This window comes from Saccharopolyspora phatthalungensis (genome assembly GCF_014203395.1).
GTDB classification, from domain to species: domain Bacteria; phylum Actinomycetota; class Actinomycetes; order Mycobacteriales; family Pseudonocardiaceae; genus Saccharopolyspora; species Saccharopolyspora phatthalungensis.
Genome location: NZ_JACHIW010000001.1, coordinates 2,743,028 through 2,857,101, shown reverse-complemented (window position 1 = coordinate 2,857,101; position 114,074 = coordinate 2,743,028). Strand labels below are relative to the sequence as shown.

Annotated in this window: 113 protein-coding genes and 2 pseudogenes (2 of these 115 running past the window's edge); 52 read left to right on the top strand and 63 right to left on the bottom strand. The window is 68.5% G+C overall.

The genetic code is table 11. The annotated features are described in order from the left end of the window. Window positions 1–894, bottom strand: the 5' portion of a protein-coding gene (locus tag BJ970_RS13210) for a glycosyltransferase family 4 protein (RefSeq protein WP_312864234.1). It extends 201 nt beyond the left edge of the window; the window shows 894 of its 1,095 coding nt (coding positions 1–894); the start codon lies at window positions 892–894; the stop codon falls past the left edge of the window. A 154-nt stretch (window positions 895–1,048) separates the two neighbouring features. Between BJ970_RS13210 and BJ970_RS13205 the strand changes: the two genes are divergently transcribed. The 3 genes from BJ970_RS13205 (at window position 1,049) to BJ970_RS13195 (ending at window position 5,762) form a co-directional block, all read left to right on the top strand. After that, complete coding sequence (locus BJ970_RS13205) at window positions 1,049–2,035, top strand: glycosyltransferase family 2 protein (RefSeq protein ID WP_312864233.1); 987 nt, start codon at window positions 1,049–1,051, stop codon at window positions 2,033–2,035. Between the two features lie 177 nt (window positions 2,036–2,212). Then, window positions 2,213–4,714: a glycosyltransferase gene (locus tag BJ970_RS13200; protein WP_221467865.1), complete on the top strand. Its 2,502-nt coding sequence runs from the start codon at window positions 2,213–2,215 to the stop codon at window positions 4,712–4,714. Further along, complete coding sequence (locus tag BJ970_RS13195; protein ID WP_184726529.1) at window positions 4,704–5,762, top strand: glycosyltransferase family 4 protein; 1,059 nt, start codon at window positions 4,704–4,706, stop codon at window positions 5,760–5,762. The genes BJ970_RS13200 and BJ970_RS13195 overlap by 11 nt, the downstream gene beginning before the upstream one ends. Before the next feature lie 36 nt (window positions 5,763–5,798). Here the strand turns inward: BJ970_RS13195 and rfbD are convergent, their stop codons facing one another. Beyond that, window positions 5,799–6,734 carry a dTDP-4-dehydrorhamnose reductase gene (gene rfbD, locus BJ970_RS13190; protein WP_184726528.1) on the bottom strand — a complete coding sequence of 312 codons (936 nt, stop codon included), beginning with the start codon at window positions 6,732–6,734 and terminating at the stop codon, window positions 5,799–5,801. Then, window positions 6,731–7,720 (bottom strand): dTDP-glucose 4,6-dehydratase, encoded by a 990-nt coding sequence (rfbB, locus tag BJ970_RS13185; protein WP_184726527.1) that lies wholly within the window; start codon window positions 7,718–7,720, stop codon window positions 6,731–6,733. Before rfbB ends, rfbD begins: the two co-directional genes overlap by 4 nt. Before the next feature lie 256 nt (window positions 7,721–7,976). On the opposite strand from rfbB, the gene BJ970_RS13180 reads away from it, so the two are divergent. Both BJ970_RS13180 and BJ970_RS13175 read left to right on the top strand, forming a co-directional pair. Continuing rightward, complete coding sequence (locus tag BJ970_RS13180) at window positions 7,977–9,701, top strand: LCP family protein (protein ID WP_312864231.1); 1,725 nt, start codon at window positions 7,977–7,979, stop codon at window positions 9,699–9,701. A gap of 169 nt (window positions 9,702–9,870) precedes the next feature. Beyond that, window positions 9,871–11,061: an LCP family protein gene (locus tag BJ970_RS13175; RefSeq protein ID WP_184726526.1), complete on the top strand. Its 1,191-nt coding sequence runs from the start codon at window positions 9,871–9,873 to the stop codon at window positions 11,059–11,061. A gap of 53 nt (window positions 11,062–11,114) precedes the next feature. Here BJ970_RS13175 and BJ970_RS13170 read toward each other — a convergent pair whose 3' ends face one another. Continuing rightward, on the bottom strand, window positions 11,115–12,737 hold the full coding sequence (locus BJ970_RS13170) for an IS1634 family transposase (protein WP_246470839.1): 1,623 nt from the start codon (window positions 12,735–12,737) through the stop codon (window positions 11,115–11,117). A 191-nt stretch (window positions 12,738–12,928) separates the two neighbouring features. Here BJ970_RS13170 and BJ970_RS13165 point away from each other — a divergent pair, with 191 nt between their 5' ends. After that, window positions 12,929–13,642 (top strand): TIGR03089 family protein, encoded by a 714-nt coding sequence (locus BJ970_RS13165; protein ID WP_184726525.1) that lies wholly within the window; start codon window positions 12,929–12,931, stop codon window positions 13,640–13,642. Window positions 13,643–13,709: 67 nt separating this feature from the next. Here BJ970_RS13165 and purE read toward each other — a convergent pair whose 3' ends face one another. From purE to BJ970_RS13150, 3 genes are all read right to left on the bottom strand, one after another. Next, on the bottom strand, window positions 13,710–14,198 hold the full coding sequence (gene purE, locus BJ970_RS13160; protein ID WP_184729072.1) for a 5-(carboxyamino)imidazole ribonucleotide mutase: 489 nt from the start codon (window positions 14,196–14,198) through the stop codon (window positions 13,710–13,712). Between the two features lie 62 nt (window positions 14,199–14,260). Then, entirely contained in the window at window positions 14,261–15,445 is a 1,185-nt protein-coding gene (locus BJ970_RS13155) for a 5-(carboxyamino)imidazole ribonucleotide synthase (protein ID WP_184726524.1), read from the bottom strand. Window positions 15,446–15,559: 114 nt separating this feature from the next. Then, on the bottom strand, window positions 15,560–16,363 hold the full coding sequence (locus BJ970_RS13150; RefSeq protein WP_184729071.1) for a hypothetical protein: 804 nt from the start codon (window positions 16,361–16,363) through the stop codon (window positions 15,560–15,562). Between the two features lie 202 nt (window positions 16,364–16,565). Between BJ970_RS13150 and BJ970_RS13145 the strand changes: the two genes are divergently transcribed. Then, complete coding sequence (locus BJ970_RS13145) at window positions 16,566–18,995, top strand: sigma-70 family RNA polymerase sigma factor (RefSeq protein WP_184726523.1); 2,430 nt, start codon at window positions 16,566–16,568, stop codon at window positions 18,993–18,995. Window positions 18,996–19,044: 49 nt separating this feature from the next. After that, on the top strand, window positions 19,045–19,572 hold the full coding sequence (locus BJ970_RS13140; protein ID WP_184726522.1) for a GtrA family protein: 528 nt from the start codon (window positions 19,045–19,047) through the stop codon (window positions 19,570–19,572). Between the two features lie 48 nt (window positions 19,573–19,620). Here the strand turns inward: BJ970_RS13140 and BJ970_RS13135 are convergent, their stop codons facing one another. Further along, the gene (locus tag BJ970_RS13135) at window positions 19,621–20,895 is read right to left on the bottom strand and encodes a sensor histidine kinase (protein WP_184726521.1); all 1,275 of its coding nucleotides are present in this window, start codon (window positions 20,893–20,895) and stop codon (window positions 19,621–19,623) included. 6 nt (window positions 20,896–20,901) lie between these two features. Then, a complete protein-coding gene (locus tag BJ970_RS13130; RefSeq protein ID WP_184726520.1) occupies window positions 20,902–21,576 on the bottom strand; it encodes a response regulator transcription factor in 675 nt (224 codons plus the stop codon). Window positions 21,577–21,691: 115 nt separating this feature from the next. On the opposite strand from BJ970_RS13130, the gene hisN reads away from it, so the two are divergent. The 4 genes from hisN (at window position 21,692) to BJ970_RS13110 (ending at window position 24,327) form a co-directional block, all read left to right on the top strand. Further along, window positions 21,692–22,465 carry a histidinol-phosphatase gene (hisN, locus tag BJ970_RS13125; protein WP_376775030.1) on the top strand — a complete coding sequence of 258 codons (774 nt, stop codon included), beginning with the start codon at window positions 21,692–21,694 and terminating at the stop codon, window positions 22,463–22,465. A 592-nt stretch (window positions 22,466–23,057) separates the two neighbouring features. Further along, window positions 23,058–23,897, top strand: coding sequence for a helix-turn-helix domain-containing protein (locus BJ970_RS13120; protein WP_184726518.1), 840 nt, complete (start codon window positions 23,058–23,060; stop codon window positions 23,895–23,897). Beyond that, window positions 23,890–24,075 carry a DUF397 domain-containing protein gene (locus BJ970_RS13115; RefSeq protein ID WP_184729070.1) on the top strand — a complete coding sequence of 62 codons (186 nt, stop codon included), beginning with the start codon at window positions 23,890–23,892 and terminating at the stop codon, window positions 24,073–24,075. Before BJ970_RS13120 ends, BJ970_RS13115 begins: the two co-directional genes overlap by 8 nt. A 66-nt stretch (window positions 24,076–24,141) precedes the next feature. Beyond that, window positions 24,142–24,327, top strand: coding sequence for a DUF397 domain-containing protein (locus BJ970_RS13110; RefSeq protein ID WP_184726517.1), 186 nt, complete (start codon window positions 24,142–24,144; stop codon window positions 24,325–24,327). A gap of 46 nt (window positions 24,328–24,373) precedes the next feature. Here BJ970_RS13110 and BJ970_RS13105 read toward each other — a convergent pair whose 3' ends face one another. The 5 genes from BJ970_RS13105 to BJ970_RS13085 form a co-directional block, all read right to left on the bottom strand. Further along, on the bottom strand, window positions 24,374–26,230 hold the full coding sequence (locus tag BJ970_RS13105) for a DUF2339 domain-containing protein (protein WP_246470838.1): 1,857 nt from the start codon (window positions 26,228–26,230) through the stop codon (window positions 24,374–24,376). Window positions 26,231–26,311: 81 nt separating this feature from the next. Next, complete coding sequence (locus BJ970_RS13100) at window positions 26,312–26,617, bottom strand: hypothetical protein (protein ID WP_184726516.1); 306 nt, start codon at window positions 26,615–26,617, stop codon at window positions 26,312–26,314. Continuing rightward, on the bottom strand, window positions 26,614–29,010 hold the full coding sequence (locus BJ970_RS13095; protein ID WP_184726515.1) for a glycohydrolase toxin TNT-related protein: 2,397 nt from the start codon (window positions 29,008–29,010) through the stop codon (window positions 26,614–26,616). The genes BJ970_RS13100 and BJ970_RS13095 overlap by 4 nt, the downstream gene beginning before the upstream one ends. Before the next feature lie 7 nt (window positions 29,011–29,017). Continuing rightward, a complete protein-coding gene (locus BJ970_RS13090; protein ID WP_221467131.1) occupies window positions 29,018–29,338 on the bottom strand; it encodes a WXG100 family type VII secretion target in 321 nt (106 codons plus the stop codon). Window positions 29,339–29,340: 2 nt separating this feature from the next. Beyond that, a complete protein-coding gene (locus BJ970_RS13085; protein WP_184726513.1) occupies window positions 29,341–29,808 on the bottom strand; it encodes a YbaB/EbfC family nucleoid-associated protein in 468 nt (155 codons plus the stop codon). Between the two features lie 268 nt (window positions 29,809–30,076). Between BJ970_RS13085 and BJ970_RS13080 the strand changes: the two genes are divergently transcribed. After that, window positions 30,077–30,526, top strand: a complete 450-nt coding sequence (locus tag BJ970_RS13080; RefSeq protein WP_184726512.1) for a MaoC family dehydratase — start codon at window positions 30,077–30,079, stop codon at window positions 30,524–30,526. A 22-nt stretch (window positions 30,527–30,548) separates the two neighbouring features. Here the strand turns inward: BJ970_RS13080 and BJ970_RS13075 are convergent, their stop codons facing one another. From BJ970_RS13075 to BJ970_RS13060, 4 genes are all read right to left on the bottom strand, one after another. Next, window positions 30,549–31,205, bottom strand: coding sequence for an adenosylcobinamide amidohydrolase (locus BJ970_RS13075; protein ID WP_184726511.1), 657 nt, complete (start codon window positions 31,203–31,205; stop codon window positions 30,549–30,551). Beyond that, window positions 31,202–32,161, bottom strand: coding sequence for a hydroxymethylglutaryl-CoA lyase (locus BJ970_RS13070; protein WP_184726510.1), 960 nt, complete (start codon window positions 32,159–32,161; stop codon window positions 31,202–31,204). Before BJ970_RS13070 ends, BJ970_RS13075 begins: the two co-directional genes overlap by 4 nt. Beyond that, window positions 32,161–32,682 carry a PH domain-containing protein gene (locus BJ970_RS13065; RefSeq protein WP_184726509.1) on the bottom strand — a complete coding sequence of 174 codons (522 nt, stop codon included), beginning with the start codon at window positions 32,680–32,682 and terminating at the stop codon, window positions 32,161–32,163. The genes BJ970_RS13070 and BJ970_RS13065 overlap by 1 nt, the downstream gene beginning before the upstream one ends. 76 nt (window positions 32,683–32,758) lie before the next feature. Then, the gene (locus tag BJ970_RS13060) at window positions 32,759–33,589 is read right to left on the bottom strand and encodes a biotin--[acetyl-CoA-carboxylase] ligase (protein ID WP_184726508.1); all 831 of its coding nucleotides are present in this window, start codon (window positions 33,587–33,589) and stop codon (window positions 32,759–32,761) included. Window positions 33,590–33,635: 46 nt separating this feature from the next. On the opposite strand from BJ970_RS13060, the gene BJ970_RS13055 reads away from it, so the two are divergent. The 11 genes and pseudogenes from BJ970_RS13055 to BJ970_RS13010 all read left to right on the top strand — a co-directional run bounded on the left by BJ970_RS13055 (window position 33,636) and on the right by BJ970_RS13010 (window position 40,502). Next, window positions 33,636–34,004 (top strand): nucleotidyltransferase family protein, encoded by a 369-nt coding sequence (locus BJ970_RS13055; protein ID WP_246470836.1) that lies wholly within the window; start codon window positions 33,636–33,638, stop codon window positions 34,002–34,004. 29 nt (window positions 34,005–34,033) lie between these two features. Continuing rightward, window positions 34,034–34,246 (top strand): annotated as a pseudogene (locus tag BJ970_RS39970) (HepT-like ribonuclease domain-containing protein); the annotation flags it as partial. Window positions 34,247–34,350: 104 nt separating this feature from the next. After that, window positions 34,351–34,514 (top strand): annotated as a pseudogene (locus tag BJ970_RS38840) (CocE/NonD family hydrolase); the annotation flags it as partial. A gap of 164 nt (window positions 34,515–34,678) precedes the next feature. Continuing rightward, entirely contained in the window at window positions 34,679–35,314 is a 636-nt protein-coding gene (locus BJ970_RS13040; RefSeq protein WP_184726507.1) for a Maf family protein, read from the top strand. Window positions 35,315–35,413: 99 nt separating this feature from the next. After that, the gene (locus BJ970_RS39965; protein ID WP_376775118.1) at window positions 35,414–35,494 is read left to right on the top strand and encodes a putative leader peptide; all 81 of its coding nucleotides are present in this window, start codon (window positions 35,414–35,416) and stop codon (window positions 35,492–35,494) included. 103 nt (window positions 35,495–35,597) lie between these two features. Then, window positions 35,598–36,929, top strand: coding sequence for a dicarboxylate/amino acid:cation symporter (locus BJ970_RS13035; RefSeq protein ID WP_184726506.1), 1,332 nt, complete (start codon window positions 35,598–35,600; stop codon window positions 36,927–36,929). Between the two features lie 176 nt (window positions 36,930–37,105). Beyond that, entirely contained in the window at window positions 37,106–37,489 is a 384-nt protein-coding gene (locus BJ970_RS13030; protein WP_312864230.1) for a DUF1707 SHOCT-like domain-containing protein, read from the top strand. Between the two features lie 47 nt (window positions 37,490–37,536). Continuing rightward, window positions 37,537–38,199, top strand: coding sequence for a DUF3558 domain-containing protein (locus BJ970_RS13025; RefSeq protein ID WP_184726505.1), 663 nt, complete (start codon window positions 37,537–37,539; stop codon window positions 38,197–38,199). Window positions 38,200–38,470: 271 nt separating this feature from the next. Then, a complete protein-coding gene (locus tag BJ970_RS13020) occupies window positions 38,471–38,845 on the top strand; it encodes a hypothetical protein (protein ID WP_184726504.1) in 375 nt (124 codons plus the stop codon). A 5-nt stretch (window positions 38,846–38,850) separates the two neighbouring features. After that, on the top strand, window positions 38,851–39,708 hold the full coding sequence (locus BJ970_RS13015) for a PPE domain-containing protein (protein ID WP_184726503.1): 858 nt from the start codon (window positions 38,851–38,853) through the stop codon (window positions 39,706–39,708). After that, window positions 39,705–40,502, top strand: a complete 798-nt coding sequence (locus BJ970_RS13010) for an ESX secretion-associated protein EspG (protein ID WP_184726502.1) — start codon at window positions 39,705–39,707, stop codon at window positions 40,500–40,502. The genes BJ970_RS13015 and BJ970_RS13010 overlap by 4 nt, the downstream gene beginning before the upstream one ends. 58 nt (window positions 40,503–40,560) lie before the next feature. On the opposite strand, the gene BJ970_RS13005 is transcribed toward BJ970_RS13010, so the two are convergent. Continuing rightward, a complete protein-coding gene (locus BJ970_RS13005) occupies window positions 40,561–42,288 on the bottom strand; it encodes a glycerol-3-phosphate dehydrogenase/oxidase (protein WP_184729066.1) in 1,728 nt (575 codons plus the stop codon). Window positions 42,289–42,391: 103 nt separating this feature from the next. Then, entirely contained in the window at window positions 42,392–43,219 is an 828-nt protein-coding gene (locus BJ970_RS13000) for a DeoR/GlpR family DNA-binding transcription regulator (RefSeq protein WP_184726501.1), read from the bottom strand. Window positions 43,220–43,667: 448 nt separating this feature from the next. Between BJ970_RS13000 and BJ970_RS12995 the strand changes: the two genes are divergently transcribed. The 3 genes from BJ970_RS12995 (at window position 43,668) to BJ970_RS12985 (ending at window position 46,246) form a co-directional block, all read left to right on the top strand. Continuing rightward, window positions 43,668–44,414 carry an MIP/aquaporin family protein gene (locus BJ970_RS12995; protein ID WP_184726500.1) on the top strand — a complete coding sequence of 249 codons (747 nt, stop codon included), beginning with the start codon at window positions 43,668–43,670 and terminating at the stop codon, window positions 44,412–44,414. A 33-nt stretch (window positions 44,415–44,447) separates the two neighbouring features. Beyond that, window positions 44,448–45,953 carry a glycerol kinase GlpK gene (glpK, locus tag BJ970_RS12990; RefSeq protein ID WP_184726499.1) on the top strand — a complete coding sequence of 502 codons (1,506 nt, stop codon included), beginning with the start codon at window positions 44,448–44,450 and terminating at the stop codon, window positions 45,951–45,953. Between the two features lie 101 nt (window positions 45,954–46,054). Continuing rightward, complete coding sequence (locus BJ970_RS12985) at window positions 46,055–46,246, top strand: hypothetical protein (protein ID WP_246470835.1); 192 nt, start codon at window positions 46,055–46,057, stop codon at window positions 46,244–46,246. 52 nt (window positions 46,247–46,298) lie between these two features. On the opposite strand, the gene BJ970_RS12980 is transcribed toward BJ970_RS12985, so the two are convergent. The 8 genes from BJ970_RS12980 to BJ970_RS12945 all read right to left on the bottom strand — a co-directional run bounded on the left by BJ970_RS12980 (window position 46,299) and on the right by BJ970_RS12945 (window position 56,360). After that, window positions 46,299–46,754, bottom strand: a complete 456-nt coding sequence (locus BJ970_RS12980; protein WP_184726498.1) for an Imm1 family immunity protein — start codon at window positions 46,752–46,754, stop codon at window positions 46,299–46,301. Further along, on the bottom strand, window positions 46,751–47,491 hold the full coding sequence (locus BJ970_RS12975; protein ID WP_221467129.1) for a DddA-like double-stranded DNA deaminase toxin: 741 nt from the start codon (window positions 47,489–47,491) through the stop codon (window positions 46,751–46,753). The genes BJ970_RS12980 and BJ970_RS12975 overlap by 4 nt, the downstream gene beginning before the upstream one ends. Window positions 47,492–48,518: 1,027 nt before the next feature. Beyond that, on the bottom strand, window positions 48,519–49,697 hold the full coding sequence (locus tag BJ970_RS12970; protein ID WP_184726497.1) for a helix-turn-helix domain-containing protein: 1,179 nt from the start codon (window positions 49,695–49,697) through the stop codon (window positions 48,519–48,521). A 217-nt stretch (window positions 49,698–49,914) separates the two neighbouring features. Next, window positions 49,915–50,178, bottom strand: a complete 264-nt coding sequence (locus BJ970_RS12965) for a hypothetical protein (protein ID WP_184726496.1) — start codon at window positions 50,176–50,178, stop codon at window positions 49,915–49,917. A 339-nt stretch (window positions 50,179–50,517) separates the two neighbouring features. Continuing rightward, window positions 50,518–50,970, bottom strand: coding sequence for a L,D-transpeptidase (locus BJ970_RS12960; protein ID WP_184726495.1), 453 nt, complete (start codon window positions 50,968–50,970; stop codon window positions 50,518–50,520). Between the two features lie 1,288 nt (window positions 50,971–52,258). After that, window positions 52,259–53,092: an NAD(P)H-binding protein gene (locus tag BJ970_RS12955; RefSeq protein ID WP_184726494.1), complete on the bottom strand. Its 834-nt coding sequence runs from the start codon at window positions 53,090–53,092 to the stop codon at window positions 52,259–52,261. A 482-nt stretch (window positions 53,093–53,574) separates the two neighbouring features. Further along, a complete protein-coding gene (locus tag BJ970_RS12950) occupies window positions 53,575–54,897 on the bottom strand; it encodes an L-fuconate dehydratase (RefSeq protein ID WP_184726493.1) in 1,323 nt (440 codons plus the stop codon). A 278-nt stretch (window positions 54,898–55,175) separates the two neighbouring features. Next, window positions 55,176–56,360 (bottom strand): macrolide family glycosyltransferase, encoded by a 1,185-nt coding sequence (locus BJ970_RS12945; RefSeq protein WP_184726492.1) that lies wholly within the window; start codon window positions 56,358–56,360, stop codon window positions 55,176–55,178. A gap of 425 nt (window positions 56,361–56,785) precedes the next feature. Here BJ970_RS12945 and BJ970_RS12940 point away from each other — a divergent pair, with 425 nt between their 5' ends. Both BJ970_RS12940 and BJ970_RS12935 read left to right on the top strand, forming a co-directional pair. Beyond that, entirely contained in the window at window positions 56,786–57,469 is a 684-nt protein-coding gene (locus BJ970_RS12940) for an MBL fold metallo-hydrolase (protein WP_184726491.1), read from the top strand. 52 nt (window positions 57,470–57,521) lie between these two features. After that, complete coding sequence (locus BJ970_RS12935) at window positions 57,522–58,196, top strand: flavin reductase family protein (RefSeq protein ID WP_184726490.1); 675 nt, start codon at window positions 57,522–57,524, stop codon at window positions 58,194–58,196. 38 nt (window positions 58,197–58,234) lie between these two features. Here the strand turns inward: BJ970_RS12935 and BJ970_RS12930 are convergent, their stop codons facing one another. From BJ970_RS12930 to BJ970_RS12920, 3 genes are all read right to left on the bottom strand, one after another. After that, entirely contained in the window at window positions 58,235–59,263 is a 1,029-nt protein-coding gene (locus BJ970_RS12930) for a tetratricopeptide repeat protein (RefSeq protein WP_184726489.1), read from the bottom strand. 237 nt (window positions 59,264–59,500) lie between these two features. Then, window positions 59,501–59,899, bottom strand: coding sequence for a thiol-disulfide oxidoreductase DCC family protein (locus BJ970_RS12925; protein ID WP_184726488.1), 399 nt, complete (start codon window positions 59,897–59,899; stop codon window positions 59,501–59,503). A 194-nt stretch (window positions 59,900–60,093) separates the two neighbouring features. Continuing rightward, window positions 60,094–61,497: an NAD(P)H-quinone dehydrogenase gene (locus tag BJ970_RS12920; protein ID WP_184726487.1), complete on the bottom strand. Its 1,404-nt coding sequence runs from the start codon at window positions 61,495–61,497 to the stop codon at window positions 60,094–60,096. A 253-nt stretch (window positions 61,498–61,750) separates the two neighbouring features. Between BJ970_RS12920 and BJ970_RS12915 the strand changes: the two genes are divergently transcribed. Further along, window positions 61,751–62,203, top strand: a complete 453-nt coding sequence (locus BJ970_RS12915) for a gamma-glutamylcyclotransferase family protein (RefSeq protein ID WP_184726486.1) — start codon at window positions 61,751–61,753, stop codon at window positions 62,201–62,203. A 219-nt stretch (window positions 62,204–62,422) separates the two neighbouring features. Here BJ970_RS12915 and BJ970_RS12910 read toward each other — a convergent pair whose 3' ends face one another. The 14 genes from BJ970_RS12910 to mbhE all read right to left on the bottom strand — a co-directional run bounded on the left by BJ970_RS12910 (window position 62,423) and on the right by mbhE (window position 75,793). Then, window positions 62,423–63,868: an FGGY-family carbohydrate kinase gene (locus tag BJ970_RS12910; protein WP_184726485.1), complete on the bottom strand. Its 1,446-nt coding sequence runs from the start codon at window positions 63,866–63,868 to the stop codon at window positions 62,423–62,425. Then, a complete protein-coding gene (locus BJ970_RS12905) occupies window positions 63,865–64,857 on the bottom strand; it encodes an HAD family hydrolase (protein WP_246470834.1) in 993 nt (330 codons plus the stop codon). Before BJ970_RS12905 ends, BJ970_RS12910 begins: the two co-directional genes overlap by 4 nt. Next, a complete protein-coding gene (locus BJ970_RS12900; RefSeq protein WP_184726484.1) occupies window positions 64,854–65,426 on the bottom strand; it encodes a hypothetical protein in 573 nt (190 codons plus the stop codon). Before BJ970_RS12900 ends, BJ970_RS12905 begins: the two co-directional genes overlap by 4 nt. Window positions 65,427–65,827: 401 nt before the next feature. After that, a complete protein-coding gene (locus BJ970_RS12895) occupies window positions 65,828–67,222 on the bottom strand; it encodes an amidohydrolase (RefSeq protein ID WP_376775029.1) in 1,395 nt (464 codons plus the stop codon). Continuing rightward, window positions 67,219–68,475 carry a M20 family metallopeptidase gene (locus BJ970_RS12890; protein WP_246470833.1) on the bottom strand — a complete coding sequence of 419 codons (1,257 nt, stop codon included), beginning with the start codon at window positions 68,473–68,475 and terminating at the stop codon, window positions 67,219–67,221. The genes BJ970_RS12895 and BJ970_RS12890 overlap by 4 nt, the downstream gene beginning before the upstream one ends. A gap of 257 nt (window positions 68,476–68,732) precedes the next feature. Further along, on the bottom strand, window positions 68,733–68,981 hold the full coding sequence (locus BJ970_RS12885) for a hypothetical protein (RefSeq protein WP_184726483.1): 249 nt from the start codon (window positions 68,979–68,981) through the stop codon (window positions 68,733–68,735). A gap of 114 nt (window positions 68,982–69,095) precedes the next feature. After that, on the bottom strand, window positions 69,096–69,362 hold the full coding sequence (locus tag BJ970_RS12880; RefSeq protein WP_184726482.1) for a hypothetical protein: 267 nt from the start codon (window positions 69,360–69,362) through the stop codon (window positions 69,096–69,098). 177 nt (window positions 69,363–69,539) lie between these two features. Beyond that, entirely contained in the window at window positions 69,540–69,887 is a 348-nt protein-coding gene (gene mnhG, locus BJ970_RS12875) for a monovalent cation/H(+) antiporter subunit G (protein WP_184726481.1), read from the bottom strand. After that, window positions 69,884–70,156: an MrpF/PhaF family protein gene (locus tag BJ970_RS12870; protein ID WP_221467128.1), complete on the bottom strand. Its 273-nt coding sequence runs from the start codon at window positions 70,154–70,156 to the stop codon at window positions 69,884–69,886. The genes mnhG and BJ970_RS12870 overlap by 4 nt, the downstream gene beginning before the upstream one ends. After that, window positions 70,153–70,698 carry a Na+/H+ antiporter subunit E gene (locus BJ970_RS12865; protein ID WP_312864229.1) on the bottom strand — a complete coding sequence of 182 codons (546 nt, stop codon included), beginning with the start codon at window positions 70,696–70,698 and terminating at the stop codon, window positions 70,153–70,155. Before BJ970_RS12865 ends, BJ970_RS12870 begins: the two co-directional genes overlap by 4 nt. Then, window positions 70,691–72,229: a Na+/H+ antiporter subunit D gene (locus BJ970_RS12860; protein WP_184726479.1), complete on the bottom strand. Its 1,539-nt coding sequence runs from the start codon at window positions 72,227–72,229 to the stop codon at window positions 70,691–70,693. The genes BJ970_RS12865 and BJ970_RS12860 overlap by 8 nt, the downstream gene beginning before the upstream one ends. Before the next feature lie 221 nt (window positions 72,230–72,450). Continuing rightward, entirely contained in the window at window positions 72,451–72,882 is a 432-nt protein-coding gene (locus tag BJ970_RS12855; RefSeq protein ID WP_184726478.1) for a Na(+)/H(+) antiporter subunit C, read from the bottom strand. Further along, on the bottom strand, window positions 72,879–73,424 hold the full coding sequence (locus BJ970_RS12850; protein WP_184726477.1) for an MnhB domain-containing protein: 546 nt from the start codon (window positions 73,422–73,424) through the stop codon (window positions 72,879–72,881). The genes BJ970_RS12855 and BJ970_RS12850 overlap by 4 nt, the downstream gene beginning before the upstream one ends. Then, window positions 73,421–75,793 (bottom strand): hydrogen gas-evolving membrane-bound hydrogenase subunit E, encoded by a 2,373-nt coding sequence (mbhE, locus tag BJ970_RS12845; RefSeq protein WP_312864228.1) that lies wholly within the window; start codon window positions 75,791–75,793, stop codon window positions 73,421–73,423. Before mbhE ends, BJ970_RS12850 begins: the two co-directional genes overlap by 4 nt. A gap of 438 nt (window positions 75,794–76,231) precedes the next feature. Between mbhE and BJ970_RS12840 the strand changes: the two genes are divergently transcribed. From BJ970_RS12840 to BJ970_RS12820, 5 genes are all read left to right on the top strand, one after another. Next, window positions 76,232–77,911, top strand: coding sequence for a serine/threonine-protein kinase (locus BJ970_RS12840; RefSeq protein ID WP_184726475.1), 1,680 nt, complete (start codon window positions 76,232–76,234; stop codon window positions 77,909–77,911). Between the two features lie 223 nt (window positions 77,912–78,134). Continuing rightward, a complete protein-coding gene (locus BJ970_RS12835) occupies window positions 78,135–78,944 on the top strand; it encodes a purine-nucleoside phosphorylase (protein WP_184726474.1) in 810 nt (269 codons plus the stop codon). Continuing rightward, on the top strand, window positions 78,941–80,578 hold the full coding sequence (locus BJ970_RS12830) for a phospho-sugar mutase (RefSeq protein ID WP_184726473.1): 1,638 nt from the start codon (window positions 78,941–78,943) through the stop codon (window positions 80,576–80,578). Before BJ970_RS12835 ends, BJ970_RS12830 begins: the two co-directional genes overlap by 4 nt. 2 nt (window positions 80,579–80,580) lie before the next feature. Further along, window positions 80,581–81,033, top strand: a complete 453-nt coding sequence (locus BJ970_RS12825) for a flavodoxin family protein (protein ID WP_184726472.1) — start codon at window positions 80,581–80,583, stop codon at window positions 81,031–81,033. A gap of 340 nt (window positions 81,034–81,373) precedes the next feature. Beyond that, on the top strand, window positions 81,374–81,709 hold the full coding sequence (locus BJ970_RS12820; RefSeq protein ID WP_184726471.1) for a hypothetical protein: 336 nt from the start codon (window positions 81,374–81,376) through the stop codon (window positions 81,707–81,709). Between the two features lie 329 nt (window positions 81,710–82,038). On the opposite strand, the gene BJ970_RS12815 is transcribed toward BJ970_RS12820, so the two are convergent. Further along, complete coding sequence (locus BJ970_RS12815) at window positions 82,039–82,419, bottom strand: type II toxin-antitoxin system death-on-curing family toxin (RefSeq protein ID WP_184726470.1); 381 nt, start codon at window positions 82,417–82,419, stop codon at window positions 82,039–82,041. A gap of 14 nt (window positions 82,420–82,433) precedes the next feature. Then, window positions 82,434–82,640, bottom strand: coding sequence for a ribbon-helix-helix protein, CopG family (locus BJ970_RS12810; RefSeq protein WP_184726469.1), 207 nt, complete (start codon window positions 82,638–82,640; stop codon window positions 82,434–82,436). Window positions 82,641–82,693: 53 nt separating this feature from the next. Here BJ970_RS12810 and BJ970_RS12805 point away from each other — a divergent pair, with 53 nt between their 5' ends. Then, window positions 82,694–83,284, top strand: a complete 591-nt coding sequence (locus BJ970_RS12805; RefSeq protein WP_184726468.1) for a TetR/AcrR family transcriptional regulator — start codon at window positions 82,694–82,696, stop codon at window positions 83,282–83,284. 200 nt (window positions 83,285–83,484) lie between these two features. Here BJ970_RS12805 and upp read toward each other — a convergent pair whose 3' ends face one another. Together upp and BJ970_RS12795 are read right to left on the bottom strand one after the other, a co-directional pair. Further along, window positions 83,485–84,108, bottom strand: coding sequence for a uracil phosphoribosyltransferase (gene upp / locus BJ970_RS12800; protein ID WP_184726467.1), 624 nt, complete (start codon window positions 84,106–84,108; stop codon window positions 83,485–83,487). Between the two features lie 79 nt (window positions 84,109–84,187). Next, window positions 84,188–84,883 carry a TetR/AcrR family transcriptional regulator gene (locus BJ970_RS12795; protein WP_184726466.1) on the bottom strand — a complete coding sequence of 232 codons (696 nt, stop codon included), beginning with the start codon at window positions 84,881–84,883 and terminating at the stop codon, window positions 84,188–84,190. A gap of 148 nt (window positions 84,884–85,031) precedes the next feature. On the opposite strand from BJ970_RS12795, the gene BJ970_RS37785 reads away from it, so the two are divergent. Then, window positions 85,032–85,349, top strand: a complete 318-nt coding sequence (locus BJ970_RS37785) for an FAD-dependent monooxygenase (protein ID WP_246470831.1) — start codon at window positions 85,032–85,034, stop codon at window positions 85,347–85,349. Between the two features lie 321 nt (window positions 85,350–85,670). Further along, window positions 85,671–85,856 carry an aromatic-ring hydroxylase C-terminal domain-containing protein gene (locus BJ970_RS37780; protein WP_246470830.1) on the top strand — a complete coding sequence of 62 codons (186 nt, stop codon included), beginning with the start codon at window positions 85,671–85,673 and terminating at the stop codon, window positions 85,854–85,856. An 84-nt stretch (window positions 85,857–85,940) separates the two neighbouring features. On the opposite strand, the gene BJ970_RS12785 is transcribed toward BJ970_RS37780, so the two are convergent. Then, complete coding sequence (locus BJ970_RS12785; RefSeq protein ID WP_184726465.1) at window positions 85,941–87,074, bottom strand: glutathione-independent formaldehyde dehydrogenase; 1,134 nt, start codon at window positions 87,072–87,074, stop codon at window positions 85,941–85,943. Window positions 87,075–87,256: 182 nt separating this feature from the next. Between BJ970_RS12785 and BJ970_RS12780 the strand changes: the two genes are divergently transcribed. Further along, on the top strand, window positions 87,257–87,598 hold the full coding sequence (locus BJ970_RS12780) for a CU044_2847 family protein (protein WP_246470829.1): 342 nt from the start codon (window positions 87,257–87,259) through the stop codon (window positions 87,596–87,598). Between the two features lie 627 nt (window positions 87,599–88,225). Here BJ970_RS12780 and BJ970_RS12775 read toward each other — a convergent pair. Continuing rightward, window positions 88,226–89,557, bottom strand: coding sequence for a transposase (locus tag BJ970_RS12775; RefSeq protein WP_184726025.1), 1,332 nt, complete (start codon window positions 89,555–89,557; stop codon window positions 88,226–88,228). A gap of 94 nt (window positions 89,558–89,651) precedes the next feature. Next, the gene (locus BJ970_RS12770; RefSeq protein ID WP_184726464.1) at window positions 89,652–89,843 is read right to left on the bottom strand and encodes a hypothetical protein; all 192 of its coding nucleotides are present in this window, start codon (window positions 89,841–89,843) and stop codon (window positions 89,652–89,654) included. Window positions 89,844–90,534: 691 nt separating this feature from the next. On the opposite strand from BJ970_RS12770, the gene BJ970_RS39440 reads away from it, so the two are divergent. Beyond that, window positions 90,535–91,377 carry a transposase gene (locus BJ970_RS39440; RefSeq protein ID WP_184726463.1) on the top strand — a complete coding sequence of 281 codons (843 nt, stop codon included), beginning with the start codon at window positions 90,535–90,537 and terminating at the stop codon, window positions 91,375–91,377. 116 nt (window positions 91,378–91,493) lie between these two features. On the opposite strand, the gene BJ970_RS12760 is transcribed toward BJ970_RS39440, so the two are convergent. Continuing rightward, on the bottom strand, window positions 91,494–92,999 hold the full coding sequence (locus tag BJ970_RS12760) for an alpha/beta hydrolase (RefSeq protein WP_184726462.1): 1,506 nt from the start codon (window positions 92,997–92,999) through the stop codon (window positions 91,494–91,496). A gap of 108 nt (window positions 93,000–93,107) precedes the next feature. Continuing rightward, window positions 93,108–93,569: a helix-turn-helix transcriptional regulator gene (locus tag BJ970_RS12755; RefSeq protein WP_184726461.1), complete on the bottom strand. Its 462-nt coding sequence runs from the start codon at window positions 93,567–93,569 to the stop codon at window positions 93,108–93,110. Between the two features lie 300 nt (window positions 93,570–93,869). Here BJ970_RS12755 and BJ970_RS12750 point away from each other — a divergent pair, with 300 nt between their 5' ends. From BJ970_RS12750 to BJ970_RS12705, 10 genes are all read left to right on the top strand, one after another. Next, on the top strand, window positions 93,870–94,715 hold the full coding sequence (locus tag BJ970_RS12750) for a hypothetical protein (protein ID WP_184726460.1): 846 nt from the start codon (window positions 93,870–93,872) through the stop codon (window positions 94,713–94,715). Continuing rightward, window positions 94,699–96,021 (top strand): hypothetical protein, encoded by a 1,323-nt coding sequence (locus BJ970_RS12745; protein ID WP_184726459.1) that lies wholly within the window; start codon window positions 94,699–94,701, stop codon window positions 96,019–96,021. Before BJ970_RS12750 ends, BJ970_RS12745 begins: the two co-directional genes overlap by 17 nt. After that, window positions 96,018–96,494, top strand: a complete 477-nt coding sequence (locus BJ970_RS12740; protein ID WP_184726458.1) for a hypothetical protein — start codon at window positions 96,018–96,020, stop codon at window positions 96,492–96,494. Before BJ970_RS12745 ends, BJ970_RS12740 begins: the two co-directional genes overlap by 4 nt. Further along, window positions 96,491–97,936: a hypothetical protein gene (locus BJ970_RS12735; RefSeq protein ID WP_184726457.1), complete on the top strand. Its 1,446-nt coding sequence runs from the start codon at window positions 96,491–96,493 to the stop codon at window positions 97,934–97,936. The genes BJ970_RS12740 and BJ970_RS12735 overlap by 4 nt, the downstream gene beginning before the upstream one ends. Before the next feature lie 30 nt (window positions 97,937–97,966). Continuing rightward, on the top strand, window positions 97,967–99,127 hold the full coding sequence (locus BJ970_RS12730) for a hypothetical protein (RefSeq protein ID WP_184726456.1): 1,161 nt from the start codon (window positions 97,967–97,969) through the stop codon (window positions 99,125–99,127). Window positions 99,128–99,491: 364 nt separating this feature from the next. Next, the gene (locus tag BJ970_RS12725; protein WP_184726455.1) at window positions 99,492–100,112 is read left to right on the top strand and encodes a hypothetical protein; all 621 of its coding nucleotides are present in this window, start codon (window positions 99,492–99,494) and stop codon (window positions 100,110–100,112) included. Window positions 100,113–100,125: 13 nt separating this feature from the next. Then, window positions 100,126–100,938 carry a transporter substrate-binding domain-containing protein gene (locus BJ970_RS12720; protein ID WP_184726454.1) on the top strand — a complete coding sequence of 271 codons (813 nt, stop codon included), beginning with the start codon at window positions 100,126–100,128 and terminating at the stop codon, window positions 100,936–100,938. A 137-nt stretch (window positions 100,939–101,075) separates the two neighbouring features. Next, window positions 101,076–102,029, top strand: coding sequence for a deoxyribose-phosphate aldolase (gene deoC, locus BJ970_RS12715; RefSeq protein WP_184726453.1), 954 nt, complete (start codon window positions 101,076–101,078; stop codon window positions 102,027–102,029). Next, on the top strand, window positions 102,029–103,468 hold the full coding sequence (locus tag BJ970_RS12710) for an aldehyde dehydrogenase family protein (protein ID WP_184726452.1): 1,440 nt from the start codon (window positions 102,029–102,031) through the stop codon (window positions 103,466–103,468). Before deoC ends, BJ970_RS12710 begins: the two co-directional genes overlap by 1 nt. Next, window positions 103,461–104,339, top strand: coding sequence for an aldehyde dehydrogenase family protein (locus BJ970_RS12705; RefSeq protein WP_184726451.1), 879 nt, complete (start codon window positions 103,461–103,463; stop codon window positions 104,337–104,339). The genes BJ970_RS12710 and BJ970_RS12705 overlap by 8 nt, the downstream gene beginning before the upstream one ends. Window positions 104,340–104,422: 83 nt before the next feature. Here the strand turns inward: BJ970_RS12705 and BJ970_RS12700 are convergent, their stop codons facing one another. From BJ970_RS12700 to BJ970_RS12690, 3 genes are all read right to left on the bottom strand, one after another. After that, the gene (locus BJ970_RS12700) at window positions 104,423–105,040 is read right to left on the bottom strand and encodes a hypothetical protein (RefSeq protein WP_184726450.1); all 618 of its coding nucleotides are present in this window, start codon (window positions 105,038–105,040) and stop codon (window positions 104,423–104,425) included. Continuing rightward, window positions 105,040–105,393: a PadR family transcriptional regulator gene (locus BJ970_RS12695; protein WP_184726449.1), complete on the bottom strand. Its 354-nt coding sequence runs from the start codon at window positions 105,391–105,393 to the stop codon at window positions 105,040–105,042. Before BJ970_RS12695 ends, BJ970_RS12700 begins: the two co-directional genes overlap by 1 nt. 79 nt (window positions 105,394–105,472) lie before the next feature. Continuing rightward, window positions 105,473–106,051 (bottom strand): SMI1/KNR4 family protein, encoded by a 579-nt coding sequence (locus BJ970_RS12690; RefSeq protein WP_184726448.1) that lies wholly within the window; start codon window positions 106,049–106,051, stop codon window positions 105,473–105,475. Window positions 106,052–106,311: 260 nt separating this feature from the next. Between BJ970_RS12690 and BJ970_RS12685 the strand changes: the two genes are divergently transcribed. Then, complete coding sequence (locus BJ970_RS12685) at window positions 106,312–107,541, top strand: SatS C-terminal domain-containing protein (RefSeq protein ID WP_184726447.1); 1,230 nt, start codon at window positions 106,312–106,314, stop codon at window positions 107,539–107,541. 51 nt (window positions 107,542–107,592) lie between these two features. On the opposite strand, the gene BJ970_RS12680 is transcribed toward BJ970_RS12685, so the two are convergent. The 3 genes from BJ970_RS12680 to BJ970_RS12670 all read right to left on the bottom strand — a co-directional run bounded on the left by BJ970_RS12680 (window position 107,593) and on the right by BJ970_RS12670 (window position 110,345). Beyond that, window positions 107,593–108,201: an RNA polymerase sigma factor gene (locus BJ970_RS12680; protein WP_184726446.1), complete on the bottom strand. Its 609-nt coding sequence runs from the start codon at window positions 108,199–108,201 to the stop codon at window positions 107,593–107,595. A 179-nt stretch (window positions 108,202–108,380) separates the two neighbouring features. Beyond that, window positions 108,381–109,145, bottom strand: a complete 765-nt coding sequence (locus BJ970_RS12675) for an IclR family transcriptional regulator (protein ID WP_184726445.1) — start codon at window positions 109,143–109,145, stop codon at window positions 108,381–108,383. Between the two features lie 111 nt (window positions 109,146–109,256). Further along, window positions 109,257–110,345, bottom strand: coding sequence for an adenosine deaminase (locus tag BJ970_RS12670; RefSeq protein ID WP_184726444.1), 1,089 nt, complete (start codon window positions 110,343–110,345; stop codon window positions 109,257–109,259). Between the two features lie 323 nt (window positions 110,346–110,668). Between BJ970_RS12670 and BJ970_RS12665 the strand changes: the two genes are divergently transcribed. Further along, complete coding sequence (locus BJ970_RS12665; RefSeq protein WP_184726443.1) at window positions 110,669–111,862, top strand: hypothetical protein; 1,194 nt, start codon at window positions 110,669–110,671, stop codon at window positions 111,860–111,862. 79 nt (window positions 111,863–111,941) lie between these two features. On the opposite strand, the gene BJ970_RS12660 is transcribed toward BJ970_RS12665, so the two are convergent. From BJ970_RS12660 to BJ970_RS12650, 3 genes are all read right to left on the bottom strand, one after another. After that, window positions 111,942–113,243, bottom strand: coding sequence for a thymidine phosphorylase (locus tag BJ970_RS12660; RefSeq protein WP_184726442.1), 1,302 nt, complete (start codon window positions 113,241–113,243; stop codon window positions 111,942–111,944). 113 nt (window positions 113,244–113,356) lie between these two features. Beyond that, entirely contained in the window at window positions 113,357–113,737 is a 381-nt protein-coding gene (locus BJ970_RS12655; RefSeq protein WP_184726441.1) for a cytidine deaminase, read from the bottom strand. Further along, window positions 113,737–114,074, bottom strand: the 3' portion of a protein-coding gene (locus tag BJ970_RS12650) for an ABC transporter permease (protein ID WP_184726440.1). 925 nt of this gene lie beyond the right edge of the window; 338 of the gene's 1,263 nt are visible here — the last part of the coding sequence; the start codon falls outside the window, past its right edge; its stop codon occupies window positions 113,737–113,739. The genes BJ970_RS12655 and BJ970_RS12650 overlap by 1 nt, the downstream gene beginning before the upstream one ends.

Sequence of the window (114,074 nt, the reverse complement as noted above, 5' to 3'; positions counted from 1 at the left end):
GGCCGGCGCATCGGAATGCACGACCGGCACGCCGAGCGCCATCGCTTCCACGAGCGGGAGGCCGAAGCCTTCCGCGAGGCTGGGTGCGGCCAGCACCGTCGCGTTTCGCAACAGAGCGGCGAGTTCGGCGTCGGAGACCGAGTCCAGCAAGCGCAGGTGATCCACGCCGCATTCGGCGGCGATGCGCACCACGTCGACGTCGCCCCAGCCGCGGCGCCCGACGATCAGCAGCGCAACATCCGGGGCGGTGGACTCGGCCATCGCCCGCACCAGATGTTCGTAGCCCTTGCGCGGCTCGACCGTGCCGATCGCCAGCACGTACCGCTTCGGCAATTCCAGTCGGGCGGCGGTGGCCGGATCGGGTTCGGCCAGCAAGGAGGGGGTGACGCCCTCGCCGATGATTCGGAGCGCAGCGGTGATCGGGGTGCGCTTCGCGAGGTCGGTGGCCACCGCCGCAGTGGGCACGACCAGCGCGTCGGCACGTTGCGCGGCCCGGCGGATCGCCCGCCGGTGCCAGGAAACCCCGCGTGGTGTCAAGGTTTCCGGATGCGTCCACGGCACTGTGTCGTGCACGGTCACCACCAGACCCCGTCCGCGCTTGGCGGGCGGCGCCAGGGGCGTCATGGCATGCACCGAGTCGCCGCCAGGCCACAGCGGAAGCCCGCAATCCCAAGCCGCGATGAGAGCGCGACGCGCAAGGGGCAGCACCCGCGGCCCGTGCACGCCGGGAACCCTGGCGGCCTCGGGATCGCCGCCGCGGCTGATCACGCTGGTCAGCTCCCATCCACTCGGCGCGGTTTCGGCCATCGCGCGGAGCAGTTCCCGCGTGTAGCGGCCGGTTCCGCCGGGAACCGGAGCGAGCAACTGCTCGGCGATCGTGACGAGCTGGGGCACCCGTCCAGCTTCCCGCATAGACCGGCCGAGCCAGACACCGGCCGGGGCGGATGGTGCCGTTTCCACAGGTCAGCAAGGCCATGCGGCGATGGCGAGCGGCGGCGGCCGGGGACTGCGAGCGGTTCGGGCCCGCCGGGCCGTAACGTCTTCGAGCGTGACGGCGTCGGAACGCGTGCGCAGCACCGTGGTCGTGGTGACCTGGCGAGGGCGGGACCACATCGAAGCGTGTCTCGACGCGTTGGCCGCCCAGGATTGTCCACATAAGACCCTCGTCGTCGACAACGCCTCCGACGACGGCACGGCCGCCCTGCTCGCCGCCCATCCGGCGGCGCCGGAAGTGCTGCGGCTGCGGCGCAACCTTGGCTACGCCGGCGGAATCGCAGCTGCGCTCGACCGCGTTCACACCCCTTACGTCGCGTGGCTGAACGATGACGCTGCGCCAGCCCCGGGCTGGCTCGGCGCCTTGGAGGCTGCACTCGACGCCGACCACGGCGCCGCCGCAGCGTCGTCCGTGCTCCGCACGCCCGATGGCCGAGTGCAATCCGTCGGCGTGCGCCTCACTGCCGACGGCCACGGCGCTGACGCGCTTAAACCCGTCGACGCCGTGTTCGGTTTCTGTGGCGGCGCCGCGCTGCTGCGCGCCGGCCATCTCCGTTCCGTCGGCGGGGTTCCGGCACATTTCTTCTGTTACTACGAGGACACCGATACGTCGTGGCGGCTGCGGCTGGCCGGTCACCGCGTTATCCCGGTGATCAGCGCGAGCGCTTCGCATCTGCACGGTGCGACCACGTTGCCGGGCTCGACGCGGTTCCACCTCTGGAACGAGCGCAACCGGCTACTCACGTTGCTCCGCTGTGCACCGTTTTCCGTAGCGGCACGTGAACTCGCCCGCTTCGCGGCGATCACGTTCGCCCTGCCGCTGCGCCGTGCTGTGCAGGCCAGAAGCCGACCCGGCCAGGCAGCTCCGGGCGGGCTCGACCGGAAGGTGCCCGAAGCGGCGAACTTCCGCGTCGCCGTGCGGCTCCGCGTCCTCGCCGAGGTAGCGGTGGGTCTTCCGGCGGCACTGCACGCCCGACGCCGAATCGGTCAGGCGGCAAGGGTCTCCCGGCGCGAGGTCTGGCGAACCTGGGCCGGAGCATGACCATTGCGCCGGGTCCGAACGGGACACCGACCAGCCCGCGGCTGCTGCTCGTCCGCCGGAAGTGGCACCTGGAGCCGCCGGCCGAACGGACACCGGCCGGTGTCGGGAAGGACGCGATTTCTCCAACACCCCGGAGGCGGCGCCCGGTGATAGTGCACGCTTGAGGGCGTGGCTGAATTGTCCGACCGCAGCAACCTGCCCCTGGTGTCGGTGATCGTGGTCAACTACCGCGGCGCGGACGACACCATGACCTGCCTGCGCGCGCTGCGCGAAGAGCTCGACTACCCGTCCGACCGGCTGGAGGTGATCTGCGTCGACAACGCCTCCGGTGACGGCAGCGCCGAACAGATCCGGGCCGCCGCGCCAGAGGTTCGGCTGATCGAGTCGGACACCAACCTCGGCTTCGCCGGCGGATGCAACCTCGCGGCCCGCAACGCGGGCGGCCAGGTGCTGGCCTTCCTCAACAACGACGCCAAGCCGGACCGAGCCTGGGTGCGGGCAGCCGTCGCGGTGCTGCGATCGGAACCGACGGTGGGCGCGGTCGCCAGCAAGGTCCTGGACTGGGAAGGCCGGCACATCGACTTCGTCGACGGCGGGCTGACCTGGTTCGGCATGGGCTACAAGCGGCACGCGGGCGAAGTCGACGACGGCTCGCACGACGCGGCCCGCGACGTGTTGTTCGGAACGGGTTCGGCGCTGTTCGTGCGCGCCGAGCTGTTCGCCGCGCTCGACGGCTTCGACGAGCGCTTCTTCATGTTCTACGAGGACGTCGACCTCGGCTGGCGATTGAACCTGCGCGGCTGGCGGGTCCGCTACGAGCCGCGTTCGCTGACTTTCCACCGGCACCACGCATCGATGGCCGAGGTGTCCTCGGCCCGGGAGCACTACCTGCTAGAGCGCAACGCGCTAGCCGCCCTGTACAAGAACGTCTCCGACGAGACCCTGGCGAAGGCACTGCCCGCCGCGATGGCGCTGTCCGTGCGGCGAGCCACCGCGCGCGGCGAGATCGACCCGACGCAGCTGGAGATCACCAAGCGCGGCGACCGCGAGGACGACAACCCGGTTCCGATCGACCGTTCCGCGCTGGCCGGGATGCTGGCCATCGACCAGTTCGTCGAGCTGCTGCCATCGCTGAAGCAGTCCCGGGAAGAGGAGCAGCAGGCGCGCGTGCGCACCGACGCGGACCTGGTGCCGCTGATGCGCAAGGCGATGGAGCCCGCCTACCCGCTGCCGCGCTACCTGGCCGCGCACGACGCCCTGGTCGAGGCGTTCGAGCTGGACGCGGTCTTCGGCCGACCCCGCAAGGTCGTGGTGATCACCGGCGATGCGGTCACCGAGCGGATGGCCGGCCCGGCGATCCGCGCGTGGCACATGTCCGAGGTCCTCGCCGCCGAGCACGAGGTGCGGTTGGTCAGCGTCAACGCCCTGGTCAGCCCGCCGGAGTCGGACTTCGAGGTGGTCGCGGCGAAACCGCGCGAACTCGGCGCGCACGTCGACTGGGCGGACGTCGTGGTGCTGCAGGGCCACGTGCTGGAAATGGTGCCGGCCCTCAAGCACGTCGACTCCACCAAGATCGTGGTGTGCGACGTCTACGACCCGATGCACCTGGAGCTGCTGGAGCAGGGTCGCGACACCGACGACGAGCGCCGCGCGAAGGACCTGGTCGGGGTGACCAAGGTCCTCAACACCCAATTACGGCGCGGGGATTTCTTCCTCTGCGCCTCGGAACGGCAGCGGCACTTCTGGCTGGGCCACCTGGCCTCGCTGGGGCGACTGACGCCCGGGCTGTACGACAACGACCCGACGGTCCGCTCGCTGCTTTCGGTCGTGCCGTTCGGCCTGCCGTCGGTGCCGCCGCGCCGCACCGGCCCGGCGATCAAGGGCAACCGGTCGGGCATCGCGGCCGAAGACAAGGTCGTGCTGTGGGCCGGCGGTGTCTACAGCTGGTTCGACCCGCTGACGCTGCTGCACGCGATGCACCGGCTTTCCCAACAGCACAACGATGTCCGGCTGTTCTTCCTCGGCATGAAACACCCGAACCCGGACGTGCCGGAGATGGACATGGCCGAGCGGACGCGCGGTCTGGCCCGCCGGCTCGGGCTGACCGACAAGTTCGTGTTCTTCAACGAGACCTGGGTGCCCTATGGGGAACGGCAGAACTACCTGCTTGATGCGGACTGCGGTGTCACCACGCACTTCGAGCACGTGGAGACGACCTTCGCGTTCCGCACCCGCGTGCTGGACTACCTGTGGTCCGGGCTGCCGGTGGTGACCACCGACGGCGACTCGTTCGCCGATCTGGTGCGCGCGCAGGGCATCGGGGTCGTGGTGCCCGCCGAAGACCCGGACGCGCTGGCCGCAGCGCTGGAGAAAGCGCTCTACGACGAGGAATTCGCCGCCGAGTGCCGACGCCGGATCGCCCCGGTCCGCGAGCGGTTCGCCTGGGAATCGGTGCTGGCGCCGCTGACCGAGTTCTGCCGCGACCCGCGACCCGCCGCGGACCGGCTCGACGCGAGCGCGCCGCTCGTGCGCAGCCCGCGACTGAACCGCGCCGACACGGTGCGCCGGGACATCTCGCTGCTGCGCGAGTATCTCGACGCGGGCGGACCGCTGGAGGTCGCGAAGCGGGCGACCGGTCGGCTTCGGCGGCTCGCCGGTGAGCGGTTCCGTGGCCGCTGACCTGCGCGTCCTGCTGGACGGTACCCCGCTGCTCGGCCGACGCACCGGAATCGGGCGCTACACCGCGTCCCTGCTCGGCGAGCTCGCGTCTCTCGTGGACGCGCGGGTGTTCGGGCTCACTACCCGCGGCTGGCGCGACCTGCGCTCGCTGGTCCCGAACGGAACGCGCGCTGTAGGACCGCCGATCCCGGCACGAGTACTGCGCATGCTGTGGCGGCGCGGTGCTTTCGCGCCGGTTGAGCTGCTGGCCGGCCCGGCCCGCGTGGTTCACGGCACGAACTTCGTGCTGCCGCCGTCGATCCGCGCGGGCGGCGTGGTGACCGTGCACGATCTGGCGTTCCTGGACGACCCGTTGTTGGCCGATCGCGATTTGCCGCAGCTTGTGCGGAGTTCGGTGCGACGGGCGCGAGCGTTGTGCACGCCGACGGCAGCAGTGGCCGACGCGGTCAGTACGCGTCTCGACGTCCCGCGAGACAAGATCGTGGTGACCCCGCTCGGTGTCGATCCGGAATGGTTCTCGGCGACGCCGATGAGCTCCGAGCTCCGGTGCCGATATGGGCTGCCGGCCGAGTATTTGCTGTTCGTCGGCGCCGAAGGCCCCCGCAAGGGATTGCCGGGACTGCTGGAGGCCCACGGCGATGACCTGCCACCGCTGGTCATCGCGGGCCCTGGTGACGCGGGCAGCCACAATGGGGTGATCCGCACCGGTTACCTCCCCGACGAGCACTTGCGCCGCCTGGTCGCCGGGGCCGGCGCGCTCGTCTTGCCCTCCCGCGACGAGGGTTTCGGCCTACCCGCGCTGGAAGCCCTGGCCTGCGGCACGCCGGTGGTGTGCTCGGACATCCCAGCGCTGCGCGAAGTCACGGCCGAGCAGGCGATCCTGTTTCCCTACGGGGATCCAACGGCGCTGCGGGAAGCCCTTCACCGAGCCCTGACCAACCCACCAGATGCGGAAACCGCCCGCACCCTGGCGAAAACCTTCAGCTGGCGAACCTGCGCCGAAAGAACGATCGGCGCATACCAACGCGCGGCGTGGGGGGCGGGGTGATGTCACTGGAAATCAGCACGTTGATTTCCAGTGACATCACCCATTTTCGGGCCGGGCCCTCGCCCGGAAGGCTTCGCCGTCGGTGGTGAAAGCCGCGTTCAGGGCTTCCTGCCAGGAACGAAGCGGCGTTAGGCCGGCCCGCCGCCAAGCCGCGTCGGACAGGACCGAGTACGCCGGGCGGTGAGCGGGGCGGGGAAAGTCCGCCGTCGTGCAGGGGGTCACCCGGGCCGGGTCCAGGCCGAGCTCCCCGAAAATCGCCCGGGCGAACTCGAACCAGGTCGCGCTGCCGGAATTCGTGCAGTGCAGGACCTTCTCGTCCGGTCCTTGGCGCCGGCCGATCCGCTCAGCCAGTTCCAGCAGGCCGTGCGCCAGATCCGCCGCCCAGGTCGGCGAACCGACCTGATCGTCCACAACGGACAGTGAGTCGCGCTCGCTCGCCAGGCGGGCTATCGACTTCACGAAGTTCCCACCGCGCGCGCCGTAGACCCACGCGGTGCGCACCACCCAGGCCCGGGCGCCGGATTCCAGCACCGCTCGTTCGCCTTCGAGCTTCGTGCGCCCGTACACGCAACGCGGCCCGGTTTGATCCGTCGGCTCGTACGGTCGCGTCTCATCGCCGGGGAACACATAGTCGGTCGACACGTGCACCAGGGGAAGACCACTGTCCCGGCACGCTTGCGCCAACGCGGCGGCGCCTTTGGCGTTGATCCGGGCCGCCCGTCGCGCATCGGACTCGGCAGCGTCCACCTGTGTGTAGGCCGCGGCATTGATCACCACCGGCCGCAGCTCGGCGTCTCGCGCCGTCTCGGCGAAGGAGTCCACCGCGTCGGTGACCGCCCCGTCATCGGTGATGTCCAGTTCTTTCGAACCCGGCGCGTGCACCAGCGATTCGGCGCGCGCGCCGAGGATGCGCGTCAGCTCCGAACCCAGTTGGCCGCGTCCGCCGGGCACCAGGACGGCGAGGCGGCTCATTTCGCCACCCCCGACCGGGCTTTCAGCGGCTCCCACCAGCCGCGGTTCTCCCGATACCAGCGGACCATTTCGCGCAACCCCGTCGCGAAGTCGACCTCCGGCGCATACCCCAGTTCGCGGACGATCTTGCCGTGGTCCACCGAGTAGCGGCGGTCGTGGCCCTTGCGGTCGGCGACCGGCCGCACCATCGACCAGTCCTGCCCCATCTCGGCCAGCAGCCGCTCGGTCAGCTCCTTGTTGGTCAGCTCGGTACCGCCGCCGATGTTGTAGATCTCGCCGGCGCGCCCGGATTCGGCCACCAGCTGGATGCCCCGGCAGTGGTCGCTGACGTGCAGCCAGTCCCGCACGTTGAGCCCGTCGCCGTAGAGCGGCACCGGGACGCCGTCCATTAGGTTCGTGATGAACAGCGGCAGCACCTTTTCCGGGAACTGATAGGGCCCGTAGTTGTTGGAGCAGCGGGTGATGCACACCGGCAGGCCGTGCGTGCGGTGGTAGGCGCGGGCCAACAGGTCCGAGCCCGCCTTCGCGGCCGAGTACGGCGAATTCGGCTGCAGCACGTGGTCCTCGGGCCAAGAGCCGACGTCGATGGTGCCGTAGACCTCATCGGTGGACACGTGCACGAACTTTGCGACCTCGGCGTCGAGCGCGGCCTGCAGCAGCACGTTCGTGCCGACGACGTTGGTGATCACGAAGGCATCCGAGCCGGTGATCGAGCGGTCCACGTGGGTTTCGGCGGCGAAATGCACGACCACGTCCACACCGTCGAGCAGGCCGGCGACCAGTTCGCGGTCGCAGATGTCGCCGTGCACGAACTTCAACTGCGAACTGTCCGCGACCGGCGTCAGATTCGCCTCGTTGCCCGCGTAGGTGAGCTTGTCGAGGACGATCACATCGGCTCCGGCGAACGCGGGGTAGGCGCCGCCGAGCAACTGCCGAACGTAGTGCGAGCCGATGAAACCGGCTCCACCGGTGACCAGAATCCGCATGGCACCCTTCCTCGCCGGGGTTTCGCGGCCCGCAAAACGGGCCCGCCTGCGAAAGTCTGGCATGCCACACGCCGCGACGGCGAAGGCTCCCGCATTACGCAGGGTCACGGATTTAAGCAACGCTTATGAGTGATCTCACCCCTGGTGCTGGGACCTGCCCACTCGCCCCACGGGCCCCGCTAGCCTGCATTTGAAACACGAGCAAAATCACTTCGCCAAGGTGTAACGCTCGTCGGCAGGCCAAGGAGGATTCGGCGTGGAGGACCGGCCGAGGTGGCCAGGCGGCCCGCAGGGACAGCCCGGCAGACCCGTTCCGCCCCGCGGACCCGGCAGTGCGGGGCGGCCGGGGGCCGGCGGCGGAACCCCGCCGAGCGGTCGCCGCGGCGGCGCGGCCCCGCCACCCGGTGGGCCGGGCCGCAGGCCAGCGCAGAGTGATGCTCGACGCCGTCCCGCCACTCGATCCGGGCAGGAGCAGTCTCCGCCAGAAGCCGACGTTTGGGAGCGGCGACGCAAGCACCGGGGCGCGCGCAACACCGGTCGCGCGCTGGTCGCGCTGCTGTCCGTATTGGTGCTAACCACCACCGGGTTCGGCTGGGCGATGTTCCGGCCCGGTGCCGGCGGCACCTCCACGGCCGACGTCATCGGCAACAAGCTCAGCGCCCCCGACGGTGCCACCGACATCCTGCTGATCGGCAACGACAGCCGCACCGACGCCTTCGGCAACCCGCTGCCCGAGGAGGTGCTGCAGAAACTGCGCACCACTCAGGAAGGCGGCGACCTCACCGACGCCATGATCCTGGTGCGCATCCCCAACGGCGGCCAGAGCGCCAGCGCGATCTCCTTCCCCCGCGACACCCTCGTCGACATCGGCCTCGGACAGGGCAAGACCAAGCTCACCGAGACGATGAACCGGGGCAAGGACGCCGAGCTGACCAAGCTGAAGAAGCAGGGCATCACCGATCAGAAGGAACTTGAGGAGAAGTCCCGGCTGGCTGGAAAGCAGTTGCTGCTCAAGACGATCGAGAACATCACTGGCGTCAGCATCGACCACTACGCCGAGGTGAACCTGCTCGGCTTCGCCGAGGTCACCCAGGCCATCGGCGGCGTCGAGGTCTGCTTGAACCAGGCCACCAAGGACAGCTACTCCGGCGCGAATTTCCAGAAGGGTGTGCAGACGATCGAGGGCGCCGACGCACTCGCCTTCGTGCGGCAGCGGCACGGCCTGATCAACGAGCTGGAACGCGGCAAGCGCCAGCAGGTCTTCATGTCCGCGCTCGCCCGCAAGGTCATGTCCTCCGGCACGCTGACCAACCCGGCGAAGTTGACCAACCTGGTCAACGCCATCCAGAAGTCGGTCATCCTGGACCCCGCGCTGGCCAACGACATCCTCGGTTTCGCCCAGCAGATGCAGGGCGTCAGCGGCGGCGACGTGCAGTTCTACGGTGCCCCGGTGCACCTGGTCGGCCCGTCCGGGGAGGAAGAGGTCACGATCAACATTCCCGAGGTCCGGCAGTTCGCCGCAGACCTTCTGCTGCCGCCGACCGAACGGCAGCAGAAGCAGGCCGTCCAGAAGGCCCGCGAGGCCGTCTCGGTCAGCGTCTACAACTCCTCCGGGGTCAGCGGACTGGCCGCGCGGGTCCTCGACGAGGTCTCCGGGCAGGGCTTCCAGGCCGGTGGCAGTTCCAACGCCGACACCATGGACCGCTCGGTGATTTACTACGCGGCCGGCGAAGAGGCGGCGGCCCAGCAGGTCGCGGGCTTTCTCGGCGGCCTGCCAACCGAGGCGCGCAGCAGCGTCAAGTCCGGCAGCATCCAGGTCTACCTGGGCAAGGACTACAAGGGGCCGGGCACGCAGAACTTCGCGGGCGGCCAGACCGTTCGGCTCGACGGCGTTGCGCGCCAAGCGGCCCCGCTCCCGGCTCAGACTTCGGCCGACGACGAGACCCCCATCACGGCGGAGGGCGTGCCCTGCGTGAACTGAGGGAGGTGCGGTCCTGCCGCGGCAATCGCGTGACCCGGAGTCATGGCGCACGTCGTTTTCCCGGTCCGTGCAAGGTTCTGGTCACGATTGGCCGCCGGTCTGGGCCCCTCCGGTTCCGGCGCCGGTTAACCTGGTTCGTCGTCAGGGCAACGGCGTGGGGGTGGCGAAGGTGGGCGAACCGGAACAGGAACCGGAAGCTGCGGGGTCGACCGGTCCGCATCGGACCGGGATCCGCATCGCCGGCCGAAGCGTGCTGGCGCTGGTTTCGGCCGCGGTGCTCGCCCTTACCGCCATTGGTTGGATCGTGGTGGACCGGCTCAGCGACGTCAGTTCGGCCAAGGTCCTCGCGGACGTGCCGCAGGCGCCGTCCTCCGACGACGGCGCGACGGACGTGCTGCTGGTCGGCAGCGACAGCCGCACCGACGCACAGGGCAATCCGCTGCCGGAAACCGTGTTAAAGCAGCTTCGCACCGAGGCGGCCGGGGGCCTGAACACCGACAGCCTCGTGGTGATCCGGATTCCGAACAACACGGCACAGCCAACGGCGGTCTCCATTCCGCGCGACACCTACACCGACGTGCCGGGTGGCCGTCCGGAGAAGATCAACGCCGTCTACGGGCTGACCAAGGGCGCTACCGCGGAGCGGCTACGCGCCGGCGGCATGCCGGAGCCGGAGGTCGAGCACGCCGCCCGGCTGGCCGGGCAGCGTGCGCTGGTGCAGACCGTGCAGAACCTCACCGGGGTGCGCATCGACCACTACGCGGAAATCAACCTGCTCGGATTCTTCGAGCTCACCGAGGCCGTTGGCGGGGTTGACGTCTGTCTGCAACGGGCCACCAGCGACAAGGACTCCGGCGCCGAGTTCGCCGCCGGGCGGCACACCATTTCCGGCGGCGACGCGCTGGCGTTCGTGCGGCAGCGGCACGGCCTGCCGCGCGGCGACCTGGACCGGATCGTGCGTCAGCAGTCGTTCATGGCCGGACTGGCCAGCAAGGTGCTGTCCACCGGCACGCTCACGGACCCGGCGATGATCAAAGATCTGGTGGCGGCCACCCGCCGTGCCGTGGTGCTCGACGATAAGTGGGACGCACTCGGTTTCGTGCAGCAGATGCAGGAACTCGCCGCGGGGCGGGTCACGTTCTTGACGCTGCCGGTGACCGACACCGGAACCCGCGACGACCGGGGGCAGTTCATCATCAACGTCGAACCTCGCGTGGCGCAGGACTTCTTCGCCAAGTTGACGGTGGCACCGGCCCCGGAAGCACCGCGGCTGGTTTCGGCGCCGCGGTTGCGGCTGGACGGCACCGCGCACCGCGAGCAGCCGATCACCTCCGATGGCGGGATCCCCTGCGTCAACTAGCCGCGTCTTTCGCACATTGGTGAGGGTGGGACGAACCCGGGTATGCCGGATGATCATGGCGGTCGGGTGGGATCGACGGCAAGCAGGTTGAGTAGTCGGGTCTGGACCGGCCCGGGTTGCGGGATGGTCGCGGGTTGGCCGGTGGTGGCGGGGATCAGCCGGAGTTCGGACAGGGCCTGGAAGATCAAGCGGCCGGTGGGTTTGGCTTTCTGACCGGGATACAGGCCGGCCATCCTGACCTCCGGAGCGATCGCGGTCCGCACGGCGCGTTCGATCAGGCAGAAGACGAGAAGGGCGAGACAGATCACGGTGAGCAGGGCGGCGATGCGCCGGTTGGTCTTGAGGAACATCGGTGCCACCGCCAGGGGGCCCTTGAACGCCGAGTAGCGGCGTTCCACCACTTCCTGGCCCTTGTAGCGGGTGAGGACCTCGGCGGCGGTGACGGTGGCGGGCAGGTTGGTCAACAGGGCGTACCAGCCGTCGGTGGAGGCCTCGGCATCCAGCGCGGTCTGATCGAACCACCACGTCAGGGTGGGTTTACCGGTGACGGGGTCGGTGCCGACCTGGGTGCGCAGGTAGGTCTTGACACGGCGGGTGCGGGCGATGGTGGTGACCCGGTCGGTGACGGCGTGCTCACTCGGGTAGTGCCGCGACCCCAGGCCACGCACGACCCGGTCGAGGTCGCCGCGGGCCCGGTCGAGTTTCTTCGCCCGTGCCGCCATGGCAGCCGTCGCTCGGGCGGTGGAGTGCACGAACACCCGTCGCAGCCGCAGTACCGGGTCGGTCTTGCGCTTGCCGGGCAGGCTCAGTGTGTCCTCCATGACCCGCCAGGCGCCGCGGCGATCGGCTGGTTTACCGGTGTCCCGTCCAGCTACGTAATCCACAACCGTGGCCGCCTGCGGGTCGAGTGCGGCCAACTCGGCGGCGCGGACGTAGAGCTTGGATGCCGGGGCGATGAATCTCACGCCCGCGGTGACCATGGCGTGCAGGTTGCCGTAGGAGATCAGCTTCGAGTCCCCCACCAACAGAAAATCCCGTGGCCCGGCAAGGTTTTTCAGCGCGGTCATCGCCCCCACTACCTGGGCGACCTCTCCCGCGCCGCCGTCGTAGCCACGATGCAGCACCGGTATCCCGCCGTCGCCGGTGACCGCCAGTCCGGCCTGGACCTGCTTGAGATCCGGGCGACGGTCTTTCGGGTGCCCGAATCGTGGTGCGGCGTAGCCGGGATCGGTCTGTTCGTATGCGCCATACAGCGAGATCGACGTCATATCCCAATGCAACCGGGACACATCCAGCCCGAACGCCGAGATCGCTCGCGCCCCCACCGATCCCACGATCCGGTCCAGCTCCGGGGCGATCGCGTCCAACGCGCGGGCGATCCGGTCGTCATTGAGCCTGGCGGGGTCGATACCCAGCACTTCCTCCACCGCCCATGCCCGCGCCCAATCGGTGACCCGCAACAACGGCGTCGGCGAGGTCAACCGATTCGCCACCAACGCCTCGATCACCTGCCCATGCGACAGGATCGCCACATCACGCACCGGGCAGGCCCGGTCGATAATCCCGGCCAGGTCCAACCTGCCGCAGTAGTCGGCCACCACCGGCAACGCACCCAGCATCTTTTCCACACTCGGCCCACCGAAGACCATCGGTTGCGGAAGCGGTCGTGCACGCATCCCGCAACGATAAGATGATCAAAGCGGAACGCTCTTCCAACCCCAACCACCCCCATGTGCGAAACACGGGACTAGCGCCTGTCCGGATTGCCCTTGGGGCCAAGCGCGAAATCGCCAACCCTGTGTGCCGAAGCACGAAGTTCGACGGCTCCGCGACTTCGAACACTGAACCCTGACGTTACGCTCGGGCCATGAGCGTTACCCAGGCACTGCTCGGTCCGCTATTGACCAGCGGGGCGCCGAAGCCGCTGATCACGCACTACGACGACGCCACCGGGGCGCGCATCGAGCTGTCCCGCGCGACCACCGCGAACTGGGCGGCGAAGACTGCGAACTGGCTCGTCGACGAGCTCGACCTGGAACCGGGCGCGCCGGTGCTCGTGGCACTGCCGGCGCACTGGCAGACCGTCGGGGTGCTGCTGGGATCCTGGTGGTGCGGGGCGCACATCACGGATGACCCGCGGGGTGCCGAGGTGGCGTTCGTCCCGGCGTCCGATCTGGACAGTGGCAAGGGCGCGCACACCGTCGCGGCCGTGGGGCTGGACGCCCTCGGTGCGCCGGTGCGGGGCCTGCCGGACGGGATCGCCGACTACGTGTCGGACATCCGGGTGCATGGTGACGACTTCAGCCCGATCTCGCCGGTCGGCGGCGGCGATCCGGCGCTGCTGGACCGGTCGGTCGACGACGTGATCAACGAGGCCAGGCGGCGCGCCGAAACCTTGCACATCGGTCCCGACGACCGCGTTCTGTCCACATTGGAGTGGAGCCTGCCGGGTGGCGTGGTGGACGGTTTCCTCGCCGTATTGGCCGCGCAGGCATCCCTGGTGCACTGCACCAACCTCGACCCACAGCAACTGGGCCGACGCCGGTCCGACGAACGCATCACCGTCGAACTGGCGCCCTGAGTGCTCGTTTCCGAACCCGGTTGAGCACCTCGAAGTTGATCAAATCGTGGCCGGAGGTCACCGAAACTCAGTCTTGGCCGGCCTTCTGCCGCAGCGCGGTGTGCTTGTCGAGGACCATGCTTTCCAGATCCGACTGGAACCTGGCCATGTCGGCGCGCAGCCGGGCGCCCAGCTCGCCGGAATCCGCCGCCAGCGTCCGGACCGCGAGCAGACCCGCGTTGCGGGCCCCGCCCACCGACACCGTCGCCACCGGAACCCCGGCCGGCATCTGCACGATGGACAGCAGCGAATCCATACCGTCGAGGTATTTCAACGGCACCGGGACACCGATCACCGGCAGCACGGTGGCCGAGGCGACCATGCCTGGCAGGTGCGCCGCGCCCCCCGCGCCGGCGATGATCACCCGGATGCCGCGATCGGCCGCGGTGCGCGCGTAATCGAGCATCCGCTGCGGCGTGCGGTGCGCGGAGTAGACACCGGCTTCGAAGGGCACGCTGAATTCGGTGAGCGCGTCCGCGGCGGCCTGCATCACCGGCCAGTCGGAATCGCTGCCCATGATCACGCCGACCAGTGGGTTCTCGCCTGCCACGCTCGGACCTCTCGCTTCGCTGCGTTGTGTCAGTGGATCTGGTGGCCGTCGAGCCACTCGGCGTGCGACAGCCAGTGCGCGGCCAGCCTCGCCTGTTCCCGCACCTCGTCCATCCGGTCGCCGAGCAAGGTCACGTGGCCGAGCTTGCGCCCCGGGCGTTCGCTCTTGCCGTACAGGTGGACCTTGGCGTGCGGGTAGCGGGCGAACAAGTGGTGCAGCCGCTCGTCCACGCCCATCTTGAGCTCGGTCGGCGAGCCCAGCAGGTTGGCCATCACCACGGCCGGCGCGGTCTGCTCGGTGCTGCCCAGCGGGTAGTCCAGCACCGCCCGGAGGTGCTGCTCGAACTGAGAAGTGCGAGAGCCTTCGATGGTCCAGTGCCCGGAGTTGTGCGGCCGCATGGCCAACTCGTTGATCATCAGGCCGTTGTCGGTCTCGAACAGCTCGACCGCGAGCACCCCGGTGACGTCGAGCGATTCGGCGATCTTCAGCGCGACGCCCTGGGCCTGCTCAACCAATTCCGGCGAGGCGTTCGGAGCCGGGGCGAGCACCTGCATGCAGATGCCGTCCTGCTGCACCGTCTCCACCAGCGGCCACACCGCGCCCTGCCCGAACGGCGAGCGCGCGACCAGCGCAGCGAGCTCACGGCGCAGCGCGACCCGTTGCTCGACGAGCAGCGGCGAGCCGCTTTCCAGCAGTTCGGTGACGGTGCGCGCGGCACCGTCCGGGGTGTCGAGCACCCACACGCCACGACCGTCGTAGCCGCCGCGGGCGGTCTTCAGCACGCACGGCCAGCCGTGCTCCGCGCCGAACTCCAGCACGTCGGCGACCTTGGTCACCTCGGCGAACGGCGGCACCGGCAAGCCGAGCTCGGCGAGTTCGCGGCGCATCACGAGCTTGTCCTGCGCGTGCAACAAAGCATCCGGACCGGGTTGCACGGAAACCCCGGACGCGGCCAGTGCGCGGAGGTGTTCACCGGGCACGTGCTCGTGGTCGAAGGTGACCACATCGCACCCCTGCGCGAAGTTCTTCAGCGCTTCGAGATCCGTGTGGTGGCCGATCTCCACGTTCGGCGCGACAAGCGCGGCGGCATCGTCCTTCGAGGTGGCCAGCACCTTCAGCGACTGCCCCAACGGGATCGCCGCCTGGTGGGTCATCCTCGCGAGCTGGCCACCACCGATCATGCCGACAACTGGGGTTCCGGTGCGGTGGTCCACCTCGTCAGCGTAGAGCGGCGGGCTCGAGGCACCCGCGCCGGGACCGGCCAACGCGACCTACCTCACAGGCGATTTCACGGGAACTCGACCCACCGATTTCCCTTGAAATCGCCGTCACAGGGTTGCCAGCAGATCGCAGGCTTCGCCGTGATCCGCGGGCAGAAGTTCTTCCCGCAGTTGCACCGACTGGCAACCGCGCAGGGCCGGATCCGCCGCCAGGCGGTGCTGGATCATCCAGCGGGCCTTGAGGCAGCGGGCGGGTAGCAGCCGGTCGCGCGCCGCCAGTACCGCTGCGGTCGCCGACCGCAGCAGCGACGTCGTTTCCCCGCCGTCGAACACGGTCCGCAGGGCGTCGGCGATCAACACCATCGCCATCATCCGGGCATAACCGTCGGGCGTGACGCCCAGCGAAACCGTGACCAGCACGTGCCCGTCACCGGCCCGCCGCCCTTCGGCACGAGCCGCCCGGTACACCTCGCGTAGCCGGGTGCGCAGGTAGCTCGCGGTGGTCAGGCCGGTCAGCGGATCCTCGACCTCGCGCCCGCCCGACAACCGGGCCATCACCTCCGCCCAACCAAGCGCGGTCGTCCGCAGTATCGCGGTCGGCACCGCATCCGGGTCCGCGAACACCAGGCCGTCGTGCTCCCCTGCCGAAACCGCGTGCAGCGCGGCGACGTCCTGCAACGTCGCGGCGAGCCCGACGCCCGCTTCCGCCCGGGACGCGCCGAGCTCGGCCAGCGGCTCCGCCAAGTCGTCTCCGGCGATGACCGCTGCGCACACCGCGTCCACCACATCCGCTCCCCAGTCGCTCGGGAACGGCCATCCGGCCGCGAGGCTCGCGGTGCGCCAGCGGGATCGCAAGGCTCGCCGCTGCGCCTGCGCTGTCGTCGCGTCACACCTCAGTGACCACTCCCGCATGCTCAACGTCCCTCCTCAGAGACTTCCTGTCGACGGGACGGAACAAGGGGTCGCCCATGACGGTGCTCCCGTTGGCGCACGGAATACGATCTAGATCACAATAATTTTTCGGCTTTGACGCGTCATGGTGTTCGCCCAGGGCGACTCCCTAGGACTAGCGGATCAAGATCGACACAGCCCGGCGAGGGGAGGAAGGTGCGGCGTGGCGACAGTTCCGGCGGAAGTGCAGGGCCCAAGCGACGGCGAACTACTGGAGGAGGTCCGCAACGGCTCCTCCGCGGCCTACGCGCAGCTCTACGAACGGCACGTCGGTGCGGCGTACAACATGGCGCGGCAGGTCGCGAAGTCTTCGGCCGAAGCCGACGACCTGGTGTCCGAGGCATTCGCGAAGGTGCTCGACACGCTCCGCGACGGGCGCGGGCCCAACACTGCCTTCCGCGCCTACCTACTGACCGCCCTGCGCAACACCGCCTACGACCGCACCCGTCGGGAACGAAAGGTGCAGCTCGCCGACGACGTCGCGGAGGTGTCGGGCGCCGACGTCAGCGTGCCGTTCACCGACACGGCGGTCGCCGGGCTGGAGCGCACGCTCGCCGCGCAGGCGTTCGCCCGGCTACCGGAACGCTGGCAGACCGTGCTGTGGCACGTCGAGGTCGAGGGCCAGACCCCGGCCGAGGTGGCGCCGTTGCTCGGGTTGAGCCCCAACGGGGTTTCCGCGCTCGCCTACCGGGCTCGCGAGGGGCTCCGCCAGGCCTACCTGCAGGTGCACCTCGGGCGGCTGAACGACGCCGAATCCAATGTGGAGCAATGCCGGGCCACCGCCGAACGGCTCGGTGCGTGGACCCGGAGCGGGCTGTCCAAGCGGGAAACGGCCCAGGTGGAAGCGCACCTTGACGGCTGCGATCGCTGCCGCGCGTTGGCCGCGGAACTCGCCGATGTCAACGGTGCGCTGCGGGTGATCATCGCGCCGCTGGTGCTCGGTGGTTCCGTCGCCGGCTACCTCGCCGCCTCGTCCTCCGGCGCAACGGCAGCCGGGGCCGCGGTCAGCGCCTCCGGCGCCGCGGGCGCGGTCAGCGGCGGTCCTCGGCAGGCGATCATCGCCGGGGCGGCTACGGCGGCACTGGCCGTGGCCATCACCCTCGCCCTGACCTCCGGGACGGACCAGCAGGTGCCGGTCGCGTTGACTCTGCCGCCGCCGGCCGTGGTCCAGCCGCCCCCGCCGCGGTCTCCGGCGCCGCAACTGCCGGCCAAGCCGACGCCACAGCCGCCACCACCCGCCCCGGCGCCCCCTCCACCGCCACCGGCGTCTCCGGGCATTACCGCCACGGGACCCGCCGAGCCGATCCGGCTGGTCGCCGGCGGGGATCCGGCGGCGTTGCCGATCACGGTGCGCAACACCGGTTCCGGCCCGTCCGAACCGGTCACCTCCACACTGACCTTGCCCCGGGGCGTGTCCGCGCAACTGCCGACCGCCGTCCGATCTGGGCCGGCCGCGACCACACCGCAGAGCTGGTTCGCCTCCTCGACCCCGATTCATGTCCAGGCGCCCGACGCACCGTCGGTGCGCTGCGCGAGCCGGCCCGGCACGATCGCCTGCACCACCGATCGCGGTCTGCGGCCCGGTGAGTCGTTCGTCTTCGACTACCGCGTCCAGGCCGACGAGACCGCCACCGGCGGCGATATCACCGCGAGCATCAGCGCGGGCAACGAAATCCAGTTGCGGCTGCCGACCGTGCCGGTCGTGATCCAGCCGCGCACGCCGGTCGACGGCGTAGCAGTGCAGACCTCGACCTGGGATCACGCGCCGTGGCTGCACAGCCGGATCGAGATCGACGTGCGCAACACCGGGACGAGCACCGGACACGCCGAGGCCATTGCCCAGTTGCCCGAAGACGTTCGGGCGATCGGGCTACCGCCGGAGTGCGAGGTCTGGCCCGTCGAGCGGGACCGGATCCGGTGCGCCGCCGACCTGGCCCCGGGCGAGTCCTTCACCGGCCATGTGTGGCTGACCGGGCTGCCGGGCTACCCGTGGTCGTGGGTTCACGGACCGAATTTCCGCGACGTGACGATCCCGGTGACCGCCACCTTGGGATCAAGCCGCGACAGCGATACGGCCACCGTTCGGCTCTGGTATCCCTGGGAAGTCCTGCCGCCCGAACCGGCTCCACCGACATCGACACCGACCCCGAGCAGTCCGACGAGCGCGAGCACGCCGCCGGAGTGCCCGTGGTGGTGGCAGCAGCCCGGTTGGGGATTGCCGCGGCCTTGGTACCCGTCGGACTGGAGTACCCGGCCGCCGTGGCATCCATCGCCGTGCTGGTGGCCTTGGCCGCCGAACTCGACGCCGCCGGGACCGCCGACGAGCGGTACGACGCCGATCACACCCTCGACCACGTCGGAACCGTCGACCGGCACCACGTCGCCGACGACCTCGGGGCCGCCCAGCAGCACCACGCCACCGGCGACCTCGACGCAACCCAGTAGCACCAGCACCACACCACCGAACACCAGCACCACACCACCGAGCAGCAGCACCACCCCGCCGGGCCGCACCACATCACCCAACAGCACCACACAGCCAAGCAGCACCGCGTCGTCGACCAGTTCGACGACGCGCCCACTACCGAGTTAATTCCGAGACTGCGGTCGCCCGGTTGGAGCTGCTCCGTAAACTCGGGAACGTGTCTGTTGTCGATTCGGTACTCGCGCGTACCCCGCAGCCGTATCGATCTCTCGCGATCCGGCATCGGGAGTTGCTGAAGTTCGGGATCGTCGGCGCGATCACGTTCTTCATCGACACGGGCATCTTCTACGCGCTGAAGTTGACGATCCTGTCGCCCAAGCCGGTCACCTCGAAGGTCATCGCGGTGCTCGCCGCGACGATGGTGTCCTACGTGCTGAACCGGCAGTGGTCGTTTCGCACCCGCGGCGGTCGCCGCCGGCACCACGAGGCGACGCTGTACTTCGTGATCAGCGGCATCGGCGTCGGGGTGTACTCGGCGCCGCTGTGGATCTCCCGGTACATGCTGCACCTGCAGACGCCGTTCACCAGCCGGCTGGTGGAGGAGCTCGCCGACTTCACCTCGGGACAGATCATCGGCCTGCTGGTCGGCATGGCTTTCCGCTGGTGGGCGTTCCGGAAATGGGTCTTCCCGGCCGAGCAGAGCCAGTCCCGCACCTCGCCCCGCGACCGGGTCCCGACCCGCTGAGGCCACGCCCACGGGAGCACGCTAAGCACCGGGCACCGCGGGCAGGGCTCAGCGCGGGGTGGATTCGATGTTCCAGGAGACGCCGAGGATGTCGTCCGCGCGGGCGACCGGGATGAACACCTCGAACATCGCCGGGCGCGCTTGGCTCAGTTCCAGGCGCCCGCCGTCCGCCTCCACCAGCGCGCGGGCCAAGGCCAAGCCGACGCCGGTGGAACCGTGTCCGGAGAAGCCGCGCTCGAAGACGTAAGGCACCAAAGCGTCGGGCACGCCCGGCCCGGAGTCGCTGACCTCGATCACGACAGTGCCGCTGCCCCGCCTCGCCGTCAGCGTCACGGTTCCCTCGCCGTGCCGCAGCGCATTGTCGAGCAGCACACCGATCGTCTCCCGCAGGCGCGCGGGAGTGGCGCGGGCGAGCAGGCCCTCCGACACCTTCAGCCGCAGCGCCCGGCCCTCGGCCTTCAGCGGATCCCGCCACTCCGCGCCGACATCGGTGAGCAGGCTGGACACATCCAGCGGTTCGGCGTCCCTAGCGCGCGCCGCGGTGGCCGCCGCGAGCAGGTCGTCGAGCACGCCGGAGAGTCGTTCGGCCTGTTCCAGCGCGGCGCCCGCTTCCTCCGCGATCTCGGGATCGTCGGTCGCCGCGAGCGTCTCCAACCGCAGGTGCAGCGCGGTGAGCCGACTGCGCAGCTGGTGCGAGACGTCGCCGACGAGGTCGCGCTCGCGCTGCACCAACTGCGACAGCGCCGCGCCCGAGGCATCCAGCGCATCGGCGACGCGATCCAGTTCCGAGACCTGGTGTCGTTGCGGATCGGCGCGGAAGTCACCGGCTCCGAGCCGCGCGGCGCGGGCCGCGACGTGCTTCAGCGGATCGGCGAGGCGGCGGGCGGTGAGCGTCGCGACGATCATCCCGGTACCGGCCGAGAGCACCACCAGCATCAAGACCAGTGCGGCCACCTGGAACTGCTGGGTGCGCACCGGATCGCTGGGCGCGGCGATCGTGACCGTGCCGCTCTGCACCATCGGCACGCTCTCGACCAGCGGATCCGCGCCGGGGTCGGGGCCATAGACGTAGTCGTGCGCCTGGGTGCGGACGATCAGGCGGGCACCGGCGGGCACCGCGAGCCGGGCCGCGTTGAGGTCGATCGTGCGCCGCGAAGCGATCTGCTCGTCGAGCAGCGTCGCGATCTGCTGCGCCCGGGTGGACAGGTCACCGGTGGTGAGGTCCTGGACGAGCTTCAGCGCGCTGAACCCCAGCGGCAGCCCGAGTGCGATCGCAGTGACCGCGACCGCGAGAAGCGTGGCCTGCAGAATCCGACGGCGCATCGCAGATCAGTCCGCGTTGAATCGGAACCCGACGCCGCGCACCGTGGCGATGCGGGTCTCGTCGAGCCGGCCGTTGCTGTCGCTAAGCTTCCGGCGCAGCCACGAGATGTGCATGTCCAGCGTCTTGCTGCCCTTGCGGTCGGACTCCGGCCAGACCTCCTCCAGGATCTCCTCGCGGGTCACGACCTGGCCGGCGTGCTGCATCAGCACCCGCAGCAGCTCGTACTCCTTGTTCGCCAGCTGCACCTCGTGCTCGTTGACCAGGACCCGCCGGGCCGTCAGGTCGAGCCGGACGCCGGAGGCCTCCAGCGTCTCCGGGGCGCCGCGGCGCAGCAGGGCACGGATCCGGGCCATCAGCTCGGCGAGCCGGAACGGTTTGGCGACGTAGTCGTCGGCGCCCGCGTCGAGGCCGACGACGAAGTCGACCTCGTCGGTGCGCGCGGTGAGCATCAGCACCGGCAGGCCACGGCCCTGCGACCGCAGCCGCCGGCACACCTCCAAGCCGTCCATCTCCGGCAGCCCGAGATCGAGCACCAGGAGATCGATTCCCCCGGAGGCGGCGGCGCGCAGCGTCGATGGGCCGTCCTCGATGACCTGCACCGAATATCCCTCGCGCTGCAGCGCCCGGGACAGCGGCACAGCGATGGCCGGGTCGTCTTCTGCCAGCAGCACCACGCTCACGCCTCCCAGACTAGAGGGCCGCGATGATCACGTCTGGCGTCGCGGCCGATTCGCCGAACCAGCCTGGTTGTGGGCCCTTGACCGATCATTCGATGGGGCGACTAGGGTGCCTGGAGTGACCAGTGATCTCGACCTCGCCCTGCATCTAGCCGACGTAGCCGACGGGATCACCGGCGACCGGTTCCGGGCACGGGACCTGAGCGTGGACCGCAAGCCCGACCGCACGCCGGTCACCGACGCGGACCTCGCGGTCGAGGACGCGGTGCGCGAGGTGCTCGGCGCACATCGTCCGGACGACGTGGTCGCCGGCGAGGAGCGCGGCGGCACCGCCGGGCAGGGCCGGGCGTGGGTGCTCGACCCGATCGACGGCACGAAGAACTTCCTGCGCGGCATCCCGGTGTGGGCGACGCTCATCGCACTGGTTGACGGCGGTCGTCCGGAGGTCGGCGTGGTCAGCGCACCGGCGCTCGGCAAGCGCTGGTGGGCGGCGGCCGGGGCGGGGTCCTGGTGCCGCACCGGCGACGCGGAACCGGAGCGGATCGCCGTGTCCGGGGTGCGCGACCTCACCGATGCCTACGTGTCGACCACCCACCTCGGGACGTGGGTGGAGTACCACTCGCGGGAGTCCTACCTGCGGCTGGTCGACGCCTGCTGGGAGAACCGGGCGTTCGGTGACTTCTGGCAGCACTGCCTGGTCGCGGAGGGCGTGATCGACATCGCCGCGGAGCCGATCGTCAACCCGTGGGACGTCGCGGCGGCCCAGATCCTGGTGGAAGAGGCGGGCGGCACGTTCACCGACCTGGCGGGAAACCCCCGCTACGACGGCGGAAGCGCTCTCTCCACCAACGGCCACCTGCACACCGAAGCCCTGAAACTCTTGCGGAAGTAAGGCTCCGGCGGCCGGGCGCGACATCGGGGGGCGTCAACGCCCGGCCACCGGATGGACCGGCGTCGGTAGAGGGGAGTAACGCCGATCCGGTCGTGGTCGCGCGCGGCAGCGGTCGCTATGGCGACAACTGCCGGGCACGACGGTGAATCATCGTGCCACCGTCAGAAATCCCAGTTCCGACTCGCGAAGCCGCGTTCCGCAACGGCCTCAGTACACTGTGGACATCGTTCATCGACGGCGGCAGAAGGCGGCCTTCGCGGCCAGAGCGTCGCGAACGGAACCCGCATCCACACCTCGCACAGCGCGGGAACCCAAGCGCCGCCGGGATGAGCTCCGGGCCGAACCGGTGTCGCGTGCCGCAGCGCCCACCCGATCCCCACGATCCAGTAGACCTCTTGCGTCTCACCCCGATACGGATCCGCCAACATGGCCCCACCTTCGGCTTAATCGCTGGTCAAAGCGCTGACACCGGAAAGCTAGATCGATACCGTCCGTGTCATCGAATCCGAGACACGGCAGGTCAACGCGCTAGCGGTGGGTCACTCGCGTCATGGCCTGACACACGATCAGCGGCAAAACGGGAGGTCGGCCCGTGCGGCAATCCGAGAAACTGCGTCAGATCGGGCTCGGCGCGCAACTGCAGCAGCTACGCCAAAAGGCCGGTCTATCCACCCGTTCGGTGGCGAAATCTCTTGGCATCTCACCATCTTCGGTCAACCGTAACGAGTTGGGCCTACGCTCGCCGAGCAAAGAGGAAGTGAGCGCGCTTTGCGCCCTTTACGGCGTGGTCGGCGAGGACAAGGAAGCGCTCCTTGAGAAGGTCGGCGACAGCACGGAAACTGCGGCGTGGCTGGCCAACGGTGTTCCAGATGAACTGGCCAGCCTGATGGTGCTTGAGCGCGAAGCGGTCGCAATAACCGACGTCCAAGCGTCGCTGATCCCAGGCTTGGCGCACACTGCGGATTACGCCCGCCTGGTGCTCGGCAGCGGCGCGGCTTCAGGAATCGATCTCGAACGCCGGGTCGCGACCAGGCTGGGGCGTCAAGCGATGCTGAGCCACCCGAGGGCCCCCGACGCATCGTTTTTCATCGAAGAATCGGCCTTGCACCGAACACTTGGAAACCCTCGGGTGCTGGCTGATCAGCTGGAGTACCTGCTACTCCTGCAGCGCCGCGACAACGTCAACATTCGCGTGATCCCGTTCGACACTGAGCCGAGCTCGTCGGTCAGGGCGTCTTTCTCCGTCTACGAGCTGGCGAGCGGTTGTTCGTATGTCTTCGTTGAGGTTTACCGCATCGGGCTGTTCGTCACGGACGCTTCTCAGGTGGCGGCATTTGTGAAAGTCTGTCAAGCACTGGACATGTCAGCGCTGGACAAGGACGCTTCCACCACGTTGATCAGGAAGATCGCGGAGGACCTGGATGATGACTGAACTCAACTGGCGCAAGAGCAGTTACACGGACCAGTACAACTGCGTTGAGGTGGCGATGACGCCGGACACGACGGCCGTGCGCGACTCGAAGAACCGCGACGGCGACGCCCTCGCCTTCACCACCCAGCATTGGCACAGCTTCTTATCCGCCATTAAAGCCGACCACTACCGGCACTGAACGAGTCGGCGCTGAGCAAGGACGCTTCCACCACGTTGATCAGGAAGATCGCGGAGGACCTGGACGATGACTGAACTCAACTGGCGCAAGAGCACGTACACGGACAAGTACAACTGCGTTGAGGTGGCGATGACGGCGGCGCGGACAGCCGTCCGCGACTCGAAGAACCGCGACGGCGAAACCCTCAACTTCACCGCCCAGCACTGGTACACTTTCTTATCCGCCGTCAAAGCCGACCAGTACCGGCGCTGAGCGGAATTCATCTCGTCACCGGCCCAAGCCTGGGCAGACCTGCTGTTCAGGGCGTTGGTTTGGCTCGGGCTAGGAGGCGGGCGTATGCCGAGCCTGCGGCTAGGAGGATCAGGCCCGCGCAGAGGAAGGCGATCACCCGGGCGAAGCCGTCCAGGGTTGCGAGGTCGAACAGCAGCAGCTTGGCCAGGGACACCGCGATCAGCACCAGCCCCGCGATGCGCAGGTGCTTCGCCCGGACTCCGCGGAGCAGCAACGCGATCGCTGCCACCACCCAGCTCAGCGTGATCAGAATGTGCCCGGTGAGGAAGCCCGCCCGCGCATCGACCAGCAGCAAGCACGCCGCCATCGTGGCACTCGCCGTGCCGTACAGCAGCGCCACTCCCGATGCGAACCACAGCGGCAGCGAACCAGGCAACTTCGCCAGCTTGCCGATCCGGACCCCCGCGATCGGCAGGCCGATCGCCACCAGCGCGATCAGCAGCCCGGCCAGCAGTCCGCGAATCCCGATGCCGCCCCCGTACCAGAGCAGCGCCCTGATCGGCAGCTCGTTGAAGAACGTCAGCAGGAACCCGAAAATCGCGTAGCACGTCGCCCCGAGCAGCACTCCCGGGCTTCGCAGCAGGAAGCCCCCGACGCTCAGCAGTAGCGCCTCGCACAGCAACGCCGTTGCCCAGCTGGACGAATCCAGGAAGGTCAGCGTCGTCTGCACCGCGGCGACCGCGGCCATCCCGCCGACCGCGACCACGAACCTGGCCGATAGCCGCCCCCGGAACGCGGGCGTGAATCGACCAGCGCCCCAGATCCCCAGCAGCAGCACGACCATCCCGGCGCCGATCGTGCCCGCCGCAGGCCGCTCCAGCATCAGCGGTCCGGCCAGGAAGGCCGGTATCGGCGCGGCGATGAGCAGGCCGATCGCCGTCCAGTCCGCGTCGGGCCGAGCGCCGGCGGTGATCGCGGCGAGGATCACGCCGAGCACTGCGGCGGCGAAGATCGCGATCGGAAGGGCGGGGTCGTAAACCCAGGCGCCTACCGCACTGGCCATGAAAGCGGCCAGCACAGTGGGAATCCCGGCCGCCAGCGCGAGTCCCGGCCAACCGCGCCGCACCTGCGCCGGAGCGGCCGCGACCTGCAACAGCAGCAGGAAGCCGAGGAGGACCGCATCCGCTGCCCGCGTGATCATGGGAGCGCAGATCGCCGAGCTGAGCGCCACCCCAATGGCCAACGGCTGCGCCCGCCACCGGTCCGCGAGCGCCAGCCCCGCGACACTGACCGCGAATCCGGTGCCGAGCCCAGTGGGCACCGACAGGAAGTCGTAGAGCGCGGTGGCCGCGACAACGTCCAGGAACAACGCGCCGAAACCCGTTGTGGCGAGGGCGAATACGGCGATGCGGCCCGCTCCGCCCGACTGCTCGGCCGCGAATCGGTGATGCATCCACCAGCCCGCTGCGATCAACAGCGCGGCGAGCACCGCACCACCGGCGACGCGCGCGTCCGGCCCCAGCCAGTCCTGCTGGACGGCAAGCACCAGCAAGAACACCACGCCGAGCAAGGTCACCCCGGCCCCTACCCAAGCCAAGATCCGACTAGGTTCCAGGTCCGAACCGAATCGGCGATGCGGGGCCGTCGGCCCCTCGGTGTGCGGGTACGGCGACAGGCCCGGGTAGGGCTGCTGGGACGCGGATTCGGGTGCGGTCGCATGCTGCTGCCCGGGCATGGCCGGAGACTGTTGTGATGCGGCCGGTTGCTGCTCGGGTGCGGCCTGGAACTGTTGCGCTGGAAACGGCTGAGGCGAGACCTGCATCTGCGCCTGCACCATGGTGCCCAGGTACGTCAGCCGCTGGCCAATGGCGTGCAACTCGCCTGCGACCAATTGCAGTGTTTCGCCGGGCTGTGGTTGGGACATGGCCACACAGTCTGGGCATACATCGCCACCCCGGCATCGGTAGCACTACTCAGATGAGATCGAAGCTCGATCCGGATGAGCTCACGCCCGCGGCGCGGGGGTGCCCTTGGGCGGTGTGCTCGTCACGCCCACCGGCCCGACCACCCCGCGCAGCGCTTGGGTCCAGGTCAGCCTGCCGAACAGGTAGAAGCACGCCACCTGCTCGCTGGTGAATCGCGCCCAGTCGTAGCGATTGCCCTGCTCTCGCCAGAAGACCTCCCAGGCCGGGGCGCCGTCGACCTCGTCGCGGACCAGGCACCAGGCGTCGTCGGCCTCGGCCCCGACGGACACCAGTTCCTCCGGAACGCCCATCGCGGCCAGCCAGCCGGCCACGGATTCGGTGTTCACTTCGCGGCCTCCTGCGTCGACCCGTCGTCAGTTGTCGCCGGACTGTTCTCCGCCTCGTCGCGCACTGCGAGCATGGCCGCTTCCACCCCGGCCTCGACGGCTTCCCGCGTGATCCGCTCCGTCACGGCTGCCCGGCCTTCTTCCGGTGCGCCCTGCTCCTCGCGAGTAATGCGAACGGTCGACGCCGCTGCCCCGCCGACCTTTTCCTCGGCTTCCTGCTGCGCCAGGTCCGAGGTTTCCGCGCGCACGATGCGCAACGTCGCCGCCTCGGCGATCTCCCGCGTCATGGTCAGCTCCACGAGATAGCCGAGCCCGACCAGGTCGGAAAGCGAATAAGTCGCGCGGTAACGCATCCCGCCACCCGGCTGCGCGAACCACGGCGCCGCAACCGCCCGCCACACCGGCAGCGGACGCATGACCCGATACCGTCGGTAATCGCGTTCGTCATAAGCGGCGGGCAACGATCGCTGCGCGAAAGGCGTTGCCACGGCGAACAAGATACGGCCATCGCCGCTGCCCAGGCAGTCGAGCACCACGTCGGGCTCCAACACCACCGGCTCCGCCGGTTCCACGCCGCCCTCCGGGAACTCCGCCGCCTCCGGCCACGTGTACTCGCTCCGCTCGCCGTCGCGCAATAAGAACCGGCGCTTCCACTCGGGCTCGCTGAGCTCCCCGAGCGGCTCGTGATCCGCAGTGAGCGCTGCGGGTAACTGCTCTGGCTCGCCGCGCTCGGCCCGATCGCGTTGCGCTGCCTCGTAAACCTCCGGGCACCGCGCACGCCTCAGCGCATCGCCGTCATCCACCAGGTGCGACTGCGGATGATCCTGCGGCGGGAAGTTCAGACCTGGCCGATGTTCCGCGATCCCCTCCGGCACCGGCAACTGCCTGCTCGCCCTGCTGGCAGCGACCGGCATGTATCCGATCGGGAACTGATGAAGCACGAACGCGACAACATCCGCGTTGCGACTACCCTGCCGCAACGGCCGCTGTGGTGCTTCCGGCTGCACCGGAACAGGCGGCTGTGCCGGAGCCGGGAGGGGGCGCAGTGGACCGCGCTGCATCGGCTGGTTCCCCGGCGCTTGAGGTACTTGAGGTGCCTGCGCAGCAGGGGCGCCGAACGGCACCGGCCCACGCGGAGCGGCCAGCGGCATCGGTGGGCGCGCTGCGGCTGGAGGCGGGGCGGCGGACGGCGGCGGGGCAGCGGCCCCGGGCTGGACGATGAAGTGACCGCCCGGGGCCGCCGGAGGCGGCGGAGCGAAGCCCTGGGGAGGCGCAACCGCGCCCGGCAGCGGCGGTTGCGGAGTCTGCGGCGCGGCCCAGGCGGAGTGCACCGCGTGCGGCGCGGTGCTGGAAGCGGGGTCGCTGCCCGCAGGCGTCCAGCCCGGGCGGGCGTTGTCGCCGATCACCGGGATCGGGCCGGTGCCGGCGTCGGCGAGGCCGGGAGCCCAGCCGCCGGGATCGACCTTGACCGGGCCGGTGTGCTCGGCATCGCCAGGCCAGGGACCTGCCGGACGTGCCACGTCTTCCACCACACCGTGAGCACCTGCTGCCACACCCCCGATGGTTTCCTGCGCAGGTCGACCTTCGACCGCGTCACCAACATGACCAGCGGTGTCGTGCGCGGCGCGGCCAACGCCTTCCGCCGCCGCGCCGACACCTTCCCCAGCAACAGCGGCAACCTCGTGCGCGGCCCGGCCAGCGCCGTCGACCGTGCCGTCAACGGACTTGCCGAGATCATCAACCGCGCCGGTCACCCCAGATACCGCGTGGTCCCCGCGGCCCTCAACTGAATCCACTGTGGACGAAACGAGGCCGCCGCCGCTGTCCAGTAAGCCACCTCCGGCCGCGCCCACCTCCGACAGCAGGCCGTGCGAGCCGCGCGGTTCCACCAGCACGCCGCTGTCCAGGTCCACCGCCGAGGTCAGCGTGTTGTGCACCTGCGCCACGTTCGCCGCCGTGCCGTTCAACACCGAGTCCAGCGCGGCCAACGCCTGCGGATGCCCGGCGGCAGCCGCTTGCTCGGCCGTGTCGGTCTGCTTCGCCAGCGCCACCAGTTCCCGCACCAACTGCACCTTTGCCGCGCCGACCTGCTCGGCGGCGTGGTCCAGGCGATCCGCGGCGGCCCGGCACTGCTTCGCCGATGAGGGCAGCATCCCGTCGTCGGCGACGAACTTGTTCCAGTCCCTGCGCGCCGCCTGGGCAGCCTGGCCGTCGAACGCGTCGAGCGCGCCCTGCGCGGTGCCGTCGGCGGCACCGGCGAGCGCATCGATCGACTTCGCCGCCTCCCGCCACGCCGATGCCGACTCGCGCATCTTGTCCTCGTCGGCTTCCGGCCACTTCGCGCCCGCCCGCGCCGCGACATCGCGGAGTTCGGCGGGAAGTTCGATGCCCATGCGCCGGTCACCCCCGCCCGGCGAGTCGACCGAGTCGGTCGGCGTTTCCGGCGTCGGCCTGTCGCGTCGTTTCGGCGGTCTCGGAGAACTTCGCACCCATGTCGCGCAGCCGCCCGGAAATCGCACCGAGCTCGTCCAACGCCTGGTCGGCACGGCCGCAATGGGCGCGGGCGAAGTTCGCGCCGATGTCGTCGCCGCCCCAGCAGGCACCGGCCGCATCCACGGCGCGACGCAGGGTGTCCGCGATCCGCTGCGCCTGCCCGGCGAGGCTTTCGAACTCGCCCGCGTGCTTGCTCAGCTGCCCGAGATCACTGCGGAAACCACTCATGGTCACCACTTCCGTTCCGCCGGGCCCGGCCGCAACCAGCTTCCGTCCGAGAAGTCCTCGTCGATGTCTTCATCAACATTGTCGTCGAAGTGTCGCGATTCGTTGCGCGGAACCGGATCCGACTCGCCGTCGACGTCTCCACCCAGCAACAGCTCCGGATCGGTCCCGGCGGGCAGCACCTCGGCGAGCACGTCGGCTGCCCGGCGCGACGCGGCCTGGGCCGCCGCTGCGGTCAGCCGCACAATGGTCGCGGCGAGCTGGGCAGGCCGCTGCCGTTCGTAGACGTCATCGGCCAGCACCACCTCGCGCAGCACCCCCCGCGGACCGACCACGACCTGCACGCTGCCGTCCTTGGTGCGGGCGGTTTCGGCGATCGAGGACAGGTCCCGGTGTGTCTCGGCAAGGCGCTCCCGGCTTCGCCGGTAGTCCGCCATCAGCTCTTCGACCTGGGCTCGGTGGTCGGTCGACACGGCCGCTCCCTCCTCTGTTCGCTGGCGGAATCCTCGGCACGGCACCCGGAGTCCGCTCGGCACCGGCAAAGCGGTCGTTCGCGACCGGTGACCGCGGACCGCACGCCGCGACTTGGACGCGCGCCGCCGCGCCGATGGTTCCATGTCGCCGGGGGGATCTTCCGCGCGGCCGACCACCGAAATGTCCGATCCGTCCCGGAAAGTGGCCCGCTCGGTCTGTGAGTACTGTCTCAGCGCGGCCCCGCAAAACCGCTGCGACCATGGGGCAATGGGCACGATCGCGTACGAAGACCTCACGCCGGGGCGGATTTTCGACCTGGGCAAGGTGGAGGTCGACCGGGCGGAGATGCTGGCCTTCGCGGAACGCTTCGATCCGCAGCCGTTTCACCTGGACGAAGAGGCCGGCCGGAACTCGGTGCTCGGCGGGATGTGCGCCTCGGGTTGGTTCACCGCGTCGCTGTGGATGCGTAGCTACGTCGACCACGTGCTGTCCGATTCGACCTCGCAGGGCTCGCCCGGCGGCAACGAGCTGGCCTGGCTGGCCCCGGTCTTCCCGGGCGACGTGCTGCACTTGCGGATGGAGGTCACCAGCCAGCGGCGGTCGCGGAGCAAGCCGAACCTTGGGCTAGTGGAGATCACCGGCACGGCGGACCGTGGCGACCAGCGCGTCATGCGCTTCACCTTCGTGGGGATGTTCGGCACCCGCGAGAAGACCTGACCGGGGTGGATTTATCCGACGCTCAGGCAAAATCGGGGCCTTCGCGGTGGCGCGGGTGCTCGACGCGCAGGCCGGCGGTGACCGCCGCGTGGACCGCGCGCGCCAGACCGGCCCCGATGCGCGAGCGCGGCCCGCCGTAGGACTCGGCTTCGCCGTCGGGCGGGCACAGGATCACCGTCGCGTCGGTGACCGTGCCGGTGCCCGCGATGCCTGATTCCACCAGGGCCTGCGCCTTGGCTTCGGCCACCGTCGCGACCGCGTTCACCAGCGCCGACTCGCTGAGCCGCACCGGCGACCAGCACACCGCGTTGATCGTGCCCGGCTGCCACGCCGGTGCCGCTTCCTCCTGCGCGGCGGCCCAGACCGGGTGGCTGACGCCGGTGGTCACGCTCGCCTGCACGCCGCCATCGACCGCAGTCACCTCGTGGCGCACGTCGACGGCGGTGAGCAGCCCGACACCGTCACCGGACAGCCCCAGCTCGCCAGCCATCTCGCCTACGTGTTCCGCCGGATCTGGGTGGTCGTAGTCGGTCACCACCGTGGCGTTGAGCACCCACGACCGTCGGCCGATCCCGCCGCCGCAGGTGGCCGAGGAGATCGCCAGCCACGGCCGGGCGCAGCGCCAGACCAGCAACGGACGACCGTGCGAGAAGTGCAGCGCCGGTGGCGGCGCGCTCACGAATCCGACGCCTGGAGCGCCTTGACCACCCGGGACGGGCTCGGCCGACCGAGCCGCTCGGCCATCCACGCGCTGGTTTCCACGAGTTTGCCCAGGTCCACTCCGTGCTTGATGCCCAGCCCGTCAAGCATCCACACCAGGTCCTCGGTGGCGAGGTTGCCGGTGGCCGATTTCGCGTACGGGCAACCGCCCAGCCCACCCGCCGAAGAATCCACTGTGGACACACCGAGCCGGAGCGCCGCATAGGTGTTGGCGAGCGCCTGCCCGTAGGTGTCGTGGAAGTGCACCGCCAATCGGTCCACCCCGACGTCGGCCGCTGCGAACGCGCCCAGCAGCGCCTCGACATGCCCGGGGGTCGCCACGCCGATGGTGTCCCCCAGCGACAGCTGCCAGCAGCCCATCTCCAGCAGCCGCCGGCCCACCGAAACGACCTGCCCGACCGGGACGGCGCCCTCCCACGGGTCACCGAAGCACATCGAGACGTAACCGCGCACGGTGAGCCCTTCGCCGACGGCGCGCTTTACCACCGGCTCGAACATGGCGAACTGCTCGTCCAGGCTGCGGTTGAGGTTGCGCCGGGTGAAGGTCTCGGTGGCGGACGCGAAGATCGCGATGTCCCGCACGCCCGACTCCAGCGCGCGATCCAGTCCCCGCGCGTTCGGCACCAGCACGGGGTAGCGCACGCCCGGAACCCGATGCAGCCCCGCCAGCACCTCGGCGGCGTCGGCCAGCTGCGGAACCCACTCCGGGCGGACGAAGCTGGTGGTCTCCAGCACGCCCAGCCCCGCATCGGCCAGCCGCTGCAGGAACTCCAGCTTGACCTCTAGCGGGACCACTGCCTTCTCGTTCTGCAGCCCGTCGCGGGCCCCGACCTCCCAGATCGTGACCTGGGTCGGCAGTTCGCCCGGCTCCGGCGAGGCCACCTGCATCGGCAGTCCCAATTCGTGCGACCCCATCAGCCGTCCTCCCTGGCGCGATAGTCCCAGTCGTCCCGCGGGTCGTCGTTGACCTCGCGGTACAGCAAGGTGTGCACCCGCTCCACCTGTGGGATGTCGTCGAACTCCAGCGGCTCGTCCGAAGCCGACTCGACGACCAGGGTGCCGCACCCGAGTATCCGGTCGAGCAGGCCGTGACGGAAGCGCACCGAGTTGATCCGGGACATCGGGATGTCTATACCCGTTCGAGTGAACACGCCCTCGCGCACCATCAGCCGATGCGTGGTGACCACGAAGTGCGTGGTGCGCCAACGCACCAGGGGGGCGAGCGTCCACCAGGCGATCAGCACCGCGCCGATGACCCCGAGGCCGATCCACAGCGGCAGCTGCCAGCTGGTGGATGCGGCCAGTGCCGCCAGGTAGAACCCGCCGCCGACCACCACGAACAGGACCAGCACCGGGAGGATCAGCATCTTCCAGTGCGGGTGCTTGTGCACGACCACATACTCGTCCGAGCCGAGCAGGCCGTCTGGGTAGGCCACCGGATCCCTCCTGAGCCTCGTCGCCGGTTGCTGATCACGTTACCGGCCGAGCGATTCCGGAGTGCGCCGATGCCGGTCACGCCCGGCGCAGGTGGACCACGTCGCCGGCGGACACCGCGGTGACCTGGCCCTCCTCCGCGCGAACGACGAGCCGACCGCTCGGATCGATGTCGGTGGCCATGCCGCGCAGCTGCTCATCGGCACCGAATTCCACCCGCACCTGCTGCCCCAGGGTGGTGCACAGCCGCCGGTACCGGTCCAGCAGCCCGCACGCCACCACGTCCCCGGCCGCAGCACGCCACTGGTCGTCGACGTCGGCGAAGGCCGTGAGCAACGCCACTGCGAACTCCTCCCGGTCGACCTCCGCCCCCTCGGCCGCCAACGACGTCGCGGGCAGGCCGCCCGCGCCGCGCGGCAGATCCTCGCGCCGCTGGAGCAGGTTGATGCCCATGCCGAGCACGACCGCTATGCCCTCCGGCCCGGCCACCGCCTCGGCCAGGATCCCGGCGCCCTTCGACCATTCCTCGCCGTCGCCGAGCAGCAGATCATTGGGCCACTTCAGCGCGGCCCGCACTCCGGTCGTGCGGTCGACGGTCTCGGCCAGGGCAACGCCGGCGATCAGCGGAAGCCAGGCGAGCGATGTCTGCGGGACCCCTGGTCGCAGCAACACGCTCACGAACAAGCCGTACCCGCGCGGCGAAGCCCACTGCCGCTGCATCCGCCCACGTCCGGCCTGCTGTTCCTCGGCGATCAATACGGTCCGATCGGCGGCACCCCGCTCAGCGGCAGCCGCCAGGTCGGTGTTGGTCGACCCCGTAACGGTCACCAAGTCCAGAGCGGTGTAAAGCCCGCCGCCGACCAACCGAGCGCGCAACCGCTCGCCATCCAACAAAATCGGAGCACTCACCAACTCAGCGTATGCCGCAACTAGACCGACCAGACGCGGAGCCGGGATGATGGCGCCCAGCGAGCTGGACGACGGACCGCGGGAAGGAGCCGCCATGACCTCGGTCATCGACGCCCCGCACCGCCGGATTACGCTCGCCGAGGTCCGCGCCCACCGCGACGAGATTTACCAGATCGCGGAAAGATACGGCATCCGGAACATCCGCGTGTTCGGCTCGGTAGCCCGCGGTGAAGCCGACGACGACAGCGACCTGGACCTGCTGATCGATGTGGCCGCCGACACGAGCTTGTGGGATATGTCCGGCTTCGCACTGGACGTCGAGGATCTGCTTGGTGTCTTCACCCAAGTCACCACACCGAACGGGCTGAAACCGCGCATCCGCGACGAGGTGCTAGCCGAGGCGGTGTCGGTTTGAAGCGGCAGACGCCCGAGCGCCTGCGTGACATGATCGATTATGCGGAGAAAATCCAGCGTCGAGCGCCGAAGGACCGCAGCGCATTCGACGGCGACGAAGTTCTTCAGACGGCATTGCTGCACTGGATTGAAAACATCGGAGAGGCCGCCAACGGCGTGGACCGTGATGTCCAGCGCGCGCACCCGGAAGTGCCGTGGCGACAGATGATCGCCATGCGCAACCGAATCACCCACGGGTATTTCGAGCTCGACATGGGGCCTCGACATGGGCACTGTCTGGAACGTGGCCGAGCGCGAGATCCCGAAACTTCTGCCGCACATTCGGGCGATTCTGGAAGCAGTCGAGAGCCGGTAGACCAGTCCCCGCTTTCGGCTGTGGCGGGGTTGATCCCCTGTTCTGTGACAACTACTCGTGCCGCGCGGCTACGCGACCGTACTCGTCGACCTGGCGGGCACCGACCGCTCGGAGGGCTGCGTGGACGTCGGCGGCCCGTCCGACATCAGCTCGGCCAGTCAAACGGCCTGTTCCGGCGCACCTTCCCCAAGTTCGGAAGGTACCGCCCCGCCCGCACGTACCGATCGAATCGACCACGAGCCCTGAGAATTTTCGGCTCGGTAGGAAATCAACAGAAGGGCGCATTCGGGTCGTGTTGGGCGCGGCCTAGCATCTGGTGCGTGCGTTTCGTGCTCGCTTCCGCCTCGCCCGCCCGCCTGTCCGTACTGCGGTCCGCCGGGATCGAGCCGCTGGTGCAGGTCTCCGGGATCGACGAGGACGCGGTAGCGGCGGCGTTACCCGAACCCAGCCCGGAAGAGCTGGTCACCGCGCTGGCGCGGGCGAAGGCCGAAGCCGTGGTCGCCGACATCGCCGCGACCGAGCCGGACGCGGTGATCGTCGGATGCGACTCAATGCTGCTGATGGCACACGGGGAGATCGTCGGCAAGCCCGGCACCCGCGAGGCCGCCGCCAAGCGGTGGGCGCAGAACGCAGGCAGCACGGGAGAACTGCTGACCGGACATGCCGTCGTCCGGCTGCGGAACGGCGAGATCAGTGCGTGCGCCCAGCGCCACCTCGGCACGACCGTGCGATTCGGTGAACCGACGGAGGCCGAACTCGACGCCTACCTGGCGACCGGCGAACCGCTGCACGTGGCGGGCGGTTTCACGCTCGAAGGATTCGGCGGTTGGTTCATCGAAGGGGTGGACGGGGATCCATCGAGCGTGCTCGGGATCAGCCTGCCCCTGACGCGCAAACTGCTCGCCGAGGTCGGCGTCAGCGTGGTGACGTTGTGGCGCCGACCGACCGCGGAGTGAGCAGGATGTGACACTCGGGCCACGCACCCGAGTGAATGCGAACACAATTCGGCTACCCCTGGATTGGTTATATCGCGCCCGTCGTTACTCGTGTTCGCGATGGGAATTCTCCGACGGCTGTACCTGACTTCTCGCCTGCACGTCGATCTGCGACGGCAGGCCAGCTGCGTCTGTTGGTGATCGGGCGCTGAAGCCCCGCCCCGATCCGGCGTCGTCGGCAATCCGCCTTCGCCGACCCGGACACGCCTTCGAACCCCCATCTTCGCGACCTCGGGAGACCCCTGTGTCCACCTCCGCCGGCCGATCGCGCCCGCGTTTCAACCCCAAATTCTTCGCCGTGGCGGTGATCGCCTCGCTCGTGCTGGGCGCGCTGCTCGGCTGGATCGCCAAGCAGACCGGCGCCGAATGGCTGGTCACCACGCTCGACACCATCGGCGGGACGTTCACCAAGCTACTGACCTTCACCGTGCTGCCACTGATCTTCACGGCGATCGTGGTGGGCATCAACAGCCTGCGCAGCGTCGGCGGCGGCCGGGCCGCCGCCCGCCTCGGCGGCAAGACGGCCCTGTGGTTCGCCATCACCTCGCTGATCGCCGTGGTCATCGGGCTGCTGATCGGCGGGCTGTTTCAACCCGGGCGCGGCCTGGTCATCGAGCCCGACCCGGCGAAGCTGGCGGCCATCGGCGAGAAGACGCATGGCTCCTGGCTCGACCTGGTCACCGGCCTGGTGCCGAGCAACCTGATCAGCGCCTTCGCCGACGGCGAAACCCTGCAGGTCGTTTTCATCGCGCTGATCATCGGGGCGGCCACCTACAGCCTGGGCGAGAAGGCGGCGCCCTTCGTCACCTTCAACAGGGCCGCCTTCGAGGTCATCCAGCGGGTGCTCGGCTGGATCATCCGGCTCGCCCCGTTGGGCACCCTCGGCCTGATCGGCAAGGCAGTTGCCGCCTACGGCAACGAGTTCTTCGTGCCGCTGCTGAAGCTGATCGGCTCGACCTACGTGGCCTGCGCGCTGGTGCTTTTCGCCGTGTACCCGCTGCTGCTGGCGTTCATGGCGAAGGTCAACCCGATCCGGTTCTTCGCCAAGTCCTGGAACGTGCTGCAGTTCGCATTCGTCTCCCGGTCCTCCGGAGCGAGCCTGCCGATGACCCGGCAGACCGCGGAAGACCTCGGCGTGCCGCCGTCCTACGCGAGCTTCGCGGTGCCGCTGGCCACCACCACCAAGATGGATGGTTGCGCGGCGGTCTACCCGGCCATCGGGTCGATGTTCATCGCGAACCTCTTCGGCATCCACCTCGGCCCGGTGCAGTACCTGACGATCATCGCGGTGGCGGTCTTCGGCTCGATCGCCACGGCCGGCGTCACCGGCTGGTTCACCATGCTGACGCTGACCGTCGGCGCGCTGGGTTTCCCGCCCGAGGTGGTGGCCACCGGCATCGCCATCGCCTACGCGGTGGACCCGGTCATGGACATGATGCGCACCGCCACCAACGTCGCGGGGCAGATCGTCGTCCCGGTCGTGGTCGCCCGCACCGAGGGGCTGCTCGACGACGACGTCCTCGCCAGGCCGAGCACCCCGCTGGTCGACGACGACAGCGTGCTCGCGAAGGCCTGAGCCGACTGCCCCGGGAATCCGGCGTTCACTTGGTTGAACGCCGGATTCTCGCGTTGTTGCCGCGCCGTTCGGCGGCGTCGTTCGGCGGGCTCGTTCGGCGGCGTCGTTCGAAAGATGCCTGCCGAAACCGGTGGTGACAGCCCCGATCGGCGGTACTCCATCCGTAGGATGGGGGTGTGGAAAACGGTCGGCGGGGCAAGGATCTCCGGATCGGCGATCCCGAGCGGGAGAACGCGATGCGGCTGCTCGGCGAGCACTTCTCCGCAGGCCGCCTCGACGTTCAGGAGTACGACGAGCGCTGCCAACAGGCCGCGGCCGCCCGGTTCGGTTCCGAACTGGACGCGCTGTTCGAGGATCTGCCCGCGCCGCGGCCGAGCAATCCGCCGCGATCGGTCGTCCCCGAAGCGCTCCCGGCGATGCGGCGGGCGGCTCGCGGAAACCTCGTCGTGGTGATCTGCGCCGCGGTTCTGATCATCTTCCTGATCGTGGCCGCGCGGCAGTTGGCCCTGGTCCTGCTGGTCCCGCTGGCCGCCATGATCTGGTTTTACTGGCGACGCTGATCGCCGCTCACCGGTCACCGGCGACCACGTTTCGTTACGGTGAGGCCATGCACAGCTCGCGGATCGCCGGAGCAGGACGGATGGGCGCGCTGCTCGCCGTCAGCACGCTCACCCTCGCCGGGTGTGGCCTGTGGGAGCCGCAGCCGACATCGGAAACCAGAACGCCCCTGCCGCCGCCGCTACCCACGACGAGCGATCCCCCGCCACTGCCGCCACGGCCGTTCGAACTCGGCCTCAACGGCGTGGATCCGTGCAAACTGCTCACCGCCGACCAGCGAGACCAGCTCGGTTTCGACCGCGAGCCGCTCGCCGGCTCCGAGGCGGGCTTCGGCGACGCGGCAACCTGCAGCTACCGCAACACCACGGCCAAGGTGGGCGCAAGGTTGGCATTGATCACCACCGAAGGCATGGGGGTGTGGACGGACGACACCGCGCAGGTGGAGTCGACTCCCGTGGTGATCGGCGGCTTCCCTGCCCTGGTGATCAAGACCCCCGGACTGAACCTGTCCTGCAACGTCGCGGTGGACGTGGCCAACGGCCAGCACCTCGACGTGCTCTACCGCGACGACGGGGGCCAGCCGCCACCGCCGGTCTACCAACTGTGCGCCGGGGCTCAGCATGTCGCCGAGGACGCCCTCGTGAGTCTGGCCGCACCGGAGACGTCTTCGAGGTCGCCGTCCGCGACGACCCGACCGACCGCACCGAAGTAGCAGTCCGGTACTGCGTCCAACATCCTTCACCCAGAGCAAGTGCGCGCTCCGACAAGACGGCGATACTCACCGCGTATGGAGCACTCCCCAGCGTGACTTTTGGTGACTACAGTGTTCGGCGGACGTTTAGTAGCTTGAGCTCTCGGGTGCCCCGCGACTGTTCGGGTATCCGCGAACACCCGGCGAGGGCAACGCCGCCCAGCACCACCCGGGCGTTCAGGCACAAGGGACTGCACCTGCTACCGGGCCCTTACCTGTGGGAGGGGAAAACGTGCCGCTCACTGCTCCGTGGGGCGACAGCTCGACCGAAGCCTTGCCCGGAATGCCGGGGGGCTCGGTGCAGGTCGAGCCTGCCTCCATCCCGAGGCTGGTGAACGCTTTGCAGGAATCGCTGGACGCGGTCGGCCTGCAGATCGAGCACGCCATCACCGAACTGCGCATCCGGCCCTGGGCCGGCGATCCGGTCAGCGCCGACGCCGCTGAGGAGTTCAACCGGCGCTCCGTCGGCGGCGGCGACGACGCGCTGACCGCGCTGTGCGGGTATCGCGACCAACTGCAGGCGGCCGCCGAGTCGCTGCGGCTCGCCAACCGGCAGTACGAACGGATCGACGACGACAGCGCCGCGGGCATCGGCGGAGGTTGCTGATTCCGATGAGCGACCACCGTTGGCAGGGATACCGCCACCCCGAACTGTACGCGCAGATCAACGAGGGCCCGGGGCCCAACGGCTCGATCGACAGCGCCCGTCGCTGGAGCGAACTCACCCGTGCGCTCGGCGACATCGACGCCGGGCTCGCCGCCGCCCTGACATCGGCGATGGCCGGCTGGCAGGGCATCGCCGCGGACAGCGCGCACGAAGGGCTTCGCCCGCTGGGCAACTGGGCGGTCCAAGCCCAGCAGGCCACCACCGTGATGCGGGAAAGGACCGAGCAGCAGGCGGAATTCATCAGCAAAGCCCGCCAGGACATGCCACCGCCCGTGCAGGTGAGCTCCGAAGAACCGGGCACGGCGGAAACACTGCTCACGCACCTCTTCGGCGGACAGACCGACTACGAGCTGCAGGAAGCCAAGCAACACGCCGCCGAGCAGCGGGCCTTCGACGTGATGCGCACGTATGAGGCGTCGACGCAGGCCAACACCACATCGTTGGCATCGTTCACCCAGCCGCCGCAGGTGGTCGTCGATGCTCCGGTCAGCGGCGGTTCCGGTGCATCCGCCGGACAGCAGGCCGTGACCATCAGCTGGGGCTCCACTTCGGTGCCCGCGGCCCGGGTTTCGTCCACGGCCTCGACGCTTTCGTCCCGCGTCACCGAGCAACGCCCCGTGCGCACGGGCGCGACCGGCTCGGCGCGCGGCGGCGCGGCGCGGTCAACGGGCAAAAAGGGCCGGCGGGAACGCGACGATGCGGTGGACCAGAAGGTGACCGAAGAATTCGGCCGTCCGGGCGGGTTCTTCGACGAGCCGCAGACCTCATCGCGCCCGGTCATCGGCGGCGAGCCCGGGCAATGACGGTCACCGATTCCACCCGGGAGGTGAGCCTGTCGGCTCTGGAGTTCGACGTGCTCATCGAACACCTCGGGTTGGAGACCATGCCGCTGGTGCTCAAGGTCCCCTCGCCCGGACGCACCCACTCCGAGCGCGCGACGCTGGTCGAATCGGCGTGGCGCTCGCTGGCCGGCCGCGGGCTCGGCCACCCGATCGGGCTCGATCCGGAGCTTGAGTGGATGCTGCGGCTGCTGGCCCGTCCCGGCCGCGAGGTCGACGGACGATTCTGGTTGCAGCGCAGCGTCCGGGTGCTCGCCGCCGCGGACACCCGATCCGAGCACGCGGTGCTGGTCGTCAAGGACGGGGACACCCTCAGCTTGCGGCCCGCCGCGGCGAGCGGACTACCGCGCGAAGCGGTTTCGTCGCTGCCGCCGCTACCCCCGGGCCCCGGCCGTTCGGTGTCGGTGCGCAGCGGTGATCTCGACGGCGCCGCCGAGGAGGCCGGCAACAACGTCGAGCAGTTGCACAGCGCCCTGCGGCGCCGCGGAATTCGCCCGGACGACGCCGAAACGCTGATGAGCATGGTCGCCGGAGTGGGAGCACGCGGGCAGTTCGGCACCGCCGCCCGGGACCGGCTCGGCCGCCGCGTCCGAGCCGATCACGTGGTGGGATTCTTCGACACCTCGCACGGTCGGTACGCCCAGCTGCGGCGGCCATCGCCGTCCGGCGACATGTGGAGCACCGTCACGCCGGTCGACACCCGCCGCCTGATCGGGCACGTCGAGGAACTGCTCGCCGAGGTGTCCGGGGCTCCGTGAGCCTGCCGCGCTGCGGCGGCAACCCGGAAGGCTCACGGGAGGTCACGACCGCCGGATTTCACACCACCGGTTCGATGATCCGGTCGCGTGCCTCCGGGGCCGCCGAGCGCTTCGCATCGGCCGCCTGGTCGTCGGGCTGGATCTGCGAATCGCGCTCCGCCTCGACCCGCTTGCTGTACACCTCGACCTCGCGGGACACGCGCGCGTCGTCCCACCCGAGCACGTCGGCCATCAACCGCGCGACCGGCTCGGCGCAGTCCACGCCGCGGTGCGGATATTCGATGGAGATCCGGGTGCGCCGCGTGAGCACGTCCTCCAAGTGCAGCGCGCCTTCGTGGCTGCACGCGTAGACCGCCTCGGCCTGCAGGTAGTTCGGCGCCGACGGGATCGGCTTGAGCAGCTCGGGACGCTCGTCGCCGAGGCCGAGCACGTCGTGGATCTCCGAGCCGTAGCGGTCCAGCAGGTGCCGGATCCGGTACGGGTGCAACCCGTGCGCGGCGGCCAGCTGGTCGGCCTGATTGACCAGCGCGTGGTATCCGTCGGCGCCGAGCAGCGGAACCCGGTCGGTGATCGACGACGCCATCCGGCCGGTGATGTCCGGCGAGATAGCCTCCACCGCGTCGGCCGCCATCACCCGGTACGTCGTGTACTTGCCGCCGGCGATCGCCACCAGCCCGGGCGCGACCCGCGCGACCGCGTGTTCTCGGGACAGTTTCGAGGTTTCCTCGCTCTCCCCGGCCAGCAACGGCCGTAGCCCGGCGTAGACGCCCTCGATGTCGTCGTGGGTCAACGGCGTCGCCAGCACCGAGTTGACGTGCTCCAGCAGGTAGTCGATGTCGGCCTTGGTCGCCGCCGGGTGCGCCAGGTCGAGATGCCAGTCGGTGTCGGTGGTGCCGACGATCCAGTGGCTGCCCCACGGGATGATGAACAGCACGGACTTCTCGGTGCGCAGGATCACCCCGGATTCGGCCACGATGCGGTCGCGGGGCACCACGATGTGCACGCCCTTGCTGGAGCGGACCCGGAAACGCCCGCGCCCGCCGGAGAGCTTCTGCAACTCGTCGGTCCACACGCCGGTCGCGTTGATCACGGCCTGCGCGCGGACCTCGATCTCGTCGCCGCTCTCCACATCGCGCACTCGGACCCCGGCGACCCGGTCGGCTTCCCGCAGGAAACCGGTGACCTGGGTAGACGTCGTGATCACGGCACCGTAACGCGCGGCCGTGCGGGCCACTGTCATGGTGTGCCGGGCGTCGTCGGCTTGGGCGTCGTAGTAGCGGATGGCGCCGATCATCGAGTTCCGCTTCAGCGCGGGCACCATCCGCAGCGCGCCTGCGCGGGAGAGGTGCTTCTGCCCCGGCACCGAGCGGGCGCCGCCCATCGTGTCGTAGAGGAACAGGCCTGCGGCGGCGTAGGGACGTTCCCAGAACCGGCGGGTCAGCGGGTACAGGAACGGAACCGGCTTCACCAGGTGCGGCGCGATCCGGGTGAGCATCAGCTCGCGTTCCCGGAGCGCCTCGCGGACCAGCGAGAACTCCAGCTGCTCAAGGTAGCGGAGTCCGCCGTGGAACAACTTGCTGGAGCGGCTGGACGTGCCGGCGGCCAGATCGCGGGCCTCCACCAGCGCCACCCGCAGCCCACGAGTCGCCGCGTCCAGCGCCGCCCCCGCACCGACCACGCCGCCGCCGATCACCACGACGTCGAATTCGTCCGAACCGAGCCGCCGCCAGTTCTCGGCCCGTTCGGCGGGCCCCAGCGTGCCCTTCAAGCGGCTCTCGGTTTCCATTTTGTCCTTGGACACCAGGCGTCCTCCTCGCTCGAATCGCGTCCCACCGCTGATCACCCCGCCGACGGGGAACCGGACTCGGCGCCAGTACCTGCGGTGGTCATCATGCCTGACCTGCACCGTCCGTGCTCGGCGCAGCATTGCGCGCATTTCCCGCCTGCTCGACCCGCGCACCGCGCTCAAGGAGCACCTCGATATCGGCGCGCGACGTGCGCGAATCCACGATCACCACGTCGAAGTCCTCGACCGGCGCGACGGCGTGCAGCGCTCGTCGCCGGAACTTGGTGTGGTCAACGTAGAGCACTCGGCGCCGCGCCGAGGCCAGCATGGCTTTCTTGATCTGCACCATTTCCTGCTGCGGGTAGCAGCAAATCCCGTCCGTCACCGCGGAGACCGACATGATCGCCAGATCGACGCGCAGGTTCCGCAGCGCGTCCAGGGCCATGCCACCGACGAACGCGTCGGCCCACGGCAGGTAGTCGCCGCCCACGCAGATCAGGCTGATGCCCGGCGCGGCGGCCAGTTCGCCGAACACCCCGCGGTGATTGGTGACGACGGTCAGCGGCGCACGTTCCGGTAGGAGCCGGGCCAGGTAGACGCCGGTCGTCGAGTCGTCGAGCACCACCGCCTGTCCAGGCTCGACCAGTTCCGCCGCGGCTCGGGCGATTTCTTCCTTCTCGGCCGTGTTCTGCTGCAACCGGTATTGGGACGCGGCCTCGTAGAGCAGGGAAGAAGCCGCCGACACATAGCCGCGATTGCGGTGGACGAGCCCCTGCGACTCAAGGTCGGCGAGGTCCCGGTACACGGTCATCGCGCTGGCCCCCACGGTCTCGACCAGGTCGTCGATCCGCAGCGTGCCTTCCGCCATGACCAGCTCGGTGATCTTGTGCCGCCGGTCCTGCTGCTTCCCGGACGGGCGTCGAACGGACATCGTCGTCCCTCTCAATCCCTGGTCACCGCGCCCGGCAACCCTGCCCCGACCAGGCGCGTCGGTTCGCCGTCCGGCCCGCGAGACCGCGTCTACCTGGCTTCAACCATGCAATACGATAAAAACATCACTGGAACAGTCTTGCAACGTTTGTTTTCACAAGTCTAGTGTGACCCGCGATGCGCAACGATGCCTGGGGCGCGGCCCCGCTACGGGTCGCCACGTCCAGGACCCGCGCTACCCGTCGGCCGGGGTCACCGACCCGCCGGTCGAACTTCGCTATGACCAGCCGAGATGCCCGGTTAAGCGGTGCAGACCAAGGAGTTGCCTACGAGTGGCGGCATGCATGGACACGTGTTGCCATGCGGCAGTACCGTCCCGCGCACTCCATCTCGGACAGTCATCGAACCTGCCAGTGCCAACGGCGGCATTATGAGGGGAACGACAAGTAATGAGTCTTGGGGAGATCTTTCTCTGGGAATTCATGGGGACGGCGATACTCACCCTGATGGGTTGCGGTGTCGTGGCGAACACTGTCCTGCGCAAGAACCGGGGTCACGAAGGCGGTTTCCTGCTCGTCAACTTCGGTTGGGGCTTCGCGGTTTTCGCCGGCGCTAGCGTCGCAGCCCCGTCTTCGGCTCACATTAACCCCGCGGTGACGATCGGCTTGGCCGTGAACGGCCAGACCCCGTGGTCGGAGGTCCCCGTTTACATCACCGCGCAACTCCTCGGCGGCACGCTGGGCGCGGTTCTGTGCTGGGCGGCGAACAAGCTGCAGTTCGACACTCACGACGAACCGGCGAACACCCTCGGCATCTTCAGCACCAGCCCGACCGTGCCGAACGCGCCGTGGAACCTCGTCACCGAGATCATCGGCACCTTCGTGCTGGTTTTCTGGATCATTCTCAGCCCGCGGGCGGGCGTCGGCCAAACCCCCGGGGTGCCCGAGTTCGGCAACGCCGCGCTGGGCTACGCCGCGGTGGCATTCCTCGTCATCGGCATCGGCAATTCGCTCGGCGGCCCGACCGGGTACGCCATCAACCCGGCACGCGACCTCGGGCCGCGCGTCGCCTACGCGCTCCTGCCGATCCGCGGCAAGGGATCGGCCGACTGGGGTTACTCGTGGATTCCGATCGTCGGTCCGATCATCGGCGGTGTGCTGGCCGGCCTGTTAGCACTCGCCCTGCCCACCAGCTGATCCGACGCTCCACTTAGGAAGGTAGGACGAGAAATGGCCTCCTACGTCGCCGCAATCGACCAGGGGACGACATCGACGCGGTGCATGATCTTCGATCACTCCGGGCGAATCGTGACGGTTGATCAGATCGAGCACCGACAGATCTTCCCCAAGGCGGGATGGGTCGAGCATGACCCGAATGAGATCTGGGCCAACACCCGGCAAGTCTGCGCGGGCGCGCTGGCCAAGGCCGACCTGGTGTCGTCGGACATCGCGGCCTGCGGCATCACCAACCAGCGGGAAACCACCGTGGTCTGGGACAAGGCCACCGGCAAACCGGTGTACAACGCGATCGTCTGGCAGGACACCCGTACCGACGAGATCATCAGCGCACTGTCCGCCGGCGAGGGCGGTCAGAACCGGTACCAGGCCAAGACCGGGCTGCCGCTGGCGACCTATTTCTCCGGGCCCAAGATCAAGTGGATACTGGACAATGTGGACGGTGTCCGGGAGCGTGCCGAGAAGGGCGAGCTGCTGTTCGGCAACATGGACACCTGGGTGCTGTGGAACTCCACCGGCGGTCCGGATGGCGGCCTGCACATCACCGACCCGACGAACGCCTCCCGCACGCTTCTGATGGATCTGGAGCGGCTGGAGTGGGATGCGGACATCTGTGCCGAGATCGGGGTTCCGATGGCGATGCTGCCGGAAATCCGGTCCTCGTCGGAGGTGTACGGCCGGTTCCGGGAACGCGGCGTGTTCGCGGGAATCCCGATCGCCGGGATCCTCGGCGACCAGCAGGCCGCCACCTTCGGACAGGCGTGCCTGTCGCCCGGTGAAGCCAAGAACACCTACGGCACCGGCAACTTCGTGCTGCTCAACACCGGAACAGAGCGGGTGATCAGCCAGAACGGACTGCTGACCACGGTCGGCTACAAGATCGGCAGCAACGACACGGTCTACTGTCTGGAAGGCTCCATCGCGGTCACCGGTGCGTTGGTGCAATGGCTGCGGGACAACCTCGGCCTGATCGGTAGCGCGCCGGAGATCGAACAGGTCGCCCGCACCGTCGACGACAATGGCGGCGCCTACTTCGTGCCCGCGTTCTCCGGGCTCTTCGCCCCACATTGGCGCTCCGACGCGCGCGGCGCAATCGTCGGCCTGACCCGGTATGTCAACCGCGGCCACCTTGCCCGCGCGGTGCTGGAAGCCACGGCGTTCCAGACCCGCGAGGTGATCGAAGCGATGAACGCCGACTCCGGCGTGCCCTTGAAGTCACTGAAGGTCGACGGCGGCATGGTGGTCAACGAGCTGCTGATGCAGTTCCAGGCCGACATCCTGGGCGTCCCGGTGATCCGCCCGGTGGTCGCCGAAACGACGGCACTCGGCGCGGCCTACGCAGCCGGCCTCGCGGTCGGCTTCTGGACCAGCGAGGAGGACATCCGCTCGAATTGGGCCAAGGACAAGCAGTGGGACCCGGCGATGCCACGGGAACTCCGCGAAAAGCAGTACCACCTGTGGCAAAAAGCGGTGACCAAGACCTTCGACTGGGTCTCCTAAAGACCTACTGCCTGCGGTGAGTCTACGACAGACGTAGACGTTTCGGGTTCCCATACCGGGCTGCGCAACACAGTCCCCGCAGCGTGGTCGGCGCTCGTCGCGTGGCTGATCGCCGCCGGCGCCCCGGCCTGGATCACCGGCCCACTCGCGCGGCTGGTGACGTCCTGGTCGTGCCTCTCGTGCTCGGCGCCGTCTACGCGCTGTTGCGCTGGGCCGAGCCGCAAATGCCGCCGTGGCTGACCCGGATACTGCTCGGCTCCAACACGCCACCCACCTACCCGCCGACTGAGTAGCGATGCGCCCCGCACCCTTCACCGGGCGCGGGGCGCATTCGTCGTTTCCGGGTCAGTACCACTCGCCGGGCTGCCACTGCACACACGTCGGCCGCGCTCCGGTACGGCAGTACTCGGCGATCGCCTCGCGCACCTTCTCCAGAGGTAGTGAAGCCGATCGGGGAAAGTCGACGCCGTCGGTGTCCAGGGGCAGCACGGGCGTGTTCTCGTCGGCCTCAGGGTTGAGTGAGTCGGCCAAGCCGTCCGGGGCGCCAGGATTGAAGTAGTTCAGCGCCCCCCACCCGGTGGTTGGTTTGCTGGAGACCAACAGCCGCCGAGGCGGGAACACCGGCTGGCCGTCCTCGTTGATGTGGCACGGCTGGTCCCATACGTAGACCTGGCAAACCGGTCGAGGCGGGGTCTCGACGATCTCGCGCACCAGGCCGTCGACTTCCTCGCCGGTGTACGCGTGACGAATAACGTGGTGGAACAGTACTGACACCACGTTCGCCGTGTCGGTAGATGTCACGGTCTCGCCCTTCCTATGAACGTGAGCGGCTGCGATGAGCCGGGCTGCCACACCACCAGCGTCGAGCCCTCCGGCAGGAGCTCAGGGACCGCGCTGCGGCACCCCATACACACTTCGTTGTTCACCACCACAACCCCGTAAGTCTGCCCTGCCTGCCGCATCATCTCGACGTATTTCACCTCAACGTGCAACGTCACCGTTGGCGCGCCCCGAGAATCGGTCCAAAAGTTCCTGGAGTTGTGCAGCGTGAGCCGTGCAGGCTCGGACAGGGACACGTCGTGCCCGCTGGTGATGTGAAGCTCGGTACCGTCCCTATCGAATCCGAATCCGATCGTCTGCCCGCCATCACCTCGGCTCGGCAGCCGCTTGCGGATCTGATCGGCCCACTTCGGATCGCGGGCGGCGTCGGTCGGCACCCGCCCCGCGGTTGAGGGGTGCGCGGCGCTGGGCGGGATGGTGTCGATGGCCTGCTGTACTTCCAGACATCGGCGGTAGGTCGTGATCAGCTCAATCACGCGGTGTCCCGCCTGGTAGGCGTGGATCAACTCATCCCCAGTGGGGGCGAGTCCGGCGAGGACTTCCAGCGCTTCGGGGTCAGCAGTGCCCTCCAGCGCGAACCCCAGGATTTCACCGGCTTCATAGCATGCATCCTGCGCGGTGACCAGAAGGCCGAGGGCGGCGGTGATCCGATCAACCACCTGCGCCAATGTCTGATCGAGATCACCGAGCGCCGACACGCCACCCCCTCATGAAGTTCGCCGCGCCGGATAGCGTGGCAGGTCCGCCGGCGCGGTGGGGTCGGTTGCGGCGAATGCCGCTCGTTGACCCCGTGCCGCGCCGGAGATCGGGGGATGACCGGACCCGTTTCTGCTCCACTCCGGTCATCCCGTGCCCTGCGCGCTGCGGTCGCTTCGCGCGCTGCTGCGGCGGGCACTCGCCGGACAGCGGGCGATCCGGCGGTGCTCACACCGCGTCTATTGGTCGCTTCCCTTAGATATAATCACGGTGGATTTTTCGACATGAAGGCGCGGCCGTGCACCTGGAATTCGTGTGGCCCCATCATATCTGGATCTTGGTGTGAAAACTGGCAGTTACTTGCTGGGCACTCCCACACCACGGGTTCATCGGTATCGATCGTTTCAATTCCCTCAAGCATAGAGCCCTCATTCATCGTCACGCGGTGCGTGCAGTAGAGTATTCATCGGTCCCCGGTAGATAACCGCTACCGGGGGCCTTTATAAGATCACGGGTACTGCTTACACTTCGAGCACATCTTGCTATGCGGCGGGGCCTCCTTTTTCACAACCGGCGATCCGCATAGCGAGAAGAGGAAGACCCGACCGTCTATAGTCACTTCAGGCGCGTCCGGCCCGATACGGTGCCGCAGGGTACGGAAAACCCGCGGGTACCATTTCCGGCCGTCCGGCTCTAGCTCCCCAGTTACAGAGAACCACGAGTTCATGAGTCTCATGGCAGCTCTAGCTTTCAGAGCCTACCGGTTATCTCGGTCAGAGTCTCGGCTAGCGTGCTCAGATCCCCCGAGACACCGGGTCTTGGATGATCCGGTGGGCAACTCTAATGAGATCCCACGATATTTGTTCCAAAGTTGCGCTGGCCACAGCATCACCCCACCCTCCGTTGGAAGGACGGCCCCCACCGACCGGCCTGGGGTGTCGATTAACGACCCGTGGGGGCTACCCGATAGAGGTCTTGTCGGCGCACGGAGGGCGCGGGTGACCCGAGTTGGGTCACTACCCGATTGGGTTAGTGCACTCCCAGTTTCGTAGCGAGTCCTCGCAGCTGCTCAGATTTGGCTGCGGGTGTGTGGAGCAGATCCCTAACGATGGATTTCGGTAGCCTGTGGTTTTTAAACCAAACGGGGGCCGCTGTAGAAACAGACGACAACAGAGCCACCGACCTATCTTCATCCCCGGTCTTTAGGGAAAGCAAGGCGCGATCGATGTCGTGCCTATACCGATCCCTAGCGGGTAGCGCTGACGCGCTACCCGGCATGGTCTTAGACGCGGCCAACGCGTCACCAAACTCTCCCAGGTTAATAGCTATGTCTGTGTGCTGCATAGAGATCTGCGACGGGCCGAAATTGGTGTTATACGCGCTGCTACCATCCGGCACTCTTAGTGATATTTCCCTGGCTTCAGACAAGTAATGGATTGCCTCTCCCGCATTCCCCGCCCGCGCGTTAGAATTACCTGTTAGCAGGAGCAGGGAGCCGTACAGGCTCAATTGCGGGATTGTGTGTGTAGCTGCTGGCTCAACATCCTTGGCTGTGGTCATTGATAGTTCCCTGGATTCGTCGAACCTACCGGCAACCATCAGTTGCCACGCTAGGGTTGACTTGGCAGACGCAGCCATAAACGGGTCGTCTAGATCTTCGGAGAGTTTAACCGCTCGTGTGGTGGCGATGTGCCCTGCGTCGGGGTGCCGGAGTAGCGTCAAGGTGTGCCCAGCCACCAACAAGATTTGCGACAGCGCCTTGGCGTAGATAGGCCGGTCTCTGTGGTTGGATACAGAAAGGCTCGATTCTAGAGATCTAATCAGCTGCGGCAGCGTTCGCACGATTACATCGTGTTGGCCGCTGTCGTATGTCCGCCACGCGGATATTTCAGCGTATTGTGCGTCCTGGATAGTGGCGGGTTCGTCCTTCGGTGTGCCTACCAGGCTGACGGCGTGGCGTAGCGCCGTGATCCCCTGGTCTTGGTCATGCTCCGGCATCGAGGCGGGGACCAGTAGGTCAGCGAGCGTGACATCCAGGGCCCAAGCGATCTTGTGCAGACTCGCGACGCTGCATGTCTGCCTCTGGCCTTGTTCGAGCTTACGGATCAACGTGAGCGATAGCCCCGCTCGGTCTGCCAGTTGCTGCTGTGTGTAGAGACTTCCGCGTAGTTGCCGGATGCGGTCGCCGAGTGACGGTAGGTTACTCATGGGGCCACGGTACAGCCGAGTTGACCTGTGGGATAGATGATGCTAAAGCGCACGCCCAGCACGCTTGACCGGACCGGCTGAAACGACAGCCCCCCGGCCTTGAAGTGGTCCCAGGGAGTTGGACTCGGTAATTGAGAGTCTAGGCGGCGAGGGTCTGGGTCCGGTATTGCACCGGGCTCAGGCCCTCGCAGTGTGTGTGACCACGGCTGTTGCTGCTCTAGCGCTGTCGTGCTCGCCGCCGTTCCGCGCGTCGTTCACGTATCTCGTCGAGCGACAGGCGAACGATGAAGTGCGCGGCCACGATGCCGGCCGCTAACGCGCCGATGGTCGCTTCGAACGCTGTCAGCGGTGGCGTTGAGTCGTGGGCCACGGTCAAGGTTCGGATGTCTTGCGTGTCGCCCGAGTTCTGGATGGCGAGCCACATCGCCGATCCGGCGATCACGCAAACGATCAGCATCATCAGCACTGCGACGGCGTCCACTCGACGCTGATTCCGCTTTGACGAAGGCTGCATATTCAACTGTCGCTCCGTTTTCCCTGCTAGCAGCGGTTTACCGCTAGTAGGTCCTACGGAGACCCAGTCGTTCGACTGGGTGGAGTGAAGTCCCGTCTCGTCAAGGTGGCCGAACCCGGGGTCGTTCGTGGCAACCCGCAGCTGCGTTCGCTCATCGGCTCGCGAGCAGGTCCCGCCGCCGCGTCACCGGTGGTGTGCAGGCTCGAACCATCTGGCAGAAATGTCCATAATGGACCAAATTGTGGGGAACCGAATGCAGCGCCACGGCCTCACGCGGCATAACTTTCACTCGATTCCCCCGGAAACTCAGGAGACGACCTGGACCTCGTCGCCCGGGTTGAGGGTGTCGAAGAACCGCTTCGCGGCAGTGGTCGACAAGTGCACGCAGCCGTTGGACTGCGCCTTGAGGCTGCCTTCGTGGAAGGCGACCCCGGTCTTCGTGAAGAACACCGAGTTCGGCATCGGCGCGTTGTTGAACTCCGTGCTGAGGTGGTGGGCGTCCTTCCACTCCACCCGGAAAATACCGGTCGGGGTCTCCGAGCCCGGCTTGCCGCTGGTGATCGGCACCGGCCCGTAGCTGGTGGTTCCGTTGTTCTGGAGCCAAGCCTGCTTGGTCGACAGGCTCACGCACGCCTTGGCGCTGGCCCGACAGGGGCTCCGGCTGCCACCCGTGGCCTGCGCGGTAGCGACTCCCCCGGCGAACACACCACCGACGACCAGAGCCGCCACGGTGAGCGCGGACGCTCTTCTGTTGCCCATCCGTTCTCCCTCACAACCTGTGCGCACCGCGTGTGCACCCCTAGACGGTGCCACACGTCCGGGTGACGTCGAACTCGCGCAGTAGTTGCGTCCCGCCTGGGACCGAATCCGAAAAGAGCCCCCGATAACCTCCCGACTCCCCGTCTGAGCTGGGAAAACAACGGCAGGACAGGCTGTGATGAACCTCACTGTCGACTCACACGTAAGGCGACATAGCAAGCATTCAGTCGGTTACTCTGTGTGATTGATCCTGGATTGGGCGCAACAAAAGCCAAGAACATCAAGCTGATCCCCGTCGACAAGGCCGACATCGCTAAGCCTGAGACGAAGGCGAGACCGATGAGCATCCATTGACGCCGTCTTCGATCATCGGACGGGCTGCACGCGGTTCCGCCAGGAACCCGGACCGTCCGCGTCAGGCAGCCGGGGCCGGGTGGCGCGTGCCGAATCGCGCCACCCGGCTCATGACACCGCCGCGCGCCGGTCAGAGGCGACTCGTCGCGACATGGCGGTTCGGCCTTTGCGCGGCAGGAAAGCCCCGACAACGCCGTAGATGCCTTCCTCCGCTGAAAAAGCTCTGTGATCGTGCTGGGCAAGAATGTTTGTTGTTCTGGTGGATGCGCGGGCGCCGCACGGTGCTCTCCGCCAAGATCCCGCCAGACCGCGCTCTGTTTCCGCTGTCCCGGCACCCCGGATGCGGTCGGGCCGTCTGTGACCGGGAAGCACAGTCCGGACAGCTCAGCGCAGTTGATCACGTCGAGGTCGATGTGCAGGACGAGCGGCCCACCACACGGGGAAACCGCCGTGAGATTTGCTCCACCTCGGTCGCGGGCGTCCACCGGCGGTGCGTGGGCCTCCGGCAACGGGCGGAATCCATGCCCGCTTCGTGAGCAGCTCGGGACGGTATCTGACCATGATCCGCAGCGGCGATCCGCGCGCATAACCGGACTCCGTCGGCTCCACGTCTGCACGTCGCCGCGCGCGTCGAACCAGCCGATCGACGCGTCGATTCCCGCCGCCGGAGTCCGGCGGAGACCGCCGTTGACACCTCACCACGACGGATGACTTGCGCTGTTTTGTCTTCGTCCGCGACCACGGGGTGCAGCGCGCCGAGGTGTCGCCGCATGTCGCCGTTGGGGAGCGGCAGCGCCACCGTCATGGCGTCGGGCGGCAGCAAGATGCCGGGCTCCCGGCAGTCGTCCGTTACGGTGGTTCGGCACCGAAATTATTGCCATGGAACGACTTTAGGTGTTGCCGGGCTCCATGTGCGAGCGATTTTCCAGCCTGTTCAGCGGAAGTCGTCGGCGTGGTCGATTGCCCATTCTGCGAAAGTGCGCGCGGGACGCCCGGTCACCTGCTCGACCGTCTGCACCGGCGCTTCCGGAGCCCGCGCAGCCCGCGCCCGGTAAGAGAGCAGCGTGTCGGCGACGGCGGCCGGAATGCCGCTGTCGAGCCAACGCGCACGGGCCTGCTCCGGTGCGTCCTCCTCGAACTCGATCTCCCGACCGATCGCGGCGCCGATCGCCTGCACCTGTTCGCGCGGCGTGATCGCTTCCGGTCCGCTCAACGGGTAGGCCATCCCGGCGTGCCCGTCTTCCTGCAGGGCGGTCACCGCCACCGCAGCGATGTCGTCCTCGTGGATCGGCGTCTGCCGCGCATCGGCATACGGCTCGCGAACCACACCTCCGGCGCGGATCGATGGGGCCCAGGCGAAGGAATTGGTCGCGAACGAACCGGGACGCAGGTGCGTCCACTCGAAGCCGCCTGCTTCCAGCGCCTGCTCGATCACCCGATGCCCATCACCGATCGGATTGCTCTCGGCAAACTCCACCGCTTTCGCAGACAGCAGCACGACACGCGGAACACCGGCCGCTTGTGCCTGCTCGACGAACGTCCCAACCCCCTCCGGCACCGGGAACAGGAACACCCGGTCGACTCCGGCGAGCGCCGTCACCAGCGCCTCCCGCTCGGTGAGGCCGCCCCCGACCACCTCGACGTCACCGGGCAGCCCGGCCGTTTCCGGGCGCCTGGTCAACGCCCGCACCGACACCCCGGCGGCCAGTAGGCGGTCGACGACGCGCCGCCCGACGTTCCCCGTCGCACCGCTCACCAACACGGTCATGAAGAATCTCCTCAGATCATCGGATGATCACGCCTACGCTAGGACTTCCAGTGCACTCGAAGTCAACTCCTTTCACCGGATCATCCCCGATGTCGGCTTCGAGGTGGGATCAGGCTGGCAGCGGCATACCGTGCCGGTGGACCACCTCTGCCATCGGCAGCCACGCGTGTCCGCAGTTCCGTGGCTGCCGGTGGTAGTCGTACGTCGCTTCCGTTCCGGTTCCTCGGTGTCCGGCGTGCTGCCGTTGGAACTTCCAACCGCGAACACCGCCACGTACCACCGAAGGCGAGTTGGCACCATACCGTCCACTACGGACTGTTCGAGCAGGGTCTACCGGCCGGCGCCCAACGCCGCGTCCCCAGCACTGTCCGGGTTGCCCTGGGCAAACGCCGATTTCGCGCGAAAACGCCAACCCCGCTGCGCGCCCCTCGATTATCCGGCCAACGTTCCCTGGCTTGGTCCGGCGCGACCGGTGACTTCAGTCATGCCCCTGTGCCCTCGGCAATCGACGTCCACACCGGGCCGTGTGGATATGCGTAATCGACCAACGTCCCCGGTCGCAGCTCTGCCGAGAACCCCGGTCTGCTCGGCGCCAGGTAGCGGCCCTCCCGGAGCGTCACCGGATCGACGAAGTGCTCGTGCAGGTGGTCGACGTACTCGATGACCCGGTCGTCCATCGACCCCGACACCGCGACGAAGTCGAACATGGCCAGGTGCTGCACCAGCTCGCAGAGGCCGACCCCGCCGGCGTGTGGGCACACCGGCACTCCGAACTTCGCCGCGAGCAACAGAATCGCCACGTTCTCGTTGACCCCGGCCACCCGTGCCACATCCAGTTGCAGGTAGGACAGGGCGTTGGCCTGCAACAGCTGCTTGAACACGACCCGGTTCGCCGCGTGCTCGCCGCTGGCGACCCGGACCGGGGCGATCGCTTGCGCGATGGCCGCATGACCGAGCACGTCGTCCGGGCTCGTCGGCTCCTCCACCCACCACGGGTCGAATGGCGCCAGTTCGCGAACCCAGTCGATCGCGGTGCCCACGTCCCAGCGCTGGTTGGCGTCGACCGCGATGCGAATGTCCGGGCCGACCTCCTCGCGGGCGATCCGCATTCGCCGGATGTCGTCCGTGAGGTCCGCCCCGACCTTCAGCTTCAGCTGCCGGAAACCCTGTTCGACCGCCTCCCGGCAGAGCCGCCGCAGCTTCTCGTCGGAGTAACCGAGCCAGCCCGGTGTCGTGGTGTACGCCGGATAGCCGCCGTCCCGGAGCTTCGCCAAGCGCGCCGCTCGGCCCGGCTCGGCCCGGCGCAAGATCTCCAGCGCTTCACCCGGGGCCAGGGCATCGCTCAGGTACCGGAAGTCGACGAGCTCGATGATCTGCTCCGGCGTCAGCTCTGCCAGCAGCTGCCACAGCGGCTTTCCCGCCCGTTTGGCCTTCAGGTCCCACAGCGCGTTGACCACGGCGGCGATCGCCATGTGCACGACGCCCTTCTCCGGCCCCAACCAGCGCAATTGGGAGTCGTGCACCAGCTCCCGCCACATGCCGCCGAGGTCGTCCAAGGTGTCTTGGACGGGCCGACCGGCCACCGCGAACTCTAGACCCTGGATTGCCGCGGTTTGCACGTCGTTTCCTCGGCCGATGGTGAAGGCGAAACCGTGCCCCTCCAGGCCGTCGCCGGCGTCCGTGTCGATGACGACGTAAGACGCCGAGTAATCCGGGGCCGGATTCATCGCATCCGAACCATCCAGTTCACGAGAGGTGGGAAACCGGATGTCGTAGGTCCGCAGCCCGGTGATCTTCGCAACCACTACGTCCACCTCCGTTCGGACACGTGCACCGATTCTCCCCGCAACCGGCTAATTCCTCAGGTATAACAACCACCACGGCGAATTCCAAAGTCGTGGCCTCCGCTGGAAATCTCCGGGCCCGGTTCTCGTGGCGACGGGAACCGTTGATTTCACCGGCCAGACGGCTCGCGAAGGCAGCCGGCGAGCACCTGAGCCAGCTAGTTCGTTCCCCGGTGTCAAGGGGTGGGGTCAAAGGGTGGGCTGCCGGGACGCTCGACAGCCCACCTCGGTATCGACCGCTACAGCAGCGACTCGATGATTTCGGCGGCCCGCCCAAGGCCGCCGGACTCCTGGATCTCCTGCCGCATCTCCCGCAACCGCGCCCGGATCACATCGCTGGTGGTGACCTTCTCCAGGGCCGCCCGCAGCTGCGCCGGGGTGACCGTTTCGCAGTTCACTTGGGTGCCCAGATCGAGTTCCTCGATCCGAGCGGCGTTCATGAACTGCTCGGTCGCCTGCGGAACCGCGATCAGCGGCACCCCGTGGAACAGGCCTTCCATCGTGCCGCCCATGCCCGCGTGGGTGATGAACGCGCTCGCCTGCGAAAGCACGCGCAGTTGCGGAATCCATTGCCGCACTTCGAAGTTCACCGGAAGTGCGCCGAGCTCCGCCGGATCAGTCGAGCGCCCGACCGCCATCACCACGTGCCAGTGGAGGCCGGCGAACGCGCGCAGGCACTTCCGGTAGAACTCCACCCGGTTGTTGTAGGCCGAGCCCAGCGAGATCACCAGCACCGGACGGGAGTCCGGCGCCTGCCAATCCCCTTGGAATGCCCGCTCGGTCAACATCGGCCCCACGAACGTGAACGAGTCGGCGACCCGTTCTCCGAAGTACTGGAACGTTCGTGGAATGGTCACGATGCACCGGCGCGGCAGCCCCATGTCCCGGAACGTCAGCTCGACGCCCTGCCGGGCAAAGAACTCGTCGTACCTGGACCGCACCGCGAGGGCCTCGGGCGACGAGTCGGCGCCGAAGGTCTCCTCGATACCCTCGAAGTAGACGTGTGTCGGGGACAGCTGGATGCGGGGCACCCGCCACCTCTCGGCGAGTACGAGCGCCGGAAATGCCGCGATGTCGTACACGATGAGGTCCGGCCGGTCCGCCGCATACGCCCGTTCGAGCTGCGGCACCACGGCCACGGTCTCTTCGAGGAACATCGTCAGGGCGGGGATCTCCTCTTCCGGCCATTCCTGCGTCGCGGCCGACGGACCCGGCAGCAATGAGGTGTAGCGGACCGACGTCGCGCCGGCCTCCGCCACCTGTGCCGCGAAGTCCTCGGTCGTGGCGTACGTGACGCGGTGCCCGCGTCGTACCAGTTCGGTGACCAACCCGAGGCCCGGGTTGACGTGCCCGTGCGCTGGGATGGACATGAACGCGATGTGCGCGGGCCGGGTGCGATAGCGGTTCTGAGCCAACTTGGCCATCTGGTTCTACTCCCGATCAACAAGGCCCTCGGCGCTGCGAGGGCGCGGAAGGTACGCGCTTGGCTTGCCGCGCCGTGGCGACCGCACCTAACCGACCTGTCACCGAACACCCGAGTGGAAACAACCGGAGACGGGCAGTCAGCATCCAGCGTCGACTCCGCGAAACGGCAACGGCACAGCCCCCGAATGGGGTGCCGGGGTGCGCATCGAGGCGCAGCGAAGCGGCGGACTCAAGCCGCCCGATGGCGCCACTCAGGGCGCCGCTTGATCAGAGGTAGAACTGCCGGTGAGCCATGCTCCGGAGCCTAACCCACCGCCAGCCCGGGTGTCGCTTGATTTCGCCCGGCTGCGCCCCCAGCAGAAATTCGTTCGCCAGCAACGAAAACCACGGCGATCAACCCGAGTCCGGGCTTAGCGTGGCCATCATGGATGTGGTCCCGTTGGTACCGAACCTCTACCTATTGCGACCCGAATTCGGTCAGGCCTACCTGTGGCACGAGGGCGGCTCGGCGACCCTCATCGACACCGGGATCGCGGGTTCCGGGTCGGCCATCACCGGGTTGCTGGCCGAACTGGGCACCGAGCTGAACCGGATCATCCTCACCCACGGGCACGAGGACCACGTCGGTTCCGCCGCCGAAATCCGCGCGGCGACCGGCGCACCCGTGCTGGCCCACGGAGCGGACGCGCCGGTCGTGCGAGGCGAGCGGAAGCGGGCCGATCCGGTGCTGCTGGACTGGGAGCGTCCCCTGTTCGACAGCATCCCGAACGTCCCGCCACCCCCGCCTTGCCCGGTCGACGAGGAACTCGCCGAAGGCGATCTGCTGGACTTCGCGGGTGGCGCGCGTGTGCTTTCCATCCCGGGCCACACCGAGGGGAGCATCGCTATTTACTTGCCAAGGAACCGAATTCTGTTCACCGGGGACACCATCGCCAACGTCAGTCAGGTGATGCTCGGTACGTTCAACGTGGATCGCGCGCGGACCATCGAGTCGTTCCACCGGCTCGCGGAGCTTGATACCGAGGTTGCCTGCTTTGGGCACGGGGAAGCGATCATCGGCAACGCTGGTGCCGAACTTCGCGCGGTAGGCGCACAACTCACGACGTAGTGCGCAACCGTTCGGCTCTCACCGAAACAACACCTCCTTACGGTTACGGCTCATGGACACCATGACGCCCAACGACACCGGAACCAGTGCGAGCACCGGGGTCGACCACGTGACCATCGCGCCGAGCATCCTGTACTTCGGGACGCCGGTGGCGCTGTTGTCCACCGAGAACGAGGACGGCACCGCGAACGTCGCACCGATGTCGTCCGCCTGGGCCCTTGGCGATGTGATGGTGCTCGGGCTGGCCGACACCTCCCACACCGCGTCCAACCTCGAAACACGGCCCGAGCTAGTAATCAACTTTCCGGCGCCCGAGCAATGGCCCGCCGTTGAGCGGCTCGCGCCGCTGACCGGCCGGAACCCGGTCCCGGGCCACAAACGCGGCACGTTTCGCTTCGAACCGGACAAATTCCGTGCGGCCGGGTTGCGCCCGGAGCCGGCCGAACTGGTACGCCCACCCCGAGTCGCCGAGTGCCCGGTTCAGCTGGAGGCCCGCGCGACACGAGTGCAAGCCGATGCCGCCGAGCATTTCCGCATCATTGAGGCCCAGGTGCTGCGGGTGCACTGCGATCCGCGCATCGTCGTCCCCGGCACCCAGCACATCGACCCGGCCGTGTGGAGCCCGCTGATCTACAACTTCCGCCACTACTTCGGACTCAGCCGGGAGTTGGGACACAGCTTCCGCTCCGAGACCCGACGGCCGACCCCAGGAACCACCCGACCGTAGACCGCGCCCGTGACGGGCACGGCGCCGAGGCCGCGCGTTCAGGCTGCCACTTCTGCCATCTCGCTGATCGCCTCCTCCACCATTCGTTTGGTGTGCCGCAGTTCTCGGCTGTCCAACCTGTCGCGCAGGGCGTGCAGCTCCTGTTCGGTGGCTGGTCGTGGCCGCCCCAACTTGTCCAGGCTCTTCAACAAGCCCAGCTCGGCCAGTGCGGCACCGCGTGGTTCCTTGATAGAACGGAACATGTTCTGCGCGTCCCGATAGGTGCGTGCGGCCTCTCCGTACCAGCACGCCCGGAAGAGGACATTGCCTCGCATCTTTCGGTTGTAGGCCAGGGCGCTGGTCAGATCCATCCGGCGGCAGATCTGCTCGGCTCGCGAAAGCAGCCATAGCGCTTCGTCGTGCTCCCCGCGCAGCGAACGGACATCCGCCAGTCCGCGCAATGCCCAGGCGAGCCCGCGTTCATCGCCGCCCTCCTCCGCGATCCCGGCGGCCTCCTTGAATCGCCGCCACGCGGAATCCAGGTCGCCTGCGTTGCGGTCGAGTTGGGCGAGCCCTTCCAGCGCCCACACCAGGTGCCGGCACTCGCCTCGCTTGCGCGCCTCGGCTAGCAACTGCTCGTGGAGCCCGCGCGCCTCTTCGTGATCCCCACGGATCCGCAGCGTTTCGGCGATTCCGGCGACGGCATAGCCGTACGCGAGTGATTCGCCCGCCCGCTGAGCGAGTTCTCGCCCGGCGCTGAGCCACTGCACGGCCGCAGTCAGCTGTCCGCGCTGCCGGGCAAGAGTGCCGCCACTCCACAGCGCCCATGCCATCGCGCCTTCTTCCCGGATGCTGCGGGCCGCCCGGTAGCTCGCGCGCCACGCCGCATCGGCCTCATCGAGCATGCCGAGTCTCCGGTACGCCTCCGCGATCGTCAGCCGAGCCTGGGCGAGCTCCAGACCGGAGTCCTCGTAGACGGCTTCGGCCTCACGCGCCAGGGCCGCCGCCAGCACGTCCTCGTACGCCGTGTTCACGGACATGCCCCGGAGCTGCCCCTGGTACTCCGGGGCGATCGCCTTGCCATACATCTCGAGCCACCTCGCCTTCCCGCGGTCTGGTGCTCAAGACGCACCAATCCTTGGTAGCGGCCGCGCCCCCGCAGAACTCCTGGAGCGGAGGGCGCGGACCCCTTCAAACCCCCGAACGACATCCAAGTTATGGCGCGGCAGGGGGCCGGCGGCTCGGCCGAATTGGCAACTCAGATCAACCGATCGGCCAGGAAGGCATCGCCCGCTCCTCGTACTTTCGGCCGAGATCGGTAGTGGTCAGGAACGATCTGAATGCCCCGGGCGTTCCTCGGGCGGCAGTTGGCAGGCCGGAGTGGCACCGGGCAGTCGGTAGCGGTTCGCCGCGACCCAGCGGTACGCCCACTCGGCCGGCAGCCGCAGCACCGGCGCGGCCATCAGCCAGCCGAGCGCCGACCACGGCGCGCGACTGTTCTTGAGCAGCTCGCCGACCGCGGCCGCGCCGCCGAACACCCGCCCGGACCGGTCTACCCACAGCACCTCGTGCCGCGCCCGGTCCGACGTGGTCCGCAGTGCGGCCAGATCTGCCTCCTGCCACGGCAGGATGCGCATGCGCACCGGCAACCGCTCCGCCAACCGCACGCTTCGCGTGCAAAACCCGCAGTCACCGTCGTATACCAGCACCGGCAGGTCGTTCATGGCTGGGCACGCCCCCTTCCACCGGACCCGCTTGACGTGAGTACCCAACAACGGTCGCAAATGCGGCTAGCTCCAGCACACCGCGGGATACACGTGGCGGAACCCCTCGCTGCTTACTCAGGCGCGGCGGTCCATCGTCGTGATGACGACCACTCGGCCGATCGGCCACCCGGCCGGGCCCCTTCGGCCCGAGATCAGTCCAGGTCGTCGTGGCGCATCAACAGGCGGCCGGCTTCGGTCAACGAGCCCGACAGCGACGGGTACACCGAGAACGTGTTCGCCACGTTGTCCACGGTCACCTGGTTCTGCACCGCGAGCGCGATCGGCAGGATCAGCTCACTGGCGTTCGGCGCCACCACGACGCCGCCCACCACCACGCCGGTCTGGGGGCGGCAGAAGACCTTGAGGAAACCGCGCCGCAGGCCCTCCATCTTCGCCCGTGGGTTGGTGGCCAGCGGCATCATCACGGTCCGCGCCGGCACATCGCCGCAGTCGATCGCCTGCTGGCTGATGCCGACCGTGGCGATCTCCGGGTGGGTGAAGACGTTGGCCGCGACCGTCTTGAGCTTGATCGGCGTGACGCCTTCCCCGAGCGCGTGCCACATCGCGATGCGGCCCTGCATGCCCGCCACCGAGGCGAGCAGCAGCAGACCGGTGCAGTCACCGGCCGCGTAGACGCCGGGCACGCTGGTCCGTGACACCCGGTCGACCGGGATGTAGCCGCCGCGGTCGGGCTCGATGCCCACCCGGTCCAGGCCGATGTCGCTGGTGTTCGGCACCGAACCGACGGTCATCAGCGCGTGGCTGGCCTCGACCTGCCGCCCGTCGGCCAGGTGGATCAGCACCCCGGAGTCGGTACGTTCCACCTTCTCGGCCCGGGCGTGCTTGACGACCTCGGTGCCGCGCTCGGCGAACACCTCCTCCAGCACCGCCGCGGCGTCCGCGTCCTCGTGCGGGAGCACTCGGTCGCGGCTGGAGATCATGGTGACCTTGACGCCCATCTCGGTGTAGGCGGAGGCGAACTCCACACCGGTCACGCCGGAGCCGATCACGGCCAGGTGCTCGGGCAGCTCAGGCAGGTCGTAAAGCTGCCGCCAGGTCAGGATCCGGTCCCCGTCGGGCTCGGCGTCCCGGAGGATCCGGGGCGTGGCGCCGGTGGCGATCAGCACGACGTCCGCGGTCAGTTCCTCGAAGCCCCCGTCGGCGAGATCGACCCCGACGTGGTGCACGGCCATGCCCTTGGCCGGGTTGGTGAACCGGGCCCGGCCCGACAAGATCTTCACGCCCTCGCGGCGGACCCTGGAGCGGATATCGGCCGACTGCGCCAGCGCCAGGCCCTTGACCCGGCCGTGCACTACCGCGACATCGACGTCGGAGTCCTCGGTCTTGGTGCGGATGCCGAGCTCCCGCGCGTCCCGGAACGCGGACCGCGCACCAGCCGACGCGATGAAGGTCTTCGATGGCACGCAGTCGTAAAGCACGCATGCGCCGCCGAGCCCTTCCGGCTCGACCAGCGTGACGTCCGCCCCGTTCGAAGCCGCGACCAGCGCCGCCTCGTAGCCTGCCGGGCCGCCTCCCATGATCACGATGCGGGTCACTTCGCGCTCCTCCTCGGTCCGCCTGCCTTGTGGGCGCCGGACTCACCGTACGCTGCGACGAGTCCGGGCAATTCGGGTGGTGCCGCCCGAGTTGACCACCGTGGCGCAGGCCACGTCCGGGCAGTTTGGCATCGCGAGAAGCCCAGGTGACCGGTTCACACGGATGAGCTCCCCGCCTCGCCGGCGACCCATACCCACATTCGTGACGCGATCCGCTCCGCCACACGGGCTGTCGATCGCTACCCTGTTGGGCGTGCCTCTGTACGCCGCGTACGGGTCCAACATGGATCCGGCCCAGATGATGAAGCGTGCCCCGCATTCCCCGATGGCGGGAACGGGCTGGCTGGTGGACTGGCGGCTGACCTTCGGTGGCGAGGACTACGGCTGGGAAGGAGCCCTCGCCACGATCGTCGAGCAGCCGGGCTCCCAGGTTTTCACGGTGCTCTACGACGTCAGCCCGGAGGACGAGCAGCAGCTCGACAGCTGGGAAGGCGGCGAGCTGGGCATGCACAAGAAGCTGCGGCTGCGGGTGCAGACGCTGGACGGATCGGTGCTGGCCTGGCTTTACGTGCTCGACGCCTACGAGGGCGGACTCCCGTCGGCGCGTTATCTCGGTGTGATGGCCGATGCCGCCGAAGCGGCCGGGGCGCCCGAAGACTACGTAGAGAAGCTGCGCAAACGCCCATGCCACAACGTCGGCCCGTGAACTGCGCGTGACTCGGCTCGGACATCACGCCTTCCGGGTAAAAATCACGCCGGTTGCACACGCGAGGTGAGGGGCATCCGTGGCCGGCGCAGGCGGGACACGGTCGGGTCGTACGGGACCCCGGAGCCACTGCGCGATGAGCTTCGGCAGGCGGGAGTGGCTGGCGCTGGAGGTCGCCGGCGGCCGACCGCCCGGCATTCCGACGGACTCGATGGGGGGTCAAACCGGCGCGGAGATCCAGCCCCGGACGGTCAGCTCGTCCACGAAGCGCTGGTAGCTGTCATCCAGCTGGGACACCTCTGCCCGCACTGGTTCGACAAGTTCGCCGTCGGGCACCATCGCGGCTGCAGCCGCGCTCAGGTCCGGGTGGACCGAGCCGCTGGCCGCCAGCAGCGCCGCCCCCAGCGCCGTTCCCGCGCCTTTCACACGCAGCACCGGCGTGTCCAGAACCGACGCCCTGATCCGGCACCAGGCGACGCTGCGGGCCCCGCCGCCGGCGGTGCGCACGGCGCCGTCGGCTGGCGCACCGAGTCGGGCCAGCCGTTCCAGCGCGAGTCGCTCGCAGAAGGCGACGCCTTCGAGACGCGAGCGGTATTCATCGACTCGGTCCGCCGGCTTGCCGAGCACGAACTGTGTGGCGCTTTCGGCGCGGAACGGGAACCGCTCGCCGTCACCGCGCAGCGGGTAGTTGACCACGCCGGCCGGGCCCCTCTCGGTGGCCGCCGCGTCCAGTTTCGGCAGCTCGGAGGGGCCCACATCGGACAGCGCCGAGCCACCGATGTTGGCCGCGCCGCCGGGCAACCACATCCCGTCCGGGTGCAGGTGGCTGTACACCGCGCCGGCCGGATCGTGCACGAGTTCCTTGGCAACTCCCTTCAGCACCAAAGTGGTCCCGAGGACCGTGACGAACTGTCCGAGGTCGACGGCGCCGCACGCCAGCTGGCCCGCGCAGCCGTCCGTCATCCCGGCGCGCACCTCGCAGCCGACCGGCAGGCCCGTTTGCGCCGCGGCTCGCGCATCGACGGTCCCCAGCACCGTTGTTGGTCGCACGACCTCCGGCAACAACCCCTCCGGCACGCCCAGGGCCGCGAACACCTCGGTCGCCCACTGGCCGTCGACCGCGTCGTAGCCGCTTTTTAGCGCGTGGCTGGAGTCGGTGGCCACGGGGTGTCCGACGAGTTTGCGGGCCACGAGGTCCGGTGTGTGGCACACCAGCGCGGCACCGTCCGGGAGATTCCTCGCCAACCAGCCGATGCGGGCCAGCCCGGAGCCCGCCGACGGGGTGATCCCGGTGCGTTGCCAGCGAGGCGCGCCCGCCTCGGCGGCGGTTCGGGCTTCCGCTTCAGCGCGCCGGTCGTCGTACATCAGCGCCGCGGTGACCGGCTCGCCGTCACCGCCGACCGCAACGACCGTGCCGGACGTCGCCGAGATAGCCAGCGATCCGATTTCGGCGCTGCGCGACCCCAACGTATTCGTGCACTCGGCCAGGCAATCCCGGACAGCCGGCCACCAGGTGGTCGCGTCCTGTTCGGAACGCCCCCCTGCCGAGCGCGCCGGTTGCGGCAACCGCCGGGACGCCATAGCCACCACTGCACCCACCGGATCGTGGATCTGCACCCGGACGTTGGCGGTCGCGACATCGACGCCCACGACTAGTTCAGTCATCGGGCCTCCTGCAGCCTCTCCAGCGCCGCAGGCAGCTCGGCCAGCGAGAACACCGCCACGTCCGGCTCGGCGAGCTGCTCCGGCGTAGGCTCCGGCGGCGCTTCGCCGCGCACTACCCACACCGTGCGCAGCCCGACGCGATGTGCACCGCGCACGTCCGTATCGAGCCGGTTGCCGACATGCACCGCGTTCTTCGGCTCGACGCCCGCTTCCCGCAGCGCGTGCTGGAAGATCCGCGGGTCCGGCTTTTCCGCGCCGACGATCTCGGATACCGCCCAGATGTCGATGTAGTCGGCCACGCCGTCCCGGCGCAGCGCGTCCAGCACAGCGGCCCGCTGGTTAGCCACGACCGCGATTCGGTAGCGCTCGGTGAGCTGCTGCAGCGTCGGAAGCACGTCGCCATGCAGGGCCGATGGCGGATACTCCCAATAGCGCTCCGCGCGGTCGGACAACCGCTGCCGGTCCGGCGGGGTCAGGAACCGCTCGGCGACCGCCGTGCGCAGGGATCCTCCCTGGGCTTGGCGATGCCTGTCGTAGACCTGCTGGAACTCGGCTTCGTCGATGCTTCGCCCGTCTTCGGCGGCGAGTTCGCCCGCGGCGCGCAACAGCGCGTCCCGGTAGGGCGTGTCGTCATAGATGGGGCCGCCGACGTCGAGCAGCACGAGGTCGATGCGGTCGGCTCCCGAGTCTGAACGCGGTTGAGGCGGCACGTCCCGTCCTTCCGGTGGTGGTTCGCAGCCGGGGAGGTCACATTCCAGCGCAAACATAACATCTATCTTGAAATTTTTAACACTAAATTCCGTGATATTGCTAAGCCAGGCCGACCAGGCCGACCAGGTAGGCGGGATCAGCAGGAAGTCCATGATCACCACCGAGATCGACACCGGTGCCTCGGCGGTGAAGACCGTCGCCTGCGCCGCGGACGGCACGGAACTCGCCGTCGCCTGTTTTCCGCCGTCCGGACATCGGATCCACGCTCGGGTGCTCATCGCACACCTCCGACCAGCTCACCGCGCGGTTTCGACCAGGCAAGCTGGAGCAAGGCGGCGGCCTTCCGAGTCCCCCGGCGATCCCTGCGGCGCATGAGCCGTTCGGCGACGAGCATGCGGAAGCGCTCGGCGGTCTCGCCGAGTTGCGCCAGCGCCTGCTCCAGGCAATCCAGCGCCGACCTTTGCGGCCCGGTGCACAGCATTTCGGTGATCGCGACGTCCAGCGCCTGGGTGCGCAGCCCGTCCAATTCGACGACGTCGCATTCCCTGATCCAGGCCTGGTGGACGGCGAGATCCGGTTGAGAGCGGAGTTCCCGGTCGTAGGGAATGGTCACGTGCACGACGCCATCGGCTGCGGAATTGCAGCCGTGAATCGCCGCCGCGGTCGCACCCGACAGCACCGAGTGCGGACCGGCGCGCAGCAGCGCTGCCGACGCGCGAGTCAGCGGATCGTGGGCGCGGGCGGCCGGGACGACGACCCCGTACCAGGGCTCCACCCACTCGCCATCGGCGAGACCGGCCGCGAGCTCGGCGGATCCGAGCGACCGCTCCGCGTCGCGGCGCGTCATCGCACCGTGCCGAGATGACTGCGGCCACCCGCTCGAATCCTCGTGCCCGGCGACCACCCGTGGCCGCATTTTCGGAGAACTGATGTTCGCGCTCATGCCCTAATAGAGACGGCAACCCCGGAAACAGATACAGCCGCGAACGGATACACCTCAATCGGGTGCAATTCCCGCTCAGAATGCGCCTGAAGACGACGGCTCGGCAGACTCAGCCGACCTCATGACCGAACGGCGTCCCCCGCGAAGTGTTTCTCCATCGTGGCGCCCACACCGGCGCCAGCGGGACAATGGCTTTGCCGGTGAACATCCCGGAAGTTCCACCCCTGGCACGGGATCGCATTGATGCGGTCTGACACGTGCGGCTCCTAGGGCGCGGGCCCGCGCCCTAGGAGGGAGCCGCGTGTTCAGCGTTCCAGTGCCGCTAGGGCGGTGTTCACCAACGCCCGGATGCCGACGAACAGGGCACGCTCGTCCATCGCGAACGTCGGCTGGTGCAGGTCCTTGACCCGACCCACCCCGGAATGCACGCCGAGCCTCGCGAACGAGCCCGGTACGTGCTCCAGGTACCAGCCGAAGTCCTCACCACCGGACGACTGCGGGGTGCTGGTCAGGGCGGCTTCGCCAAGCCCCGCGACGACCCCGGCCCGCAACAGCTCGGTGCTCTCCGAGTCGTTGACTACCGGCGGCACGCCGCGCCGGTGCTGCAGATCGAAACCGACGCCGAGCGGCGACAGCAGGCTGTGCACGAGCTCGTGCACCAGCGGCTCCAGCTTCGCCCAGGTGCCGCGGTCGCCGGTGCGCAACGTCCCGGTGAGCACGCCGTCCTGCGGGATCGCGTTCGGCGCCTCGCCGGCATGCACCGCACCCCAGGTCAAGACGGTTCCGGTGCGGGGATCGACCCGGCGCGACAGCAGCGTCGGCAGGCCAGTGATGGCGGTGCCCAGCGCGTGCACCAGGTCTGCGGTCAGATGCGGGCGCGAGGTGTGCCCGCCAGGCGAGGTCAGCCGGAGTTCCAGCAGGTCACTGGCCGAAGTGATGGCTCCGACCCGAGTTCCGATCTGACCCACCAGCAGCCGCGGGTCGCAGTGCAGCCCGAAGATTCGGTCCACGTCGTCGAGTGCGCCGCTGGCCAGCACGTCCAGGGCACCCCCGGGCATCACCTCTTCGGCGGGCTGGAAGATCAGCCGCACCCGGCCGGGCAGGCTCGGCGCGGCGGCCAGTGCCAGCGCCGCCCCCAACACGACCGTGGTGTGCGCGTCATGCCCGCAGGCGTGCGCCACACCGTCCACTGTGGATGCATACGGCAGCCCGGTGGCCTCGCTCAGCGGCAGGGCGTCGATGTCGGCTCGCAGCGCTACGGTCCGCTGACCGGGGCTTCCGTCGCCACCAATGTCGCAGACCAAGCCGGTGCCAATCGGCAGGACCCGGGGGCGCAGGCCGACCTTGGTAAGCCGCTCAACGAGGAACGAGGTGGTCTCGTGCTCGGCGCGAGAGAGCTCCGGGTAAGCGTGGATGTGCCGCCGCCAGCCGACCACGCGGTGCGCGTTCGCGTCCAGCCAGGCATCCAGCCAGGTCGGGCCACGACCGGCGCCGAGGTCTACCACGGCGGATTCCACACTGGACCCCACGCTGGACATGGTGCTGCCGATGGGCGCAGTCGGCCCGTCCACACCTGCCGCGACAAGGGTTCCTTGGGCGAGGGAGGAACGCTCCGCCGCATCCCAATCCACGTCTTCCACCGCCGAACCACCGTTCGGGGACTGACCCGGATCCGGGCCACGAGAATCCACCACGGTCACGCCACGCCTCCCGACGCGCAGAACTCTTCCGACGAACTTCGACCGGACCGGTCACGCACGGCCGCCAGCAGGCGATCACGTTGCGCGCCGTCCAAAGCAGCGGCCACTGCGGTCCAGGCCATCGCCACCGCCCCGTCGAGCACCGCGCGGTCCGCGGCCGGGTTCGCGCAGGCTGCGGCGAACTCCGCCTGGTGGTTGACCGCGTCGCCGCAGTCCACCGCGATCATCGGATGGATCGCGGGCAAGACCTGGGTCACGTTGCCCATGTCGGTGCTGCCGATGACCCGGCCCTGCTCTTCGCCCCGGTCGAGCGGTTCGCGCCCGAGCTCGGTGATCGCGCGGCGGTACGCCTCCGACAGCCACCCATCGGTGTTCAGCTCCGCGTAGACCGGGGAGATTTGCACAACTTCGTGCTCACATCCGGTCGCCGTCGCACCCGCCTCGAAGCAGGCCCGAATGCGGTTCTCCAGGCGCTGCAGGGAGCGTGCTTCAGCAGCACGCAGGTTGTAGACCGCCGCAGTGTGCGCGGGAACGATGTTCGGCGCCGCGCCACCTGCCGTAACGATACCGTGCACCATCTGCCGCGGCTCCAGGTGCTGGCGCAATAGGGCGATGGAGACCTGCGCGACCGTCAGCGCGTCGGCCGCGTTGCGGCCGAGCTGCGGAGCCGAGGCGGCGTGCGCCGCGCGCCCGGTGTACCGGACTTCGAGGTCGGTGATGGCCAGCGATGCAGGGCGGCAGATCTCTTCCGGACCTGGGTGCACCATCATCGCCAAGGCGACGTCGTCGAAGACGCCGTGCCTGAGCATGAGCACCTTGCCGCCGCCGGTCTCCTCCGCCGGAGTCCCGAGCAGCCGCACCGTGATGCCAAGATCATCAGCGATTTCCGCCAGCGCGAGCGCGGCACCGACACTGGCCGCGGCGATCACGTTGTGCCCGCAGGCGTGCCCCACCTCGGGGAGGGCGTCGTACTCAGCGCAGATGCCGACGACCAACTCACCGCTACCGGACTCGGCGACCAGGGCGGTGTCCAGCTCGGCGACCGGAGTCCGAACGGCGAAGCCGTGCCGACCGAGCAGGTCCGCGACCTTGGCGGCGCTGCGATGCTCGGCGAATGCCAGCTCCGGCTCGGCGTGGATGCCGCGAGACAGGGCGACCAGCTCCGACTCGTGGCGCTGAACCGAGGCGCGGCAGTGGGCGTGGGCCGCAGCGGAACGGTTGTCATCGCGGTACGAGTTCGGGGTAGTACTCATTTGAGCCCATCCTGCATCATCTGGGCTCGGGGCGCGGCGGTCAGTGTGCGGCCGGGAGCTCACCGGTCGCCACACTGCGACGAACGGGTGGTTCCGATTCAGCAGGAACGAAGAATTCGAGCTCGACCTATGTCGATTCACCTATTCTTCGCGCGGCCGATTGAATGAATCAGGTCGAGTGTGGTGAGTCACGCGCGCGAGTCGGGCTTCATGGCAGCGTGCAGAACGCGACGGCGCCGCTTTCTACCACAGGTCGATCACTCGCGGGGCTCTTCCGCCTCCGCTGGGTCTGTCCCGATGCCGTGCAGGTCATGCCCCTCGACGCGATGTCTGAACTGCCGCTGGGTGACCACCTGCGCGGCCCAGCCGTGCGTCCTCCGGACGAAGGTGTGGGCCGGCACCGGTCGGGGGGCTTCCCGGTGCCAGCCCACGTCTATGGGGGGCTGCTCATTGCCCCATCGCGGCGCGCTGGAGCCGTCGTTGTCCAGGCGAACGGGTCCGCGCACGCAGTTCAGTTGTGAAAATCCCACAGGTTCGGCGCTAGGTCTAGTCCATAGCGGGAAATATCACGGAAATTGTTTCGCAAAAAACCGACCACCCTGCCGGTTCTTTCTCGCCGACTACTTCTTCCACTTGACGAAGAAGACCGGTTTCTTCCGCAGCTTCCGGGATAACAACACCAGCCCGATCAACACGACTCCGGTGGTCCCGATGGCAAGCCGCTGCCGCTCGTCGACCGGCCGATGCGCGGGCGGCTGGCCCGGGTCCTGGGCCTGCACCGTCACCGAGGCGACGGGGGGTGCGGCCTCGTCCGCCAGCGCTGGCGGGGTGAACAAGAGGAACAACCCGATCGCAAGACCCGCGAGCACGCGGCCGGTCCGCCACACGATGGCTCCACACCCTTCTACGCCACACCCATCGACCACACACGTCCGTGGTCACTCGTGCAGGTCCATTTGATCATATTCGACGCCCAGAGTGACCAGGTATGTGCGGGTTGTGCCGGATCGGCCCAGTACAAAAGGGCAATCCCAGCGGAATACGCGTGAATATCGTCACCCGGTTCAGCGAACACGCTGCTCCCTTTCGATGCGGTCGCCGAGTTCGTCCACCACCAGCGTCTCCCGGTCGATGCTGTCCGCGCGGTATGCCGCCCGGCCGACAAGCTGCGCCAGCACCGGCGCGGTGAGCATCTGGAACAGCCCGACCAGGATCAGCCCCGAGGCGTAAACGAAGTCGAGCTGCACCGCGGTGCCGATCAGGATCAGGATCAGGCCCAGGGTCTGCGGCTTGGTCGCCGCCTGCAGCCGGGCGGCCACATCCGGGAAGCTCAGCAATCCGATCGCGCCGAGCAGGCAAGACAGCGCGCCGCTGATCAGACACACCGCCGAGAACACGTCTAGCCAGCTCATCGGTACGGCTCCTTCTTCTCGATCAACCGCGCCGCGCTGACCGAACCGATGAACGCCAGCAAGGCGAACGCGGCCAGCAACGCGATGTTCGAGCCGTCGCCCTGCCAACCCATGGCGACGCAGGTCGCCGCGACGATCAGGGTGACGAACACGTCGACCGACACGATCCGGTCCAGCGTCGTCCGGCCGCGCAGCAGCCGGACAACCACCAGCAGACCGGCCGCGACCAGCAGACCGAAGGTCACCAGGAAAACCCAGGCCACGCTCAACCCTCCCGTCCGGTCACCAACGCCACCGCGTTGGCCGAGCCGACCGCCTGCACCACCCGCCGCTCCAGCGCCAGCACGTCGCGCCGCACGGATTCGACGTCGTCGGGGCGCATGCCGAGCGCGTAGACGTAGCAGATCCGGTTGGCCCGGTCGATCTGCAGGACGAACTTGCCCGGCGCCAGCGACACCGCGTTGGCGACCATCGCGGTGAGGTGGTCGGAGTCGGTCCGCAATGTCACCGCGACGATGCCCGACTTCGCGTTCGGCCCGTACCGCACCGCTTGCCAGGACACCCGCAGCGTGGAGCTCACCAGGTCCCAGGCCAGGTAGGCGACCAACTGGAGCAGCCGCAACGGCCGCACCACGATGCAGGTCTGGATCGCCGGCAGCGGAAACACGGTGGACACCAGCAGGGCCACCACCAGGCCGAAGAACAGCGTCCCGAGGTCGAAGGTGCCCCACAGCATCACCCAGACCAGGGTCAGCCAGGCCACCAGCGGCAGCCGACGCAGCAGCCGCCGGCCGATCGCCTGCTCACTCACCGGCGACACCTCCTCCCAGCACCGCCGTCCGATAGGTCTCGCTGTGCATCAGATCGGTCGCCGCCCGCCCGCTGACGTCGGCCAGCGGCCCGGCGACCAGGGCGATCACCACGCTCGCCGCCACCAGCACGCCGGTCGCGGCGACCATCGGCCGGTTCGACGTGGCCGTGCCGACGACCAGTTCGTCGGTGGGATCCGGGTCCGGCTCCGGCGCCTTGACCTGGCCCCAGAACGCCCGCGTCCACACCCGCGCCATCGCGTACAAGGTGAGCAGGCTGGTCAGCACCGCCCCACCGGTCACCGCGTAGGCGGTCCAGGTGCCCGCCCCGACACCGGCCTGCAGCAGCGCCAGCTTGGCGACGAAGCCGGAGAACGGCGGCACCCCGGCCAAGCTCAGCGCGGGCAGTGCGAACAGCACGGCGATCAACGGCGCGGCCTTCGCCAGCCCGCCCATCCGGGTCAGGGCAACGGTACCGGTGTGCCTCGTGATCAACCCGCTGACCAGGAACAACGTTGCCTGCACGGTGATGTGGTGCACCACGTAGAGGATCACACCGGTCAGCCCGGCCACGTCGTAGACGCCGAGCCCGAACAGCATGTACCCGATGTGGCTGACCAGCAGGAATGACAGCAGCCGGTTGAGGTCGTTCTGGGCCAGCGCGCCCAGCGCGCCGACGATCATGGTGATTACCGCGATGCCCAGCATCAGGTTCCAGCTCTCCTGGTGGCTGAAGACCAGCGTCTGGGTGCGGATCAGCGCGTAGATGCCGACCTTGGTCAGCAGCCCGGCGAACACCGCGGTGACCGGGGCGGGCGCGGTCGGGTAGCTGTCCGGCAGCCAGAAGTGCAGCGGCACCATCGCGGCCTTCACCCCGAACACGATCACCACCAGCAGCGCGAGCGCGATCTGCAGCCCGTCCGGCAAGTGGTGCACCTTCTCGCCCAGGTCGGCCAGGTTGACCGTACCGGTGGAGGCGTAGACCAGCGCGATCATCGTGATGAACAGCAGCGACGAGGCCAGGCTGACGATCGTGTACGTCATGCCCGCGTGGACCCGCGAGGCCGTGGTGCGGCGGGTGATCAACACATACGACGAGCTCAGCATGATCTCGAAGGCGACGAACAGGTTGAACAGGTCGCCGGTGAGGTAGGCCAGCGACACGCCCGCGCACAGCATCAGGTACATCGGGTGGAACGTGGTGCTGGAGCGCTGCCGACCGTAGTCGGTGATGCGCTGGCCGATCGAGTAGATCAGCACCGCGAAGGTCACCACCGACGAAACCACCAGCAACAGCGCCGAAAGCCGGTCGGCCACCAGCGTGATGCCGAACGGCGCCGGCCAGGCGCCCATCTGCAGCACCACCGGGCCGTGGCGGTCCGCGACGTACAGCAGCACCGCGGCGTCGGCGATGATCGCGCCCAGCACCACGAGGCCGAGGACGCGCTGGAGGTCGGCGAACCGGCCCAACGCGAGTGATAGTCCGGCAGCGGCCAGCGGCAACAACACGGGCAAAGCCACCAGGACCGTCACTGCGTAGCCTCCTTTTTATCCGCGAGGATTAGCTTGCTTAGCGGTGCGGGTAGCGGAATCTCAGACCCCGCCTCGCTGTGGGATCCCCGACTTATGTATTTCCGATACACGGCATCGGGGCAGGTCCTCGCAGAGAACCCTGCGGAGTGGGCACCGCCTGAGAACCCGCGGCGGTGCAAGCTGCATAGGTGGTTGAAAGCGGCTGTGCCGCTTGCCTGACGTCACCGTTCCGTTTCCAATCCGCGAGCCTCCTTCGCCAGTTCTTCGGTGCTGTCCTCTTCGGACTCCGCCAGGCGGCGTTCCAGGCGCTGGATACGCCGGTCCTCCACGTCGTCGCGGACCTCGTCGTGACCGAGCAACGTCCAGGACCGGTAGGCCAGCGCCAGCAGGAAGGTGGTCAGTGCGAAGGTGATCACGATCGCGGTGAGCGCCATTGCCTGCGGCAGCGGGTCGGCCATTTCTCCGGGCGAGGTGGTGCCGATCATCGCGGCCCGGCCGGGCGGGCCGCCGGCGGTCTGCAGCAGCAGGTTCGAGCCGTGCCCGAGGATCACGATGCCCAGCAGGATCCGCATCAACGAGCGCTGCATCAGCAGGTAGAAGCCGACCGAGTACAGCACGGCGAGCACTACCGCCATCGCCAGGTTGATCGTCATCGCTGCCCCCTGGCCGCCGCGTCGGCGTCGGCTTCGATGCCCGAGCCGAGGGTGCGCAGCAGGTCCAGCACCACGCCGACGATCAGCAGGTACACCCCGCTGTCCAGCAGCACGCTGGTGACGAGCTTGATCTCGCCGAGCGGGGGCACGGCGAACTTGTAGATCGCGGTCTCCAAGATCTGGCCGCCGAAGAGCAGCGGCAGGAACGCGGAGCCGGTCGCGATGGTCAGGCCGAGCCCGATGAGCACCGGCGGTCGCATGGACACGATGGCGCTGTCGTCCATGCGGCCACCGGCCAGGTAGCGCAGCAGGAACGCCTGCCCGGCGACCAGTCCGCCACTGAAGCCGCCGCCGGCCCGGTCGTGACCGGCGAACAGCAGGTAGATCGACAGCACCAGCACCGTCGGGAACACAATCCGGGAAGCCAGTTCCAGCAGCACAGTGCGCTGCATGCCGTCGCGGGGAAACCCCGACAGCAGCCAGCGTTCGGTCGGGGCGTCCCAGTTGGTCCAGGACGGCTTGGGCTTCGTCGGCGATGTCATTCGCGCACCTCCTCCTGCTGCTTGGCCAGGGCCGGGGTTTTGACCCGCGCCGGCGGCGCGACGCGGGTGCTGCGTTTCCGGCGTTCGTGTCGCGAGGCCAGGACCAGGCTGGCAACGCCCGTGGCCGCGACGGCGAGCACCGAGATCTCGCCGACGGTGTCGAAGGCGCGGAAATCGACGATGATCGCGTTGACCACATTGGTCGCGCCGGCGCCCTGCTCCGCGTTGGCGATGAAGTCGGCGCTGGCCTCCGGCGGCGCCTGCCGGGCCGCGCTGAAGATGACCGCGGCCAGCGAGATGAACACCCCGGCCGCTCCGGCGATGACCGCCTTGGGCACCCGCAGCGCCTTCGGGTTGTCGGACTGGGTGAAGCGCACCGGCAAGCGCCGCAGCACGAACACGAACGCCACCAGCGTCAGCGTCTCGACCAGGAACTGCGCCAGCGCCAGATCCGGCCCACCGTCCACGATGAAAAATCCGCCGATGCCATAGCCCACGACACCGACCAGCAGTACCGCGGTCAGCCGCCGCCGGGCGCGAAGCACCGCGATCGCCGCGACCACCACCACGACACCCAGCCCGATTTGCAGCAGGTTGTCGTAGCCGCGCAGGTTTTCCGGCACGCTGGCCCGGATCACCAGCGCCGAGCCGGGAATCGCCAGCACGGTCAGCAGGATGATGCCGAGGTAGGTGGGCAGCGAACCGACCTGCAGGCGACCGGTGACCCCGACCGCGACCCGCTCCAGCAGCGCCATGATCCGCTCGTAGCCGCGCTGCGCGTCCAGCGGCCGCGGCATCCCGTTGCGCAGCGCGGTGATGCGCGCTCGGCCGAGGTGCAGCGCCACACCACCGGCCACCGCGATCGCCGACAGCAGCAGCGGCATCGTCCACCCGTGCCAGAGCACCAGGTGATACGGGTCGAAGCCGAACGGGAAGGCGCTGGCGTAAGCACTCGCGAGCTCGTCGGCGATCGGGTAGCCGATGCCCAGGACGAGGCCCGCGACCGCGGGCAACGCAGTGGGCACCAGCGCCTCGAAACCGGCCGGTTTCGCGTCGGTCGGCGGAAGCTGGTGCTTGTCCGCGAAGGCGCCCCACAGCAACCGCAGGCTGTAGGCGACGGTCAGCATCGAGCCGACCACCAGCACCGCGTCCACCAGCAGGTCCGGCCCGGAACCGCCGAGGAAGGCGCTGAACGCCGCCTCCTTGCCGAGGAATCCGAGCATCGGCGGCAGCCCGGCCATCGACGCCGCGCCTAGGACCGCGATCGCCGCCAGCCACGGCATCCGGCGGCCGAGCCCGGACAGCTTCCGGATGTCCCGCGTGCCCGCCTGGTGGTCGACGATGCCGACGACCAGGAATAGCGTCGCCTTGAACAGGCCGTGCGCCAACAACATCGCGGCCCCGGCGATCGCGGCGGTGTAAGTGCCGGTGCCGAGCAGCACCATCAGGAAGCCGAGCTGACTGACGGTGCCGTAGGCGAGCAGCTTTTTCAGGTCGTACTCGTGCAGTGCCCGCCAGCCGCCCAGCAGCATGGTGGCCAGGCCGAACACCACGGCCGGCAACCACCACTGCGGCACCCCGGAAAACACCGGTCCCAGCCGGGCCACCAGGAACACACCGGCCTTGACCATCGACGCGGCGTGCAGGTAAGCGCTGATCGGGGTCGGTGCCACCATGGCCGCCGGCAGCCAGTTGTGGAACGGCAGCTGCGCGGACTTGGTGAACGCGCCCACCAGGATCAACACCGCGGCCACCGCGGCCGGGGTGCCGCCGGGCGGGTTCGCGATCAGCTCGGAGATCCGGTAGGTGCCCGCGGTCTCACCGAGCACCACGAAACCGAGCAGCATCACCAGCCCGCCGAGGCTGGTGATCATCAGCGCCTGTAGCGCCGAGCGCCGCGACTCGCGGCTGATCCCGGCCTGCCCGACGAGCAGGAACGAGCAGATCGTGGTCAGTTCCCAGAACACGTAGACGGTGATCAGGTCGTCGGCGAAGACCAGCCCGAGCATCGCGCCGGCAAAGGCCAGCAGCAGCGGTGCGGAGCGCCTCGCGTCACCGCCGCCCCGGCTGAAGTACGCGTCGGAGTAGACCAGCACCAATGCGCCAATCCCGGCCACCAGCACGGTCATCAGCAGCGCGAGCGAATCCAGCCGGAAGCTGAACTCCAAACCGATCAACGGCGCCCACGCGACCGTCTCGGTGATCACCTGCCCGGCCAGCACCGGTTTTGCCTGCGCGAGCACCCACACCAGCGCCGCGGTGGGCGGGACCGCGGCGGTAAGGAATGCGGCACGGGTGCTGCGTCGGGCAAGGAACGGGAGCGTCAGGGCCACCAGCAGGTGCACGATGACGAACGCGAGCAAGGGCACCTCCTCGACGCCGATTAGTCGTGGTCACCGGGACCCGCAGACACCCGACCATCGGGATTGTTCGCCACCGCCACCGCAGGCGCACCGCGACGAGCCACGTCGCGACAGCGCGACCGCTGCGCATATCGGCTTGAGGAAGGCTCGGGCCACCGATGTCCAGCGAGGTCCGATCGGTGCCCAACTTATCCGAAACGCACCAGTCCCGGCCAGTTCGACCTCGGCCGCGTATTGGCCGCTCGGAGGCCGTTTTGCGTTGCGGCGAAATGACCTTGGCGGCCTAGGCGGCACCCGGACCGCGACCGTCGGGGTGGGATTGTTCACTTTTCGTAACGCCGATTCCGGCACGGTGCGTGATCGATTGTCCGATATCGGTGATCATCCCAGCTGAGCGGGGTCCACGCCGGTTCCGCCGCACCGGACCAGTCGACCATGGAAAATATGACCGTGCCCACGGATAGCAACGACACCTTGGCCGGCGCCGGCCGACTGATCGCTGACCGGTACCGCCTGGATCGCAAGCTCGGCGGCGGTGCGATGGGCACCGTGTGGTCCGGCACGGACGAGCTGTTGCGGCGGCAGGTGGCGATCAAGGAGGTCAAGCTGCCGCCGGGGATTCCGGAGGAGGAGGCCGCCGAGCTGCGCGAGCGGGCGCTGCGGGAGGCCCGCGCCATCGCCGTCCTGTCGCACCCCAACGTCGTGACGCTCTACGACGTGGCCCGCGAATCCGGCGAACCGTTCGTGGTCATGGAGCTGGTGCCGTCGCAGAGCCTCGCCACGATCCTCAGCGAGCACGGGGCTCTCGACGACCACCAGCTGGCGGTGATCGCCGATGGCGTGGCCGCCGGATTGGAGGCCGCGCACCGGGCCGGCATCGTGCACCGCGACGTCAAGCCCGGCAATGTGCTGATCGGAGACGACGGCCGGATCAAGGTCAGCGACTTCGGGATCTCCCGCAACATCGCCGAGCACACCATCACCAAGACCGGAATCCTGCTCGGCACACCGGCGTTCATCGCCCCGGAGGTCGCCGCGGGCGAAGCCGTCAGCTCCGCCGCCGACCGGTGGGGGCTCGGCGCGACGATGTTCGCCGCGGCCGAGGGGCACCCGCCCTACGACGTGGGCGATGACCCGCTGGCCACCGTGACCGAGGTGGTGCGCGGTCCCGTGCCAGTGGCCTCCCGGCCCGGTCCGATCGGCGACATCATCCGGGCCTTGATGGTCAAGGATTCGACGCAGCGGATGTCGCTGACCGATGTGCGCCGGCGGATCCAGCACCTGTTGCCCGAGCCCGGGGCCCGCCCATTCGCGATGCTGCTGGACCCGGATGCGCCGACGGTGAAGGTGCGGCAACGGGAATTGCCGACGCCGGTCCGGCAGCCTTCGCTCGCACCAGGCTCCGCGCCGCTGGCCCGCGATCCCGGCCTGCCGCCGTTCGCGTTGAAAGAGCCGCCACCGCGCCGCCGGTCGCGGTGGGCGGAGGTCGCGCTCGGTGTCGTCGCGGTCGTGCTCTTCGCCGCCGCGCTGGCCGGTGGCTTCGCCAGCACCCGGCTGCTCGCCGGCAAGTCGGTGCTGCCGGACTCGACGACGTCGAACGTCGAGCCCGGTGCGCAGGTGGCGCGGCTGAACCTGGCCAAGCACCGCGACGACGCAATGCACACGTCCGCCCCGGACGGCGGGGAGTTCAGCATCATGGCCCCGGCCGATCCGGGTTGGCGGCTGTTCCACAGCGAGCGCACGGATGTCGCCAACAGCCTGGTGGTGTCGTTCGTGTCTCCGGACGGCAGCACGGAGATCGCCGTCCAGCGCTACGGCGGTTTCTTCGGTTCTGGCAAGGAGATCTCGGACTACGTCAACGCCCTGCCGAAGATCGCCGCGGGCGAAGTCACCGTGCAAGCCAGCTTTGCCGACGGCGACGGCCAGCAGCGGATGGAGTACACGACGACCGAGAAACCGCTGCTCGGCTCGCTCGGTGGGCAGCGGCGGCGCAGCACCGCTGCGGAACTGATCCGCCGCGGCAACGACCTCTGGATCGTGCGCGTGACGGTGCCGATCGACCAGGCGGCGTCCGGCGAGGGGATCCTCAACCAGATCAAGGGGACCCTGGAAACCCGGTCCTGAGCACTTGGTCACCGCGAGTTCTAGTGCTGCGGCAGCACGCATGACGGTTTCAGCGCGTGCGCGAGGCGCCGCGTGTTGTCGCCCTGGGTTGGCCAACCCTGCCGTCCGCCGATTACCGGCCGACGTTGCTTGACCCGGGACAAGCTCAGGGAGCGACTCGACGCGCTCCTACCCGGCTGAATCGCCCGCCGCGCCGGCCCGGCACGGACTAAGCTGCGCGGCCGTGACGCCTACGACGACTTCCGACCCCTCTGCCGCCGCGAACGTGGCCGCCGCCACGCTCGCCGAGATCACCGGCACCGACCGCCACGATCTGGCCGTGGTGCTCGGCTCCGGCTGGCAGCCCGCCGCCGAGGAGATCGGCCGGCCGAGCGCCGAGTTGAGCATGTCCGACCTACCGGGCTTCGTCGCGCCGGGCGCGATCGGGCACAGCGGCAGGCTCTGGTCGGTTCCGGTGGGCGACAAGCGGGTGCTGGTCATGCTTGGGCGAACGCATCTGTACGAGGGCAAGGGCGTCGAGGCGGTGGCGCACGGCGTGCGGACCGCGGTCGCCGCCGGGTGCCGGACCGTGGTACTCACCAACGCCGCCGGCGGATTGCGCGAGGGCATGCAGGTCGGGCAGCCGGTGCTGATCAGCGACCACGTCAACATGACCGCCCGGTCGCCGCTGGTCGGCGCCAATTTCGTGGACCTCACCGACCTGTACTCGCCGCGGCTGCGGGAGCTCGCGCGCGGCATCGACCCCTCGCTAGCGGAAGGCGTGTACGCCGGGCTGCCCGGGCCGCACTTCGAGACCCCGGCGGAGATCCGGATGCTGCGCGGGCTCGGCGTCGACCTGGTCGGGATGTCCACCGTGCTGGAGGCCATCGCGGCCCGCGCCGAGGGCGCCGAGGTGTTCGGGCTGTCGCTGGTGACCAACCTGGCCGCCGGGTTGAGCGGGCAACCGTTGAACCATCAGGAAGTTCTGGACGCTGGCCGCGCCGCGGCCAGCCGGATGGGCAAGCTGCTGCGCTCCCTGCTGGAGACCGCATGACGGTGGATGCGGAGCTGCGCTCGGCCACGCGACGGTGGATCGCCGGTGACATCGATCCCCGGACGCGCGCCGAGTTGCAGCAGCTGCTCGACGCCGACGACGCGGCGCTCGCCGACCGGATGTCCGGCATGCCGCGGTTCGGCACCGCGGGCCTGCGCGCGCCGGTGCGCGCGGGGGCGAATGGGATGAACCGCGCCGTGGTCGTGCGCACGACGGCGGGGGCGGCGGCCTGGCTGACCGAGCGCGGTCACCGCGGCGGTGTCGTCGTGGTCGGTCGTGATGCGCGGCACGGCTCGGAGGACTTCGCCACCGACGCCGCCGGGGTGCTGGCGGCGGCTGGTTTCGACGTGCGGCTGCTGCCCGAGCCGCTGCCGACGCCAGTGCTGGCGCACGCCACCCGCACGCTGCGTGCGGTCGCGGGGATTCAGATCACTGCCTCGCACAACCCGCCGCAGGACAACGGGTACAAGCTGTACCTGCTGGGCGGCGTTCACCTGGTGAGCCCGGCGGATATCGAGATCGAGGCGGCGATCGCCGCGGCACCGGCCGCGAATTCGGTGCCGCGCAAGGAAAGCTGGTCGGTGCACGATTCCGCGCTGGACGACTACTTGGCGCGAGTCGCAACGCTGCCGCGCGGCGATGCCCGCACGCTCCGGGTCGCGGCGACCGCGTTGCATGGCGTCGGCGCGCAGCCGCTCCTGCAGGCGCTGCATCGCGCCGGTTTCGACGACGTGCATCTTGTTGCGTCCCAAGCGAAACCGGATCCGGACTTCCCCACCGTCGGCTTCCCGAACCCGGAGGAACCGGGGGCGACCGATAAGCTGCTGGCGCTGGCTGGCGAGATCGACGCCGACCTGGCGATCGCGCTGGACCCGGACGCCGACAGATGTGCCCTCGGCGTCGAGGAGAACGGCACTTGGCGGATGCTGCGCGGCGACGAGACCGGCGTCCTGCTCGCCGAACACATCTTGTCCACATTGGATCGTTCCGCGAAGCCGGATCCGCTGGTGGCGACCACGATCGTGTCCGCGACCATGCTGCGCTCGATCGCCGCCGAGTTCGGCGTCCGCTATGCCGAGACACTGACCGGTTTCAAGTGGCTGGTGCGCGCCGGTGACGGTGCCGGAACCGGGCTGGTCTACGCCTACGAAGAAGCCATCGGACACTGCGTCGACCCGGACGAGGTGCGTGACAAGGACGGCATCTCCACCGCCGTGCTGAGCTGCGACCTGGCCGCTACCGCGAAGGCCGCCGGACGCGGTCTGCCGGAACTACTCGATGTGCTGTCTACCAAGCACGGCGTGCACCAGACCGGCCAGGTTTCGGTGCGCGTCACCGACCTGAGCGTGATTCCGCGGATCATGCGGCGGCTGCGCGAGCAGCCGCCGACCCGGCTCGCCGACATCACTGTGGACGTCGAGGACCTGCTGCCCGATACCGATGCGCTGGTGATCACCGGAGCCGGCGGGCTCCGGGTCGTCATCCGCCCGTCCGGCACCGAACCCAAGCTCAAGTGCTACCTACAGGTCGTCGAGCAGGTCGGCGAACTCCCGCCGGCGACGGCGAAGCAGCGCGCCGCGGACCGGCTCGACGCGCTGAAGCAGGCGGTTTCCGACCTCGTGCGGCGAGGCTGACGATGCCGAGGCTGCTGATCGTGCACCACACCCCTTCCCCCGGCATGCAGGCGATGTTCGAGAAGGTCGTCGCGGGTGCCACGACGGACGAGATCGAGGGCGTAGAGGTGGTGCGGCGACCGGCCTTGAGCGCCACGGCCACCGATGTCCTGGAAGCCGACGGTTACCTGCTCGGCACCCCGGCCAATCTCGGCTACATCAGCGGCGCGTTGAAGCACTTCTTCGACACGATCTACTACCCGTGCCTGGATTCGACGGGCGGCCGACCGTACGGCTGCTACGTGCACGGCAACGAGGGCGTAGAGGGCGCACTACGGGCGATCCGGTCGATCACGACCGGCTTGTCGTGGCGGCCCGTTGCCGAACCGGTCACCGTGCTCGGTCAGCCGGACAAGGACGCGCTGGAGGCATGCTGGGAACTCGGCGCCACGGTAGCGGCCGGGCTGATGCCCTGAGCGCGTATCAATTTCCGCTGGTCAAGACCAGTGTGCGACGCCGGGGGCCAAGACACCCGCGAAGTGCGGTCGGGGGGTCGTCACCTGGGCCAACCCCAGTTGATCTTGATTGAGGCAACCGGAGTAACCTGATCGTGTCGTCGGGGCGCGCCCCTTGACGACAGCGGGGCGCCCTGGACAAAGCCCGCCTTCCCTCATCAACGTGCGATGTTCAGGGTGCCCCGTGTCTTGCGCATAGTAATCGGCGGAATCGGTCCGACCAGCTGAACTTGGCCAAATTACGACAACTGCGCAGGGCCTCCAGCAGCATTTGACCGGCCGGAGGGGTTACCCTGCGACAGTGAGTGAGGAAGCGATCCGACTCGAACTCGACGACTCCGGCGTCTCCGTGGATCTCCCACAGCCCCCTGGTCCGAATGATCAGGTTCAGGGCGTTCCCTACCGACCTGTCGAGTTCCGTGACGACGACCTGTCGGCCGCCTTGGAGCGGTCCGCCCAATGGCTTCGCGAAGCCCAGGACTGGCTGGGTGAACCCATCGATGTCATCGCAGTCCACCTGGACTACGACGATCGCGAAGGCAGCCCGTACTACGAACTGAAGTTGCTCTGCAACGAGGAAGACTTGGCGGGCGCACCGATCGCGCTGCGCAGACTCCAAAGCGGTGCCGTCGGCTAGGGCCGCGACATCAGCGTTCCCGGGTGGGTCGGCCGACCGCCACGAGTCCGTGCTGACGACAACAGACCCGGCCGCAGATCCGAAATGAACTAAAACGCGATGGCCCGCCTGAATCCCGGCGGGCCATCGCCGTTCGTCGCTCAGGCCCAGAATCGGCGGCCCTTTCCCAGCCCGCACCGCACCGTCATGGATCGACCGAACAACAACGGGCGGTCGGCAACGAAGCCTTTCCAGCGAAACCCCTTGCCCGCCAAGGGTTTGCGGCGAGATTCAGGAGATCTTGCCGGAAACCACAATCGCGGGCTTGCGGAGAGCCGGCCCAAATCGGATCAGGCCTTGGGCTTCGCCCAGCGCTCCAGGCAGTCCGCCACTTCGGCAAGTTCCCGCTGGTCGCGGCCGACCTCGCGGACCAGCAACAGCGCCGCTTCGTCGTCGGCCTCCACCCACCAGCCGTTGACGTCGCACATCGCCACCGCGGCCACCCAGCCCAGCTGCCAGTTACCCTGGGTCAGCGGCCGGGTACGCACGATCGAATCCAGCAGCGCGGCCGACTTCAGCCACAGGGTCCCGTAGGCCGGCACCCCGAGGACCTCCGCGCGCGGGCGATACGCCGCAGCGTCCAGCAGTCCGCTGTCGCGCACCATCAGGTCACCGTCGGTCACCGCGGTGGCGAGCAGGAGCAGGTCGGACGCGTCGAGATATACCGTCACCGGTCAATAGTCGATCATGCGGGGCCGAGCTTGTCCAACAATCCCCGATATCGCGGAAGCACCCGCCGGATGACCTCGTCGAGCTGCTGGTCCTTCTGCTGACGCGCCCAGCGGTCGGCCAGCGCGCTGCGCACAACCTCCTGCTTGGACCGGCCCTCGGCCGCCGCCAGCTCGGTGAGCCGTTGGTTCTCTTCCTCGGTGAGGCGCAGGGTCATTGCCATGCGCTAGATGGTATCGCGCTGATACCACTCGATGAAGACGATACTTTCGGTCAATGGCGAGACCGCGAGCGCACGACGAAGCCCTCCGCACCCGCCTGCTCGACCGGGCCGGGGAGCTGCTGTCCGCGCACGGCCCGGAGGGGTTGAGCCTGCGCCGGCTCGCCGCGGACGTGGGAACCTCGACCACCGCGGTGTATTCGCTGTTCGGCGGCAAGCCGGGGCTGGTCCGCGAGCTGTATGTGGAGGGGTTCCGGCGGCTCTGCGACCGGATGGAGCGAGTGACGCGCACCGGTGATGCGGTCCACGACCTGACCGCGCTCGGCCACGCCTACCGGGACAGCGCACTGGCCAACCGGCACTTCTACTCGATCATGTTCGGGCACGCCGTACCCGACTTCACGCCCGACGAGCGGGCATGGGGGCAGGCGCTGCGCAGCATGCAGCCGCTGCGAGAGGCGATCGACAAGGCGATCGAGGACGGGGTCCTGATCGATGCCGATCCGGCGGAGGTCGTCTTCGCGGCCTGGGCGCTGGTGCATGGCCTGGTTTCGCTGGAACTGAGCGGTTCGGCGCCTACCGAGGACGAGCGCAGCGCCCGCTACGAACGGGCGCTGCGCAATGGTTTCGCGGGTTGGAGGCGCTGACCCCGGACTCCGAGGCAGCGCCGTCGTGGGCGGCTCGACCAGGATCGGTGCGTTCGGCCGAGCGCGTTGCGGAAGGCGCCAGCTCGCCGCGCGCGGTGCCGCGCAGCCATCGCGCCGCCGGGGCTAGCGTGTTGCTCGACCTCGCGGGGAATCTCGGGCCCATCGCCGAAGGTCCGAGAACCGGGAATTGCGCCGCCGAATTACACCGCGCCGTACTCGCGGTCTCCCGCATCGCCGAGGCCCGGCACGATGAATCCCGACTCGTTGAGCCGCTCGTCGACGCTCGCGGTGACCACCCGCACCGGCAGCCCGGATTCGTCCAGCCGCCGGATGCCTTCCGGGGCGGCCAGCGTGCAGATCGCGGTGACGTCGCTGGCGCCACGGTCGGTCAGCAAACTGATCGTGTGCACCATCGAACCACCGGTGGCCAGCATCGGGTCCAGCACTAGCACCGGGCGCCCGGCGAGATCCGCGGGCAGCGACTCCAGGTACGGCGTGGGCTGCAAGGTCTTTTCGTCCCTGGCCAGCCCGACGAAGCCCATCTGCGCCTCCGGGATGAGCCGGTGCGCCTGGTCGGCCATGCCGAGACCGGCCCGCAGCACCGGAACCAGCAGCGGCGGGGTCGCCAGCCGGTAGCCGTTGGTGCGTGCCACCGGCGTGTGGATCGGCTCCACCGCGACCTCGGCGTCTCGCGTCGCCTCGTAGATCAGCATCAATGTCAGCTCTTGCAGCGCGGCGCGGAACGCGGCGCTGTTGGTGCGCGCATCACGCATTGTGGACAGTCTTGCCTTCACGAGGGGGTGGTCCACGACCCGAACATCCATGACCGACAACAGTAACGGCCGACCCCGGACGGCGAGTTGCCGCTGCTCAACAACGTGTCCCTGGTCGCACGGCCGCCGGCTACCCGCCGTGGGCGGCGATGCCCTGCACAAGGAGGTCGAGCCCGAACTCGAAGCGCTCGTCGGCCTCGCCGGACATCATCGCCGGGAGCATCGAAACCAGGGTCGGGAACCGCTCCGCCGGAAGTTCCGAGAAATACCGCTGGACCATCGCCATCCGTTCGGCTCGCTCGGCATCGCTGAGCCCGAAGTCGGCGCTGCGCTCCATCGCGACAGCCGTGCCGAACAGGGCGAGGATGTCGACGGCGAACGCCACCACGCGGTCGGGCAGCGCAGCCGAGCGCAGGATGGCTGTCATCGCCTCGGTGACGACCAGCGCATTCGGCCCCGTCGGCGCCGGGGTGCGCAGCACCACCCGCGCGATGCCGGGATGTGCCGTGAACACCCTGACCTGCTGGCGCATCACATCCTTGATTTGCTCCTGCCACCTCTCCGGGGCGAGCTTCGGCACCGCGATCTCGCCGATCACGAGGTCGAGCATCAGCTCGTGTAGTTCGTCCTTGTTGCGCACATAGGCATACAGTGAGGCCGCACCGGTGCCGAGCCGCTGCGCGACCTTGCGCATGCTGACCGCGTCCAGACCCTCGCTGTCGAGCAGGTCGAGCGCGGTGCGCACGATCAGCTCCAGGTTCAGCGGCTGCTTCACCGGCCGGTTGCGCGCGGCTCGCTGTTGCCAGGGCGGGACGGGCACAGACATTGCTTTAGAACCTCCTCGATCAGGACTACGAACACCGTACTTGACGCGAACGCTGTTCGTAGATAGAACGGTGTTCGTCGAATAGAACACTGTTCGCGCCCTGGTGCCGTTCGCAACGCGAACAGTGTTCGTCGAGAGGGGTCACCACATGCTCGAACGCATTCCAGTCCTGATCGTCGGCGCGGGCCTGTCCGGGCTGTCGACCGCCGTTTTCCTCGGCCTGCACGGCACGCCGTCACTGGTGGTGGAGCGGCACGCGAGCACCTCCACCCATCCGAAGGCGCGCGGCCAGCAGCAGCACACGATGGAAGCGCTCCGCCTAGCCGGTCTCGAAGCCGCCTTCACCGAGGCGTCCCCCAAGGACCAAGGCTTCCTGCTGCGCATCGCGCACAGCGCGAACGGCCCGGTGTTCCGCGAGATCCTGCACGACACCTTCGTGTGGAGCGGCGACCGGTGGCCGAGTTGATCGCCGAGAACCAGTACCGCAACGCCGTCATGCGCAACATGCCGCACCTGGCGAAGGAAGGTGAGGCGCCGATCGAGGACCCCGCCATGTTGCTGTTCGGCTACCGGCACAACGGCGCGGTGGTCCGGGAACCCGGCGATGAGGGCGAACTCCTGGAGGATCCAACCCGGCCGACGGGCCGACCGGGCTCCCGCGCCCCGCATGTGCGGCTGTCCACGCCCAGCGGCGACCTGTCCACAATAGACATATTTGGCCGGGGCTTCGTGTTGCTGACGGGGATCCGAGGCGTGGGCCAAGGCCGCCGGGGAAGTCGCCGCCGCGATGGAGATCGACCTGAGGCCGTACCGGATCGGCGGCGAGGTGACCGGCGACTGGACCGGGCCGTACGGAGTCAACGCCGACGGAGCGGTCCTAGTCCGCCCCGACCGCTTCATCGCCTGGCGCAGCAAGGGCCCCGGCACGGCGGCCGAGCTTGAGAAAGCGCTCCGCACGGTCCTCGCTCGCTGAGAACCGAGGCCCCCGACGTGCCGGGGTGTGCGATTTCAATTGAAATCGCACACCCCGCTGCATCGCTCGACGGTCTCCGCGCCGTCACGGGTGCAGGATGACCTTGGTGTAGCCCTCGATTCGCTGGTCGAACTTGCGGTAGGCGTCCGGCGCCTCGTTCAGGGACAGCTCGTGCGAGACCACGAAGCTCGGCTTGGCCCGGCCCGCGATGATCATGTCGCGCAGCTGCCGGTTGTAGCGCTTGACGTTGCACTGCCCGGTGCCCATCGTCTGGCCCTTCTCGAACATCTTCCCGATGGCCACGAGCAGCATGCCCTGCTTGGCGTGCTCGTCTACACCACCCGGGTCCGAGGGCACGTAGAGGCCGGGCACGCCGATCCGACCGGTCGGGCGCACCGTCTGGATCACCGAGTTCAGCACGATGGCCGGCTCCTCCTTCGAGGCGTCAGCGACCTGCGCCTGGTAGCCGACCGCGTCGACGCCCTTGTCGGTGCCCTCGCCGTCGGTCTGGTCCTTGATCATCTCGACAGGGTCGCCGCTGGAGAAGTCGATCGCGGTCGCACCCATCTCCTCCGCCTTCGCCAACCGCTCTGGCACGCGGTCGACGGAGAACACGCGCGCCGCACCGCGCAGCAGCGCCGAATACGCGGCCATCAGACCGACCGGGCCGGCCCCGTAGACCACGACACTCTCACCCGGCGAGACCTGCGCTAGCTCGCAGCCGTGATAGCCGGTCGGGAAGATGTCGGCCAGCAGGATGAAGTCCGCCTCGTGGCTGCCGTCGGCCGGTAACTTCAGGCAGTTGAAGTCGGCGAAGGGCACCCGAAGGTATTCGGCCTGCCCGCCGGTGTAGGGCCCCATCGCAACGTAGCCGTAGGCGCCGCCGGCGAAGCCGGGGTTGACGGTCAGACAGAAGCCGGTGTTGCCGGCCATGCAGTTCTTGCAGAAGCCGCACGCCACGTTGAACGGCATCACGACCCGGTCGCCGCGGTTCAGGCTGACGACGCCGGAACCGACCTCGTCGATGATGCCCATGTTCTCGTGCCCGAACACGATGCCCGGCTGGGCGGCCGTCCGCCCCTCATACATGTGCAGGTCGGATCCGCAGATGGCGGTCGAGGTGATGCGCACGATCACGTCGTTGGGGTGCTGGATCGTCGGCCGCTCCACTTCGTTGATCGCGACCGAGAAGGGTTCCTGGTACACGACTGCCTTCATCGCTGACCACCTCCGAGTGGAAGACGCGCGAAATCCTGTGCATGCGCTTCTGGGAATACCCCGCCCGGAGCAACCCGAGACACGGAAGTGCGTCACCCGAAAGAGGGCCCTACGGGGAGTTGCCGGAACCCCACCCCTAGCAGCCGATCTTGGGCTAACTTCGATCAAGTAGGCAGGCGCGAATGGGGGTTGTCGGCGAGATGGCACAGCTGGTCAAGATGCCGCTGGATGACGGCGGCGAATTGCTCATCGAAGCGGCCGACGGCCAGGGCTCCATACCGGTCGGCGGCGGCGGGAAGGTCGTGCAGGCCTCCGAGACCGTGCAGAAGGCGATGGGCAACATCCGGTCCGCGGCAGAAGCGGTGCTCGGTGAACTGCGCGCGATGGAACAGCCGCCGGCGAAGGTCAACGTGCAGTTCGGCATCAAGGTCACCGGCGAAGCGAACCTCGCGGTCGCCAAGTCGGCGGGCGAGGCGAACTTCAACGTCACCATCGAGTGGAACGGCGTCAAGCCGAGCAAATGACCGGCCTCGCCGCCGATCCGCTCGACCCCGCCCTGATCCGGCTCCGCGAGGGCAGGCACGTGCTCGGCGCGGGATTTCTGACCACTCTCCGGTGCTCTTTGTGGCAGGTGAGCCGCCCGGTCGCGGGTTCGTCGCCAGTCGTGAGTGGTTGCGCTCGTCATGGCGACCACAATTCACGACCGCCAAGGGAAATCCGGCCCGAGCCGGATGTCGATGGGGCACTTCGGGTATTCGTCGAAGTCCCACCGCAGGCGGTGGCAGCCGATGTACTCCGGCTCGTCCTCCGGCCAGCGGATCCCTCCTGCCGCTCCCGGGCTGTGGTTTCCGGCGGAACTGAGCAGCCTATGAGGGCGAAGTCAATTGGTGATGTTTCCGGTTTTGGGCGTGCGGCAGTGTCCCCGCGGGTGTGCGGGGTTGATCATGGTGGGTGGTGATGTGGTGGGTGGCGTGACTGGCCGGGGTGGCGGGTGCCTGCGCCCACTCTCCGTGCTCGACCTAGCGAACAACCGGGTTTGTCCCAACAGCCCTCATCCGAGCTTGGGTGGAGGGTGGGCGGGGCGCCCCTGCTCAGTTCCGGGTTCTGCCCAAGGAGGAGTCGGGTTCGCCCCGCCCATGGCCAGTGTCGCGCTATGCGGCCTGCGGCGCCACCTCCTTCGTAGTGCCGGCGGCAACCGCCGGATCCCAGGCCACCCGGCGGGTGACGACCACGAACAGCTGTCGCAGCAGTGCCGCTGCGAGGGCCGTGCGGGCTTGTCCCGGGCGCAGCGGGTTGGTTTCACGGGTGGTCAGGTGCGTATAGCGGGCGGTGTAGACCGGGTTGTGGGTCAGTGCGCCCCAGATGGCCCGCCAAGCGGCGGTGCGCAGTCCGGGGCGGCCGCGGCGGGAGACCGTGGTGATGCCGTGAAAGTTCCCGGATTCGTTGGCACGTGGGCACAACCCCGCATGCTTGACCCAGGTTCGGGCACAGTCGAAGCGCGCTGGGTCGCCGGTCTCGGCGAGGATGGCGGCGGCCCCGACGACCGACAACCCCGTGATGGTGGTGACCAACGTGGACAGTTCCAGGGTGTCGAGGACCTCGATCATGCGGGCCTCAACGTCGGCGAGCTGCCCCAGGGCATGGTGCCAGTCGTCGAGTGCGTAGGCCGCTCGTTCGCAGGCCGCGGCTTGCTCGGTAGCAACCCCGCCAGGTGTGCGAGCGGCGTCGAAGATCGCGCGCAGAATGCGCAGATTGCGGCGGCTGCCACCCCAGCGGGGAAGTTCGTCACGCACTGCCGCGGCAAAGGCATCAAAGCCCATCGCCATGATCCGGGCCGGGTCGGTGGACACCGCCATGGCCACCCGCCAGGTCAGCGTGTCCAAAGGCTTGCTCGCGGTGGACAGCACCGCAGGCCAGGCACACTCCAGCAGATCACGCAAACGCTGCCGGGCCGACCCCGCGGCAACAAGCTGATCGGCACGGCGAGCCCCCAGATGCCGCAGGCGACACCAGTGCCCCTCCAGCACATAGGGCACGTAACAGCGCAGTTCCGCGACGCGTTTGGCGATGATCGTGGCGTCTTTGAAGTCCGACCGGTCGCGGGTGAAGTCCTCTTCCTCCCGGCCACGGTGCACCAGCATCGGGTTCACGCACACCAGCTCAACTCCGCGAGCGCGGGCCCGGTCCAGCAGCGGCTTCCAGCGATGCCCGGTCGGCTCGCACCCCAGCACCACACCGGCGAACCCCGCCTTGGCGGCGACCGGCCCGGCCCAGTCCAGGATGTCATCGATCACCCACGCATCCCCGCTGAACATGCGTCGGCCCAGCACCCGCGAATCGTGATCGGCGACCACCGCCGCCTGTTTGGCCGAGGCCAGATCGACTGCGACCACCGCGAACTCGCGGCGCACGATCGATCGCAACCGGGTCAGCCGCTCGTTCCGCCGACGATCACCGCGCGTAAGCGCCCTGACATGAGGCACAGCATCCTCCTCGATAGCAACTGATCCAGAACCCGAACACTCACAAGAAGGAGACCTGCGCAATGAACTCCGGATCAACCACTACCCGTACTTACTAGGTCCGGGCAGCGCGCTCGGCTTCGAGAGCGGCGCTGAGCTGCCACACCAGCACCGCGCCCGGCCCCGCACCGGCGTGCTGACCGGTGCCGCCGCGAATGGGTATCGCGAAAAGCCCTGCCATGACGGCGAAACCAGCGATGACAGCGAGAAAGAAGGCCGGGTCTTGGAACAGGTGCAGAAGGATCACGACGCGCCGCCCTCGCGGGCGTCCGCATCGCGGCGGGATCTCGCTTCGTCCCAACAGGATTCGCAGGCGGGGGCGAGCCATTCGACATCGGTGGGCACGCTGACGGTCAAGTACTCAGCCCTCTTCAGCGAAGTACATCGACGCACCTCATCACCGGATCCTGACCACGCGCGAATACGGTCTCGCTCACGCCGAAGCAACGAGAAGCGCGTTGAGCAGGGAAGGGTGGGCCGACTTCCTCGCAGCGCTCCGGGGGGCGTGCGTACGCAAGCCGGTTAGCGCCGGTCGACGCACTCACGACCGCAGCGTGGTCAGCTTGCGCCGCGGCAGGAAAGTTGCACCAGAAGCGGCGGCGTCGCATCTGGGAGCCTGTCAGGGGTTCCGTTGCTGCTGCGCGGATCCCGTTCGGGGACGGGACACCTCCGAAGACCCCTGCGGCCGAGGCCGGTCGCGCCCGAAGTCGCCCCGAACTCCCCCGGTACCGCACCGGCTTCGTGATGCCGTCCCCAGAAACCGGAACCGACACCAGGGTCCCGACGACGAGCCCAATTTTTCCTAAAATTGGGCCTTACCCCGACGAACCGGATTCCGACACTCCTCTGGCAGGAACCCGTCACATTGACGCAGCTCATCACCGGACCCTTGCCCACGCGCGGGGATAACTCAGGTCGACTGGCAGGCAGCGCTGTGGGTGGATGACGACATCGGATCGCACCGGGTGCTGGAGGTCAACCGGCCCGACCGGTCGGCCCGGCGCAGGAAAGGCAAGTCCGATCCCCTGGATGCCGCCGCTGCCGGCCGCGCGGTGCTGGCCGGAGAGGCCACCGCGATCCCCAAAGCCCAGACCGGGGGTGTGGAAGCCGTGCGGGTGCTGCACACCGTGCGGGCCGGTGCGGTCAAGGCCCGCACCGCCGCCATCAACACCCTGCGTGGCCTGCTGGTCACCGCCGAGGACCAGCTCCGCGAAGGTCTACGCGGGCTCCCGGCCGCCCGCCTGGCCGCCGCCTGCGCCGATCTGGCCATCGATGACACCGCCGACCTGGCCGACCCGGCCCAGGCCACCCGGACGGCCCTGCGTGAACTGGGCCACCGCATCCAGAACCTCACCAGCGAAATCACCCGCCTCGGCGGGAAACTCAAGACCCTGACCACCCGGCTGGCCCCGGCCACCACCGCCCTGTTCGGTGTCGACCCCGACACCGCCGCCCAACTCCTGATCACCTGCGGCGACAACCCCGACCGGCTCGGCAGCGAAGCCGCCCTGGCCGCCCTGACCGGAACCAGCCCGCTACCGGCCTCCTCCGGGCGCACCGACCGCCACCGGCTCAACCGAGGCGGTGACCGCCAAGCCAACAAAGCACTGCACCAGATCGTCCTCGTGCGCATGCGCCATGACCAACGCACCCGCGACTACGTGCACAAACGCACCCAACAAGGACTATCCAAAAAGGACATCATGCGGTGCCTCAAACGCTACCTCGCCCGCAAGATCTACCGCACCATCACCACAGACCTCGCCCACACCACCACTTGACAAACAATAGGAGCATCGAAATCGCCCCGCAACCAGGACAACGCCGACCACGCCAGTCCTACCTGAGCCAGACCCCCACACCGCGTCGCTTGTTTTTAGCTTGGCGATCGGAGTGTTCAGCCCGCGTGGACTGGGCGGGTTGTCGGGACTGTGGATATCCCCGTGAGCGTTGGGGGCGGTTGCGTCGGGTAGACGGCTTCGCAGTGGGTGTTCGGGGCCGGGGTTTCCAGCGTGATCAGGTAGCGGTCTACCCTTTCCCGCACGCAGGCGCTGCGGTAGTACTGGCCGTGGCCGATGCCGTCGTGGTACAGCAGCACCGAATTGTCGATCTGGTTCGCTACCGCGAGATTCCATGCGCTCGGCGTCGCCACGTCGTACCGGCCCTTGACGATTAGGATCGTCGGCACACCGTTGATCGACAGTTCGTGCTGCGGATTGCTGACCTGTGCCGGCCACCCCAGGCAGGACGTCACGTCGCTCCAGAACGGCGAGAGCTCGGTGTGCGGCGCGACCCGCTCCGCCTTTGCCCGGTAGCTGCGCAGTTCCGCGAAGTCACGGACCTTCCAGCTCCAGTCATCACACCAGATCGCCTGGTAGGAGTTCTGGGCGGGCTTCGCCGCAGCCGGCAGGGCGGTGACCGCCGGGCCGCCCTTCGACAGCGCCTTCAGTCGGTTCGCCAGCCCGAACCATCCCTCCGGCCCGTACATTGCGCTCATCAGCTCGCTGCGCAGCGAACCCGCGCGGAGCGCGGCGCCGGTCGACGGGTCCCTCAGGGTTCCGGCCTCGGCTTTTGCGTGCAGGTCATCCCACACCGCCCGCACGTCCTCGCCATTCAGCGAGCAGGCCGCCGTCCGCTGGCACCAGTCGGCGAAGGTGTTGAACGAGCCCTCCAGGTCCTCGCTGGCCGTTTCGATATACCGGGCACCGGACTTGATGCTGTGGTCCATGTTCGAGTCGATCGTCATCGCCCGAATCCGGTTCGGGAACAGCTCCGCGTACTGCTGCCCCACCTGCGTGCCGTAGGAGGCACCGTAGAAGCTAAGCCGCTCCTCGCCGAGCGCGGCGCGAATCGCGTCCAGATCGCGGACTGCGCTGGTGGTGTCGACGAAGTCGAACACCGGCCCGGTGTTCTTCCGGCAGTCCTCCCCCAGCTTCGCGTTGTAAGCGAGCAGTTCGCGGTATTCCCGCTCGTTCGCGGGGAAGTCGCGAGGGGCCTGCGCGAGCAAGTCTCCGCTGCACCGGACCTCGTTGCTGCGCTTCACACCGCGCTGGTCCCAGCTGACGATGTCGAACCGCTTGCGCAACTCGCCACCCTCCAGCAGGTCCGCGCCAAGAATGTAGCTGTCGATGCCGGACCCGCCAGGACCACCGGGCGCGACGAACAGCACCCCGATGCGGTTCTGCGGCTCGGTGGCGCGTAGTCGGCCGATGGCGATCTGAGTCTTGGCGCCATCGGGGTTGTTCCAGTCGATCGGCACCTCGACGCTGGTGCACTCGCCCTGCCGGTCGCCACACGGTTCCCAGGCCAGACCGTCAGGTTGGGCCAGCGCGGATTGCCCGCCGACAAGGGAAGAGAGCACGAGCGCGGCCGACACCGCGACGAGTAACGGACGTTTGCGCACAAAATCTCCTCGGGTGACCCATTGGGCAAGAACGAGCCTAGACGCCGATGATCACTCGAATCGGCGCGTTTGGAGCAAAACCCGGATTTCTGCGCGGCTTCGCGGCGGCTATTCCGCCACGTAGAGGTCGGGATTGTCGGAAAGTGCGGCCACCATTGCGGCGCGCGAACCAACGCCGAGCTTCGTGAAGATCCGCCGCATGTGGGCGGAAACCGTGTAGAGGCTGATGTCCAAGACCGCCGCGATGGAGCGATTGGTGTAGCCGAGTCCCACCATGCGCGCGATCTCCCGTTCTCGCGGGCTGAGCACCTGGTCGACCTTCGGCGCGATCGGCAGCAGCAGGCACCGGATGCCGAGCTCGGTCATGTCCAGCAGCGGTTTCCGGGCCGCCCGGTGCGGTCCGCTGAGCTCGCCGACCCGACGCACCAACGCGCGTACCAGGTGTTGCACCAGCTCGTCCCTGCCCGGCTCGTCGGCCCCCAGCTTCTCGGGGCCGCGCCAGGGCGGCTCCGGCTCGGGCAGTCCTCGGCGGACGCGCGGAATCGACGCGGCAGTCGAATCATTCGGCATTTACCGGCCTCCCCAGTCCCGGCACGGGGGCAGACGACGGATCGCGCCCCCTCGCAACGGTCCGCTCCCCCTTCGCGGGCCGGTCACGGCCTTCGCCGCGGCGCATACCAGCAAAGCCAACATCCGCCGTTCGCACATCGTCGATTCGTGTGACATCCAGGACAACTAACGCGGATAGCGGGCACTCGAACGTGTGACTACCGGCCGAATGCCCGGTTGACTTCGACTGTTCTTACGCGCTCGCCGACGGCCGGCTTCCGAAATCGCCGCCGGACGTGGTGCAGGACAGGAGGATCCGCCATGAGTCGCTACCGAGCCGTCGAGGGCGAGCTGGAGGACGAGCTGGCCCGCGAGCTGGAAGCGGAGTTCGACTTCGAAGACGAGGACGAGCTGGAGGACTTCGCCGGAGAAGTCGAGGACGAGTTGGAATTCGAAGACGAAGACGACCTTGAGGACGAGCTGGAGGGCCTGGTCCGCGAGCTGGCGGACGACCCGGAGTTCGAAGATGAGGAAGAAGACGAGGACGAGCTGGAGTTCGAGCAGCTGGTCCGGGAGCTGGAAGCGGAGTTCGAGGACGAGGGCGAGGACGAGTCCTTCGCCGATCCGCCCCGGCGGATCTACTCGGACGCCGAGACGATGGCCAGGCTCGCCTTCGAGGCCGAGCGCGCCGAAACCGAGGCCGAGGTCGAAGGATTCCTGGCGGCACTGGCCCCGGCCGCGCTGAGCCTGGCGCCGAAGTTGCTGCCGCTGGCCAGGAAGTTCGCTCCCAAGCTGATCCGCGGTGTCACGTCGGTCGGCAAGATGCTGTGGCGCAACCCCATGACGCGCAGGATGGTGCGTCAGGTTCCCAAGATCGCGGGTCGGACCGTGCGGGACATCGGCCGCCGGTACGCGAGCGGCCGGAAGGTCACCGGCGCGGACATCGCACGCTCGCTGGCCGGGCACACCGCGGACGCCATCGGCCGCGGCCACCCGGGACGCCGACCGGGTGCCCGCCGGGGACGTCGGCCCGCCGGCAGGTCGGTCCGCCGGACGCCGCGCACCACCCAGGCCCGTCGGGTGCGGGCGGCCCGCTCCGGTGCGACGCGGGCTCGCGGCTCAGGGAAGGCCCGGCGTCGGGGGAAGGGCCGTGGCCGTCGCTGCTGAGCTGCGGCCGGCCGCAGCAAACGCCCGGCCGACGGATCGCGGGGCCGAACGGCTGTTGGCGACTTGGGTGCGCACCCAGGCCATCAACGTCGAACGGCATTTGGCCGCGCTGCGGCCATTCGGCTGGGCCGAGTTCGGTGATCCGGCCACCGGTCCCAGCCGGGCGCACCTCGTGGCGGTCAACGAGACCATGTCCACCCTGCGGGAGCCGCTCCACAAAGCCACCCGCGCGGTTCGCCGGGCCGCCGAGGCCGCTGCGGCGCAGCCGGATTCGCACCGCTTGCAGGCCGTGCTGGAAGCGAAGTCCCGGGCGCACCGCTGGGTGCGGGACACCGAGCGGCTGTGGGATTTCTACCTGGAGCTGTTCAACCAGCGGCAGAGCGCGTTTGCCCCGTGGCTGGTGGCGGCGGACCGGATCGCCCTGGACTGCTACCAGTACGCGTACCTGGGGATCGGGCGCTGGCGGTCGATCCCGACGCCGCCGCCGTTCTGCTACCTGGAGCCCAGCCACGGTCCGGCGACGTCTCGCCGAGGTATCCCCCTTCGCCGGCTCAGCAACCGGCTGAACCCGTTCCCGCTGATCCAGCTGCCCTACCACCGGCTGGTCAACCCGTGGACGCTGGGCGCGGTGCTGCACGAGGTCAGCCACAACCTACAGAACGATCTCGGGCTGGCCAAGGCGGTTCCGATGCAGGTCGCGGCCCGGTTGACCGAGCTCGGGCTGCCGCCCGCGGTGGTGTCGGTCTGGGTGCGCTGGAACCGCGAGACATTCGCGGACCTCTCCGGATTGCTCTTCGGTGGACCGATGGTGGTGGGCTCGCTGTTCGACGTGATCGCACGCGACCGGCGGAGGTCGATGAAGTTCCACCGGTCCGCGGTGCATCCGGTGCCGTACCTGCGGGCGAAGCTGTCCATCGAACTGCTCGCCCGGATGGGTTTCGCGAGCAGCGCCGAGCAGCACGCGCAGGCCTGGCGCGCGTTGTACCCGCGAGCCGAGCTGATCGGCGCGCCACCGGCCCTACTGGCCAGCGCGGATCAGGCCATCCCCGCGGTCGTGGACGCGATGTGCTTCACCTCGTTCCCGTCGCTGGGCAACCGCAGCCTGTCGCAGGTGTTGCGGTTCGAACCCAAGGAACAGCGGATGGTCGAGGAAGCCGCCGAGCGGTTAGCCGACGGAGTGTCGCCCGGCGTTGTGCCGGAGCGGTTCCTGATCGGCGCCGTCCGGTACGCGCTCGAACAGCGGATGGCACCGCCGAAGCGGCTGGCACGTTTCTTCGTGGAGGAGCTGGGGAGGGGAGCACGGTGACCTTGCTCAGCGAGTTCCCCGTTCTGGCGGGGGAACTCCGGCAGTTGGCGGCCGAATGGCGGGCACTGGAGATCAGCGTGATCGAGGACCGGCCAGCAGGCGAGAGCCCGGCGGTGTCCGACCGGCTGGCCGAGGTCGTCACCGACGGCACGGCCGACCTGCAACCGGCGCTGCTCGCGGTTCACGGCCGACCCCACTGCGAAGCCCTGCACACCGCGGCGCTGGCGCTGCTGCGCATGCAGCGGCGGCTCGACGACGAGTTCCGTTGCTACCACGCGGCCACCGCGCTCACGCACGCCGTGCGCGGGCGTGGCCCGGAGTGGATCGGTTGGGCGCGCAGTATCCGGTCCGGTGTGGACGGATGCGTGAGTTCGTTGCGCAGCACGGAGAACATCATGCTGCGTTGTTGGCGCGAGGCAGCCGGCCTCGTGGAGCGGGTCGGCAACGAGGGGAACTGCGAGGGCGAGCGATGACCAACAACGACGACCGCGGTGCCGCGCTGCCGCTGGCGCAAGACATCGACAGCGCGTACCCGCTGGTCACCCGGGCCGAGCCGCCGTGTTGCGAACGGCCAGGCGATGTCGCGGCCAAGGCGATCAGCGACGTGCTGGGCTGGAAATGGCGCACCGGAGACACCAAGGGCTTCGTTGCGGCGCTGACCGGGAGCTTCGAGCTCAAGCGCGTCGAGGGGCACACCGAAGCGTCCTGGACTCCGCGCGGCTATGCGATCCAGGCCGACCTGGGTGCGGTTACCGGCGCTCAGGCGTCGCTGGCCGCGCGGGCGCGCAGCGCCATCAAGGATGCGACGGCTTTGCTCGACTCGCTGAGACCGCTGCGGCCGGGAGCGGATCCGGAGAACGGTGAGGGATTCCGCAGCCTAGTGCGGCACGAGCTGGAGGAAATCCGCAAGGAGCTGGAGAGCCCCCTGGTGCGGGTACCGCGTATCGACCAGCTTTTCCTGCTGCTGCTGGGAAATCCGTCTTCCGCGGTCGACCCGAACCTGGTGCGCGGGCACCTCGGGCAGTTGCGCGACGAGTTCGGGCTGATCGGCAGCCAGGTCAACACCATCGAAGAAGAGCGCATCCAGACCTCGTTCATCACGCTCGTCGACTGGGTGCTGTCGCTGTACCGAGGCTGGCTGGACGCCCGCAGCCGGATCGACCCGTTCGCGCAACCGGACACCGGGCAGGCACCGTTCTTCGGCCCCACCGTCGTGGCGCTGTCGCAGCTGCTTTCGGCCGCTGCGGTGCAAACCGAAGAACTCGTCTCGGCGCTGAGTTCGGTGAGCATCCACCGGGGCGACCGCGAGGTGCTGCAAATCCCCGATCCGGCAGGCGGCTCGATGTCGCTCGGCGGATTGCTGCGCTGGGTACGCGACTTCGTTGCCTTCGAGGGGCGCAAGCTGATCGAGTCCGCGGGCAAGGACGGGGTGCACAGTGCATTCCTGCAGATCGCCGAGCGGCTGGAGCGGATCGTCGGCAACCTGCCGAGACGTACCGACGACCCGCGGGATGTGCCGGGCAACTACCGGGCGACGCTACCGCCGGGGTTCTTCAGCTCCCGGGTTCAGCGCGCGATCGACGAGTTGCATGACCACCTGCAAGAGATCGTGCGCATCGCCCGGCCGGTCCGGCACGACGCGAATCCGCCGGGGCGCCCGGCAGCCCCACCCGAGCCGACGCCCCCCGGACCGATGCACGACTACGGCCCGTCGCCACAGGATTCGACGCCGCCCGGGATGGGGCCGACCGAGCCGACACCCGATCCGGGGCCGCCCGGCTCAACGGCGGTCCCGCAGGTCGCGGCGCCGGAAGCCGCTGCGATGCCCGACCCGGTCGCACCGTCCGACTCCTCGGCCAAGCGGCGCAGTCCGCGCAAACGGCCCGAGCCCAAGCCCGCCCCGCGGCCGGAATAGCGGACCGCCCGCGCCCCGCACGGAGGAATGATGGCCACCGAAAAGCAGTACCGGGAACTCTTCGACCGGGTCGCCGCGCTGCGCAGGCAGGTCGCCGGCAACCTGACGAACGAGCTGGGCAGCGATCCCCATGTCGGCGAGGCGATCCTCAAGCAGATCGACGACATGCTCTTCGCGGTCGAAGCCGAGGAACAGTCCCAGCCCCGCCCGGCAGACGGCGGACTCGCGCAGTTGGTGGGCCTCGGCGGCGAATCGGCCGGGGACCTCGGCGCGACCCGCATGCCGCACGGCATCGAGACCTACGACGAGACGGTCGCCTCGGAGCGGATCATCGCCGTCGGCGATCTCTACTACCTGTACCAGCACGAGCGGATCGGGGTGTTCCGCGTCGTGCAGAAGATGCAGGAGCTGTTCCAGCGCGGCGCTATCCGGCTTTCGGATGGGCCGGGCGCGTTCGGGCTGTACCGGTTCGATCGTCGCGACGTGCTGCGCTACACCAAGCGGGACCGGATCAGCGCCTACCGGCGGGTGCTCGGCTACGGCCGTGGGCTGGGCTCCGGGAACTCGCGGCCGAACACCGACTTCCATCGGTTGTTCATCCAGTTCAACAACCAGGTCGCGCTGTTCTGGCGGGACAAGCGCATCTCCGATGTCATCCGCGAACGGGCGCACGACATGGCCTTCGGCAGCATGGCCGTGGTGCGGCGCAGCGGCCTGGATCTGCGCAACAACCTGAAGTTCACCTCCTACGGCCACCTGAACGTGCTGCGCGTGGAGGTCATGCAACTGCTGGAGGAGTGCTTCCACATCCTCGACGCCGAGGACGTCCGGGACCTGTTCGGCGCGGCCAACGCCTGGGACGTGGTGGACGAGGTGCTGATCCGCTACTTCGACGAGCGGCTGGTCACCTCGCCCCGGCAGCGGATGGCGGTGACCGGCCGGAACGTTCTGCGCTGGCTCGCGGCGCCGCACATCCTGGAGACGACGCGCTCGGAATTCGAGGCACTGCTCCTGGAGATCGCCGAACCCGCGGAGGAGTGGATCACCTCGGCCCAGTCCCTCCGCCTGGCCGACCGCACGGGCTCCAAGCAACTGCTCCCGTGGGACCGCCAAAAACCGGTAGGGGTCGCGGCACCGTCGCGGGCCGACCGCCCGATGTCCCGCATCCGCGTCAACGGCCACCGGAGGTAGGACGGAGCAAGTCACCCGGCACGGAGAAGCGCCCTGATCGCCGGGGCGCTTTTCCGCGAACCGGAGTGGGGCGAGGCTCGCCTTTTCGCAGCCGTCATCGACGATGACGGTGCGGCGGGTTGTGATCGATGTCCCCGAGCAAGCGTCCTGGACGGAACACTAGGCCGAACGGGTGTAGTCAGATCATTCGCAGCTCGTTCGGGAACCAAACGGTGGTCACATACGTCCACCGAAATGCCGTAACGATCAAGAGCCCGCAGATCCGGTGGAATATTCCGACTGCTGCCCCGAGTCGGTAAGGCGCACCTGGTTTGACACCAACTTAATACAGCGGGAACTGTTCATAGTCAGGTAGGGGTGAGGCGTGTCAAGGCTGGCGAAGGTCAAGGAAATAGTTTCAAGAAAATTCATCTGGACCCTCCTATTCTTTCTATGCAGCTTCGGTCTCACCGCATGGCTTTTCACTGTCGAGAATGGCGCGGACATCGCCGGCATCTTGGCGCTCGCAGTCGCGATCATCGCACTGATCGTCAATCCGACCGACAGCCGGCTGTCGGTCTGGATAGCCATGGGACTGGCGCTCCTGTTCGTCGTGCTGGGCGCGGCGGCGTACAGCGTGTACGAACAAACCCGTTCATTGCAGGTGGTCGCCGACGTGAAATTCAGCGGAGCGACGTCCGAACTGCGCAACGAGCAAAAAGTCGCCATGTCCATAGCTACCACCCAGGAACGCGATTATCTAACCATCAGATTCGGTATCACAAATTCACGCTCGGGTCAGAAAATTCAAGACTGCCGCACCGATCCAGAAACGAAAGTTGATCTCAAGCTGGACAGCGACCCCAGCCCGATCACGCTCAGCTCCGACGAACCAGGAACCGTAGCCGTGCACGGCGCTCGCGAAATCAACGCCGTGGTAACGATGCGAGCACGCGACGGATGCCGGATGCAACTCCATGTCGACAGCGCCGAACTGCACAACTAACAGAAGGACTCCGATGGCAACCAGAATTTTTTCCGGCATATTCCTGCTCTTGCTGGTCGCGGGATGCTCTAGTTCATCCGGCCTGTTCCAGAATGCGCGGTTCGCCTCCTTCGGGGTCAAAGTGGATCAACCCGGCCTCGCCGGTCCAACGAAGGACCCCACCAACCCGCAGGGATTCGAGATTTATCTCGCGCGGCGCGTCGCCGAGCAGTTCCAGCGGGAAGCGGCTTTCCAGCCCATCACGTCCGAGGTCCGTGAGTCCTATTTGCAGCAGGACCGCCTGGACGTCGTCATTGCCAGCTATTCGATGACGGACGACCGAAGGCTGCTCGTTGACATGATCGGCCCCTACCTCCGCTCCAAGACCGGGGTGCTGGTTCGTTCCGACTACCACGGCCCCGAGGATTTGCATTCATTCACCGGCGCCGAAGTGTGCACGGCAGCCGGCACGACATCGGTGGAGGTGATCAGGAACGAGCTTGGTCAGAATCCCGTAACGGAGCCAAGTTTCGAAGCCTGCAAGGACCGCTTGAAGAAGCGTCAGGTGACCGCGATCATGACGGACAAGATCATCCTGGAGGGCTTCGTCCAGAACGAACATGAATTCAAGCTGCTTGACAAGGAATTCGGATCTGACGGCTACTACGCCATCGCGATACCCAAGAACCACCCATCGGAATGCGGCACAATCTTGAATTGGCTCAAGGGTTACGTGGACAGCCCGGAGTGGAAAAATAACTTCACCACATATTTCCCCGGCGTGGACCCCGATGACTACAGTGTCAGCTCGTCGCTGGTCGAGGCGAAAACTGTTTGCGACGGATAGCAAGAGCGCGGCAATTGCAGGCGAAGTCGGCGCGTTGCACAACTGGCGAGAAAGGCCGGCGAGCGCCGGGGCTCGGCGAGCCGGCGGATTCACTCCAGCCACAGCGCTCACCGGGGTTCGGCGCTTAGACTCCGGGCATGGCACAGTCGCCGACTTCGTCCGAGCTCGCCGATGCCGTCCGGGACGACCGGTCGTTGCGCCGGTTCCTGCACGGTCTGCCCGGCGTCGACCAGGTCGGGCTGGATCAGCGGGCCGCCGGCCTCGCGACCCGGAGCATCAAGAAGGCCGCCAAGCGCTGGGCGATCGACACCTCGATCTCGATGATCGACCTGACCACCCTGGAAGGCGCCGACACCGAAGGCAAGGTCCGGACGCTCTGCGCCAAGGCCCGCCGTCCCGATCCGGACCGCCCCGACACTCCGCAGGTCGCGGCGGTCTGCGTCTACTCCGACATGGCCGCCACCGCGGTGCGCGCCGTGGAAGGCTCCGGCATCCGGGTCGCCTCGGTGGCGACGGCCTTTCCGTCCGGCCGCTCGGCGCTCGCGGTGAAACTCGCCGACGTGGAGTTCGCCGTGGCGGCGGGCGCCGACGAGATCGACATGGTGATCGACCGCGGAGCCTTCCTGACCGGCCGCTATGGGCAGGTCTTCGACGAGATCCGGGCCGTCAAGGCGGCCTGCGGCGGCGCGCACCTGAAGGTCATCCTGGAGACCGGCGAACTCGCCACCTACGACAACGTGCGCCGCGCTGCCTGGCTCGCGCTGCTCGCGGGCGGCGACTTCATCAAGACCTCCACCGGCAAGGTGTCGCCGGCCGCCACCCTGCCCGTGACGCATTTGATGCTCCAGGCGGTCCGCGACTGGCGGGACGCCACCGGCGAACTGCGCGGTGTCAAACCCGCGGGCGGGATCCGCGACACCAAGGACGCGATCCGCTACCTGGTCGCCGTGCACGAGGTGGCCGGCCCGGAGTGGCTGCACCCGCAATTGTTCCGGTTCGGCGCGTCCGGCCTGCTCAACGACCTGCTGATGCAGCGACGCACCCAGCTTGACGGCCACTACAGCGGCCCCGATTACGTGGCGGTGGATTGATGACCGATAGCCCGTGGGAGTACGCACCGGCACCGGAATCCCGGGACATCGCCAACCTCAAGCCCAGCTACCGGATGTTCGTCGACGGCGCGTTCGTCGACGGCGGCGGCGAGCCGCTGAAGAGCATCAACCCGGCCACCGAGGAACTGCTCACCGAGGTCTCCAGCGCCGCCGAGTCCGATGTGGACGACGCGGTGCGGGCGGCGCGGCGGGCTTTCGAGCACACCTGGTCGACGATGCCGGGCCGGGAACGCGCGAAATACCTGTTCCGCATCGCCCGGTTGATCCAGGAGCGCGCCCGGGAACTCGCGGTGCTGGAGTCGCTGGACAACGGCAAACCCATCAATGAGTCACGGGACGCCGACATCCCGACCGCCGCCGCGCACTTCTTCCACCACGCCGGCTGGGCCGACAAGCTCGGCTACGCCGGCTATGGCCCCGATCCGCGGCCGCTCGGGGTCGCCGCGCAGGTCATCCCGTGGAACTTCCCGCTGCTCATGCTGGCCTGGAAGATCGCCCCGGCGCTGGCCTGCGGTAACACCGTGGTGCTCAAGCCCGCCGAGACGACACCATTGACCGCCCTGGTGTTCGCCGAAATCTGCCAGCAGGCCGGACTTCCACCGGGCGTGGTGAACATCCTGCCGGGGGCCGGCGACGTCGGCGCCGCGCTGGTCGCGCACCCCGGCGTCGACAAGGTCGCGTTCACCGGTTCCACCGAGGTCGGCAAGCAGATCCAGCGCAGCGTCGCGGGGTCCGGGAAGAAGCTGACCCTGGAGCTCGGGGGCAAGGCCGCGAATATCGTCTTCGACGACGCCCCGCTTGATCAGGCCGTCGAGGGCATCGTCAACGGGATCTTCTTCAACCAGGGTCACGTCTGCTGCGCCGGCTCGCGGCTGCTGGTGCAGGAGTCGATCGCCGACGAACTGCTGGAGAAGCTGCGGGTCCGGGTGCGGACGCTGCGCGTCGGGGACCCGCTGGACAAGAACACCGATGTCGGCGCGATCAACTCCGCCGAGCAGCTCACCAAGATCACCGAGCTGGCCGCCAGCGGCGATGCCGAAGGCGCCCAGCGCTGGACCAGTCCGTGCCCGCTGCCGGGCAGAGGATTCTTCTTCTCCCCCACGGTGTTCTCGGATGTGCAGCAGTCGATGCGGATCGCGCGCGAGGAGATCTTCGGGCCGGTGCTCTCGGTGCTCACCTTCCGCACCCCCGCGGAGGCCATCGCCAAGGCCAACAACACCCCGTACGGCCTGTCGGCCGGGATCTGGACCGAGAAGGGGTCCCGGATCCTGTGGGCGGCGCAGCGGCTGCGGGCCGGGGTCGTGTGGGCGAACACCTTCAACCGGTTCGACCCGACCGCCCCCTTCGGCGGCTATCAGGAATCCGGCTTCGGCCGCGAAGGCGGACGGGCGGGTTTGGAGGCCTACCTCGATGTCTGACGACCGCACCCCGGAGCGGCTAGCCGTGGCCAAGACCTACAAGCTCTACATCGGCGGGGCGTTCCCGCGCTCGGAGTCGGGCCGGGTGTACCCGGTGCACGCAGCCGACGGAACCTTCCTCGCCAACGCCGCGCACGCCTCCCGCAAGGATGTCCGTGACGCGGTTGCCGCCGCCCGCAAGGCGTTCGGCGGCTGGTCCGGCGCGACAGCCTACAACCGAGGCCAGGTGCTGTTCCGCATCGCCGAGATGCTGGAGGGCCGGCGCGATCAGTTCGCCGCCGAAATCGCCGCGGCGGAGGGCCTGTCCCGCAAGCAAGGCCGGTCCACTGTGGATGCATCGGTGGACCGCATGGTGTGGTACGCGGGTTGGACGGACAAGATCTCGATGGTGCTCGGCGCCGCGAATCCGGTCGCGGGACCGTACTTCTCGTTCAGCGTGCCGGAGCCGACGGGCGTGGTCGGCGTGCTCGCGCCGCCGGAATCCGCGCTGCTCGGCCTGATCAGCGTGGTGGCGCCGGTGATCGCGGCCGGGAACACCTGCGTGGTGGTCGCCAGCGCGGACCGACCGCTGCCGGCGGTGACGTTCGCCGAGGTGCTGGCGACATCCGACTTGCCCGGCGGTGTGGTCAACGTCCTGACCGGCCGGGCCGCCGAACTCGGCCCCTGGCTCGCCGCCCACGCCGACGTCAACGCCCTGGACCCGACCGGCGCACCAGGGCCGCTGCGCGCCGAACTGGCGCAAGCCGCGGCGGATACGGTCAAGCGGGTGCTGCCGGTGCGCGACGAACCGGACTGGACGCGGGAGCCCGACCTCCAGCGCCTTCGCGCGTTCACCGAGATCAAGACCGTCTGGCACCCGGTCGGGACGTGACGTCTGGCCGTGGGCGCGAAAGCTGTTGGGAGCCCGATCGGAGCCGGTTCGGGCACTGAGGACACTGCCCCGCGCGTGATGCGTCACGAAGCCTTCGGGTAGACCACGCGACCCCGCCGGATAGCGTGGGCCAGCATCCCGACCGCACCTGCCAGCAGAGTTGCACCCACCGCGATCGCGAGCCAGCGCGGCATCTCGTACAGCGGTGCCACGTCGTCGAAGACCCAGCCGATCGCGAACTGCGAGAGGATCGACAGCACGAATGTGCCGAGGGCCGCGACAGCGTAGACCTGGTTGCGGGCCGTCGCGGTGAAGGCGCGGAAGAAAAGGACCGTGCCACCCGCGATGAACACCAGCAACGCCGACAATGCCGCGGTGTCCTTGAGCGTGTACGGAATTGTCGAGGCGTCCGCGAACAGACCGTCCAATAGGTATTCCGATCCGAACATGACCAGCGCGGCCACGGCCAGCCCGCCGCCCACGGCGTCCAATGTGGATCGCTTGCCGGTGCTGCGGTCCAACTGCGCCGCGACCTGGGCGGCGTATTCGCGCGGTCGACCGAACGCCGCCACCGGATCCTCGCCGGTTTCGACCACGTGCGCTTCGACCCCCGCGAGCACCTCGCCGACCCGCTCGCCGGAGATCTCGTGCATCCGCAGCGCAACCAGCAGCTCGTCCCGGTACTTCTTGTTCAGCGTCATCACGCCTGCACCCCTCGTTCCACCACCGAGATTGAGTTCTTCGCGAACTCGATCCACTTCGGCCCCTGTTCGGCCAGCACGGCGCGCCCCTGGTCGGTCAACGCGAAGAACTTGCGCCCCGGGCCGCCCTCGCCGGCCCGCCACTCGGACCGGAGCAACCCGTCCGCCGCGAGCCGGTTGAGCAGCGGGTAGAGCGTGCCCGCCTTCATGCCCGGCAACCCGGCCTCGGCCAGCCGCTGCAACAACGTGTAGCCGTAGCCCTCGCCGCCCTCGGCGAGCAACGCCAACACCGTGAGGTCCAGCACACCGCGCAACCACTGCGTCTGCCTCGCTGAGGCCGCCTTGTCAACCACGCCGACAACGTAACACCTACTAGTTTGTCTCGCCAACTAGCAGGCACGACACCCTGCTGGAACGGGATGGCCGGTCCCGTCAGCGGATCTGCCAGTCGAGGCGGCCGTCTTCGGTGATCGTCGGGAAACTGTGACCCGTCGGGACTCCCTCGGCCAGGGAGCGGTGGACTTCGACGAGCATCGACGTGACGCACCTCCATTCCGGCCGGAAGACCTGCGCGGATTCCTGCTCCCACTCCAGCACGCAGCCGTTCAGCGGCCCCGGCCGCAGGTCCACCACGAGTTCGTCGGCGAAGCCGTCACCGGCGATCGGAATCCAGGCCGGGTGGAAGCTGGAGCCCGGCGAGCCCGCGTAGTAGTCGCAGGCCGGCCGATCCCACTGCATCGTCCAGCGCTTACGGTGATCGCGCCAGGAGCGGAGAGCCTCGGCCGCGCTGTAAGGCGTATAGAAGGGCGGCAGGACGTCCGCCAGTACGTCGGCGTCGGTGCCGCCGCAGCACGTCCACAGCTCGCGCAGTTCGCCCGGCAGTTCGACGGCGAGTTCGGCTTCCAGTTCGGCGAAGTCCGGCGGCACGGGCGGACGTAGGGCGCTTGCGGTGACCGGCGCGTGCGCCGTCAGCCAGAGCACGATCTTCGTCCACAACTCCGTGACGTCCATTCCGATCATGGTCGTCAGAAACCGGGCAGACCGGTACCGCCAACCGTGACCCCACCGCCAAGTGCCCAACACAACTGCGCCGAACGGTGCAAAACCGTTTGCGCCGTCGCCGCGTGCCGGGGGCGGGATCGTTACGAACTGTTCCGTCGACCGATGCATTCGACGGACTCGATACGGTGAGAGCAAGACCGGGGAACACGCTGTGAACGCGGAGCCCGTAGGCTTCCGCGAGTTCTGGTTAGGTGACCGGAGGTAGAGAGATGGCGCAGGACATCGTCCCCATCGAGCTCGGGCTGCCACAGGGCGACGTCGTCACCCTGTGGGCACCGCGCTGGCGCGAGGACGGCGAGGAGTGGGAGGCCTTCCTCGGGTACGAGGACGACCTCTACGCATTCCCCGATGCTGCGCGCCTGGCGGCGTTCGTGCGCACGGCCGGGGAGCACGACCTCGACGACCACCCGGCCTGGCACGTCGTGCCGGCCCTGTCCGCGGTCGAGCTCAGCCCGGACGAGGACCACCAATACGACCTGGTCGGTGTCCCGGAGCTAGTCGCCGAGCCGCTGGACACCTGGACCATCAACGAGCTCGCCGACATCGTCGAGATCGCCCGCTCGCTCGCCGACGTCTGCGAGCTGGACGCGGTGCACGACGTGCTGGACGCCGCCGACGGGTTCGCCATGCTCGACCAGGGCACCCTGGCCTTCTCCGGCAAGGACGGGCAGCGCCGCTGGACCGACCTGTGCAAGGTCGTCGTCGAGCGCTGGGACGAGCTGCTGGACGCCATCGACGCCGTCGTCACGACACCGGACGTGCCGGCCGAAGCGGTCGCCACCGCCGAGACCGAGCTCGCCGAGGCGTTGGAGGCCGACGCCGACGACGAGGGGGCGGGCACCGCCGAGGCGTCCACAGTGGACGACATCGAAGAGGTCGAGCTCGGTTTCTGGGGCGAGGTCGGCATCGACCCGATCCGGATCATCACCAGCACCGGCGAGCACTACTCGCTGCGCTGCTACCTCGACGACGACCCGGTCTTCCTCGGCACCGACGGCAAGATCGACGTGTTCCCCACGCCGCGCGCGCTGGCCCGGTTCATCGCCGACGACAGCGCGGTCGAGGACACCGACCTGGCCCGGGTCGCGACCTGGCCGCAGGTCCGGCAGAAGGCGACCGCCGGCGACCTGCGGGTCGAGGTCGACCCGGAGAACACCTACGTGCTGACCGGCCTGGACGCCGACCTCGGCGCCGGCCCGTCCGAAGTGGACTCCACCCAGCTGGACCTCGCCGAGGAACTGCTGATGGACGCCGCGACGTGGGCCGGTGACGACAGTGTCGAGCGGGCGCTGCAGCCTTCGGAACGGCTCGGCTGGCTGGTCTCCTTCGTGTTGCGCCCGAGCCCGAACCGGCTGCCGCCGAGCGCACCGTTCGACGCCGAGGTCGCGGCCTGGCGCAAGCTGGTGGAAGCCCTCGAAGAGCGGTTCCGCACGCACTGAACCGAGGGGGTCGGCCGGGCCGGAGCGCCGTCAAGCACCCGAGCCCTCGGGTCAAGCCGCCTCGGCCAGCAGTTGACCGGGGGCCGCGAGCCGACGGCGGGTGGGCTCGTCCGCGCACACCTGCGAGTAGGCCTCGCGCAGACCTTTTCTCGCTCGGTAAGCGAGCGCGGCGGCGCTGTTGCGGCTGATGCCGAAACGCTTGCCCACTTCGGCCGTCGTTCGGTGCTCGATCTCGACGTACCAGAGAACGTGCCGCCAGCGTCGCGGCAGCCGCGCGAACGCCTTGCCCACCAGGTCGCGCTCCGGCTCGACCATCGCGGGGTCGGTGGACGACAGGTGGCTTTCGGGCGCACAGAAAGCCTCAAGTTCGGCGGCCAAGTGCAACCGGCGGCCCCGGCTGTTCAACGCCATCGCCAGGTTACGCACCGTGGTAAGCAGGTAGGCGCGGAACGCGGTGTCCGGACCACCGCCGCGGCGCACGACGTCCAGGATCTTGGCGAAGGCCTCGGCGACCAGGTCTTCGGCATCGGTCGGAGTCTCGGCGACCTGCTTGGCCATGGTGTGCGCCGCCGTGCAGTGCCGCGCGTACAGCTCGCCGAACGCAGAGTTCGACCCGGCTCGTACCGCTTCGAGCAGCGTTCGATCGTCGCCCGCGAGCATCGTTCCCCTTAGCGCCGTTGCACCGGTGAGGGGCGTGCCCCGCCCGGAAGCGGTGACCGCCCCTCACCGGGTTCGCCCCCCCACCGAAACGATGCTCGCGGGACTCGGGCCCCGCGAACAAGACAGAAGATTTCAGATAGTGATTGCCCCTCGACGGGGCGACGGAAGACCGTCGAACGTTACCCGGTCGTCGGGAAATCGCGCGCCATGACGAGGCTCCGGGAGATCTCCCCGGCCGCCGCCCGCAACGGCGCGACGTAGACCTTCGTGGCGGCGAGCTTGCGCGCCGGGAAGGAGATCGCCAGCGTCATCGGGCATTGGGCACCGAGGACCGGGGCGGCCAGACACGCGATGCCCAGCGAGTACTCCTCGGAGTCGCTGACCACCGGCCGATCCGGCCCGTTGACGAGATCGCGAATCCGGGTGATCGTGCGCGGGGTCAGGTCGGCGGGCGGATACCGGTCGAAGTGTTCGGCACGTTCGTCCTTGCTCAGCCCTAACAGCAGGCACTTACCGAGCGCCGTGGCGTGCGCGACCTGGCGGAAATCGACCCAGGTGTCCACCCGCGGACTGCGCGGGCTGTCGACGATTTCGGCGACCTCCACCTCGCCCTCGTGGTAGCGGGCAAGGTAGGTCGCTGCGTTCAGGTCCTCGCGCAGGACCGCCATGACGTCGCGAACCCTGCTGCGAAGCCCATGACCCTGCGCGGCTACATGCAGCCCCGACACCTGCGACCCGACAATGAAGGCGCCATCATCGAGTTTCTGCAAGTAGCCCTCGTGCACCAGGGTGCGCAGCAGGTGGTACGTGGTCGGCAAAGCAAGCCCGGTGCGCCTCGCGAGATATTTCGCGGTGGTGCCGCCCGGGTGCTCGCCCACCGCCTCCAGCAGCCTCAGGGCCCGCTGGACCGATGTGATCAGCGTGGGTTCGCCGCGATTTGTCACCTGTCCCTCCCGAGGTCCGCAGCGCCCCGTGCTCGCGCAGGTCGTGAATCCCGTTCAGCGGCGGCGGTAACCGTCGCCAGGGAGCTGACCCGCCACGACGACGTTCACTCGTCACTCCAGCAACGCCGCGTAGCCGGGCTTGATCACGTCGTCGATGATCTCCAGTCGCTCGTCGAAGCCGATGAAGGCCGATTTCATGGCGTTGACCGTGAACCGCTGCAAGTCGGCCCAGCCGTAGCCAAACGCCTCATGCAACGCGGCAAACTCGCTGGACATCGAGCAGTGACTCATCAGCCGGTTGTCCGTATTCACGGTAACCCGGAATCGCAACTTCGCCAGCAGGCCGATGGGATGCTCGGCGATCGACTTCGCGGCGCCGGTTTGCAGGTTCGACGACGGGCACATCTCCAGCGGGATCCGCCGATCCCGCACGTAGGACGCCAACCGGCCCAGCTGCACCGAGCCGTCCTCGGTCACCTTGATGTCGTCGACGATGCGGACCCCGTGTCCGAGGCGTTCGGCGCCGCAATGCTGGATCGCCTCCCAGATCGACGGCAGGCCGAACGCTTCGCCGGCGTGAATGGTGAAATGCGCATTCTGCTGCCGGAGGTATTCGAAGGCGTCCAGGTTCCGGGTGGGCGGAAATCCCGCTTCCGGGCCCGCGATGTCGAAGCCGACAACCTCGGCATCGCGGTACCGAACGGCGAGGTTCGCGATTTCCGCGGACCTCGCGTTCTGCCGCATCGCGCACAACAAGGTACCGATTCGGATACGTTTTCCGGCGGCGGCTACGCGCCGTTGACCGTCCCGGAATCCGTCCTGCACGGCCTGCACCACTTGGTCGAGAGTCAGGCCCTGTTCCTGGAACAGTTCCGGGGCGTAGCGGACCTCCGCATACACCACGCCGTCCGCGGCCAGGTCCTCAACGCACTCGGCGGCGACGCGGGCCAGCGCCTCCTCGCTCTGCATCACCGCGACGGTGTGCGAGAAGGTCTCCAGGTAACGCTCCAGCGACCCCGAATCCGCCGCCGCGGCGAACCAACTTTCCAGCTCACCGGCGTCTTCATGGGGGAGGTCCGCATACCCGGCCGAGCGCGCGAGATCGATGACGGTCTGCGGCCGCAGGCCCCCGTCGAGGTGATCGTGCAACAGGGCTTTCGGCGCCAGCCGGATGGTGTCCAGGTTCACCGGAGTCGACATGCACCTACGTTACAAGGCGGAGCCGACGGCCTCACCGACAGCTATTACCGGGACCCGGCGAAGGCCGGGGCAGGTCTCCGCTTCCGACCGTGTTCAACCAGACGACGGTCCCCCCAGAAACTCACCCAGATGGAGGAAAACACAACATTTAGGTCATTCGGCGGCGAGCATACTGGGCCATTTAGCCCAAGAAAGTGGGACTAAACGGAGTGAGAATTGGCTTAGTGGTCACGCAACGTATCGGGGGGCGGCTAGGAACGCGAGAACCGGGTAGCTAGGCTCCTTGAGTCCTCACCCTCCCTCGACGAAGGACGCCCCTAGCCGTGACCGAGAACATGTCGTTCGACCGCATGCGCAACATGCTCACGCGTGCGGCTGAGATCCGCGAAAGCGAACAGCAGCAGATCTTCGACGCCCTGGATGAAATCCACGCCCGGCTGTCGCCGCTGGAGTCCCTGGGCTCCGTGCGGAAACGGTTGTCCGAGCTACCGGACCGCACCGAAGTCAGCGTGCTCGCCGAACGACTCGACGAGGCACTGGCCAAGCTGGAAGCGCACGATGGCGCGCTGGTCGACCTGAAGAGCGGCGTCGACGGCCTGGTGGACAAGCTCGCCAAGCCGTTCGCGCAGCTCGACGGCCGACTCGACGGGGTCGCCGGCCGGATGGACGGCGTCTCCGGCCGGATGGATGGCCTGGAGGACAAGCTCGGCCACATCCACAAGCGCCTCGACGAGCTCGGCCTGCACCTCGACAAGCAGGACGGTCGGCTGGAAGCGCTGCCATCCTCGGTGCATGGCCCGGTGCGCGAGCGCATCGACTCGCTGGAGACCAGCCTGCGCGGCCGCTTCGCCGAGATCGACGAAGGCGTGCACGAGCACCTCGACGGCACCCGCGAGGCGTTGCAGCGCGCGGTCACCGAGTCGACCGGCAACGCGCAGCACACGCTCGCCGAAGCGGTCTCCGGCACCCGCGACCAGCTGGACGCCAAGCTCGACCAGCTCGCCGCGCGTCCCGCGGTGGACCCGACCGACCGGCTGGACAACCTGGCCGAACGGCTTGAGCAGCTCACCGATCGGCTGGACCGGGTCTCCGGGCGTCTCAATCAGGTCGAGGACAACGTCAATACCCGGATCGACACCGTCGAGCAAGGCTTCACCAGCCGCCTGGACACCGTCGAAGAGGGCGTCAAGAGCGGCTTCGGCGAGCTGGGCGGCACGCTGTCGAAGAACCTGTCCCAGCTGTCCGGAACGCTGTCCTCGCGTCCCGACGGCGACGCGCTGGGCGCCCTGGTCCGCGAGGCCAACGAGGAGAGCGAGCGGCGGCACGCCGGTCAGCTTGATGAGGCGATGGCGACCTTCGCCGAGCTGATCCTCGGCGGCAGCGCGCCGTCCGCCCCGCCGCCGCCCACCACCCTGCCCCGGTCGCAGCGCCGCGGCCGGTCGAAGAGCGCGAAGCGCGACACGGACAAGGCACTTACCGCCGACGAGGGCGACGACTTCACGGCCGAAAGCGCCTGATCCGGGGGATCGCGCGGGTTGGGAACTCAGTACCTCTCAACCCGCGCGATCCCGGTTCGCGCCGCCCTGGCCGGGTCGATCAAGGTGGCCCGGTCGGCGCGCGATCCGCGACCACCCGATCCAGAATCAGCGGCGCCGACGCCTCGTCGGCGCCGCCGATCGCGTAAGCGCCGGTCAACGCTTCTGCGGCCCCCGCAAAGGTTTCCGGGCGGTCGGTGTGCAGCTCCAGCAGTGGTTGGCCGGCGGTCACCCGGTCTCCCGGCTTCGCCAGGCACAGCACGCCCGCAGCGTGTTGGACGTCATCCTCCTTGCGAGCTCGTCCGGCCCCCAGCCGCCAGGCCGCGACCCCGACCGCGTAGGCGTCGAGCCTCGTGAGCGTCCCGGACTCGGCTGCGGTGACGACCTCGACGTGCTCGGCCCGCGGCAACGCGGCCTCGGGATCGCCGCCTTGGCCCTTGATCATCTGGCGCCACGACTCGTACGCCCGGCCGTCGGCCAGCACCTCGGCGGGATCCACATCGGACAAGCCCGCGTGGCCAAGCATCTCGCGGGCCAAGGCCAGCGTCAGTTCCACCACATCCGGCGGGCCGCCGCCGCACAGCACCTCCACGGCCTCGGCCACCTCCAACGCGTTGCCGACCGCTCGGCCCAACGGCACCGACATGTCGGTGATCAGTGCGCTGGTGCGCAATCCGTTGGCCGTGCCGATGTCCACCAAGGCGGCAGCCAACTCCCGCGCCTGGCCCAGGTCCTTCATGAACGCGCCGGAACCGCATTTGACGTCGAGCACCAGCGACTGCACGCCCTCGGCGATCTTCTTGCTCATGATCGAGCTGGCGATCAACGGCACCGACTCGACCGTGCCCGTCACGTCCCGCAGTGCATAGAGCTTGCGGTCGGCCGGTACCAAACCCTCGGTCGCCGCGCACACCACGGCGCCGACTTCGTTGAGCATGCCGCGAATCTCATCCGCCGACAGCCGCGCCCGCCAACCGGGTATCGACTCCAGCTTGTCCAGGGTGCCGCCGGTATGGCCAAGCCCCCGGCCGGACAGCTGCGGCACGGCCGCACCGCAGGCGGCCACCAGCGGCGTCAACGGGAGCGTGATCTTGTCGCCCACGCCGCCGGTGGAATGCTTGTCCACGGTGGGTTTTCGGATGCCGTCGAGCGCCAGCGTCTCGCCGGAGGCAACCATCGCCGCCGTCCAGCGCGCCGTCTCCGCCGGGGTCATGCCGCGCAGCAGGACCGCCATCGCCAGCGCCGCCATTTGTTCGTCGGCGACCTGGCCCCGGGTGTACGCCTCGATCACCCAGTCGATCTGCTCCTCGGTGAGCCGCTCGCCGTCGCGCTTCGCGCGGATCACATCAATCGCGGAATGCATCTTCGTCGCCTCCCTGGGCTCGCCGGAACTTCCCGCTAATAAAGAGGAACGAACCCCGCGTATGGATACACCCCGAACGAGTGATCTTGGGCGAAGTCCCGGAGAGCAGTGGATCAGAATTCGAAGGCTTCGGGTAGGACTTCGCGCATCGACAGCACCCCTCGCGAGGTGTCGACCAGGCAGTCCGGGCCGCCCAGCTCCCAGAGCAGTTGGCGGCAGCGACCGCACGGCATCAGCAGATCGCCCGTCCCGCTGCGGCAAGCCACCGCGACGAACCGGCCGCCACCGGTCAACCGCAGTTGGCCCGCCATCGTGCATTCCGCGCACAGGCTGAGCCCGAAGGAGCCGTTCTCCACGTTGCAGCCGACGACCACGCGACCGTCGTCGCACAGCGCCGCCGCACCCACTTGCAACTTCGAGTACGGGCAGTACGCCAGCGCCGCGGCGTCCACCGCCGCGGCGCGCAGGGCCTCCCAGTCCACTGTGGTCGGCACTAGTCGGCGCCCCTGCGGTATTGGAGGCCGTTGGCCGCAGGCGGTCGTAGTCGCTGCGAAGCCGCCGCGAGAACGACCAGCGTCACCAGGTGCGGCGTGTAGGCCGTGATCTCGTCCGGGAGCTCGTCGGTGAACCAGTACACCGAATACATCACCGCGGCGAAAAGAAGCGCGACGCCGGCGGCGAACCAATTACGCCGCCAGAGCTGCAGGACCACGACCGCGAGCAGCACCAATGTCGCCGCGTAAAGCAATGCGTGCACGGTGGTCTCGCCGCTGCGCAGCTGCAGGCCGTCGGAGTAGCCGAACAGCGCCGCGCCGCCGAGCAGCCCACCGG

Coding starts and splice junctions, on each gene's coding strand:
- BJ970_RS13005 (WP_184729066.1), bottom strand. CDS start 42,288: ATGGAAACCGAGAGCCGCTTGAAGGGCACGCTGGGGCCCGCCGAACGG.
- BJ970_RS37780 (WP_246470830.1), top strand. CDS start 85,671: ATGGAGATCGACCTGAGGCCGTACCGGATCGGCGGCGAGGTGACCGGC.
- mnhG (WP_184726481.1), bottom strand. CDS start 69,887: ATGAGCTGGCTAGACGTGTTCTCGGCGGTGTGTCTGATCAGCGGCGCG.
- BJ970_RS12720 (WP_184726454.1), top strand. CDS start 100,126: ATGGCAACCAGAATTTTTTCCGGCATATTCCTGCTCTTGCTGGTCGCG.
- BJ970_RS13115 (WP_184729070.1), top strand. CDS start 23,890: ATGACTGAACTCAACTGGCGCAAGAGCAGTTACACGGACCAGTACAAC.
- BJ970_RS12825 (WP_184726472.1), top strand. CDS start 80,581: ATGCCGAGGCTGCTGATCGTGCACCACACCCCTTCCCCCGGCATGCAG.
- BJ970_RS12750 (WP_184726460.1), top strand. CDS start 93,870: ATGAGTCGCTACCGAGCCGTCGAGGGCGAGCTGGAGGACGAGCTGGCC.
- BJ970_RS12850 (WP_184726477.1), bottom strand. CDS start 73,424: ATGACATCGCCGACGAAGCCCAAGCCGTCCTGGACCAACTGGGACGCC.
- BJ970_RS12970 (WP_184726497.1), bottom strand. CDS start 49,697: ATGAGTAACCTACCGTCACTCGGCGACCGCATCCGGCAACTACGCGGA.
- BJ970_RS12830 (WP_184726473.1), top strand. CDS start 78,941: ATGACGGTGGATGCGGAGCTGCGCTCGGCCACGCGACGGTGGATCGCC.
- BJ970_RS13110 (WP_184726517.1), top strand. CDS start 24,142: ATGACTGAACTCAACTGGCGCAAGAGCACGTACACGGACAAGTACAAC.
- BJ970_RS12855 (WP_184726478.1), bottom strand. CDS start 72,882: ATGACGATCAACCTGGCGATGGCGGTAGTGCTCGCCGTGCTGTACTCG.
- BJ970_RS13135 (WP_184726521.1), bottom strand. CDS start 20,895: ATGCGCCGTCGGATTCTGCAGGCCACGCTTCTCGCGGTCGCGGTCACT.
- BJ970_RS12735 (WP_184726457.1), top strand. CDS start 96,491: ATGACCAACAACGACGACCGCGGTGCCGCGCTGCCGCTGGCGCAAGAC.
- BJ970_RS12890 (WP_246470833.1), bottom strand. CDS start 68,475: ATGAGTACTACCCCGAACTCGTACCGCGATGACAACCGTTCCGCTGCG.
- glpK (WP_184726499.1), top strand. CDS start 44,448: ATGGCCTCCTACGTCGCCGCAATCGACCAGGGGACGACATCGACGCGG.
- BJ970_RS12685 (WP_184726447.1), top strand. CDS start 106,312: ATGGCGCAGGACATCGTCCCCATCGAGCTCGGGCTGCCACAGGGCGAC.
- BJ970_RS12935 (WP_184726490.1), top strand. CDS start 57,522: ATGGACACCATGACGCCCAACGACACCGGAACCAGTGCGAGCACCGGG.
- BJ970_RS12955 (WP_184726494.1), bottom strand. CDS start 53,092: ATGACCGTGTTGGTGAGCGGTGCGACGGGGAACGTCGGGCGGCGCGTC.
- BJ970_RS13015 (WP_184726503.1), top strand. CDS start 38,851: ATGAGCGACCACCGTTGGCAGGGATACCGCCACCCCGAACTGTACGCG.
- BJ970_RS13170 (WP_246470839.1), bottom strand. CDS start 12,737: ATGCGTGCACGACCGCTTCCGCAACCGATGGTCTTCGGTGGGCCGAGT.
- BJ970_RS13165 (WP_184726525.1), top strand. CDS start 12,929: ATGAGCGTTACCCAGGCACTGCTCGGTCCGCTATTGACCAGCGGGGCG.
- BJ970_RS12780 (WP_246470829.1), top strand. CDS start 87,257: ATGGGGGTTGTCGGCGAGATGGCACAGCTGGTCAAGATGCCGCTGGAT.
- BJ970_RS13025 (WP_184726505.1), top strand. CDS start 37,537: ATGCACAGCTCGCGGATCGCCGGAGCAGGACGGATGGGCGCGCTGCTC.
- BJ970_RS12805 (WP_184726468.1), top strand. CDS start 82,694: ATGGCGAGACCGCGAGCGCACGACGAAGCCCTCCGCACCCGCCTGCTC.
- BJ970_RS13095 (WP_184726515.1), bottom strand. CDS start 29,010: ATGGGCATCGAACTTCCCGCCGAACTCCGCGATGTCGCGGCGCGGGCG.
- BJ970_RS12910 (WP_184726485.1), bottom strand. CDS start 63,868: ATGACTGAACTAGTCGTGGGCGTCGATGTCGCGACCGCCAACGTCCGG.
- BJ970_RS12945 (WP_184726492.1), bottom strand. CDS start 56,360: ATGGCCAAGTTGGCTCAGAACCGCTATCGCACCCGGCCCGCGCACATC.
- BJ970_RS12785 (WP_184726465.1), bottom strand. CDS start 87,074: ATGAAGGCAGTCGTGTACCAGGAACCCTTCTCGGTCGCGATCAACGAA.
- rfbD (WP_184726528.1), bottom strand. CDS start 6,734: ATGAGCCGCCTCGCCGTCCTGGTGCCCGGCGGACGCGGCCAACTGGGT.
- BJ970_RS12730 (WP_184726456.1), top strand. CDS start 97,967: ATGGCCACCGAAAAGCAGTACCGGGAACTCTTCGACCGGGTCGCCGCG.
- BJ970_RS12680 (WP_184726446.1), bottom strand. CDS start 108,201: ATGCTCGCGGGCGACGATCGAACGCTGCTCGAAGCGGTACGAGCCGGG.
- BJ970_RS37785 (WP_246470831.1), top strand. CDS start 85,032: ATGCTCGAACGCATTCCAGTCCTGATCGTCGGCGCGGGCCTGTCCGGG.
- rfbB (WP_184726527.1), bottom strand. CDS start 7,720: ATGCGGATTCTGGTCACCGGTGGAGCCGGTTTCATCGGCTCGCACTAC.
- BJ970_RS13070 (WP_184726510.1), bottom strand. CDS start 32,161: ATGGGGTCGCACGAATTGGGACTGCCGATGCAGGTGGCCTCGCCGGAG.
- BJ970_RS12940 (WP_184726491.1), top strand. CDS start 56,786: ATGGATGTGGTCCCGTTGGTACCGAACCTCTACCTATTGCGACCCGAA.
- BJ970_RS13090 (WP_221467131.1), bottom strand. CDS start 29,338: ATGAGTGGTTTCCGCAGTGATCTCGGGCAGCTGAGCAAGCACGCGGGC.
- BJ970_RS13000 (WP_184726501.1), bottom strand. CDS start 43,219: ATGTCCGTTCGACGCCCGTCCGGGAAGCAGCAGGACCGGCGGCACAAG.
- BJ970_RS12930 (WP_184726489.1), bottom strand. CDS start 59,263: ATGTATGGCAAGGCGATCGCCCCGGAGTACCAGGGGCAGCTCCGGGGC.
- BJ970_RS12905 (WP_246470834.1), bottom strand. CDS start 64,857: ATGAGCACCCGAGCGTGGATCCGATGTCCGGACGGCGGAAAACAGGCG.
- BJ970_RS39965 (WP_376775118.1), top strand. CDS start 35,414: ATGGGAATTCTCCGACGGCTGTACCTGACTTCTCGCCTGCACGTCGAT.
- BJ970_RS12690 (WP_184726448.1), bottom strand. CDS start 106,051: ATGGACGTCACGGAGTTGTGGACGAAGATCGTGCTCTGGCTGACGGCG.
- BJ970_RS13010 (WP_184726502.1), top strand. CDS start 39,705: ATGACGGTCACCGATTCCACCCGGGAGGTGAGCCTGTCGGCTCTGGAG.
- BJ970_RS12840 (WP_184726475.1), top strand. CDS start 76,232: ATGACCGTGCCCACGGATAGCAACGACACCTTGGCCGGCGCCGGCCGA.
- BJ970_RS13105 (WP_246470838.1), bottom strand. CDS start 26,230: ATGTCCCAACCACAGCCCGGCGAAACACTGCAATTGGTCGCAGGCGAG.
- BJ970_RS13150 (WP_184729071.1), bottom strand. CDS start 16,363: ATGCGGGAGTGGTCACTGAGGTGTGACGCGACGACAGCGCAGGCGCAG.
- BJ970_RS12705 (WP_184726451.1), top strand. CDS start 103,461: ATGTCTGACGACCGCACCCCGGAGCGGCTAGCCGTGGCCAAGACCTAC.
- purE (WP_184729072.1), bottom strand. CDS start 14,198: ATGGGCAGCGATTCCGACTGGCCGGTGATGCAGGCCGCCGCGGACGCG.
- BJ970_RS12795 (WP_184726466.1), bottom strand. CDS start 84,883: ATGTCTGTGCCCGTCCCGCCCTGGCAACAGCGAGCCGCGCGCAACCGG.
- BJ970_RS12925 (WP_184726488.1), bottom strand. CDS start 59,899: ATGAACGACCTGCCGGTGCTGGTATACGACGGTGACTGCGGGTTTTGC.
- BJ970_RS12995 (WP_184726500.1), top strand. CDS start 43,668: ATGAGTCTTGGGGAGATCTTTCTCTGGGAATTCATGGGGACGGCGATA.
- BJ970_RS13080 (WP_184726512.1), top strand. CDS start 30,077: ATGGGCACGATCGCGTACGAAGACCTCACGCCGGGGCGGATTTTCGAC.
- BJ970_RS12700 (WP_184726450.1), bottom strand. CDS start 105,040: ATGACGCTGAACAAGAAGTACCGGGACGAGCTGCTGGTTGCGCTGCGG.
- BJ970_RS12960 (WP_184726495.1), bottom strand. CDS start 50,970: ATGGGCAACAGAAGAGCGTCCGCGCTCACCGTGGCGGCTCTGGTCGTC.
- BJ970_RS13055 (WP_246470836.1), top strand. CDS start 33,636: ATGATGGCGCCCAGCGAGCTGGACGACGGACCGCGGGAAGGAGCCGCC.
- deoC (WP_184726453.1), top strand. CDS start 101,076: ATGGCACAGTCGCCGACTTCGTCCGAGCTCGCCGATGCCGTCCGGGAC.
- BJ970_RS12900 (WP_184726484.1), bottom strand. CDS start 65,426: ATGACGCGCCGCGACGCGGAGCGGTCGCTCGGATCCGCCGAGCTCGCG.
- BJ970_RS12810 (WP_184726469.1), bottom strand. CDS start 82,640: ATGGCAATGACCCTGCGCCTCACCGAGGAAGAGAACCAACGGCTCACC.
- upp (WP_184726467.1), bottom strand. CDS start 84,108: ATGGATGTTCGGGTCGTGGACCACCCCCTCGTGAAGGCAAGACTGTCC.
- BJ970_RS12710 (WP_184726452.1), top strand. CDS start 102,029: ATGACCGATAGCCCGTGGGAGTACGCACCGGCACCGGAATCCCGGGAC.
- BJ970_RS12660 (WP_184726442.1), bottom strand. CDS start 113,243: ATGCATTCCGCGATTGATGTGATCCGCGCGAAGCGCGACGGCGAGCGG.
- BJ970_RS12670 (WP_184726444.1), bottom strand. CDS start 110,345: ATGTCGACTCCGGTGAACCTGGACACCATCCGGCTGGCGCCGAAAGCC.
- BJ970_RS12755 (WP_184726461.1), bottom strand. CDS start 93,569: ATGCCGAATGATTCGACTGCCGCGTCGATTCCGCGCGTCCGCCGAGGA.